Genomic DNA, 111,297 nt, shown 5'->3' with positions numbered 1-111,297 from the left:
CGTCGGCGCCGAGCGCGTTGGCGAGATCGCCGGGCGAGACCTGCTTGTTGGGACCGTTGCTGACCCAGGAGTCCGCCTGATCGCCGAGGCCGTTCTGTTGCAACTGCTTCATGAGGTCGCCGAGCCCGCCGCTCAGGATTGTGCCGGCCGCCCCGCCCGCGAGCAGTCCGCCCAATCCGCCCTTGAGCATGTCGCTGAGCCCGCCGCCCATGCCGCCGGGAAGGCCGGCGTTCACATTGCTGGGTGCGGGCGCCGGTTGTGGCGCGGAGCCGGTCTGATTGCCGCTGAAATGCTTGATGCCTTTCCAGGCCAAGAGCGCCAGGATCGCCATGGTCAAGGGCGACATTCCGCCGCTCTCAGATTGTGCGCTGGGGCGGCTCGGGCCGCGCGGGCCGTTCATCATGCCGTTGAGTACGTCGAGTAAACCCATGGTTGTCTCCTCCGCGTAGCCCCGCGTGAAACATAACGGTGGCCTATGACGGTTACAAGGCGCAGAGCGCGCGCCTGCGATAGGCACAGTCCGCGCGCTCTGCTATTCGAAGCGGGGTGCAACGCGGTGGGTGACAAATGGTTTCGCGCCAAACGATCGGGATCGCAGGCGCCGGCAGCATTGGCTGCTTCGTCGGCGGCATGCTGGCAGCCGGCGGCCGCCGCGTGGCGCTCTTGGCGCGTCCGCGCGTGATCGCCGAGATCGAAGCCAACGGATTACGACCCACGAGTTTTGAAGGTTTTGACCATACCATCACGCACGATCGGTTCGCATTGTCGGAAAATTCTTCCGTTCTTGCGGATGCCGGCGTCGTGCTGGTCACCGTCAAGAGCGCGGATACCGCTGCGATGGCCGACGCCATCGCTCGCCACGCGCCACCCGATGTCGTCGTCGTCAGCCTGCAAAACGGCATCGGCAATGCCGCCGTCCTGCGCCACCGCCTGCCGGGGCGGCGCGTGCTCGGCGGCATGGTGCCGTTCAATGTGATCGCGCTGGGCGAGGGGCGATTTCATCGCGCGACCTCGGGCGACATCGTCATCGAGCAGGACGAGGCGAATATCGCCGAGAAGCTATCGGTGCCGGGACTGACGATGCGGCCGACCGGTAACATCGACGGCGTGGAATGGGGCAAGCTGCTGCTCAATCTCAACAACGCGCTCAACGCGCTGGCCGATCTGCCGCTGCGTAAACAACTCAGCTCGCGGCCATGGCGGAAATTATTCGCTGATCAGCTTGCCGAAGCGCTCGCGGCAATCAAGGCGGAGGGCATCAAGCCGGTCTCGCCGACGCCGATTCCGCCCGCCTGGATGCCGGCCTTGTTGCGCCTGCCGGATCCGATCTTCGACGCGTTGCTAGGGCGGACGATGAAGATCGATCCCGAGGCGCGCTCGTCGATGTGGGAGGATCTGCAGCGCGGCCGCCGCACCGAAATCGATTATCTGCAGGGCGTCATCACCGAAATCGCCGAGCGCCGCGGGTTGAAGGCGCCGCTGTCGCGTCGGATTGTCGAATTGATCCGGCAGGCCGAAAGCAGTGGCAAGGGCTCGCCCGGCCTGGCGCCGGAGCAGATTCGCCCCGTGAATTGATTTGCCTTGAAAGGGCGCCGGTCTGGCGCGAGTTTCGTTCAGGTGAGCCGATGGGAGAAGTGACATGAAACGAGCGGGCCTCGCGCTGGTGGCGGTTGCCGTCCTAACCTTCTGGGCGTCATTGCTGCCCGCTTATGCCGTGCCGCCGACGGCGACGCCGTCGCCGGGCTATGAAGCGCGGCTGCAGGAGCAGCGGGCGGCATCGCGGGCTGTTGTCGCGCCGGTCTTCAAGTCGCGCCGCGTCAAGCGGATGCGTGCGCACTGATGCTGATGTCGTCAGTCGTCATGCCGCCACCCGGTCCGGCCTTCGGCCGGCCGGATGACAGGCTCCGGCGGGCATCCAGTAGTTACCGGCGGATTTGGGGAGCAGTGCTGTATCCACGTTAGTTCTGTGGATACTAGATTCCCCGCCTGCACGGAGAATGACGGGGGCATCGTCAGCCCTTCTTCTGCTTGCTCGGCGGCGGCTGCTGTGGATTGAGCAGCCTCTTCAGTTCGTTGATGCTCTCCGAGAGCCGCGGCCATTCACATGAGAATTGGTTCTTGGCGCATTGGGCAGCCTTGATGCGCGCGGCCTGCTTGACCGGGCTGGCCACCGGGATCGGCACTTTTTCGGTTTCGACCGGCGAAGCGACCTGTTCCGTGCGCAGCGAGACCTGTTGTATTCCCTGTGCTGGCGGCTCCGGCTGGTGCTGCTTGGCCGCCAGCGCCGCGGCGATGTGGTTGCGCCGCTCGCGCTCGAGATAGGCAGTATATTGCTCGTCGATCTTCTTCTGCTCTTCCGGCGTCGGGTTTGGACCCGCGATGTCGAACGTCCGGTCCTGCATGAAGTCGTAATAGGTGTAGCCGCCGCCGGGCTTGCGGCGGCCGGCGAACTTCGCGTTGCATTCAGCGAGCTTCGCCGTCTTTTCTTCCTTGGTCGTCGCTTTTTCGGCAACGTCGGCGCAGGATTCGAAATCCACCGGCGCACTGCGCCACCATTGCGCGTCCGCTTGTATCGGCGCGAGCACGATCAGCCCGCCGATCGCGGCAAGAACAACGAATGACAATGCACGTGAGGCGATCACGGACGATTTGCTCCGGTCGAATTCTTGGGAACTTTGATTGAGTCGATTGTCATCATTTTGGCAGCGCTGTCACGCCGAAAACGCACGATGTTCCCGCTGGCGTTGTGACCTTATCCCGCGGATGTGACCGATGGAACATAGTGCTTAGGCCATTAGAAATCTTGAGGAAATTCAACGGCAAAGCAAAGCAACACGCGCAATGCTGGAGTGATTCTAAGTACACCGTCTGAAGGCGAGCGGATAAGCACGCCGCATTGTGGCAAGAATCAGTCAGATCCTCTCGCGCGGGCCAGCGTGCGCGACGCCGTTTCATGGAACGTGGCGCGATAAAGCCTTGCAAATTCGCCCATGTGATGGAAGCCGTTGGCTCGGGCGCACGATGTCACGGTGATGGCGTCGGATCCCTTCACGAGTTGCGCGCGCGCCGACCAAAGCTGCTTGAGGCGCAAATAGCGATGCAGGCTCATGCCGCGGACGCTCGCCACCGCCGTGCCCAGCGTTCTGACCGATACGCCGCAATGTTCGGCGAGGTCAGCGCTGTAGATCGCCGAGGCGGCATGAAAGGCGACATACTCGTCGATCATGCGGACGAGGCGGCAATAGCCCCTGCTTGCAATCTTGCTCGCCACTTCCGGCGTTCGGCCGCTGCGGAACATCTCGTCGATGGCGAGCAGCAGGTCTTCCTGGAGGGTCAGCGCCGAACGAGGCTGCTGCAACAGTTCCGGCCTGGCGGAAGCTGTCTGCAAAATTCCTGTCGTGACGGATCTGACCGTTGCGAGGGCGTCGGGGTTCGGCATGAACGGGCACAGCCGGTCCGGCGTATCGAACCATTCCCGATCCCGCAGGCCGGCGCCAAGGGTGATGATCGCGTGCAGCGATCCACGGGGTTCGACGAACTGTAAATCTACATTGCCGCGCATCCCGATGAAAGCCGGATGGTTCACGGACAGGCCGTTGACGGTTACATCGTAGTCATCCTCGATCTGGAAGATGACGACGCCATGCGCGGCGCGGTAGCTGACATCGACGATGCGGGGAAACGAGGTGAGTACGGTGATCTGGCAGCCCGGCAACTGAACTGCCGCGCGCGCGGTATGGAAATTGGCAAGATTCAGCGGGACGCTGCGCGCATCGGCGACGAATTCGACCGGCCGGAAGGCATCGATATCGGAAAACCGGACGATCGAAAGGGCCGGCGAGGGGGCAAGTTTCTGGAACAGCATGTTAAGAGAACTGGCGGCGTGAATCTTCGCAGCCAGCGTCGGCGGGTCTGGTTAACGTCACATTAAGAAGTGTGGCCGAGGCGAAGATTTCGACAGCCGGCCTGGCGTGCTGGGCCCGGATCAGACGGCCCCGGACCCATCCAAATCCATTATACCTGCTCAAGCGGAATGCTAATTGTTTTGCCGCAGGCCAAGCCATCATGTGGCGGCTAATCTGGAGCCGTCGTGCCGCGCGGCCCGAAGGTGCAGGAGGAAACAGTTCTTATGACTATCACCACGGCCATGACGAGCGTGCCAAAGCCCGCGCCTGACCTGATCGAAGCATTCAGGAACGCGCCGACCTCGATCATCAGCGATAACCTTGCCCGGCTGCCGGGCGCCGTGGGTCTGCGGCCGTTTCATCGCGCCGGCCGGCTGGTCGGAGCTGCTTTCACGGTGCGCACGCGGCCCGGCGACAACCTTGCGATCCACCGGGCGCTGGAACTGGTCGGGCCCGGCGACGTGATCGTGGTCGATGGCGGCGGTGACGAGACGAGGGCGTTGGTCGGTGAAATCATGAAGAACGTCGCCGAGTACCGGGGCGCCGCGGGCTATGTGATCGACGGCGCGATCCGCGATGTCGCAGCCTTCGCTGCCTCCGACTTTCCCTGCTTTGCCCGCGCGGCGATCCACCGCGGCCCGTACAAGAGCGGCCCCGGCGAGATCAACGTGCCGGTTTCCATCGGCGGCTCGGTGATTTCTCCTGGTGACATCGTGGTGGGTGACGAGGACGGCGTGGTGTCGTTCCCCGCCGCGACCGCGGCAAGTTTGCTGGAGGCGGTCCGCGCCCAGATCGCGCGCGAGGAAGATACGCTGATCGCAATTCGCGAAGGCCGCTACCAGGGCAGCTACGGCAAGTCCTGATGGACAAAGTTCGATGCGCAACGCCCAAGGCTGCGCTCCCGTGTCCCGGACGCAGTGCAGCGCATAGCGCTGCACTGCAGAGCTGGGACCCAGTGGCGCGATCTGTGGACCCCGGATCAGCAGCGCACCACGCCGCAAATGCGGCGCGCTGCGCAGCATCCGGGGAACGCAGGCCTGTACGCGTTGCACTAATTAAACTGCCGCTGGGCAACCAACTAAATCGCGCGCTGAAGGAGGAACGATGAGTCAGAAGGACGAATTTCACAATCTGGACAACCCCGCCGACGGCCTGCTTCGCGAACTCGCCGCCGGCGTTACCACACGCATCTTTTCCGGCGAGCACGCCATGCTGTCGGTGGTGACGCTGGCGCCGCATTCGCAGGGAACGCTGCATCATCACCCCGAGGAACAATGGGGCGTTCTGCTTGAGGGATCGGCGATCCGCGTTCAGGGCGGTGAGGAAATTCCGGTCAAAAAGGGCGATTTCTGGCGGACGCCCGGTAACGTGCCGCACACCATGCGGGCTGGACCGGAAGGTGCGCGTGTGCTTGACATCTTCAGTCCGCCGCGCCCCGAATACAAAAAGGCCGGGTCTGGCTTCGGCACTTGAGACAAGTCTGCGAACAAAAACAAAAAAATCGCGGGCAATAACGGGAGGAGAAGTCGAGTGAAGATTACAAGACGCAACTTGCTTGCGGCGACAGCCGCCTTCGCGGTGACGCCGGCGGTGGCGCAGCCAGCCAAGAACATGACGCTGGTGGTGCCGTTCCCGCCGGGGGGATCGACCGACGCGCTGGCGCGGCTATTGCAGTCTCATCTGCAGACCAAGCTCGGCCGGACCGTGCTGGTGGAGAACAAGTCCGGCGCGGCCGGCTCGCTCGGCGCCGTGCAGGTCGCCAAGAGCGCGCCTGACGGCGCGACGTTTCTGGTGACGTTCGACTCGCACGCGGTGATCCCATCGATCCTCGAAAAGCCGGGGCTGGATGTCGAGAAGGATCTGGTGCCGGTGTTCCTGGTCGGCACCGCGCCTTACGTCCTCGCCGCGAACGCCGAGCGGCCATACAAGACGTTCGCGGACGTGGTCGCGGCGTGCAAGGCAAATCCCGGCGCGGTGAAATACGCCTCGGTCGGTATCGGCACGCTCGGCCATCTCGCGATGACGGTGCTCGGCAAAAAGGCCGGCGTGGAGATCACGCATGTGCCCTACCGCGGCGGCGGTCCGGCCATGAACGACGTGCTCGGCGGCCATGTCGATATGATCATCGGGTCGGCGGCGCTGATCACGGCGCAACTCGGCACCAATAGGCTGCGGCCGATCCTGCAGATGGGCCGCGAGCGGATGCCCGTGCTGAAGGATACGCAGACCGCGATCGAGGCGGGCTTTCCCGATTTCGAGACGCTGGCCTGGTGGGGCGTTTTCGCGCCGAAGGGAACGCCGGAAGATGCCGTCGCCGGCATGGCGAAATCGGTGAAGGAGATTCTGAGCGAGCCGGCGGTAGCGGCGCAGTTGCGCGAGACGCAGCAGATGACGCTCCTGCTCGCCGACGGCAAGGATTTCGCCACCTTCTTCGCCAAGCAGGTGAGCATCTGGGGACAGGTGGTCCGCGAGAACAATATCAAGGCGTAGCTGCAAGCGCCGGCACCGTATCCGCTCATGAAAAAGGCCCCACCAAGGTGGGGCCTTCATCATCAAGCGTCGGGCGCCTTAGTTGTATTCTGAATATTTGAACTGCGGCATCGCCTTGAGCTGCTCCTTGGTGCCGCTCATCACGGCGTGATCGGGCATCCAGTCGTTCGCATCGCCGCTGCGTGTCGTCGTGGCGCCCGTAGCCGCGCCGGTCGTCGTCTCGCGCTGCGTGCCTGTAGTGTCGCGCGTGGTCGCTCCGGGCGCCGTCGCGCTGGTGCGGACCGGCTCCTCGACGAATTTGAGCTTGTCCATGGAAACGGCGATGTCGTGCTCGCCCATGCCCAGGAAGCCGCCGACGCCGATGACTACAGCATTGACCTTGCCATCCTTATCCAGGATCAGCTCGTTGATCTCGCCGAGCTTTTCATTGCCGTCATTATAGACGTCGAGGCCCACGAGCTTTGACGCGCGCCAGTTCCCCTTGAGCATCATCTTTTCCTGCGAGCCGGCCGTGGCGGCGGGGCCGGGGGGCTGAGCCGTCTGCGCGGTCTGCGCATAGGCGGGAGCACTGAAGACGGCGGCGCTCAAAAGAGCCGCGGCTAAGAGTTTCTGCATTTGGTCCTCCTCGGAAAGTGGACGTGTTTCCCTAGAACAGAACGCATGCGCGAACGTTCCACGGCATTCGGGGGAAGTTTCGGAATGACTTGAGGATGCGGCGCAGGCCACGGACGGCTTGTGCTGCAGGAACGCTAACCCGTTCCCGGCGTGAGCGCTCTCGTGTCCCCTGATCTCTGTCCGAACTCGCTAAACTCCAGCGTGGAGGTAGGTTTCTTTGACTGTGTCGCTCCCCGGCCACGTGCGACAGGTCGAATCAGCCGTATGTTGAAGGGGTATGGCCGCAAACAAGGTAACGGCGGTACACGGGGCAGAAAAGCCGCAACTGGAGCCGTCGGTGGACGGCTCCTTTTTGGTTTTCGATCGGCGCGGGATCCCTTGGCGGGCCCAAAGGGTCGGCCCGGAGGGGCTGGCGATACCACGTCTGCTTTGCTATGAACCCTCCCAAGCACCTGCCTTGCCATGCGGGTCCGCGGTCCCGTAGCTCAGCCGGATAGAGCGACGGTTTCCTAAACCGTAGGTCGGAAGTTCGAGTCTTCCCGGGATCGCCAGCACGCCAGGTCCACAACGCAGCCGTCCGCGGGTCGAACCGGCGCATGACGGACACTGTCACCATCACTCTAAATCCGGCGGTCGATTTTTCGACGTCGGTCGACAAAGATCGTGCCGGTAGCAAAACTGCGCGGCAAATCGCAGCGTCGCGATCTCGGCGGCGGCGGAATCAACGTCGACGCGTGACGAAGTCCTGCGGGCGCGCCGATCCCGATCACGACGCAGGGCGCGGTTGGAGCCAGCGACAGCTTTCTGGCGGCCTTGGTCTGGCGGCTCGCTTCAGGTGATTCCGCGCAGATTCTTTTCGCCTCGCGGTCGCTGCCGGCGCCGCGGCCCTGCTCCATCCCGGCACGGAATTATGCCGGCCGGACGACGTCGCGCGCCTTGCCGATCAAGTGACGATCGAAACGGCGTGACCGGGCTGATCACGCTGGCCGATAGCGGAACCAGCCCTTCATCTTGAGGCCGTCGCGCATACTGAGGCCGAGCAGCGTGATGTTCGCCGCCCCCGCAGCGAGTTCGAGCGCCTGTACCGCATAGAAGCCGCTATCGAATTCGCCGGCCCTTGCCTTCGACGCGAGGTACAGCGCGGAGGGTATCAGAATCAAAATGCCGTTGGCCGCTATCAGCGGCATGCGCCTGATCTTTGCACCGATCGCTCCGCCGCGGCGCTTGCCTGCCAAGGCGAAGCCCGAGCCTCCCGCCGCCATCAGCGCCGGGATCAGCAACAGAAAACCCCACGGTATCGCCATCTTGACGGCGGCAACGATCGCCGGGGACGCGAACATTTCGCTGAGCGCGGTCGAGAGCCAGAAACTTGCAATCGTAACGATCGCGACCGCGCCGGCCACTGGATGAACGATCTTGACCATGGCTTTCATACTTCCTTTGGCTCGCTCAGGCTACGCAACGCAGATGCCTGGCGCCGCGACCTTCTGGAACAGGTGCGGGGAAGCGACGGCCGAGGACGGATAGGCGGAGAGCTTTGCCCTGAACTCCGGATGCGTGAACGCGGCCCGGAAGTCGGCGGTGGATTCCCAGACCGCGCAGTTCAGATAGGTTGGACTTTCACCGATCGCGCGGTGAAGCTGGGGCGAGATAAATCCGGGCTGCCGCTTCATGAATGCGGCGTCGTCCTGCCAGACTTTCAGGAAGGCCTGCTCGTCGGTCTCGTCGAGCGTGAAGACGTTGACCAGCACGACCGAGGTGGCTTCGATTGCGATCTGGCGATCGATCGGAAAAGCGGGATCAAGCGGCGCATGAGGGACATGGCGGCTCCTGTTCGATATGGATATATGTTACCAACTTGGTATGATAGAGACATATGTTGTTGACATTATAATGTCAATACGGGATTTATGGTGACGAATGCGCGCGACCAAACGAACCCCGGCCGGCGATGCCTTGACCGAGTTCATCCTTGACCTGTTCAGGCTCAACGGCCTGCTACTGACGGCGGGGGACCGGCTGGTGGCGCGGCTCGGGCTGACAAGTGCCCGCTGGCAGATCCTCGGCGCGATCGTTGCCGCCGAACGGCCGCAGCCGGTAGCATGGCTCGCGCGCGACCTCGGCGCCGCTCGCCAGAACGTGCAACGGATCGTCAACGACCTGCAGCGGGATGGGCTCGTCGCGTTCGAGACCAACCCGCATCACCGGCGGGCGCAACTCGTCGTCCTGACGGATAAGGGGAGGCAGACTTACGATGCGGCCATGCGCCTGCAGAAACCTTGGGTCGACGGTCTGTCGGAGGGCCTTTCAGTCAACCAGATAGAAGCTGCCCACCGCGTCATCGCGGCGCTGCGACAGAAACTGGATGGCGACGATGAACTGCAAGCGTGAATAGCGCTCGCTCCAGTGACCTTCTACACGCCCTTTTCGAGCAACGCCTTGAAATCCGCCCGCGCCCGCTGCGCTTCGCGCCGGGCGGTTTCCGAGGCCTCGCCGAGGCCGAAATAGCCGTGGATCAGGCCGAGGCCGTCGTAATAGCTGGTCGGCACGCCGGCAGCCTTGAGCGCGTCGGCGTAGGCCTTGCCTTCGTCGCGCAAGGGATCGAACCATGCGGTGCAGACGATCGCCGGCGCCACGCCTGCAAGGTTCTTGGCGCGGAGCGGCGAGACGCGCCAGTCGGTGCCGTGTGCTTTGTCTTTGAGGTAATGGCCGCAAAACCATTCCATGGTGGCGCGGGTGAGGAAATAGCCATCTGCGTTCTCGCTGCGCGAGGGGAAGCGGGCGTTTTCAGCCGCATCCGCGAAACTTCCGGCAACGTCGGTGACGGGATAGACCAGTAATTGCGCGGCCAATCTGATGCCGGCGTCGCGGCAGGCGATCGCGGTGGTGGCCGCCAGATTGCCGCCGGCGCTGTCGCCGGCGACGCCGACGCGCGCGGCATCGCCGCCGAATTCGGCGATGCGGGCGATGACGTCCTGTGTGGCCGTGAAGGCATCCTCGAACGCGCCGGGAAAACGCACCTCGGGCGGGCGGCGGTAATCGACCGAGATGACGACGGCGCCGGTGTCGATCGCGAGCCAGCGCGCCTGCCGGTCATGGGTTTCGAGATCGCCTGCAACCCAGCCGCCGCCGTGAAAGAACACGACCGTCGGCAATTTTTCGTTCGAGTTCCGGTAGACCCGCGCGGCAAGAAACCCGGCCGCGCCTTTCACCTTGACGTCCTCCGTGCTCATCACCGGAGGCGGCGGAACGGCCGCGCGCGAGGCCGCCAATGCGCGGAGCGCATCGCGGGCGCTCTGCGGCGTCATCGTCGCGGGATCGCGCAGCGGCAGCAGCGGAATGATCTGGGCGACGACGGGATCAAGCGGCGGAATCATGCGACGGCCTCGTGCGGAACGGGACGGCAGCATAGGTAACGGGCGCGGCCGCCGCAATCGCGCCGTTTTCCAGGGCAGACCGGGCCCGCTTCCTTCAATTGATAATGATCCCTTCAAGCCGATATGCGGGCGGCATCGATAGAATCGCGGTCCGTTACTTCTGGTTATCCCTAACCGAGCGCGCGCGGGGAACGGCCGGACGCGCCAATCATTACTCCTTCCTGAGGGAGTGGTGCGATGGATCAAATTGCCGGAATGGATCGGGCACTCGACGAAATGCTGGTGCAGCTCGGCGGGATGGTGCTGAAACTGTCCAGCCCGGAAGTGACGCGGACCGCCGACGAGCGGCGCGCACTGGCGTGCTCGGTCAACCAATATTCGCTGTGCGCAGCGCGCTCGGGTGATCCGCGCGTGCACCAGCTCAAGGCCGAGCTTGAGGAAACGATCAAGCCGCATTTGCGGCTGGTGGCCAGCCGTTAACGCCAGCCGTTCGCTTCCGAGACTGCGAGGCCGGCGTGCAAATGGTGACGGCCGGGCGAACCCCGGCCGCGACGTCGCTCCAATGACTCAGCTTGAATGCCTGAGCTCGAATGCCTCAGAGCGTCTTGAGGTATTCGATTAGCGCCTTTCGATCGTCGGCCGACAACTCCGGTCCGATGACGCCCTTGATTTCCTTGTCCTTGCTGAAGTCCTTCCTGAATTCGTGGCCTCTGTTCGAGTTGCCGCGAATGGACGTATCGAATTCGAATCCGTTGGTGATCGGGTCGGTCTTGTAACCGAGCTTCACGGGGTCGTATTCGCGGCTGCCGAGATAGAATTTCGTCGGCCGCTTTTCCGGGTCGCCGAGCAGATCGTCGATGGTCGGCACCGAGCCGTTGTGCAGATAGGGCGGCGTCGCCCACACGCCGTTCAGCGGACGGACCTTGTAGGCCAGTTCGCCCCGGAGCTCGTTCGGCATGTAGCCGTCCATCCGTTTCCGCTCCGCGACGCTCACAGGCGGCTTCTGCTGGTCGAAGATGGTGTTGACGGTCTTTTCAACGAGTTCGCCGAGTGCGAACGCAAAACTGCTGCTCTTGATTCCGAGATGGTCGGGAACCGCGACCGTACGGGCCATCATGTCCGCTGCCTGCGCGGGATCGGTTCCGATGTGCGAGATCGGAACGTTCTCGACCTTGAGGATCGCCTCGCCGGCCTCGTTCCTGGTCCACCAGTCCTTGTTGTTGAAATCGTAGAACGCCTCGCTCGTCACCGGCGGCCGGTGGCACTCCTGGCAATGCGTCTTGTAGAGTTCGGCGCCCTTGTCGGCGAGCTTCTGGTCGACCGGCGGCAGGATGTCGCCCGGCCATTTCGGGGATTTCAGTCCTGAGAATCCGTCCTTCGCGTTCGGCGGATTCTTGCCCTTGATCATCTGCTCCATTTCATCGAGCGATTTCAGGTCGACGCTTGATTTGTACAGGCCCTTTGACGGTTCGGTCAGGTTGAGCTCCGCCGATACGCCAAGCGCCTCGCCGGCGTTGCGCACCATCGGCTGCATGATGGAGCCGTTGTACTGCACCCAGTCGAACCACGGCGTGTTCCATATCCTGGGAAAATGCACCGGCGCGGAGGAGCCGGCATAATTCTCCGGCTTCTTCAGGCCGATCGAAAACACCTGGTTGCCGATCCGGTTCAGCGCATCGAGCCGCCCGTATCCTTCCACAATGCTCTGCGAGGCGACGCGCTCTTCCAGATTTTTGACCTGCTTGTATTGGGCAAGGACCTGGTCGAGCTGGTTCTTCAGCGTCTCGCGGTCATCGACGGTGGAGTCCGGACCAAGGATGCGCTCGGCGAAGCGGCTGAATCGGCCAGGCCAGATCCGCGTCAGCAGAAGCGAGATGCCCATACCCTGCTTCATCGCGAAGAGATTGGTGAGCGCCGGTCCGCCGTCGATGACGACAGCAGTGTCCTTGTAGGTGAAGCTGCCGGTGTGGCAGGCCGCGCAGGTCAGGCCGACGCCGGTCATGTCATGCTTGCTGCGCGGATTCCTCCACGGCGCACCGGTAGGGTCCAGCATCGGACCGCCTTGCGCGAAGCCGATCGGAAGTGCCTTCTTGCCGGGGATGATGGTATCGGCAATGAAGCCGTAGCGATCGAGATAGGCGGGGTCGCTGAACAGGCCGACCTCGGTGAACAGCAGCCACGGAATCGTCGGCTGCTCCAGCGCCATGAACCATTCGTAGGGAAAGCCGAAGGTCCGCGTTCCCTGATCGGCGTGATAGAACCAGCTCAGTTTCTCCTTGGCGATGCCCTGGTCGAGCCAGACGGTTTTCTTCGGCGTGGGATGTTCCACGATCTTGACGTGAAAATCCTGCCAGAGTTTGGCGATGTCATCCTTGAAGGTAGCGTAGCCGATACCGACGATCGCCAGCGCGATCACAATTTTCCCAATCCCCTTGCCACGCATGGCCTGCCCCTCGTCAAAACCGCACTGTTAGCGCGCAATATCCGTCTGTTATCAAAAAACGCCGCAAGGCGAATCACCCTCGGCGTGCGATTGGATATGATGCCACGTTATAGTGGCGCCACAGGACTGTCCATAAATCCAAATGCTTTGTGGCCGCGGGATGCGGTCCTCGGCCGGCCATCTCGCCGGGCGTTTTCCAGTATAAAGTCTCCATCATGCAGAAGAGTGTTGGACAGATCACATGACGGCAGAAGCGGCAGAACGCCTTCGAGTTGAGATCGGCTCCGATCAAACGGTTTCCGGCCTGGTGGTTCAGCCGCCGCAGGCGCGCGCGGGTTATGTGTTTGCGCACGGGGCGGGCGCGGGCATGACACACAAATCGATGGAGACGGTTGCCACAGGCCTTGCCGAGCGCGGCATTGCGACGCTGCGCTATCAGTTTCCCTATATGGAGAAAGGCGGTAAGCGGCCCGATCCGCCCGCGGTCGCACACGCAACGGTGCGGGCGGCCGTGGCGGAAGCCGGACGGCGCTTTCCCTCGCTGCCGCTGATCGCGGGCGGCCGATCGTTCGGCGGGCGGATGAGCTCGCAGGCGCAGGCCGCGTCGCCGCTGCCTGGCATTCGCGGGCTCGCCTTTCTCGGCTTTCCGTTGCACCCGGCCGGGAAGCCCTCCAGCGACCGCGCCAAGCACCTTTCGGATGTCGAAATCCCGATGCTGTTCCTGCAGGGCACGCGCGACGCGCTGGCGGAATTGAGCCTGCTCGAGCCCGTCGTCAAGAGCCTGGGATCGCGCGCGACGCTGCATTTACTTGATGGTGCCGATCATTCCTTTCACGTGTTGAAGAGTTCGGGACGGAACGACGGCGCGGTGATGGACGAGGCGCTGGACGCGTTCGCGGCATGGGTCGACGACGTCGCTGGCTGACGTGGATTGCGCTGCGCGCGCTATCCCGGCTACGATGCATCCATGACAAATATCCTGATCGTCAATCCGAACACGACCACCTCGATGACCGAAACGATCGGTGCCGCCGCGCGGGCCGTCGCAGCACCCGGCACCGAAATATCCGCCGTCACCTCGGCGATGGGGCCGGTCTCGATCGAAGGCTATTACGACGAGGCGTTCGCCGTGCCCGGCCTGATCCAGGCGCTGATGAACGCGCCGGATGCCGACGCTGGCATCATCGCCTGTTTCGACGACACCGGGCTCGACGCCGCCCGGACCGCGGCGCGCTTTCCAGTGGTCGGTATTTGCGAGGCGGCGCTGGTAACGGCCGGCCAAATCGCAAAACGCATCGCGATCGTCACCACGCTGCCGCGCTCGGTCGTGCCGCTCGAAGAACTGGTGCGCCGCTATGGCTTTGCGGAGAGGGTGCAGGTCACCGCTTGCGACGTCGCGGTGCTCGATCTTGAAAAGCCGGGCTCAGGCGCGGAAGCGAAGCTTGAGGCCGAGATTTCCCGCGCGCTCGACAGGGGCGCGGAGGCGATCGTGCTCGGTTGCGCAGGCATGGCCGATCTCGCGCAAAAACTGTCGCGGACATTCGGCGTGCCGGTCATCGACGGTGTGGCGGCAGCGGTGAAGCAGGCCGAAGCGCTGGCCGGCCTGAAGCTGACGACGTCCCGTCGCGGCTCCTACGCCTCGCCGGGCGTGAAGAATTACACGGGACTATTGGAACAGTTCGCGCCGCCTGACCCGTCATTGCGAGCGAAGCGAAGCAATCCATAGAGCGGCGTCGGGATAGATGAATTGCTTCGTCGCTTCCGCTCCTCGCAATGACGTTGGTTACGCTGACGTTGGCGCGCCGTAGATCTTGTCGCGCAGCCGGCGCATACCGGCGAGCCAGCGGTCGCGGTTGGAGGCCTTGCGCTGCATGTATTCGGCGACCTGCGGGTGCGACAGGATAAGAAAGCGTTCTTCCGCCATCGCCTCGATCACCATGCGCGCCACTTCCGGCGGCTGCAACACGCCGTCGACCCTTGCGGCGCTCGGGCCCGGCGTCGTCATGCCGGTTTGCACCGATTGCGGGCAGAGCACGGAGACGCGGATGCCGCGGTCGCCATATTGAATGGCGAGGTGCTCGGCGAGCGCCACCGCGGCGTTCTTGGTCACGCCGTACGGCATCGAGTTCAGCGACGCCAGCAGGCCCGCCGCGGACGCGGTGTTGAGGAGATAGCCGGAGCCGCGCGCGAGCATCCCGGGCACCAGCGCGCGCGCCGCGAACACATGGCTCATGACATGGACGCGCCAGCTCACCTCCCAGTCGGCATCGGAGGCGGTCTCCTGACCCTTGCGCGACAACCCGGCGTTGGAAAAGAACACGTCGACCGGGCCGTACTTGTCTTCGGCCGCGGCGATCAGCGCCTTGATGTCTTCCTCTAGCTCGGCATCGGCCGTGATCGGCAGCCCGTCGATATCGCCGGCGACCTTGGCAAGCTTCTCGCGCGACGTTTTGAGGTCAGCGACGACGACGCCACGCGCGCCGGCTTCCGCATAGGCGCGCGCCACCGCCTCGCCGATGCCGCTCGCGGCTCCCGTGACGACGCAGACCTTGTCTTTGACATGCATGATGCAGCTTCCCTTGCTAGTCCTCAGGTCTTGTAGAGCCCCTTGTCGCGCGCCTGCCGGATCGCCAGCGCGGCCATCATGTCGAGCATCGGCGTCGAAAGTCCGGCGGCGCGGGCGAAGGTGGCGGGCGCCCGCACCAGCACGTCGATCTCCATGGCGCGGCCGAGCTCATAATCCTGCAGGATCGACGGCTTGTGGTCCGGCGCGGGGCCGGATCGCGTCACGCGCTTGACTTGCGGAAAGCAACTTTGCGCCACGCTGTTGGCCTCGTCGAGCAGGCGCGGCACGATGCCGGCGAGATCAGGATCGTCACGAACGGCGCGCGCGGTTTGCGCGGTCAGCAGACACAGCACCGACATCGACATGTTGGTCAGGAGTTTGGACCAGATCGTTTCCCTGATCTGCGTGACCTCGGGCGACTCGAGCGAAGCGTCGTTCAGCGCTGCACGGAGCTTCGCGACCCGCTCGCTTTGACGGTCGTCGCATTCGCCGATCAGGAGCCGGTTGCGCTCGGGCGACAGATTGGCGACCACGCCCGGCGCGACGACTTCATTCGATGAAAACACCACGCCGCCGACGATGCGCTCTCTCGGAAACGCCGCACGCAGGCGTCCGCCGGGATCGAGGAAGGCCAGATCCGGCACCGGCGGATGGCTTGGCGACAGCCCGATATCGTACCACCAGGGAATGCCGTTCTGCGCGAACACCACGGCGGTGTCGCCGCCGAGCAGCGGCTGCAGCCCGGCGGCGAGGCTGGAGAGTCCTGTCGCTTTCAACGTGCAAATCACGACGTCCTGCCGGCCCAGTGCGGCGGGATCGCTGGATGCGCTGACCTTCGCCTTGAACTCGCCATCTCCAACCCGCAGCGTCAGCCCGTTGGCTTTCACGGCATCCAGATGGGCGCCGCGCATGACGCAGGAAACGTCATGTCCTGCCAGTGCGAGCCGCACCGCAAAATGGCTGCCGACCGCGCCCGCACCGAAAACGCAAATTCGCATGGACCGGAATTCCTGCTGAAGCGAACCTTTGAAGGGGCAGTTTCCACAAGCGGGCGACGCTGTGCAACCGGCGATGCGATTTGCATCACTGCCATGGCCAAAAGTGATGGATCAACTTCCGCCGTCTCGGCATAGTGTTCCCACAACGAACAAAGATAAAAAGGGCCGCCGAATGAGTGCCGATCCGGTTTTATGGAATCTCGATGCGCGCGGTGTCGCCACCGTCACGCTCAATCGCCCCGAGGTGAACAACGCCTATGATGGCGGGCTGATCGGCGGCGTGCTCGCGGCGATGGACGACCTCGGCACGAAGCAAAACCTTCGCGTCGTCGTGCTGAAGGGCAATGGCAAGCATTTCCAGGCCGGCGCCGACCTGAAATGGATCAACGGCGTCCGACCAAAATCGGCGGAAGAGAACGAGGCGGTATCGCGCGCGACATTCGAGGCCGTGCAGCGGTTGAACACGCTCCCGATTCCGACGGTGGCGCTGGTGCAGGGCGGCTGTTTCGGCGGCGGCACCGGTGTGATCTCGGCGTGCGACGTGGTGATCGCGGCCGACAATGCGCTGTTCTCGATTACCGAAGTGCGCTGGGGCCTGACGGCGGCGATCATCATTCCGCAACTCTGCGATGCCATCGGCGTTCGCCAGGTCCGCCGTTACGCGCTGACCGGCGAACGATTTGGCGCGGACGAGGCCTGTCGCATCGGCCTGGTGCATGAGGTGGTGCCGCTGGCCGAATTGGAGATGGCAGGCACCAAGGTCGTCGAGCAGTTGCTCGCCAACGGTCCCGAAGCGATGGCGGAGACGAAGGCGCTCGCAATGGAAAGCTCATTCGGCGGCATGAGCATCGACGACGAGGCTTACGCGCGGCTGGTGAAAATGCACTCGGCGCGACGCCAGACGAAAGAGGCGTCGGAGGGGCTGGCGTCGTTTGCGGAGAAGCGGGCGGCGAATTGGGGAGCAGGATAAGTGTCTTCCAAACGCATCGCCATTGCCGGGCTGGGCGAGATCGGCCGAACCGTGGCGCGCAAGCTGGCGCAGGGTTTGCCGGGTCTTTCGCTCGCGGCGATCGCGACGAGGAATCGAGCGAAGGCGCAAGCGTGGCTCGATCGTGAAGGCATTTCCTGTCCGCTGGTTTCGCTCGATGAGCTGCCCGACCATGCCGATCTCGTTGTCGAATGCGCGCCGGCTGACATCCTCGATCAGATCTGCCGGCCGATGCTCACCGCCGGCAAGCAAGTTATGGTGCTGAGCGCCAGCGCGCTGCTGCCAAGACCCGATCTCATCGATCTGGCGCGGGCGCATGGCGGCCAGATTATCGTGCCGACCGGCGCGCTGATCGGCTTCGATGCGGTTTCGGCGGCTGCCGAAGGTACTATCAACTCGGTGCAGATGGTGACGCGGAAGCCGCCCGGAGGCCTCGCCGGCGCGCCCTATCTCGTTGAGAACGGGATTTCCATGGAGGGCCTGACATCGGCGCTATGTGTCTTCAAGGGTTCGGCGCGCGATGCGGCTGCCGCGTTTCCCGCCAATGTGAACGTGGTGGCGGCCTTGTCGCTGGCGGGCATTGGGCCCGATTGCACGACGATCGAAATCTGGGCCGATCCGGCGGTGACGCGGAACTGCCATCAGATCAGGGTCGAATCCGACTCGGCCTCGTTCACGATGTCGATCGAAAACATGCCCTCGGAAAATCCGAAGACCGGCCGCATCACCGCGCTCTCGGTGATCGCAGCGTTGCGCAAGTTGACCTCGCCACTGCAGGTCGGGACGTAACTCCCTTCCGAGCTCTACAGCGCCGGCGAGAGCGCGCGTCGCAAATGCTGCAGCAGCGCCTGCACGGCTGCGGCATTCACCCGCCGCTCCGGAATGGCGGCCTTGACCCATAGTTCGGGAGGCACAAAATCCGGCAGCACTGGCTGCAGCGCGCCGCTGCGCAGCGCGTTGGCCACGAGATAGTGCGAGATCAAGGCAATGCCGTTGCCTGCGATTGCGCTTTTCACCAGCACGTGGCCTTCGTTTGAACTCAAGAGCGGGCGCACCTGGATACTGGTTCGGCCACGCGGTCCGTCGAATGTCCATTCAGATCCGGTGGGGAGAAAGCTCAGGCAATGATGATCGGCCAGTTCGCGCGGGTGCTCGGGGATGCCATGGGCTGCGAGATAGTCGGGCGAGGCGCATAGCAGCCGCTTGAGCGAGCAGAGCGGCTCGTCAACGACGCCGCCGAACGAATGCGGGAATGCGCCGATCGCGATATCAAATCCTTCCGTCACCGGATCGACCGGCCGATCGATCAGCACGATTTCAAGCTTCAGCCGCGGATTTTGCGTCTGGAAGGCGCTGAACGCATCGGCGAGCCGGGCGATGGTCAGCGAAGTCGGAGCCTTGATGCGAAGGTGATCGACGAGGTCGCGGTCCTTCTCGCCCATGCGCGCCAGAAGGTCGCTGGCGTCGGCCACCACGCCACGCGCGCGATGCAGGTAGCGCTGACCCGCCTCCGTCAATCGCAACTGGCGGGTCGAGCGGCGGAACAGCGCGATGCCGATCTGATCCTCGAGTTGCGTGACCCGCTTGGACACGACCGAGGTCGAAACGTTGAGCTTGCGGGCCGCGGCCGAAAAGCCGCCAGCTTCGGCGGAGGCCAAAAAGGCCTGGAGATTGGTGAGCGTATCCATCCACTTTTCACGATTCGAGAAAGCTGATCGCGCAATTTGCCGGATTGTAGTCCGTTGCGCATCAATTCATAGTGCCGGCAACAAGATCAACGGGACGGAAAGCGACCAGTGTCGGCCAAAACGATCGAAGAACCCGCGCGCCGGGTGCCAATCTATGGCGAATATGAAGTTGCCGTCCTCGGTGGCGGGCCCGCCGGCATTGCGGCCGCCGTGGCCGCTGCGCGCGCAGGCCGCCGCACGCTCCTGATCGAACGTTACGGCTTTCTCGGCGGCATGGGTACGGCGGCGGGCGTGACGAATTTCTGCGGACTGCATGCCAATGTTCATGGCGAGATGCACCGGGTGGTGCAGGGGATTGCGTCCGATCTGCTGGCGCGGATCGACCGGCTCGACGGTCTCAACGCGCCGCATCTGATCCTCGGAAAAATCTTGGCGCAGGCCTATGATACGGCAGCCTACAAGATCGCGGCCGACGATCTATTGTCCGCGCACCAGGTCGACATCCTCTTTCACGCACTCGGCGCCGGCGTGGTGATGGATGATGACAAGCGCATCCATGCGCTGATGGTGGAGACCAAGGCCGGCCGCCAAGCGGTGCGCGCCGACATCTTCATTGATTGTTCGGGCGATGGCGATCTCGCGGCCTGGGCGGGCGCACCCTTTGAGGTCGGCGACAATGCCGGAAGCATGCTCTACCCATCAATGATGCTGCGCCTCAACGGCATCGATCCCGAAAAAGCGGGCGAGGCCTGGCGGACGATTCCGGCGCTGATGGAAAAGGCGGAAGCCGCGGGCACGCATCGTTTTCCGCGCAAGTCCGCGATCGTGCGGCCGCAGCGTTCGCCCATCGAATGGCGGGTCAACTTCACCCAGCTCGCGCGCGAGGACGGCAGCGCAGTCAGCGGCATCGACCCCGACCAGATGACACGCGGCGAGATCGAAGGCCGCCGTCAGGCCGTGCAGGCGTTCGAATTCCTGCGCACGGTGCCCGGCTTCGAAAAATCCTACATCGTCGACCTGCCGCCGCAACTCGGCATCCGCGAGACGCGCCGCGTGGTCGGCGGCTACATGCTGTCGGGCGAGGATGTGCTCGGCTGCGCTTCGTTCGACGATTCCATCGGCGTCAATGGCTGGCCGATGGAACAGCATGTCGCCGGCGACGTCGTTTTCAAATTCCCGCCGATCCCGGAGTCGCGCGGCTTCAACGAATTGCCGTATCGCATGCTGGTGCCCGGGGGCGTCGACAATCTCCTGATGGCCGGACGCTGCGCCTCGATGACGCATGAGGGCCAGTCGGCGGCGCGGGTCTCCGGCGCCTGTTTTGCGATGGGGGAGGCGGCAGGGTCGGCTGCCGCGCTGGCGCTCTCAGGCAATACGATTCCGCGCGAGATTGCGGTTGAAAAGTTGCAGCAGATGCTAAAACAACAGGGCGCGTTCATCGGGCGGGACCAACCCGTGCCCGAAGGCCTATAAGAGAGTTACGGAGGAACCGGATGAAGAAGTTTGCGCGGCTCGCGCTGGCGGGCCTGTTGGCGATCGCGTCGGGCGGGATCGCACGGGCCGATGATGCGCTGAAGGCGAAAATCGGCGTGCTGCGGCTGTCGTCCTCGGCGCCGGTGTTCATCGCGCAGGACAAGGGCTATTTCCGCGAGGCCGGGCTCGACATCGAGCTGAAATTCTTCGACGCGGCGCAGCCGATCGCGGTGGCGACCACGTCGGGCGACGTCGATTTCGGCATCACAGCGTTTACTGCCGGGCTCTATAATCTCGCCGGCAAGGGCACGCTGAAGGTGATCGGCGGCATGAGCCGCGAGAAGGCGGGTTACCCACTGATAGGATATTTTGCCAGCAACAACGCCTATGCAGCGGGGCTGAAGACGCCGAAGGATCTCGCCGGCAAGCGCATCGCGGTGACGCAGGTCGGCTCCAGCTTTCACTATTCGCTGGGACTGCTCGCCGACAAATACGGCTTCAAGCTTGCGGACGTGAAAGTGATGCCGCTGCAATCGCTGTCCAATGCCGCCGCGGCGCTGAAGGGCGAAACCGTCGATGCCGCGCTGCTGCCGATCTCGACGGCACGCGCGCTGGTGGATTCCGGTGGTGCCAAGTTTCTCGGCTGGGTTGGCGATGAGACGCCGTGGCAGTTGGGCGCGGTCTTTGCTTCACCGAAGACGCTTGCCAACAAGGCGCTGGTGACGAAGCTGCTGGGCGCACTGGTGCGCGCCGACCGCGAATATCACGATGTGATCCTGGCTTCCGTGAAGGATGGCAAGGCCGAGATCAACGACAAGACAAAGCCGCTGCTCGAGATCATCGCCAAATACACGAACTTGCCGGTCGAGCAGGTAGTCGGCAATTGCGCCTATATCGACCCGGACGGCAAGCTCGACGTGAAGAACGTCGATAACCAGATCGCGTGGCTGCAGGAGCAGGGCTTTGTCGACAAGGGATTTGCCGCGGATGCGATCATCGCGAAGGAATATGTGAAAGCGGATTGAGGCGTTCTTACCTCTCCCGCTTGCGGGGGAGGTCGACGCGCTCGTAAGAGCGCGGCGGGTGGGGGTCTATCCACTAGGCGAATACTCTCTATGCGGAGCCACCCCCACCCCGACCCTCCCCCGCAAGCGGGAGAGGGGGCGCAGCGATGCAAGGCTCGAAAGACGGATCACATGGACCTGATCGCCGACCATATCAGCCATCGCTTCGGCGGCCTCGACGTGCTCGATCGCGTATCCTTCACCGTTGCCTCCGGCGAGGTGGTGGCGATCGTGGGGCCGTCCGGCTGCGGCAAGAGCACGCTGCTGTCGATCCTGGGCGGGCTGTTGCGGCCGAGTGAAGGGAGGGCCGAGCTGTGTGGCGCGCCGCCGGCCGACAGCCTCAATCCGCTGACTTTCGTGTTCCAGGATTTTGCGCTGCTGCCGTGGTGCACGGTGGACGCGAACGTCGAATTCCCGTTGATCCACACCGCGCTTGACGTCGCCGCGCGTCGCGCCGTCGTCGATGACGCGTTGCGCCGCACCGGCCTGTCGGATTTTCGTAGCGCCTATCCAAAGCAATTGTCCGGCGGCATGCGCCAGCGCGTCGGCATTGCGCGGGCGCTCGCGGTGCGGCCCGCGATCCTGTTGATGGACGAGCCGCTGTCGGCGCTGGACTCTCAGACCCGCGAATTGCTGATGGAGGATTTTGTCCGCTTGCTCGCCGACGGCGCGATGGGTGCGGTCTACGTCACGCATAACCTTGAAGAAGCGGTGCGGCTCGCCGACCGCGTGGTCGTGTTGTCGCGACGTCCTGGCCGCGTCCGCCAAGTCGTGAGCATCCCGATCACGCGCGCGGAGCGCGGCGGGATCGACGCCCGCGGCAAGCTGTTCAGCCTGCAGAACCAGTTGTGGTCGCTGATCCGCGAGGAGGCGATCGACGCCGAGCGCGAGGTGCAGCATGCTTGAGCGCGCGCCATCGCAAAATACCCAACAGGATGGGAGCGTTCCGCGCCCGGTTGCCTTCCGCGGTGCAGGTTTTGCGCCGGGGGGTGGCCGTCTGTCCGGCTGGATCGCGCTGGCGCTGGTGCTTGCGCTGTGGCAACTCGCCGGCAGCGCCGGCTGGGTCAATCCGCTGTTCCTGCCGGCACCGTCAGCGATTGCGGTAGCGATCTACAAGCTCGCCATCAGTGGCGCGCTCTGGCAGCATGTCTCGGCCTCGGTCGTTCGCATCGGCTCAGGCTGGCTTATCGGCACGGTGGCCGGCGTGATCGTTGGCTTCGGCATCGGCCTCTCGACACTGGCGCGCGGCGTCGGCATCACGTTTATCTCGGCGCTGTTTCCAATCCCGAAAATCGCGCTGCTGCCGCTTCTGATCCTCTGGCTCGGGATCGGCGAAGAGCCGAAGATCGCGACTATTGCGTTAGGCGTGTTCTTCTCCACGGCGATTTCGGTCTATAGCGGTGTCGACGCCGTGCCGCGCAACCTGATCCGGATGGCGCAGAGTTTTAACGTGCCGTTCCACGCCATCGTGCGCCGCGTGATCTGGCCCGGCGCGCTGCCATCGATTCTTGCGGGTTTCCGCATTACGGCGTCGGTGGCGCTGCTGCTGGTGGTGAGCGCGGAAATGATCGGCGCGCAGTTCGGCATTGGCGCCTTCGTGCTGCAGGCCGGCAACTTGATGCAGACCGATCAGCTCCTCGCCGGCGTCGTGATCCTGTCGCTGTTCGGGCTGGCAGTGGGGAAGGCGATCAATGTGATGGAAGCGCGGTTGTTACATTGGCGGTGATGCGGAGCGAGTTGCCTCACCGTCATTGCGAGGAGCCAACGGGTCGCGCGAATGCGCGCCCGATGACAGGCTCCGCGACGAAGCAATCCATCTCTCCGCTTGCGGCGCGATGGATTGCTTCGCTTCGCTCGCAATGACGGCGGAGAGATCGTCAGTTCGCCTCACGCATTGCCGCGGTCTTCGCGGAACAGGTCGAGCTTCTGCTGCACCGGGCGGTCGGAGAAGGAGAACAGCACTGAATCAACATCCGCCTCGTGCGTGACCCAGTGCCAGCTCGGCACCACGAACAGGTCGCGCGCGCCCCACTCAAAGGTCTGGTCGCCGATCCTGGTGCGGCCCTTGCCTTCTATCGCAGCGAACACGGTGGCATCGGTCGAGCGGTAGCGCGCGGTCTTGAAACCTTTCGGCAATAGCTGAATGAAGGTGCCGATCGTCGGCATCGCGAAATCGCCGGTCGCGGGATTGGAGAATTTCAACTTCAGCCCGTGGCAGGCGTCCCATTCGTTGCGCGCCTTGGCCTGCTCCAGCGCTTCGCGGGTGTAGCTATAGGGATAATTGAAGATCGGCGAGGTCTTGGATTTGCGCTTCTCGTCGACCGGCAGCAGATTGCGGCCATAGCGCGCAAAACTGTCGCCGGCGGGCTTAGAGATCTTCTGCTGGTCCTCGTTCGAGCCCTCGGCAAACGAAGCATCGAAGAACTGCACCATCGGGATATCGAGACCGTCGAGCCAGAACATCGGCTCATTCGTCTCGTTGGAATGGTCGTGCCAGGTCATCGACGGCGTGATGATGAAATCGCCGGGCTCCATCGCCGTGCGCTCGCCGTCGACGGTGGTATGGGCGCCCTTGCCTTCGAGCACGAAGCGCAAGGCCGATTGGCTGTGCCTATGGGCCGGGGCGACATCGCCCGGGACCACCATCTGCACGCCGGCAAACAGCGAGGTCGTGACCTTCGACTGGCCGCGGAGCCCCGGATTCTCCAGCACCAGCACCCGCCGCTCGGCTTCCTTGGCGGTGATCAGCTTGCCGGCTTCGGTCATGTAGTCGCGGATGGAATCGAACTTCCACAGATGCGGCCGGCAGGCGCTGCGCGGCTCCGGCGTGACGAGATCGCCCAGCACGTTCCACAGCGCCGAGAGATTGTCGCCGTCGATCTTCTTGTAGAACGCCTCGCGTTCCGGCGTCTTCTGCACGGCTTCCATGGCAAGCCTCCCGTCATTCTTATCGTTCGATGATTGACAGTATACTTACAATATCGATAGCGTCAATGTGGTAAACCCGGACAGGCCGGAAGAATCAGGGAGGTTCCGATGAAGCTGCATGGCTATTTCCGCAGCAGCGCGGCGTACCGCGTCAGGATCGCGCTCAACCTCAAGGGACTCACGGCAGAGCACCTGCCGCATCACCTTCGCAAGGGCGAACAATGCGCGCCCGACTATCTCGCCCTCAACCCGCAGGGGCTGGTGCCGACGCTGGAGGGCGATGGCAGGACGGTGCTGACCCAGTCGCTGGCGATCATCGAGTGGCTCGACGAGACCCATCCCAACCCGCCACTATTGCCAAAGGATCCGCTGCGCCGCGCAAAAGTGCGCGCCTTTGCGCTTGCCATCGCCTGCGATATCCATCCGGTGCAGAACTTGAAGGTGCTGGCCCGCCTGCGCCAGCTCGGCCTGCCAGAAGAGAAGGTGTCGGAGTGGGCGGCCTGGGCCAATCGCGAAGGCCTCGCCGCCTGCGAGGCCCTGATCAAGGGCGAGAAGGGGCCGTTCTGTTTCGGCGACACGCCAACGGTTGCCGACCTCTGTCTGGTGCCGCAGCTTGCCAATGCGCGCCGCTTCGGCGTCGACGTTTCCGCCTTTTCCCGCCTGCTCGAAGCGGAAGCCGCGGCAAAGCAAATGAAGGCGTTCACTGATGCCGCACCGGACAGGCAGCCCGATGCCGAGTAAGCCGTCGCCCATCACCATGGACGCGGTCTACACCGCGCCGGGTTATCTGTTCCGGCGGATGCAGCAGATCGCGGTCTCGATCTTCGTCGAGGAATGCAGCGCGTTCGACCTGACGCCGGTGCAATATGCGGCGCTGGTGGCGATCCATACCCATCCAGGCATTGACGCCACGCGGCTGTCGGCGGTGATCGCCTTCGACCGCTCGACCCTGGGCAACGTGATCGAGCGGCTGGAGAGCAAGGCGCTGATCGAGCGCAAGCCCTCGCGCGAGGACAAGCGCGTCAAGCTGCTCTATCTCTCGAAATCGGGCGCAGCCGTGCTGCGCGACATCATGCCGTCGGTCGAGCGCGCGCAGGTCAGGATGCTGCAGCCGCTGAAGCCGGCGGATCGCAAGACCCTGCTGGCGCTCCTGACGCAATTGGTCGATCTCAACAACGAGGCCTCGCGGGTGCCGCTGCGCGCTGAGGATGCGCTGGAGCATCTGGGGAAGGCGGAGTGAGGGGCGTGTGGAGATGGAGCAGTCGTCATTGCGCGCGAAGCGAAGCAATCCATAGCACCACAAGCGGAGGGATGGATTGCTTCGCTGCGCTCGAAATGACGGTGTGACTACATCCTCATCAACGCCTGACGGTCGATCTTGCCGGTGCCGGTCTTCGGCAGTTCCGCGATGAAGGTGATCTCACGCGGATATTTGTAGGGCAGCAGCTTTGCCTTGACGAAATCCTGCAGCGTCTTCGTGGCGTTCTCTGCATCGAACTCGCCCTTGTTCATCACCACCACCGCCTTCAGCGTCATGCGCCGATCAGGCAATTCGGCGGCGAACACCGCGCATTCCCTGATGTCGGGGTGTTCGGCAAGACACAGCTCGACCTCGAGCGGGTAGACCCATTGTCCCGATATCTTGACCAGGTCGTCGGCGCGGCCGCGGAAGAAATAGAAGCCGTCGGCATCGCGTATGAAACGGTCGCCGGTATAGATCCAGCCGCCCTCGCGAATCGTCTCCGCCGACTTGTCCGGCCGGTTCCAGTACAGCGGCGTGTTGGAATCGCCGCGGACCCACAAAATGCCCTCTTCGTTATCGCCGACTTCGCGACCGTCCTTGTCCCTGAGCAGGATTTCGTAGCCGGGCACGCGCAGGCCGGCGGCGCCGAGTTTTTTCTTCTCGGGAAGGTTGGAGAGGTAGATGTGCAGGACTTCCGTCGAGCCGAGTCCCTCGATGATCTCGAGCCCCGTCAGCTTTTTCCAGCCGTTGAACACTTCTGCCGACAAGACTTCGGCGGCCGACAGCGCCATCCGCAGCGACGAGAAATCGGTGGCGGCCGCACCCTCGGCCTTGGTCAGCGCGGTGTAAAGCGTCGGCAATCCGTAGAACACGGTGGGCCGGTATTTTTCGATCGCCGCGAAGATCGTGGCCGGCTTCGGTTGTCCCGGCAGCAGCAGCGTCGCCGCGCCGACCGAGAATGGGAAGGTGATGGCGTTGCCGAAGCCGTAGGCGAAGAAGATTTTTGGTACCGAGAAGCAAATGTCATCGGCTGTCAGCTTGAGCACGCTGCGGGCAAACGCCTGCTCGCTATAGGCCATATCGTGCTGCAGATGCACGATGCCCTTGGGGCGGCCGGTCGAGCCCGAGGAGTACATCCAGAACGCCATCTCGTCGCGGTGCGTGTCGGCTTCCGGAAGATCGGAGGCGAAGCCTTGCAGCCACTTCGCCGCGTCGACAGTGTTCGGCACGGCGTGTTCGCCCGCTGCGCCATTGACGACAACAAGGGTTTGCAGCGGCGTATCCTTGCAGGCCTCCGCGTTGAACCGCGAGGTAAACTCGGCCTCCGCGACCGCCACCGCTGCGCCGGCGTCCGAGAGATAGAACTGCAAGAGGTCCGGCGGCGTCAGCGTGTTGATCAACAGCGGCACGAAGCCGGAACGCACTGCGCCGAAAAATGCCGCTGGATAGGCTGGCGTGTCATCGAGGAACATCAGGATGCGGTCGCCGCGCTTTAAGCCTAGCGACTGAAATCCGTGACCCCATTGCGCGGCCTCGGCGCAGAGCTCGGCATAAGTGCGCGTGCCGCCGGGACCGGTCATCGCCAGCCGGTCGCCGCGGCCGGTCGCGAGATTGTCGAACAGGATGCGGCTCGCGTTATAGCGTTCCGGGATCGTAAAGCCGATCTCGCGCGCGCCGGGATTGTCGCGGGGGACCAAATCGGAAATTTTTGACGTCATGCTCGGCTCCCGATCTTCTTTTCAGCCTCGTAGCGCGCCATGAATTCCGGTGACATCGCGCGCAGCCGCGCGTCGGCGATGCGCCCGGAGCGGGTGATGTAGCTGTAGGCAAAATCCATCAGGTCGAGCTTCATATGTCGGGGGAAGTGTTCGTACCAATCGGCGCTGGTGCGCGCCGCCGTCACCAGCTTCTGCACGATCGGCTTGCGTTCGGCTTGGTAGCGGGCGAGGCCCGCAGGAATATCGTTTTCCGCCTCCAGCGCCTTGGTCAGCGCGATCGCGTCTTCGATGGCGAGCCGGGTGCCCGAGCCGATCGAAAAATGCGCGGTGTGCAGGGCGTCGCCGATCAGCACCATGTTGCCGTGCGACCAGTTCTCGTTCCAGATCCAGGGAAAATTGCGCCACACCGATTTGTTCGACACCAGCGGGTGGCCGTCGAGGGTGTCAGCAAAAATCTCTTCGCAGATCGCCTGCGATTCTTCGATGGTCTTGTGCTCAAAGCCATAGGCCTGCCAGGTCGCCGCGTCGCATTCGACCAGGAACGTGCTCATGTCGGGCGAATAGCGGTAGTGATGCGCGTTGAACGACCCGCGGTCGGTTTTGACAAACGTCTGCGACAGCGTGGCAAAACGCTTGCTGGTGCCGTACCAGGCGAACTTGTTGGTCGAGTGCGAAACCGAGGCGCCGAATTCCTTTTCAAAACCGCGGCGCACCAGCGAGTTCAGTCCGTCGGCGGCGACGATCAGGTCGTATCCGCCGAGTTCGTCTAGCGACTGGATCGCGGTCTCGTATCGCGCCGTCACGCCTGCCCCGCGCACGCGCTGCTGCAGGATGGTGAGCAGTTCGAGCCGACCGATCGAGGAGAAGCCGATGCCGTCGATCTCGACGCTCTCACCACGCAAATTGAGCGTGATGTTCTTCCAGCTCTCCATCCGCGGCGTGATAACGTCGACCGTCTCGGGGTCGTCGGCGCGCAAAAATTCCAGCGCCTGTTCGGAGAACACTACGCCAAACCCCCAGGTCGCGCCTTCGGGGTTCTGTTCGAACAGATCGATATGCGCGTCCGGGTGACGGCGCTTCCAGAGATAGGCGAAATAGAGGCCACCGGGGCCCCCGCCGATAACGGCGATACGCACGTCTTCCTCCCAATCGACAGTATACTTACTAATTTGCGGTGGAGACTAATCCGCGCCGGAAGTTTGCGCTAGAGGAAAATATCGCCGGAACCGGTCTTCGGCCCGGTCCTGATGGCATCAGGACCGGGTTGCAGGCTCTACCTGAGGGTTAGCGCACGAACCGGTACCTGTCGCGCCATCAGGTGTTTCAGGTTTGAAACCGGCTTTCGACCGAAGAGGCGATAGGCTCTGCTGCAATGGAAGATCGCCGCGGCATTTAGCGCGCCGCGAACTGCGACAGCACGTCCTTGCAGGCTGGCGAAAGCTGGGCGGCGTTGGTCGCGAGACACTGCACGATGCGGCCACCGCCAGCGGGCACGCCGCCGCAAATCGAGCGGACGTCGGCACCGCAGGTCGACCGCAGCACGAACAGCTCTTCGCGAGGCCGCATCGGTCGCAGCACGATCGCTGTCGGCGCTGCTGCAGCGACCGGTGCTGCGCCGGCCGTAGCCGCGGGAGCTGCCGCGGCCGCGGCGGGAGCCGTGCCTGCCGCGGGAGCCGACGCAGCACCGCCAGTGACGGCGGCGACGGCCTTCTCGCAGCCAGGGGAGAGCTTTGCCTTGTTCTTTTCCAGGCATTGCACTGCCGGCGCGCCACCGGTCGGCACGCCCGCGCAGACTTTCGGATAGTCGGAGCGGCACGCGCTGCGGATCGCGGAAACTTGCGCGCTGGTCGGTTGGCTTGCTGGAGCGGTAGCCGCGGCTGTTGGCTCGGCAGATCTGGGAGCCGCGGCTGCGGACGACTTTGCGGGCGCTGCCGCGGGCGCCGTCTCAGTTTTTGGCGCCGCCGGCGCTTCCACCGCGCGCACCGCGGCCTGGCAGCTCGACGAGAGGCTCGACATGTTCTTCTGCAGGCATTGCAGCGCTGCCTCGCCACCTGGCGGCACGCTGGAGCAATGCGCGATGTAATCGGAGCGGCACTGGGATTTGATCGCGTCGCGTTGCGCCTGGATCGGCGCCTGCGCAAGGGCGGGTGCTGCAGTTGCGACGATTGCGGCCGCCAGCAGCGGCCCAAGCTTTCTCGCACGCGTCAACGTGTTGATCATTTGAATAAAACCTTTGTCGTCGCCGGGAGCCGCCGCTTCAACCGAAGTGAAATCTTGAATACGTCTGCAGAAAAAATCAGGTCACATCCTTTTCGCTTTCCGGTTCCGCTGCAAGCGGATTGTTGCTATTTTCATGGGATGGCGGAATGCCGTTTTCTGAATAAAGCCTTTCTAGAACAAAACCTATTGGGGCTCCAAAAATGAAGGCTTCGCGTTCGCCTGCACGCTTGAGATCACACGGCACGGTCGCACAAAGAGGCGCCGCTGCCTGCCGTGCAGCTTTCGCAATCGCGGCGATGGCTATCTTAAGTGCCTGCGAACAAAATACTTTTGTCCCGCCGCCGCCGCCGAAGGTCGAAGTCGCGGCGCCAGTGCAGCGGCCCTTCACGCGCTATCTGGAAGCGACAGGAAATACGGCCGCGATCAAGAATGTCGATCTGGTTGCGCGCGTGCAGGGCTTTCTGCAATCGATCAACTACACGGACGGCGCTTACGTCAAAGAAGGCACATCCCTGTTCACGATCGAGCCCGAAACTTACAAGCTGAAGCTCGAACAGGCGCAGGCGGCTGAAACCGGCGCGCAGGCATCGCTGCGGCAGGCCGAGGCGGACTTCAAGCGTCAGCAGGAATTGGTCCAGCGACAAGCCGTTTCGCAGGCCACGCTGGATACTTCCACCTCTAACCGCGACAACGCGCAGGCGAACCTGCTGCAGGCCCAGGTCAATACCAAGATCGCGGCGGTCAACTACGGGTACACCAATGTGGTCGCGCCGTTCGACGGCGTCGTCAGCGCGCATCTCGTCTCCGTCGGCGAACTCGTCGGCGCCTCGTCGCCGACGCAACTCGCCACCATCGTGGCGCTCGACCCGATCTATGTGAATTTCAACGTCAACGAACAGGACGTGCTGCGGATCCGCGCGGAAGCGCGCCGTCGCGGCATGACGCCTGATGATATCAGGCAGTTGCCGATCGAGGTGGGCCTACAAACCGAAACCGGCTTTCCGCACAAGGGCAAGCTCGACTATGCCGCCACGACGCTGAACCAGTCGACCGGTACGCTTCCGGTGCGCGGCGTGCTGCCCAACGCGGACCGCGCGCTGCTGCCGGGATTCTTCGTCCGAATTCGCGTGCCTTTGGACCAGGTGCAGAACGCGCTGCTCGTGCCTGACGTCGCGCTCGGCAGCGATCAGGCCGGTCGCTATGTGCTGGTCGTGAACGGCGAAAATGTCGTCGAGCAGCGCAAGGTGCGCGTCGGACCGCTGGAAGGGGAGCTGCGCTTCATCGACGAAGGCCTCAAGCCCGACGACCGCGTGATTACCGCCGGGCTGTTGCGTGCGATCCCCGGCCAGAAGGTTGATCCGCAATTGAAGAAAGTCGAAGCGCAGCCGGCGTCGGCCAAGTAGGAGCCGGCCATGATTTCAAAATTCTTCATCGAGCGACCCGTTCTTTCCAACGTGATCGCGATCCTGATGGTCCTGATCGGCGGCGTCTGCCTGTTCCGGCTCGCGGTTGCGCAATACCCGGATGTCGTGCCGCCCACGGTGCAGGTCACCACCCGATATCCCGGCGCCAGCGCCAAAACCGTGATCGATACGGTGGCGCTGCCAATCGAGCAGCAGGTTAACGGTGTCGAGGACATGCTCTACATGCAGTCCTACAGCGGCGCCGATGGCTCCTATTCGCTCACGGTAACCTTCAAGATCGGCACCGACCTCAACTTCGCGCAGGTGCTGGTGCAGAACCGGGTCTCGAGCGCGCTGTCGCAACTGCCGCAATCGGTGCAGAGCCAGGGCGTCACCGTGCAGAAGAGGTCGACGGCGATCCTCCTGTTTGTGACGCTGACATCGCCGAAAGCGACCTATGACAGCCTGTTCCTGAGCAATTACGCCACCATCAATATCCGTGATGAGCTGTCGCGCCTGCCCGGCGTCGGCAACGTCACCGTGTTCGGCGCCGGCCAGTATTCGATGCGGGTCTGGCTCGATCCGAACAAGCTGTATGCGCGCGGGCTGATGCCTCAGGATGTCATTTCGGCGATCCAGCAGCAGAGCCAGCAGGTCACCGCGGGCCAGGTCGGGGCGCCGCCGGCGCCTGCAGGACAGGCCTTCCAGTACACGCTGAACGTCAGCGGGCGGCTCGACGACACCAGCGAGTTCGAGAATGTGATCGTCAAGACCGGCACCAGCGGCGACGTCACCCGTGTGCGTGACGTCGGCTGGGTCGAACTCGGCGCCCAGATCTACAGCCAGGCGTTCTCGCTCAACAACAAGCCGGCCACCGGCATCGGCGTATTCCAGTCGCCCGGCGCCAACGCGCTCGAGGTCCAGCGTGCCGTTGAGAAGAAGATGCAGGAGCTGGCGAAGGCGTTTCCGCAGGACGTGACCTACGACACGCCGTTCGACACCACCAAATTCGTCTCGGAATCGATCAATGAGGTCTACAAGACGCTGATCGAGGCCGGTCTTCTCGTCCTCGTCGTGATCCTGATCTTCCTGCAGGACTGGCGCGCGATGCTGGTGCCCGCGACCACGGTGCCGGTGACGATCATCGGCGCCTTTGCTGCGATGGCGGCGCTCGGCTTCACCGTCAATATCTCGACCCTGTTTGCGATCGTGCTCGCGATCGGCATCGTGGTGGATGACGCCATCGTCGTGGTCGAAGGCGCCGCGCACAATATCGAAAAGGGGATGTCCGGCCATGACGCCGCGATCAGCGCGATGAATGCGCTGTTTGCGCCGATCATCGGCATCACGCTGGTGCTGATCTCGGTGTTCCTGCCCTCGGCGTTTCTGCCGGGATTGACCGGGCAGATGTATGCGCAGTTCGCGCTGGTCATTGCCGCAACCGCTCTGCTCAGCGCCATTAACGCGGCGACGCTGAAGCCGACGCAATGCGCGTTGTGGCTGCGCCGGCCAGTGCCGCCGGAGCAGCGCAACTTTTTCTACCGCGGCTTCAACGCGGTCTATAACCGTGTTGAGGCTGCCTATAGCCGGCTAATCGGCCGCCTGGTCGCACACAGCTATGTTTCTGTCATCTGCGCGCTAATCCTAATTGCCATCGGTGGCTACGGCCTGTCGCGGGTGCCGACCGGCTTCATTCCGATCGAGGACCAGGGCTATCTCTTGGTCGCCGTGCAATTGCCTGACGGTGCGGCGCTTGAGCGTACCCAGCGTGTGCTTACCCAGGTCAGCGAGATAACCGGCAAAGCCCCGGGCGTCGATCAGGTGATCACCATTGCCGGCATCTCCGCCCTCGACAATTCTTCCAGTCTCGCCAATGCGGGCGTGGCCTATCTGATCCTGAAAGAGTGGAGTGCGCGCGGCGAGGGCGAGGATCTGCGGTCGCTGTTCGTCGGCTTGAACGAGAAGCTGTCCGTGATCGAGGAGGCGCAGATCCTGGTGGTCCCGCCGCCGCCGATCCAGGGCATCGGCAACGCCGCCGGCTTTGCGATGCAGGTGCAGTTGCGTGACGGCAGTTCCGATTTCAGCAAGCTGCAGGCCATCACTGGCGCGATCATTGCCAATGCGTCGTCACAGAGCGCGCTGCAGCGGGTGAGTTCGCCGTTCCGCTCGATGGTGCCGCAGTTCGATATCGAGGTGGATCGCATCAAGACCCAGACGCTGCATGTCACGACCGACCAGATCTTCTCGACGCTGTCGTCCTACATGGGCTCGACCTTCGTCAACCAGTTCAACAAGTTCGGCCGCACCTTCCAGGTCTATGCGCAGGCGGACGCGCAGTTCCGCCTGACGCCGCGTGACATCGCAAACATGATGGTGCGCAACAGCAATGGTGACATGATCCCGCTCGGTACGGTGGCGAAGATCACGCCCGCGGTCGGCCCCTCGCTGATCAGCCTGTACAATCTCTATCCTTCCGCAACCATCATCGGCCTGCCGGCCACCGGCTACAGCTCCGGCCAGTCGATGAATCTGATGGAGGAGATCGCCGCGAAGACCCTGCCGCCCGGCACCGGTTTCGAGTGGACGGCGATGTCGTACCAGGAGAAGGTCGTCGGCGGCCAGATCTACTGGGCCTTCGGCCTTGCCCTGCTGCTCGTGTATCTCGTGTTGGCCGGACAATATGAAAGCTGGTACGCGCCGATCTCGGTGATTCTCGCAGTGCCGTTGTCCTTACTTGGCCCAATGATCGTGCTGACCGGGCTGAGGATCGAGAACAATCTCTATACTCAGATCGGCATCATCCTGTTGATTGCGCTGTCGGCCAAGAATGCGATCCTGATCGTCGAGGTGGCGCTGGAACTGCACGTGCGCGATCGCAAGCCGTTGCTGGAATCCGCCGTCGAGGCGGCGCGAGCCCGGTTCCGGCCGATCCTGATGACGTCATTCGCTTTCATCTTCGGCATGATCCCGCTGGTGCTTGCGACCGGCGCCGGCGCCAACGCCCGGAAGTCGATTGGCATCACGGCATTCTCCGGCATGCTGGCCTCGACCTGTCTGGCCGTGCTGTTCGTGCCGACGTTCTTTGTCGTGATTCAGCGGTTCGAGAACTGGCTGAAGGAGCGGAAGCGGAAGAAGGCGGGAGTGCCACCGACGGCGCAAGCACCTGCTGCGCATTAGCTAAGCAATTATCCGTCGTTCCGGCCAAGCGAAGCGCGAGCCGGGACCATAACCACCACTGTTAGTTTTGCGAAGAGTTGGAGCCTCAGCTTTCCATAACCACCAAGGCTGGTGGTTATGGGTCCCCGCTTTTCGCGGGGACGACGAGTGGATGGGTCTCGGACCTACACCTTCACCATGCGCTTGCCGCGGTTCTCGCCCGCAAGCAAACCTATCAGCGCCTTCGGCGTGTTCTCGATTCCGTCGATCACGTCCTCCTGCACCTTCAACTTGCCCGAGGCGACCCAGGACTGGAGATCCTTCAACGCCGCAGCGCTCTGGTCCATGAAATCCATCACAATAAAGCCCTGCATGACGAGGCGCTTCACCACGATCAGGCCGGGCACGCCGCGCGGGCCGTGGGCGGACGGCACGCCGTCATATTGCGAAATCGCGCCGCAGCAGGCGATGCGGCCGCGGTTGTTCATCAGCGAAAGGCAGGCTTCGAGAATGTCGCCGCCGACATTATCGAAATAGACATCGATGCCCTTCGGCGCGGCTGATCGCAGCGCCTTGAAGGTGGCGCCGTCCTTGTAGTCGACCGCGGCGTCGAAGCCGAGTTCGGACGTGAGCCACTGGCACTTGTCCTTGCCGCCGGCGATGCCGATGACATTGCAGCCCTTGATCTTGGCGATCTGGCCGACGATCGATCCGACCGAGCCGGCGGCAGCGGACACGACGACGGTTTCACCTTCCTTCGGCTTGCCGACATGCAGAAGGCCAAAATAGGCGGTGAGACCGGCGATGCCGTAGACGCTGAGCAGATGCGTCATCGGCTCCATCTTCGGCATCTTGTTCAGATGCTTTGCGGGCACGGCGGCATAATCCTGCCAGCCGGTGTCGCCGAACACGAGATCGCCCGGCGCGAGGCTTGGAGCCTTCGAGGCGACGACCTCCGCGATGCTGCCGCCGGCCATCACCGTGTTGGCCTCGACGGCGGCGCGATAGGTGGCGCCGTGCATCCACGCCCGGTTGGCGGCATCCAGCGAGATATAGCGCGTCCGCACCAGCGCCTCGCCATCTTTCGGTTCGGGCACTGCGCCGTTGACCATCTTGAAATGCTCGGGTCCAAGCTTGCCGGTCGGTTTTTCGACCAGCAGGATCTGACGATTGACGGTGTTGCTCATAGCGTTTTCTCCCCTCGGTGTCGTATTCTGGTGCTTTTCGATGCAGTGCCGCGGACAAGGCGTTCGACTGCGGGATTGTGCGCCACGTTCAGAAAAACTTCAAATCCTCCGCGTGGCCACCCTTTGCGACGGCCGCATACTCGACCGCCAGGAACAATCCGCCCGCCACATACACTTTTCGATTTTGTGCCCGAGCCATCTCCTGTGAAGCGCGCACCGCATCCGCGATCGTCGCGCCGACATGAATACTCGCTTTGGGATTGCCGAGCCGCGCGGCGGCGGCGATGGCTTGCGCGTCGGCCCCCTTGTGGTGCGCCGCTGTGCAGATGATCGTATCGAACGACGGCGCCAGCGCGCCGACGATCTCCTCGGCCTTCTTGTCGCGTGAGGCGCCGGTGACGAGGATCCAGTCTTCCGCCCCGTGGATTACCGTGAGGCTCGCGAGAGATTGCCGGATGCCGTCCGGCGTGTGGCCGACGTCGATCACCGTGAGCGGGTCTTGCTGGATGACTTCCAGGCGGCCGGGCCAGCGAACGTTGCGCAGGCCAGCGCGTATCGCGGCTTCAATCCGCTCGGGAGCCTTGCGCGGCTGCTCGCGTTGCAGCCAGAGCAGGAACAGTGTCGTTGCGATGGCGGCGTTGTTGAACTGGAACGTGCCGGGCAGGCTCACTTCGAGGCGGCGAAAATCATGATATCCGAACTGGAAATCGAAATGCTGCCCTGACGCGGATTGCGCCTCGTTGTCGACGGCGATCTCGTCACGGACGAACAGCGGGGTGCAGCCGCGCCAGCGGTTGTACTCGACGAGATGCCGCCGCAGGTCGCGGCAGTTGTCACCATAGATAATCGTGCCGCCAGCGGCGCAGGCGTCGCTCTTGTCGGACGCGATCAGTTCGAGCGAGTTTCCGAGCAATTCGACATGCTCGTAGTCGACCGACGTGACGCAGGCGTCGCGCGCGCCGATCAAGCGGACGGGATCATAGCGCCCGCCGATGCCGGCCTCGAACACCGCGAAATCGCATTCGCACTTCTGGAAGTGCAAGCAGGCGAGCGCGAACAGCGCCTCGAAAGCACCGAATTGTTCACCGCGGCGGCTTGAGACGTCGGCGACCACGGCCTCGACCTGACGCTTCAGACGGTCGAGCGCGTCGTCGTCGATTTCGACGTCGTCGACCTGTATCCGTTCGTTGAAACGAAACAGATGCGGGGAGGTGAAGAGACCCGTGCGCAAACCGTAAGCGCGGCCGATTTGAGCACACATCGCCGCCGTGCTGCCCTTGCCATTCGAACCGGTCACCACCACCGAGATGCGGCGCAGCCGTGCGCGATCGACGGCCAGCATGTCCAAGAGGTCCGCCATGCGCGCGAGGCAGACACCGTCGCCATATTTCGGCAGGTCGAACACTACAGCAGTCCCATGGCGGTGAAGGTGTGATGCCAGACCTTCAGGATCAGGTCGCCGCGGTTGGAATCTTCCAGCAGCCGGATGGCCGGGTTGGAGTTGACCTCGATGACTTGCATGGAATCGGGCTGGCCGCCGATATCTACGAACATGTCGATGGCCGCTACACGAAGTCCGATCGCGCGCACAGCCTGCTGCGCCAGGGCGATGGCCTGTTCGGAGGGCGCCTCTGCCAGCACCATCGTGCCGCCCGCGCTCAGATTCATGCGACCGGGGATGTTGTGGCGTTCGCCGTTCGCCGGCACCGCGTCGAGCGATGGATCGCTGGTCGGCAGCGAGGCGGGCGATAGGCCGCGGGCGCGCAGGGCGTCGTTATGGGCGGTCAGCAGTTCACGCAGGGTGTGGACGCCGTCGCCCGTGACAGACGGAGGGTATTTTCGCGCGCAGTAGAGCGCATCGTCGTCCAGCAGGAAAATGCGATACTCCGTTCCCTCGACAATCGGCTGGATCAGCACGGAGTCGTAATACTTCGCCACGTCATCGAGATAGCGGACGAACGCCGCTTCGCTATGAACCGCTTGCGCGAAATCGCCGCGCGACCCCGTGAGAGGCTTGAGGAAGGCCGATCCACCCAATGCCTTGAAACAGGCAATCGCATCGCCGCGCTCATGACCCGCTGGGCGATGCGCGCGATGGCGCTCGTGCAGGAAGAAATATTCACCAGCGAGAGCCGGCACGCCGGCGTCTCGCAGAATTCTGCTGGCAAAGAACTTGTCCGACGCCAGCGTCGAGGCCATCGCATTGTTCTGCGGATACCAGGAGCATCGGCCGGCGCCGAAATGAAGAAGCCTATCGCGCGAGGCGATGCTGAAGATCAGTCCCGACCCGCCGTCGAGGTCGCGAAATGTCAGTCCGAATTCGGCAGCCGCAAACTCTGCATAGACCGCCTGGTCCGGATAGAAGCCCGGTTTTCCCTTTCGAAACTCTGCTGGGCTTCGCATGCGATCTCTTTTGAAACGTTCTTAATTCAAGGTAGTCATTTATTGCCAGATCGGCGCCGAATTCAGCAAGTTAATTGCGCGAGAAAGCATTAACGAAGCCGATCGAACCTTTTTGCATAATGGACCGACAGCCATTCCAAGTTCTCAATTGTGCTGCAGGTCATATTGACTATGTGTGTCCTGTGCGCAAATGAAGCGCCAAATCGCAGATGATTTCGCTGATTTTTGGCACTTCGAGGCCCGAAGACCGAAACGTTCTATATCGAGACGTCAGGAAAAACGAAAACACATGAGCGCGTTCTATAGAGAGAAAGTCCTTTCTGTCCGCCACTGGACCGATACGCTTTTCAGCTTCCGGGCCACCCGCGATTCCGGTTTCCGCTTCCAGAACGGTCAGTTTGCGATGATCGGCCTCGAAATCGAGGGCCGGCCGCTGCTGCGCGCCTACAGCATGGCGAGCGCCAATCATGAGGAAGAACTCGAATTCTTCTCCATCAAGGTCGCGGACGGGCCGCTGACCTCGAAGCTGCAGAAGATCCGCGAAGGTGACGAGATCCTGGTTGGCCGCAAGGCGACCGGCACGCTGATCACCGATAATCTGATTCCGGGCAAGCGCCTCCTGCTGCTGTCGACCGGAACGGGCCTCGCGCCCTTCGCCAGCCTGATCAAGGATCCCGACGTCTATGAGCGGTTCGAGACCATCGTGCTCGTCCACGGCTGCCGTCAGGTTTCCGAACTTGCTTATGGCGAAGAGCTGGTCGCCAAGCTGCGCGACGACGAGCTGTTCGGGCCGCTGCTGTCGGAGAAGCTCCTGTACTATCCGACTGTGACTCGCGAGCCGTTCCGCAATCGCGGCCGCATCACCGACCTGATCTCATCCGAGCAGTTGTTCAACGATATCCACCAGCCGCCGCTCAATATCGAGATCGATCGCATCATGATGTGCGGCAGCCCGGCGATGCTGGAAGAGCTGAAGCAGATGTTCGAATCCGGCGGCTTCGTCGAAGGCAGCCACAACACGCCCGGCCATTTCGTGATCGAAAAAGCGTTCGTCGAGCGGTGATCTTTCTTGTCCCGGACGCGATGCAGCGCCTCCTCGGCGGTTCAGCGCAGAGCCGGGACCTGCCATCTTGGATGGACCCCGGATCAGCAGCGCACCACGCCGCAAGTGCGGCGCGTTGCGCAGCATCCGGGGAATGTCACCTCCAATGTTGTTGGCTCCTCGCCCACTCCCACTGCTATAACCATCCCCGAACGTCGCGCGGCTCGTTGCCGACGCAACGACTGAGGGAGCGCGCGTGGCTGTACGCGACGAGATTGGTCCCGAAAAAACCGCCTTCGTATTTGCAGGCGGTGGCAGCTTCGGCGCGATCCAGGTCGGCATGCTACATTCGCTTGCCGCGCACGGCGTGACCGCCGACATGGTGGTCGGCTGCAGCGTTGGCGCGCTGAACGGCGCATTCTACGCCGGCGATCCCACGCTAGATGGCGTGCAGCGGCTCGCCGCCATCTGGCGCGGGCTGCAGCGGCACGATGTCTTTCCGATGAGTTGGCGGACGGTGCTGAGCTTTATATGGCGCCGCGATTTTCTGATCCCGCACGACGGCATCCGCCAGCTGATCGACGATCATATCCCCTATCGCAATCTCGAAGAGGCGAAGCTGCCGGTGCATATCGTCGCGACCGATATCATCACGGGCGACAGCGTGGTGCTGTCGGAAGGCTCCACGGCGGAAGCAATCGTCGCCTCCACCGCGATCCCGGGCGCGTTCTCGCCGATCAGATACAAGGACCACTATCTCGCCGATGGCGCGATCTCCAGCAACACGCCGATCCGGGTTGCGGTGAAGAAGGGCGCAAGGCGCCTGATCATTCTGCCGACCGGGCATGCCTGTGCGAACCAGGCGCCGCCGGTCGGCGCAGTCGCCAACGCGCTGCATGCGCTGACGCTCCTGATCGCGCGGCAACTGGTCAGCGAACTCGAAGTGCTGGCGCCTGATATCGAGTATTTCGTGGTGCCGCCGCTATGCCCGCTGGTGGGCTCGCCCTATGATTTCTCGCGAACCGCCGATCATATCGATCGCGCCATTCTCTCCACCGACGCCTGGCTGAACCAGCACGGCCTGCAGCAAGGCAGGATTCCCCACGAGATGCGGCTGCACAGCCACTGAGGAGGCGCCAGCGCGCGGTTACGCTGCGCTGCAAAAGCGGTCGACCGAGGCCGCAAATTTTTCGCCGCCCGTTGTCACATCCGCGATTGCCGGCCCGTATACCGTATGGGCTTGCCGCATAGGCTGGACTAAGCTGCCGGCCGGCAAGAATAATTTGGGCTGAGGGGGTTCCATGGAAACGCTGCTGCTTCCGTTCTCGCCACGCTACATCGTGCTGACGATCTGTGCCGTCGTAACCGCCCTGCTGATCGGCATCGGGATTTTCGACCAGAACCTCAAGGTGTGGGAGTTGCTGCTGCTGCCGATCGTGATCTTCGGCGCACTCACAGTGCTCGGCATTCGCGATCTCCTGCAAAAGAACCACGCGGTTTTGCGCAACTATCCGATCTCGGCGCATATCCGCTTCCTGCTCGAGGAAATTCGGCCGGAGATACGGCAGTACTTCTTCGAGAGCGAGAAGGACGGCAAGCCGTTTTCCCGCGACACCCGCGCCCTGGTGTATCAGCGTGCCAAGATGGAGCTCGACAAGCGGCCGTTCGGCACCCAGGAGGACGTCTATCGCGACGGTTATGAATGGATGCACCATTCAATGTTGCCGAAGGCTCGTGCGGTCGAGCAGTTTCGCGTCACCATTGGTGGTCCGGATTGCACCAAGCCGTACTCGGCCTCGGTCTTCAACATCTCGGCGATGAGTTTTGGGGCGCTCAGCCCCAACGCGGTGCGGGCGCTGAATGCGGGTGCGAAGAAGGGCAGCTTTGCGCATGACACCGGCGAGGGCGGCGTCAGTCCTTACCACCGCGAATACGGCGGTGACATCATCTGGGAAATCGGCTCGGGCTATTTCGGCTGTCGCAACCGCGACGGCACATTCAACCCGGAAGAATTTGCCCGCGTCGCCAGCGACGATCAGATCAAGATGGTCGAACTCAAGATCAGCCAGGGTGCCAAACCCGGACATGGCGGGGTGCTTCCGGCCGCCAAGGTCTCTGAAGAGATCTCCAAAATTCGCGGTATCCCCATGGGCGAGGATTGCATTTCGCCGGCCACGCACCGCGCGTTCTCAACGCCGCTGGAAATGGTGGCCTTCATCGGCGAGATGCGGCGACTATCCGGCGGCAAGCCCGCCGGGTTCAAGCTGTGCGTTGGTCATCCCTGGGAATTCCTGGCGATCTGCAAGGCGATGCTGCAGACCGGGATATATCCTGATTTCATCGTGGTCGACGGCAATGAAGGCGGCACCGGTGCTGCGCCGCTGGAATTCATGGACCATCTGGGCATGCCGATGCGGGAAGGCGTCAATTTCGTTCATAATGCACTGATCGGCATCAACGCGCGCGACCGCATCAAGATCGGCGCCGCCGGCAAGATCGCGACCGCATTCGACATGGCGCGCGCCATGGCGATCGGCGCCGACTGGTGCAATTCTGCGCGCGGGTTCATGTTCGCGCTGGGTTGCATCCAGTCCTTGAGCTGCCACACCGATCGTTGTCCGACCGGCGTGTCCACGCAGGATCCTACCCGCGCCCGCGCGCTGGTGGTGCCGCACAAGATCGAGCGAGTCTACAATTATCATCACGCCACCCTGCACGCCCTGTCCGAGCTTATCGCCGCGGCCGGGCTCGACCATCCGCGGCAATTGCGGCCGATCCACTTCTCGCAGCGAGCCTCTACGAACGACACATTGTCATTCGCGCAACTCTACCCGTCGCTGCGTCCGGGCGAGTTGATTGAAGGCACTAATGATCCTCGCTTCCGCGACGCCTGGGCGATGGCGCGCGCGGAATCGTTCCAGCCGGTGGGATGAGCGGCGCGAACTCGGCCTGCGTAGCCCGGATGGAGCGAAGCGAAATCCGGGAACATCTCGCCTGCGGACAGGCTTACCCGGATTGCGCTGAGCCTGTCATCGGGCGCGCATTCGCGCGACCCGTTGGCTCCTCCGGGCTACGCCCCCGCTTTCGCAACGCTTTCGCAGGGACGACGGAGAATAGTTAAAACTCGCCGTGGAAGCGGCCCGAGAATATGTGGACCGGGCCGCGGTCGGCATTGTAGGCGGGATTGGTGATCAACTGGTAATCGGCGGTGAGCGTGAAGTTCTTGTCGATGGCGTAGGCGTAGTAGGTCTCGAGGATTCGTTCGTTGCTGTAGTTGAGACGGCCATCGCCGATCAGCAGGCCGAGACCGCCGGCCGCCAGAAAATCGCGGTGTGCCCCGGAGAGCCCATTGATCGCGCCGCCCAGACCGAATGTATCGCTCGGCCGTCCCCAATAGCTGCCCTTGACCGACAAGCCTGCCGAGACGCTACGGTCGATGTCGGTAAAGGACAGGATTTCGTTTCGTCCATCGTTCCAGCTCGCGCGCGCGAACAGGCCGACATCCTTCATGATCTGTTGTTCGGCGTTGACGTAGAAGCCGTATTTCAGGTTTTCGCGCCGGATGCTGGGCATGATGTCGTTGATATCGAGCGCCGGGTCTGCGGCGCTGATCGCCAGCGCGTTGCGATAGCTGCCGGTATTGCCGCGATTGGCGAAGATGCCGAGCCGCAATTTGCCGGGCTGGTCGAACACCGTGTGACGTTCTTCGAATTCGACAACAGCTCCGCCGGTCTTGAAGGTGAGGACATCGCTGTTGGGAGCGGACGGCACCTGAAACAGGCCCGCGCGGAAGGCCCAATCCTTGCGGTTGAGTTCGACGACGGCGCCGCGGGTAAATCCGGGAAGGTCGGCCGGAAAGTCGTAGGCCGCCGACGCCCACATCGACCAGTTCATGAAATCGACGCGCGGATCTTTTGCGTAGGAATTGCCGTCAAAGAAATCTCCGACGGCAAATCGCCCGACCGTCACCGTGACCCGGTCGATGTCGCGCTTGCCCGGCAACTGATTGGCCGCATCGGCCACTTCTTCCTGTTCGCCGCCCAGCCCGAACGTCTGCCGGAAGAAATAGCGCTGTGCACGGAATCTCGGATACTCGGCACCGCCTTTTTGCGCTTCGCCGTTTGAAAAACCTCCCAAGCCTAATGTGCCGCCGATTCCGAAGCCCTGCGCAAGCTCCGGACCAAAATAGAGCTCTCCGCCGTCCCACAACCGCCACCCGAGAAAGGCTCCGACCGTCCAGGTCTCTCTAACGCGTCCATCGCCTGGCAGGCTGTTCGTGCCTTGATACGGCGAGCGGAAGCTCGGATAGCCCTGCGATATGAAGGTCGTCTGGGCGTGGACGTTCCAGTCCTTGGACGCGGGAGGGGTAGGTGGCTTGATGGCGTAATCGCCTGACGTCGCCGAAGGCGGCCCGTCCCAGATCTTGTAGTTCAATCCGAGTTTGACGGTGTGGATCTTCGAGTCGATTGCGACGTCCGGCAGCGGTACATCCGCAAGCCCAAGCGTTCGGGCATCCAGATCGATGTAGCCGTATTCGAGTTTTGCGCTCCATTTGGCGTCGGCGGCATATTCGACGCCGGCGCCTGCGGTCCAGCCGAGAGGTGTATGCCCGCGCTCGGATAACACGCTGCCGTCGACATCATTGATGTCGACACGGGTCCGGGCCCAGGCGACGCCACCGGTCACATAGGGCAGCAGCGCTCCGAATGCGTATCCGACGCGCCCCCTTGCCGTGGCAATGTAATCGAAGGTGGTGTTGAAAGGGGCCGGCACGAGCCTTGGACGATCAAGCGTGCTCAGAAACGAAACTTCGGCCTCGGCACCCAATACCAGGTTGTTCGGGAGCTGAAAATTGTAGCCGGCCTGATAGCCGCCGATCAGGCCCGTGATGCTGTGGGGAAAAAACACGCCTTGCAGGGGCAGGGGATTGGTATCAGGGCCAAAGCTGCCGCCGCCGTAACCGACATGGCCGCCGAGATAGAAGCCGGTCCAGCTATGAACGGCTCTAACAGCCGGTGCCTTCAGGGACATGTCGGCAGCGTTGGCAGCGCCATTCCATGCGAAGAGGGTCAATCCCAGGACCGCAAACACATGGTCTCGGGATAGCCTGCGGTGGGTCATCGTACAGTGCTCTCTGCGCGAACATACCGGCAGTTTCTCTTATCCCTGCAAATTTGCCGGCGGGCTGCCACCAGAGAATCGCACGGAATCATTGTATGTGGATCAACGCCTGGTTCCAGGCCGACGGCCGGATCAAGCAAGGCGCAGTCCACTTGCGAGCTTTCTTAGGAACAATTCGCAATTGCAAGAAGGATTGAACCGTTTCGTCTAAATGACATCGTCGCGTGACGTGCGCGCAACATTCCGGGTCCGCTCAGGGCGATGGCTCGCAAAAAAGGTGACCCGCCCGGGGGGACAACCGGGCGGGTCGGGTGCGGCACGGGAGTGGATGAGGCGCCCGTGCCGGACGCTGATCCACGACAGAAGCGTTTTCGAGCGAAGTGGCCTTCCGGTTCGCGTGAAGAAAACGCGTTAAACAAGAGAGGCGCTTTCAGGGTCTGAAGTGGTTCGTTGAAGAAATCGCTTCTCAAACAGCAACCAAGTCAGCCGCAGAAATCAGTAAGCGCAGGTCCGGACGCGGCCGATGTAATTGCCGAAAGCATCGAACTGGCGAACCCAGCCGCAGCGGCGATAGCCATCGTAGTAGTAGTGGGGGCCCGAAGCTGCGATCGCGGTGCCGACGATGGCCGCGCCAACGAGGCCGGCTCCGACACCCCAGTGCAGCGGCTTGGCTTGCGCCTGGGTGGTGGAAGCGATCGTGCCGGTAACGGCAAGGGTAGCGAGAGCGAGAGCGGCGAACTTGGTCTTGATCGACATGGAAGTCTCCATCCTTGTGTTAAGCGGCCATTGTGGTCCGCATGCCAGTTGGACGGGGCGCGTTGAAAAGCGGTTCGAGGCGGCGGCCGGAAATATGGTTTCGTCGTTTATTTCCTCGATATTTCAGATGGTTACGAGAATAAATCGAGATTCTATGCTTTACGAAGAAACAATTCCGGATCGAATTTGTCGACGTTATCGAGTAATTCGCAGAACGCCTGCGCGCCGTGATCGAGCAGTTGTTCGCCTTTCTCCGCAGTGGCTTTGGTGGCGTCGCCCACTGCGCCGCTTTCGTTAAGGTCCTGCGCCTGCCACGCGAACGGGACCGGCCGATGCGCCGAGAGCCAACGAAATCTTTTCTCCATCGCGATGCTGGCAGGGCGAAAATCGGCGATCGCCTCTCTCCGCACAGTGTGCGGATAGCGCGCCAGCATGATGGAGGTCTCGACCGCGCCGCCATGAATGCCGTGACGGAGCTCTTCCGCGGAAAACAATCCATCCGGCGCGCCGAAGCGCGACCAACTGGTGGTCACCACGAGCAGCCCGTGATAAGCGCGTAGATCCTGCGCGACCAGCGACATCGCCGCGCTGTTGCCGCCATGGCTCGTTACGATCACGAGCTTGCGGATTCCGCATCGCGCGACGCGCTCGCCGATCGCCATCCAGTCCTTCAGCGCGACATCGGTCGGCAGTGTCAGCGTGCCCGGAAAATCGATGTGCTCGGTGGAAATGCCGACCGGCTGCAGCGGCAGAAATGTGACGGGCAGCGCGACGGGCAACAGCTCGCGCACCCGCGCCAGATAGGCCTCGCCGATCAGGACGTCGGTTTCCAGCGGCAGATGCGGGCCGTGCTGTTCGGTGGCTGCCAATGGCAGCACCGCGATCCAGCGCACGGCGTCGGCCGCGGCAATGTCGGGCCAGTGGATGTCGGTCCAGTCGCGGGGCGGAACGATTGAGGCCATCGAGCGAAGCGTTTCTTTGGATGAATTTGCAGGGTAGTTTGTTAGATAGTCCGGGGATGGTCCGATCCCCGGATAAACCTCTTGGGGACATTGTCCTTAGCCTCTCATCATGGGCAGAACGATCGACGGAGTCCAACCATGAACCGCGCCTTTTTGCTGCAAACGTTAACCGCAGGTCTTCTGGCGCTGGCCGCAGGGCTGATGCCTGTGCGCGCCCAAACCCTCGACAAGGTGTCGTTCGGAACCAACTGGGTCGCGGAGGCCGAGCATGGCGGCTTCTTCCAGGCGGTCGCCGACGGCACCTACAACAAATATGGCCTCGACGTCACCATCGTTCCCGGCGGGCCCAACACCAACAACCGCATCCTCTTGACCGCCGGCAAGCTCGACTTCTTCATGAGCGCGAACACGCTGCAATCGTTCGATGCCGTCGCCAATAACGTGCCGCTGATTGCGGTCGCCGCGATCTTTCAGAAGGATCCGCAGGTCTTCCTCACCCATCCGGAAACCAGGATTGCAAAACTCGAAGATCTGAAGCCGCTGACGCTGCTGGTCTCCAAGGAAGGCGTCGCGAGCTACTTCCAGTGGCTGAAGTCGGAATATGGCTTCAGCGAGAGCAAAGTAAAACCCTACACCTTCAATCCGCAGCCTTTCATCGTGAACAAGCAGAGCGCGATGCAGGGTTACGTTACCTCCGAGCCCTACGCCGTCGAGAAGGCGGCCGGCTTCAAACCCGGGGTGATCCTGCTCGCCGATCACGGCTTCAACGCCTATTCGACGCTGATCGAGACCCGCCGCGAGATCGTCGACAAGAAGCCGGACCTGGTGCAGCGCTTTGTCGATGCCTCCGTGATCGGCTGGTACAACTATCTCTACGGCGACAATTCCGCCGGCAACGCGATGATCAAGAAGATGAATCCGGAAATGACCGACGATCTGCTGACTTATTCCGTCACCAAGATGAAGGAATATGGCATCGTCGATTCCGGCGATACGTTGCGCGATGGCATCGGCGCCATGACTGACGCGCGCATGGCGAGCTTCTTCGACAAGATGGTGCGGGCCGGCGTGGTTCGCAGCGATATCGACTACCGCCAGGCCTACACGCTTCGCTTCGTCAACAAGGGCGTCGGTGTCGATCTGCGGCCGAAGAACTGACGAGATGGCCGAGCCCGCTTTGTCGGAGACGGATAGCGATGCGGCGGGTCTTGCGGTGCGCCTGCGCGCGGTAACCAAGACTTATGACAACGGCGTAACCGCGCTCGGGCCGCTTGACCTCGATGTCGCAAAAGGCGACTTCGTCTCGCTGCTCGGGCCTTCCGGCTGCGGAAAATCCACCGCGCTGCGGCTGATCGCAGGGCTCGGCGCGCCGAGTGCAGGCACGGTGAACGTTTCCCATCGCGCCAACAAGGCGGATGGGCGGCATCCCATCGGCTTTGTGTTTCAGGAGCCCACGCTGATGCCGTGGGCGAGCGTGCGCGATAACGTTCGCCTGCCGCTGAAGCTTGCGCACGCACCGGGGGCCGAAGCCGCCCGGCGCATCGAGGAGGCGCTGGCGCAGGTCGGCCTTGCTGAATTTGCGGATGCATACCCCCGCGAATTGTCGGGCGGCATGAAGATGCGGGTCTCGCTAGCGCGCGCGCTGGTCACCGATCCGGACATTCTGCTGCTGGACGAGCCGTTCGCGGCGCTCGATGAGATCACGCGCTTTCGGCTCAATAACGACCTGCTGGCGCTGTGGCGGAAGCTGCACAAGACCGTCATCTTCGTCACCCACTCGGTGTTCGAGTCGGTCTATCTGTCGCAGCGGGTGATCGTGATGACGGCGCGCCCCGGGCGCATCAGCGCCGAGTTTCGCATCGCGACGCCGGAGCCGCGTGGGGAGGAGTTTCGCACCTCGGTCGACTATGCCGGCTATTGCCGCGAGGTCTCGAATGCGCTGGCGCCTTCCTATTCCGGGCAGCGTAGCGCATGAGTTCCCTGCAGAACATCGGCCGCATGCTGCTTCCTGTTGTCGTGCTCGCGGCGGGCCTGGCATTTTGGGAGTTCGTGGTCCGCGTCAACGATATCCAGCCCTATGTGCTGCCGAGCCCGACAACGGTATTTCAGACGCTCGTCAGCGACTGGCCGGTGCTGTCGGAATCGCTCGGCGTCACCTTGCTCACCACGCTGGAGGGTTTCATCGCCGCAGCCGTCGGCGGCGTCGCGCTGGCGCTAGTGTTCAACCAATCGAAATGGCTGGAATATTCGCTGTTTCCCTATGCGGTGATGCTGCAGGTCACGCCGGTGATCGCAATTGCGCCGTTATTGCTGATCTATCTGCCGCAGCAGACCGCGGTCATTGTCTGCGCCTGGATCGTCGGTTTCTTTCCGGTTCTGTCCAACACCACGCTCGGGCTGAATTCGGTCGACCGCAATCTGGCCGGGCTTTTTCAGCTCTATGGCGCGTCACGGCTTCAGACGTTGCGGTACCTGAAATTGCCGGCCGCGCTGCCGTTCATCCTCGGTGGCCTGCGGATCGCGGGCGGCCTGTCGTTGATCGGCGCCGTGGTCGCCGAAATCGCCGCGGGCACGGCGGGCGCCGGCTCCGGCCTTGCGTTCCGGATCGCCGAGTCCGGTTATCGCCTCAACATTCCCCGAATGTTTGCGGCGTTGTTGTTGCTGTCGGTGGCCGGGATTGTCATCTATGGGCTGCTGGCGCTAATTTCGCATCTGGTACTACGGCGCTGGCATGAAAGCGCGCTTGGAAAGGAAAATTGATGGCTGCCGCGAATGTTTCGTCCGAGAAGATCGATCTCCTGATCTACGGACCTGTCAGGCCGATCCTGGAAAACGGCTTTCCGGATCAGTTCGTCCTGCATATGGCGGAGAGCCGTGCCGACCTCGAGCGGTTGACGCCCGATACGGCAGCAAAGATCCGCGGCATGGCGGTCACCTATCACATGGTGCCGGCGGACGCGAAGGCGCTGGCGCAATTTCCGAAGCTCGAAATCGTCGCGAGCTTCGGTGTCGGCTACGACCATGTCGATTCGGCGTATGCGCGCGAGCACAACATCGTTGTCACCAACACGCCTGATGTGCTGACGGAGGAAGTCGCCGACGTCGCGATGGGGCTTCTGATCGCGACCTTGCGCGAATTCGTCAAGGCCGATCGCTATCTGCGCTCCGGCCTATGGCAGACGCAGAACTATCCCTTGAGCGCCGGCTCGCTGCGCGACCGCAAGGTCGGCATCGTCGGGATGGGCCGCATCGGACAGGCGATCGGCCGCCGGCTCGAGGCCTCGCGCGTGCCGGTTTGCTATCATTCGCGCAATCCGTCGTCGGCCGTGTCCTATCAGCATTATCCCGACCTGATGGAGATGGCGAAGGCGGTCGATACGCTGATCGTCATCGTGCCCGGCGGCGCCTCGACCGCCAAGATGATCAATGCCGACGTGTTGCAGGCGCTTGGTCCGCGCGGCGTTCTGATCAACGTCGCGCGCGGCTCCGTTGTCGACGAGCCGGCGCTGGTTGCGGCGCTGAAATCCGGCACCATCCTCGCCGCCGGACTCGATGTGTTCGCTAACGAGCCGAACGTGCCGGAGGAGTTGAAGGCCATGCAAAATGTCGTGCTGTTGCCACATATTGGCTCAGCTTCGGTGGTAACGCGGAACGCCATGGATCAGCTCGTCGTCGACAATCTGAAAAACTGGTTTGCCGGCAAGGCGCCCTTGACGCCTGTTCCGGAAACCCCGGTGAAGGGACGCTGATGTTGCTTGGGCGTTCAGGCATTACGGCAGCAGCGCTGACGGCGCTGCTCGCGCTTGCGCCGCAGGTCTCGGCGCAGGATGCCTCGACCCTGAAGAAGGAAATGATCGGGCAGTGGGAACTTGCGACCACCGAGCGCAGCAAGACTTGCGTTATCACGATGAAGGGCGATGCGACGCCGCAAGGGCTCAAGCTCGAGCTTGAGCCCGGCTGTGCCAAGGCGTTGCCGTTCACCAAGGAGATCACGGCCTGGAACATCAAGGGGCTGGATATCGTGCGGCTGCAGGATGCGGCGGGCCAGCCGGTGATCGATTTCACCGAAGTCGAGAGCGGCATTTTCGAGGGCCTGCGGACCGGCGAGGGCGTCTACATTCTGCAGAACCTCGCCGCCGCGCGCTCGCTCGCCAAGTCGATGGACCAGATGATTGGCGACTGGTCGATGGTTCGCGGCAATGGGCAGACGGTCTGCGGCCTGACGCTGACCAACACCGAAGCGACCGGCGACAATTTCCAGGTATTCCTGAAGCCGAGATGCGATCCGGCAGTTGTGGCGTTCGCGCCAAACCAGTGGCGGCTGGAGCGCGGACAGATGATCCTGATGTCGGCCAAAGGCGAAAGCTGGCAGTTCGAGGCCGACGACAATGCGCAGTGGCGGCGGGTGCCTGATACCCCCGATCCCCTGATCATGATCCGGGGACAGTAGATCGGCGGCAGGCTGCCGGGCTGCGCCGGCTCCCGAAATATTCCCAGAACGCCTGTCGATCCGGCGCCGTCCCGTTCGTCGTCTCCCATAGCGAGACAGTTTTGCGGGCGATTACCGCCGCAGCTCGCCTCCACGGGAGTCTTTCGATGCGCTTCATGTATATCGTTACCTCGCCCCAGCCCGATACAGGCCCGACGCCGGCGCTGATGGAGGCGATGGGCAAGCTCGCCGAGCGGGAGATCAAGGCCGGCCGCATGCTCGATACTGGCGGCCTGATGCCGATTGCCATGGCCGGAGCACAGGTCAGGATAACGGGCGGCAAGCTCGGCGTGATCGATGGACCGTTCGTCGAGACCAAGGAGCTGATCGGCGGTTACGCGATCTTCGAACTCCGGGACGTGGAAGAGGCCGTGGCCGCCGCGAGGGAGTTTATGCAACTGCACCTCGAGCACATGCCGGGCTGGGAAGGCACCTGCGAAGTTCGCGTGCTTGCGACGCCTGGCGTTGATGGCGCCTGCGAGGCCGGCATTCGCGCTCACGCATGATGCGCACGTTCGGTAGACGCAGTCGGCGGCGATGACGGCCGCCGACGTCAATCGCACCATCCTCGCGGTTTGGCGTATCGAACAGCCGCGCCTGATCACGGGCCTGTCGCGAATGCTGCGCGACGTGCCGCTGGCGGAGGATCTGACGCAGGAAGCCCTAGTCGCGGCGCTGGAGCATTGGCCCGCCAGCGGCGTGCCGGACAAGCCCGGGGCATGGCTGATGGCGCTGGCCAAGCGCCGTGCGCTGGATCATCTGCGCCGCCGCAGCATGCTCGCGCGCAAGCATGAGATGCTAACGCGCGAGCTAGAGCAGGAGCAACAGGCGATGCCGGACCCGGACGCCGCACTCGACGACGATATCGGTGACGAGCTGCTGCGGCTGATCTTCACCGCCTGCCATCCGAGATTGTCGCGCGAGGCGCGCGCGGCGCTTGCGCTCCGAATGATCTGCGGTCTGACCACGGAAGAGATCGCGCGCGCCTTCCTGCAGCCGGAGGCGACCATTGCCCAGCGCATCGTGCGCGCCAAGCGGACGCTGTCGGAATCCGGGCTTACTTACGAAACGCCGCGCGGCGAGCAGCTTTCGGAACGGCTCGCCTCGGTGCTGGAGGTCGTCTATCTCATCTTCAACGAAGGCTATACGGCCGCTCGCGGCGATGAATGGTTACGGCCGCAGCTCTGCAACGATGCGCTGCGCATGGGGCGGGTGCTGACGCTGGTCGCGCCGCAGGAAGCCGAAGCCCATGGCCTGCTCGCGCTGATGGAGTTGAATGCTTCGCGCATCGCGGCGCGCACCGATGCGGCCGGTGATCCGATTCTCCTGATGGACCAGAACCGCGCGCTGTGGGACCGGCTGCAGATCCGCCGTGGGTTGCTGGCGCTGGCGCGCGCGCACGAACTTGGCGGCGGGCGCGGTTTCTACACGCTGCAGGCTGCGATCGTCGCCTGTCACGCCGGAGCCGCCACACCTGATGAAACGGAGTGGCCGCGCATCGCCGAGCTCTACGCCAAATTGGGCGCGCTGGTGCGCTCGCCGATCATCGAGCTCAACCGCGCCGTGGCGGTCGGTATGGCCGAAGGGCCGGCGGCCGCGCTTGCGATCGTGGACGGATTGGCCGGCGAGCCCGCGCTGAAAACCTACCACCTCTTCCCAAGCGTCCGCGGCGACCTGCTCCGCAAGCTCGGCCGCGCTGCAGAAGCCCGCGCCGCCTTCGAGCTCGCGTCAGCGCTTGCGACCAACAAGCGCGAACGCGAGTTGTTGCGGCGGCGGGCCGCCGAGACGAGCAGCGGCGGGCCGCAGCCGTCCTGAGTTCAAATGAACCGGAACTGCGACCGCTCGCGCTTGGCGAGTTTCGGAATCGCCTGCCCGAGAATGATGTTCTTGAAGTGGTCGGTCTGCTGATGCTCGGCAAAGGCCGCTTCGCCTGCGAATACCTCGTAGAAGAAGAACTCCCGCGGCTTTGCGATGTTCTGGTGAATCTGGAACTGTCTGACGCCCGGCTCACGCTGCGCGTGCGGCAGAAAAACTTTCAGAAGCTCCGCGACGCTAGCTTCTTCGCCCGAATTGACTTCCCAGAACGCAGTGACGACCAGGTTCTGGTTTGCGTTGTTTGCGGCAGCCATGGTGTTCTCCTGTGGAATAGTCAGCACGTGCACGCTTGTGCGGCGATGCGGATCACGATGGCTGATCTTTCGACAGGAATGCTTCGATGCAGGCCGAATGATGATGTCAATGTCGAAGCCGGAACCAGCTTGCCGATGCGCGCGTTTCCCCGGTGATCACCTGCCTGGAGCATCCGTATGGCCAAAAAGACTGTGCTTGTCATCGGTATCGAGCCTTCCTTCGTCGACTTCAGCGCCTTCCCGGGGCTCACGGCCGAACTGGTGACGAGCCATATTGCAGCTCAGATCGAGCAGCTTCGTGCGATGGGCTATGAAGCCGATAGCTGCCTGATCGATCTCGGCGATACCGCCGAAGCCGTCGCCGCGGCGGCGCTGGGCGCAAAGCATTATGATTGCGTGGTGATCGGTGCCGGGTTGCGCGAGTCGCGAGAGCGGCTGCATTTGTTCGAGCGGATCATCAATCTGGTTCATCTCGCCGCGCCGCAAACGCGCATCTGCTTCAACACCACGCCGGCCGACACCGCCGAGGCGGTGCAGCGATGGGTCGCGCCGTGAGCGCGCGTGTGTTCAAGTCGTGCGCAAGGCGCCGAGCAGGCTGCCGATGATCTTTTGCCCGCGGGCGCGGAGCCTCTTCGGATTCTCGGTCCCGGGCAGCAACAGCGCCACCTCGCAGATCATCGCATCGACCATCCGGCTCAAGAGCTCGATGTCCTCGAAATCGAGCTCGCCCTGGCGTTTTAGCGCGGCAAGCGTCGCGGTGAGCAGGGGCATCGGATGGGCTTCCTCGATCTCACGGTAGCGCGCATTGCCGAGCACGGCGGGCGCTTCCTGGATTACGATGCGCGCATAGGCCGGTTCGAGGCAGACGTCGAGATAGGCTTCGATGCCCTCGGTCAGGCGGTCCCATACCTTGCGCTGCGTCTTTGCCCGCGCCTCGATCTTCGCAGCGGCCTCGATCTGCAGGGCGACGACAACGGCGTCGAACAGCGCCTTCTTGTCCTCGAAGTGGTGATAAAAGGCGCCCCGCGTCACCCGTGCGGCGCGCGAGATCGCCTCGACCCCTGCCGCCTGGTAGCCCTCGCTCGCAAAAATGTCCCGGCCGGCCGCCAGCAGCGCCTGCCTCGTGGCCTCCGTGTATTCCTCGCGGCGGGTTCGTTCGCGTCCGGCTTCCTGCATGCCCCGACATACCACTTGACGCTTACGATCCTATCAACATATAACATACATACAGTATGTGAAAAACATTTGGTATGGATTCGGGCTGTGCCGCCCGGTTTGAGGAGAGGTCATGAACAGCGATCGAATGTTCGAACTGGCGCAGGCATTGGCGGTCGCAAAGAGCCGCCAGGACGTACCGGCAGCGTTAAAGGTCCTCCACAACGACATGGTGCTGGAAACCCCGGCTTTCGGCACCAGCGCCTCCGGCCTTGCCGAGAACGAGAAGGTGCTGACCCGGTTCTTCGCTTCATTCCCCGACTACAATGTCGTCCTGCAGGGCCACGCGGCCAATGACGAGACGCTCGTCTGCTGGGGCCGCGTGCAGATGACCATGACCGGCGACCGTTTCGGCGTGGTGCCAAACGGCAGGCGCGCCGATCTTCCCGTGTTCATCCAGTTTGCGTTCAAGGACGACCGGATCGTCCGCGAACGATTCTTCTTTGACCTCGCCGAACTCTGCGCCCAGTCAGGCGTCTCGACCGACGCGGTACGCCGCAAGATCTTTGGCGATGCCGGCGTCCGGCAGCTCGCCGCCGAATAACACTCTTCTAGCGAACCAGGACTCCAGACGATGACACTAGATCCGCGCGTGAAACCCGTAGCCGCGATCAGGACGGCACCCTTGTTCGATATCGTCGTCGATCTCAATCCGAGGCTGAACATCGGCGATGGCCCGCTTGGCCGCCGTATCCTGTTCGGCGCGGCCGGCGGAAGCTTCGAAGGTCCCGGGCTGCGCGGCGAGGTGGTCCCCGGCGGCGGCGACTGGGCGTTATTTCGTGCCGACGGCGCCATGTCGCTCGACGTCCGCCTGACGCTGCGCACCCATGACGGCGCGCTGGTGCACATGACCTATGGCGGCCGCTGGATCACGCCGGCAGAGTTGCGCGCCGAGATGGCCAATCCCGCCACGCGCCATCAGGTCGACCCTTCGCGCTATTACTTCCGCACCAACCCGCTGTTCGAAACCGGGGCGGCGCAATATGCCTGGATGAACGACATCGTCTGCGTCGGATCGGGATATCTGGTCGAGGGCGGAATTGCCTACAACGTCTCGCAGGTCATCTGATGGATACACTCTCGTGGAGAGCGTGACCTCGGTGCCGACGCTGCCGCGTCGTCTGGCAGCCGAGGCGCTTGGAATGGGCCTTCAGCTTGGCTGTTGCCGTCCGTGCTCGCGCCACCAAATGATCCGACGCCGCCTAGATCAGCCGCATCCCCTTCAGACTCGCATGGCCATTCTCGCCGACGACGATGTGGTCGTGGACGAAAATCCGAGCGGGGCGGCGATGTCGACAATCGCTTTCACATGTGGATATCGGCCCGCGAGGGCGTCGGATCGCCCGAGGTGGTGTGCACGAGCATCCGAGCGCAAAATTCGGGCTGAGATCGATGGCCTTGTCGAGTTCAGCAATCGATTGGTCCTGGCTGCCGCGCAGCCAGAGCGCCCGGCCCGGCTTTCTTAACCTCGATGTTTCACGCTGGTATCCCGGCCTTGCCTAGGCCGTCCAGGTAAAGCTCCAACTGGTCGGGGTTCTTGACATAGAAGAGGCGCTTGCGCGCAAAGCTGCAGGTGAAATCCGGCTTGCGCTGCAGCAGTTCGCCTATCGCCACGCGCAAGTCTTCCGAATATTCTAGGTGTCCCAGGGCCGCGACACGGTGGGCGAACGCCCAATAATGCGCATTCGGCACCCGCGTGGCTCTCTGAGCCCACTCGCAGGCCAGTTCGAATTTCCGTGCAAATATGTGTGCAAGCGCTCCATAAGAGTAGAACGCCCAACGCAACGGATCATAGGGGCTCAGTTCGATCGCTCTCTGGAAGTAGGGGATCGCCTCGCTGATGCGCCCCTCGTAGGCTAGCGAATCGCCCAGACCGCAATAGCCTACCGCAAGACACGGGTTCAACTCGATCGCCGTTTCCAGTTCGGCTAGCGCATCCCCATACGCCTTCCCAGCGAGCAGCGCACGCCCATACATGAACCGGATCAATCCATCCTGATCGTCGAGCTCGACACCTTTCCTTCCAATCGCGATGGCCTCGGTGACCCGCGCTTCGTTCGGTTCGGCTTCGAAATATATCATGCTGAGGACGATCGCGTAGGACAGATAGCCGTATGCGTCGGCCAGATTGGGATCGAGTTCGATGGCGCGGCGAAACAGCCGCTGCGCTTCGAGGTTGTCGGCCGCAGTCGATTTGTAAAAGTGCTTCGTCCCAAACCGGAAAAAATCCCACGCGTGCAGCGCCGGCACAGCTTTTCGCTCGACGCGCCGGCGCTCGGCGGCGCCAATCTCGGGCTCGATCCGCGCCGCGATAGTGGTGGTGATTTCGTCCTGTACCTGGAAGAGGTCCTGCAGATCGCGGTCGTATCGCTCTGCCCAGAGTTGCCGGCCGCGTTCTGTCTCCGCCAGCTGCGCGTTGATGCGCACGCGCTGCCCGATCCTGCGCACGCTGCCCTCAACCAAGTACTCGGTGCCGAGCGTCAAGCCGGCGCCGCGCACGTCGCCCTTGAAGGCGAAGCTTGAATTGCGGGCTATCACCACCAGGGACCGGTACTTGGACAAAGCGGTGATGATGTCGTCGGTGATTCCGTCAGAGAAATATTCCTGCTCGGGATCGCCACTCAAATTGTTGAACGGCAGTACCACGACGGACGCCCGTCCATCCCAATTTAGGGCAGCGCCTGAGTTGAGCTGGCCGGGAGCTTTGTCAGCGAGAGAATCGACGTCCGCTCCGGGAATGGATTCAGCGGACACTGTTGGAGTTTGTTCTGGCGGGCGGCCATTTCCATCTGCCTCGCGGCCGATGCGAACGTCGCCCACAAACCGGAAGCCCTTTCGAGCGTATGTCTTGATCAAAGCCTGTTGCTGGCCGCTGTCTCCGACGGCCTTCCGGGCCGCCGCGATACGGCTGTTCAGGGTGGATTCCGAGACGATCCGGCCTTTCCATACCGCTGCGATCAGATCGTTCTTGGTCACCAGCCGCTCGCGGTTCTGTAACAGGTAGAGCAGCACATCGAAAACCTGCGGTTCGAGCGCAATCTGCTCGGAGCCTCGCCTGAGCTCTCGCCTTGCGCCGTTAAGGACATAGTCGCCAAAGGCAAGCTGCACGTGGTCCTCCTTATGGACAGCAAGCGCCGTTCTCGGGCGAGAATCGGGCCCGCCTCGCGAGCAAATCAAGCGTCTCTCAAAGCTTTTGGGCCGACGCTACGGCATCCTGAATCAGACCGGTCGCGAATAATCGTGCTCGGACACCGAAGAGGATACTGGCCCTGGACGCCCACTTACGTCAATCCAAACGACGATCCGCGCAGGAATGCCCAATCAACACTTCCGCGAAGCTACTCATCTGCAGTTCAGCGGTGGAGCGGCACGTCTATGTCCTCTCGGCAAACAGTTAGCGCAGGAGAAACCACATGCCTGAATCTTCCCGTGAGCTTGTCGTGCTTTTCACGCATGGCGCCGATCATGAGCTGTCCTCGGTCGGCTTTACCATCGCCAACGGCGGCATGACGGCGGGATTAAGAGTCTCAGCGTTCCTAACCAGCGCCGCAGTCGATCTGGTTCGCAGGCGCGCTATCGACAGCACGGTGGTGCCCCCGCTCGAGCCGCTGGCAGCCTTGGTGAAGGATTTTCTAGCCCGCGGCGGCCGCTTATGGGCCTGCACGCCTTGCGTCAAGGCGCGCGGCTACGAGCAGGGCGATCTCATTGACGGAGTGGAGATCGCCGGGTCTAGCAAAATCCACGAGTTGATCAAGGCCGGCGCCGCGACGCTCAGCTTCTGACGTTCGAGATCCGCTTCGCAGCTGTCGAAAGGGTCGGCAGTTGCCGTTGCGGATATCTGCCAAGCTTACAACAGGAGATCCGATCATGACCACGATCACTGCGTTCGATCCGAAGGAACTCGAGGCCAAGGTGAAGGCGATGTATCGCAGCGTCGCCGAGGACCCGCATGGCGAATTCCACTTCGAGATGGGGCGCGTGATGGCCGAACGTCTCGGCTACGCACCGGCCGACCTCGACCGCGTGCCGGCTGAGGCGATCGAGTCGTTTGCTGGCGTTGGCTACTATTTTCACCTTGCCGATCTCAAGCCGGGCGAAATCGTCGTCGACCTCGGCAGCGGTTCGGGCATGGACACATTCATTGCCGCGCTGAAGGTGGGTTCCCGCGGAAAAGTCACGGGCATCGATATGACGGACGAGCAGCGCGGAAAGGCGGAGCGGCTGCGTGATCGCGACGGCTTCCTGAACGTGACCTATTTGAAGGGTTACATCGAGGAAGCTCCGCTGCCGGACGGCCTCGCCGACGTTGTGATCAGCAATGGCGTCTTCAATCTGGCTGTCGACAAGTCCAGGGTATTCCGCGAGGCCGGGCGGCTGCTGAAATCCGGCGGCCGGCTCGCGATTTCGGACATCGTGACGGAGGTGCAGCTCCCCGAAAGCATCGTGTGCAATTCCACGCTTTGGGCCGCCTGCATCGGCGGTGCTGCCCAGCAGAACAATTATCGCCAGATGATCGAGGCGGCCGGACTGCGGGTGGATAAGCTGGAAGACAATCCGCAATACCAATTCATCTCCGACAACGCCAAGGGCGCAAGCAAGAAGTTCGGTGTGAAGAGCATATCGCTGCTGGCTGTAAAGCCCTGATGGGGCGGACAGAGATCACGTCTGCGCGTGGCCGCTACGGTCGAAATCAAGATCACGGTGCACACGTGGCGCCAGACCCCGCTGTCGGGATCGTACGGAAAGCGCCAGTCCGTCGAAACACTAGCTGATGGATAGGGCGTGGGCGAACTGCATCGCAAACGCCTCGGACGTCGTCCCTTGCGTCCATTACGCGGCTGGAAACGATCCGCGCTGACGGATGGTCATCCAGATCCCGGCCACAGCGGCCAGCGTCACGGCAGCGAGAGGGGCCCAGGCCTGCGGTTCTCCCATTGTCCGCAGGGTTATGCCGCTCAGGAGGCACCAGAGAACGGGGACTGGGAGCAGCACTGGCAAAAGCCTGCCGCGGGCGAGGAGCAAAACGCCGAGCGTCGCGATCGCCGTCGGATCCGGCGTGATGCCAAAGACCTCGGACGAGGCCCAGCCGCGCCCCTGCAGCGGCGCAAGCAGCGGCTGTACGGCAAGTGCGAAGCCAAGGATGAGATATCCGATCCAATGGACAGGCCGGGGCCGGTCGAAGACGAGGGCGTCGCGCAGGAATGCAAGGAGGAGCAATACGCCTTCAACGAAGAAAGCCGGCGCAACATAGACGGCAGCCCAGTTGATGGCCGCGTAGCGATTCCACAGGAACGACCATCCGACGAAGGTCCAAAAGATGGCCAGAATGAGCGCGATCCAGCGTGCCCGGATTCCCGGCCGCCACGCGATCAGCAGGACGATGAGGAGGCCGGCGGCAAGCGTCACGACGTGTAAAGGCCAGAGCGCCGCATTGTGCGTTTCGAACATGCGCCAGTAGACGCGCGGCGAAAACAGCAGGAAATCCTCCGCGCGGTAGGTCCACCACTCCGACATCAAAGGGCCTGCACGTGAGCCGAGATGCGCTGCCGCATGGCCAGGTCCGGCATCGGTCCGGCGGCGGCCGAGAGATTTTCCCGCACGTGGTCGACGCGCGTGGTCGCCGGAATTGCGACGGTGACGGCCGGGTGAGACAGGATGAACTTCAGCATGAGCTGCGCCCAGCTCGATACCCCGAGCTCGGCCGCCCACTCTGGCAGCGGCTTATTTTTGAGACGGTTGGTCAGCGCGCCCTGCCGGAACGGCCGATTCACGATCACCGCAATCCCGCGCTCTGCCGTCAGCGGCAGCAGCCGCGTCTCCGCCTCGCGATCAACGACATTGTAGGAGAACTGCACGAAATCGATAGGCTCGCTTCGCATGATCTGTTCGACAAGATCATGACGGCGGCCTTCGGACGTGGTGATTCCGACGTAACGCAGCGTACCGGCGGCTTTCATCTGGAAAAGCATCTGCAGATGCGCCTTCCAGGCGAGCAGATTGTGAACCTGAACGAGGTCGAACTTCGGCACGCCCCAGAAGCGACGCGATTGCTCGATCTGGGCTGGACCTGCCGTAGCCGAGGAGGTCCAGACCTTCTCGGCCGAGAATAGCGCGGAAGGTCGCCCGAGCTTGTGAAGGCCGTAGCCGATCACCGGCTGCGACGAGCCATACATGGGGGAGGAGTCGATCATGCGGCCGCCCGCCTCGAAGAAGGCGGCCATGACGCCAGCGCATTCGTCCCTGAGCACCGGATCGTTGCCGACGTTGAAGGTGATCCAGGTCCCCAGTCCGACGATCGGCATCTCCTCGCGGGTTGAGGGGATGGCACGGCGGGTGGGCGAGCCCTGCTGGGCGCGCAGAGAGACTGGCAGGAGTGTCGCGGCGGCCGTCGCCGCCAAGGAGGCCTGCACGAACGTTCGGCGTGTTGTCCGCATTCGATGCTCCATGTCAGCGGCGGGCAGACTCTTGCGCAAGAAATGCGCGGGAGTAACGGGGCGCCGCCGCCAGCTTCGCAATACGAAATTGCCGATTAAGGCACTGAACCAAATATGCAGTCGCGCGCCTGCGCGCAACACTTATTGAGACGCAGTGCCGATGGCTCAGAACGATCCCGCCACCGAGCCGAGCGCGATGACGGCAGCGAGGGCGACGAGTGCGCCGACGATACCGACCATGACGACGTCGCGATAGCTCTCCCGGTGCGTCGATCCGCAGACGGCGAGCAGCGTGACGACCGCGCCGTTATGCGGCAGGCTGTCGAGCGTACCCGAACTGATCACCGCCACGCGATGCAGCAGCGCGGGATCGAGTCCGATCTCCGCCGCGCGCGCCATATACGTCCCCCCGAGTGCGTCGAGCGCAATGGTCAGCCCGCCCGATGCCGAGCCCGTGAGCGCGGCGAGCACGTTGGTCGCCACCGCAAGCGAGACCAGCGGTCCGCCGCCGATGCCGAGCACGGTGTCGCGCACGACATCGAAGGCGGGCATCGCCGCCACCACGGCGCCGAAGCCGACCAGGCTCGCAACGCTCACAGCCGGCAGTACGGCGGCGTTGGCGCCGGCGTCCATGGTTGCGCGCAGGGCCGGCAATCGCCGATGGCTGACGGCGAGGACCGTCACGATCGCACAGGCGAGGGCTGTGATGACAGCCCAAACGCCGCCGACGGCTGCGAGCGACGTTCCGCCCCAGCGAGCTTCGGCAAGAAAGCGGGTGTCCAGCGCCGGCAAGATGAGCAGCGACATCGCGAGATTGACGAGAATCACCACAATGAGCGGCAGTGCGGCGAGTGCAACCGACGGCGGGGCGTCGGTTACCGCACCGTGCAAGATCTCCGCCGGATCGAACTCCCGCGCGGTGGTGGCGCGTTCGCGCAGCTTTTCGTCAGTGGCAAGACGGGCAGAAGGCATCGGCACGCCGTCGCCGAAGCTCTCGCCGATTTTTCTTGAGTTGGCCTCCTCGCGGTTGAGCCACCACAGGCCGAAGCCGAGCATGATCAACGATGCCAGAAGGCCAAGGCCGGGCGCGGCGAACGGCGTGGTGCCGAAGAACGGCATCGGGATCGCGTTCTGGATCGATGGCGTGCCGGGCAGCGCCGACATGGTGAAGGTGGAGGTGCCGAGCACGATCGCCGCCGGCATCAGCCTCCGCGGGATGCCGGCGCTGCGAAACAGCTCGTGCGCCATCGGTGCGAGCACGAAGAAGGCGACAAACAGACTGACACCGCCATATGTGACGAGCGCTCCGGCGAGCACCACCGCGAGCACAGCCCGCCGCGTGCCCAGCCGCTGCGTCATGAAGGCCGCGATCGCGGCGACTGAGCCGCTGTCTTCCATCAGTTTGCCGAACAGGGCGCCGAGCAGAAACAGCGGAAAGAACTGGGCCAGAAAGCCTGCCGCACTGACCATGAAGGTCTGGGTCCAGTGGGCCAGCAGCGGCTCGCGGGAGAACAAGGCGGCGACCAGCGCGGCGAGCGGCGCGAGCAGCAGCACGCTCCAGCCCCTATACGCGAACAAGATCAGCAGGCCGAGTCCGATCAGTATACCGAGAAGGCCCAACAGAGTCATCGCCCTCAGCACTCCGCAAGCAGTGCATCGATATCGGCGGTGGAGCACTGGCCGAGGTCGTCAGCATGCGCCTTAAGGAATGCGTCGGCGCTCTTGCGTCCCTCTTCCTTAAGCAGCGAAACGAACTCCCATTCAGCGTTGAGTTTCGATGATGCGCCGAATTCCGTGAGTGCGTCGGTCATGATCCGGTGCGTGCGCATTCCGGCCCAGCGCGCGCCCTCGCCGTGTCCGGGGTCCGCCACCTGCCGTAGCAGTGCGATCATGCGCAATTCCTTCATTAGCGCCGAGTTGAAGGAGATTTCGTTGAGGCGGTTGAGAATTTCGTTCGCCGTACGCGGCGGTTTTGGTCGTTCGCGCGGATTGATCTGCACTAGGATGGTGTCGTGAGCGTCGCTTTCGCGCACCAGCGGCGTGAGGGTCGGATTACCGGCGTAGCCGCCATCCCAATAGGGTTCGCCGTCGATCTCGATCGCCTGGAACATGGTCGGTAGACAAGCCGAGGCAAGCAGGACGTCGGCCGTGATCTCCGCGTTGCGGAAGATACGGCCGCGGCCGGTGCGCACACTGGTCGCGGTGACGAACAGCCTGATTGATGCCCGGGCCAGTCGGTCGAAATCGATGCTTTCGGCGAGGATGGCACGCAGCGGGTTGAGGCCGAGCGGATTTAGATCATAAGGCGAAAGCACACGGGCCATCAGGTCCATGGCGACATAGGCGGGTGACGTGTCGAGCGTCCAGCGGCCCATCAGCCGGTCGAGCGGCGAGCGCTGCAGCGGGCTGAACGCGGCAGCGCGCGACACACCTCGCCAAAAGGCCGCGAGCGCCGCCCGCGCGCCATCGGCACCGCCTTGCGTCCACCCGTCGGCCACCAGGGCTGCATTCATTGCGCCCGCCGACGTGCCGGAGATTGCTTCGATCCGCAGCCACGGCTCCTCGATCAGCCGGTCGAGCACGCCCCAGGTGAACGCGCCGTGGGAGCCTCCGCCCTGCAAAGCGAGGTCCACCAGGACAGGTTCGCGCGCTGTTTCGTCCATCATCACCCTCGTTGATCGGAGATGAAACGACACTCAACCCGGGACGCTGCTATAGCCCCCTCGACCCTTCGTAGGATCGACGCAGCAATGCGAACAGGCTGCCACCCGTTGCCGCGCCCAAGAGGTAGGCGACGGCGGCCAGCAGCGCGAGCGGCACGCGGGCATTGATGCCGAGGAAAGACATGGTGACGACCTCGAAGTTCTGCAGCGCGAAGATAACTGTCGCAGCGACGAACAGAATGATGACGGCGAGGTAGATCCAGCGCATGGCGCCTCCTTTTCGTCGATCAAGAGACTGCGCTACGCGCAGCCCGCTAACCACACCTCAGCGAGCGCGGCGCAGGCCGAAGCCGAGTCCGATCCAACCAGCGCCGGCCATGATGAGGTCGATAGCGAGGAACAGGCCGAGGATATAGAGACTCGAAACCGGCCAGCGCGCCAGGATCAGTACGCCGAGCAGTAGCGTGATTACGCCTGATAGCGCCACCCAGATCCAGGGCGTTTCCCGTTTCATGCTGAAGGCCAGCACGATTCGCATGATGCCCGAGACCAACAGCGATGCGCCGAGAACGAGGGTCAGTAGCACAGCGGCTAGCAGCGGATTCTGAAACGTGACGAAGCCGGCGATGATGTAGAGTACGCCGAGCAGGGCCCAGAGCAGGAATTTGCCCCAGCTCTTGATCTGGAAAGCGCCAAACACCTCGGCGACGCCGGCGATGATCATCATCACGCCGACCACGAGGACGCTCACGACAGTGGCCATCGCGACGCTGCCAAGCGCGATAAGCCCGGCGAGCAGATAGACGACGCCGAGTGCGACGATCCAGCCCCACTTGGCGCGCAGCGGCGCCGTATCCGAACCGGCCTGAGGGCTTTTTACGGTGTCTGAAGTGCTGGTCATGACGGTCCTCCGATGCGAAAACCTATCCGACGTTAGTTTGTCGGCCCTCAACGCGACGGCGCGCGGCGCGGGACATTCGACACGTGAAGACTAGCACAACTAGCCATTGTGATCACCTGATTTCGATATCTTCGGTCGTAGTTTGTGCGAGGTCTTGCCACGCCGCGGTGCTGGTCGTCCCGTTTGATAGGCGACTATTGAGCGGTAGCGGTAGGCTAGATCAGCCGCATTCCCTTCAGGCTCGAATGCCCGTTCTTGCCGACGATGATGTGGTCGTGCACGGAAATGCCGAGCGGAGTCGCGATCTGGATGATCGCTTTGGTCATGTGGATGTCGGCCTGCGACGGCGTCGGATCGCCGGAGGGGTGGTTGTGCACGAGGATCAGCGCGGTCGCCGATAGTTCGAGTGCCCGCTTGATCACCTCGCGCGGATAGACCGGGGTGTGGTCGACGGTGCCGGTCTGCTGCACCTCGTCGGCGATCAGTTGATTACGCTTGTCGAGGAACAGCAGGCGGAACTGCTCCTTGTCGGCAAACGCCATGCCGCTCCGGCAATAATCGATCACATCGTTCCAGGAGGAGAGCGCAATCTTGCGCCTGATCTCACCTTTCGCGACCCGGCTCGCCGCCGCGGCGAGCAGCTTGATCTGGTTGATCGAGGCTTCCCCAATGCCATCGACCTCGCGCAGGCGTGCCACCGGCGCGTGAATGACCTCGGCAAACGAGCCGAATTCTTTCAACAACGCTTTCGCCAGCGGCTTGGTGTCGCGCCGGGGCAGGGCCGGAAACAGCGCCATCTCCAGTAGCTCGTAGTCGCTCAGCGCCTCCGGCCCGGCGCCGTAAAACCGCTCGCGCAGCCGCTCGCGATGGCCGTGGTAGTGCGGCTTGTCGCTGTCCGGGCTTTCCGTTGGATCAATCTTGGCGGGCATCGGCACCAAATGTGCCGTGGATGCGAAATTTTGCAACCACGAAAATCGCAGTGATTGATCCTCTAGGCGCCTACGCCAGCCGGTAGAGGCCGGCGAAACGCTGCCGCCGGGAGGCGCTATCGTCGCGCGCGATGCGCCCGATAATTGAGTCACACCCTGCGTTTAAGATGAAATTCTCCGGTCAGCCGCCACGTCTTCCGCTCGTCCGCCGATTCGCGGCTGATCCAGTGGAGCGAGTTGGCTTCGATCTCGGTGAAGCACCACTGGCAAATCGTGCCCGAGGCGTCGCGATACTCCTGCACGATGTCGGCGCCAACCTGACGGCCGGTCATCCGGTTGTAGGATTGCCTCACCGGGTCGACGAATATGATCTGCCAGTTGTCCTGTTGCGGGTCGTAGATCCGCAAGGTGGTGCCGTACATCCTGTCGCCCTCGCCGGTCGCGCGTCCGGTGCGCGAGGGCACGATCCAGACGTCCTGGATTGCCCGGCCTTGCAGCGCCCAGCCGAAATGCACCTCGCAGCTGGAGCCGAACGGCTCGCCTTTTGCGGGGTGCACCGTCACGGTGCCGTCCCAGGCGCCGACGAAGCGGCCGTAGAGCATCATCTTGTCGGCGCGGTCCGCCGCCGGACCGTTGCTGCACAGTGCATCGATGAATGAAAACGATTCGCTGGCCATAGATGTTCTCCCGCTGATGTTCGTGATCTTCGGAAGACTTGCCAAATGAGGGGCTTAGCGCTTGGAAAAAATTGCGGTTGACGGCGCTTGCCGGGGTGGCCGATTTCGGATGGAGAAAAGGCGCCGCGCGAAGCACGGCGCCTTCGATTCATTTCAGATTATCGCGCCGTCAGGCCTTCACGGCCGCGAACGCATAGCCGTTGCCGTCCTTCGTCAGCGTGCCGACGTTCGGGAATCCGAAATGATAGCCCGCGATCATTCCCTTTTCGGCGATCACGCGATCGAAGAACGCGCGCCGCGTGGCTTCCGCCTTGGGTCCATCTGAGTCGAACATCGAGAACCATCCGGGATTGCGGACGAACAACTGGTGAATGCCCGTCACGTCGCTCTGGATGAACAATTGCTGCCCGCCTGATGCCACCAGGAAGGACATGTGACCGACGGTGTGGCCGGGCGTGGCGATGGCCTTCACGCCGGGCGCGACGTCGGCGCCGTCGCTGTACTGCTTGATATTCTTCCAAGTCGGGAAGGTCGCCTGAATCCGCTTGACGTGTGGGCGGAAGGCTTCCGGCATCTTCTCCACCAGCGCCGGATCGGTCCAGAACTTGTACTCCACCTCGGGCATCAGGATTTCCGCGTTCGGAAATACCTGCGCATTGGTCTCCTTCACCCAGAGGCCGGAGATGTGGTCGGGATGGAAATGCGAGATCACCACCGTGGAGACGCTGGCCGGATCGAGACCGGCCGCCTTCATGTTGTCGGCGAGCTTGCCGACCGTTGCTGGGCCGTTGGCGCCGAAGCCGGTGTCGAACAGCACGACCTTGCCGCCGGTCCGGATCGCGGTGACGGTGAATGGATTGTCGAATTTGTCCGGACCGATCCCGCCGGCCGTCAGCGCCTTCTTGACGTCGTCGAGCGAGGCATTCTTCACGAAGCCTTCATTGAGAACGCGCTCGACACTGCCCTCATGCAGGCTGAAGGCCTCGATCTCGCCGACCTTGAATTTGAGGCTGTCAGCGGCGCGCTGTGCATGCGCCGCGCCGATGAATGAAACCGGTCCCTTGAGGCCGAAAACGAGCGCTGCCGCCGTGCTCCCGAGGACCAGATCGCGACGTGAAATTTCGAACATTGCCCTTGCTCCCTTGGTTGCTCTTTTGCCCGCCAGAGACTTCCGTTCCGAAGGGCTCGCGGTAGATGCTACCCCGCACAACCCGGGATATTCCGGTGCTATTGCAGCTCAATGACAAGGCGTGTTGCCGCAATGCGGCGTGGCTCTCGGCAAGGCAGGGCTCTCAGCACATGCGAGGCATTTGCAAGCAAGACTCGCGGCCGGGACGGATGGCCGATTGAAGCGAGCCGCTGACCCGGTTAGGCCGGAGCCAGCGGCTTCTCGCCGTTGCGCTCTGACAGCGTAAAAATCTCGACGCCGGTCGCGGTCACGCCGACCGAATGCTCGAACTGCGCCGACAGCGAGCGGTCGCGGGTCACCGCGGTCCAGCCGTCGGACAGGATTTTTACATGCGGCTTGCCGAGATTGATCATCGGCTCGATGGTGAAGAACATGCCGGGCTTGAGCATCACGCCTTCGCCGGGCCGGCCGATATGGATGATGTTGGGCTCGTCGTGGAACATGCGCCCGAGGCCATGGCCGCAGAAATCGCGCACCACGCTCATGCCCTGCGGCTCGACAAAACTCTGGATGGCATGGCCGATGTCGCCGGTGGTGGCGCCGGGCTTCACCGCCGCGATGCCGCGCATCATCGCCTCATAGGTGACTTCGATCAGCCGCTCGGCCTTGCGCGCGATCGGGGCTATCACATACATCCGGCTGGAATCGCCGTACCAGCCGTCGACGATGAAGGTGACGTCGATATTGACGATGTCGCCTTCCTTCAGTGCGCGGTCGCCCGGCATGCCATGGCAGACCACGTGATTGATCGAGGTACAGGTTGAGTAGCGGTAACCGCGATACATCAGCGTCGCCGGATAGGCGCCATGGCTGAAGGCGAAGTCGCGCACGAATTCGTCGATCCGCGACGTCGGAACGCCCGCCTTGACGACGTCGGTGAGCTCGTCCAGGCATTTGGCCACCAGCGCGCCGGCCTTGCGCATGCCGGCGAAGCCGCTGGCGCCATGCAGCTTGATCTGGCCGGTTTTTCGCAAGGAGGTGTCGGTGGCTTCGATATAGCTCATGGGCGGGTCATGCTTCTGGAACGGAAAAAGGGCTGATTTTGAATGCCTAATTTAATGATCCGACCGGTCAGCGCAAGCCGAGGTTGGACCACGGCGCGGCTTTAAAAGGCTTGCATCTAGCCGGAAACTTCCACCACGGGCTCGACCGGCAGCGCGCCGCCGCGGACGCGGATTTCGCGGACCGGGTAGGGAACACGGATCCCCTCCCGCTTGAACGCGTCCCATAGCGCCAGCATCACGTCGCTCTTGACGTTGTCGAGGCCGTCAGGATCGGGCAGCCAGAAGGTCAGCGAGAACTTCATGCCGGCCTCGGCGAATTCGGTCAGGATGCAGTTCGGGGGCTTGTTCTTGATGGCGCGCGGCACGGCGTCGGCAATGTCGATGGCCAGTTTGCACACCGCCCGCGGATCGGCATCGTAGTTGGTGCTGAACAGCACCTTCACCAGCGTGTTCTTGTCGGTGTAGGTCCAGTTCACGACCTTCTGCGTCACCAGATCCTCGTTCGGGATCAGGAACTCGCGGCCGTCGCCGGCGGCAACCGAGATGTAGCGTGTCTTCATCGTACTGATGCGCCCGGTGTTGTCGCCGATGGTGACGAGGTCGCCCGGCTTCACCGACTTGTCGACCAAGAGGATGATGCCGCTGATGAAGTTGGCGACGATCTTCTGCAGGCCGAGGCCGATACCGACGCCGGCCGCGCCGGTGAACACCGCGAGCGCCGCGAGGTTGATGCCGACCGCGCTCAGGGCAATCGCGATGGCAAATACCATCAGCGTGAAGCGGACGATCTTGACCAGCAGCACCTGGATCGACGGCGTCAGATCGCCGGACCGGGTGATGCGGCCTTCCACGAAATTGCTGGCGATGTTGGTCAGCCACAGTGCCACGATCAGGAGCGCGCCGAGCTTGATCAGGAGCAGCGGCGTCAGCCTGAGATCGCCGAGCACGATCGAGACCGAATCGAGCGCCTCGACCACCGGCTCGAGTTGGCCCAGGATGCTCAGGGCCACCACCAGCCAGGCCGATATCGACACCAGCCGCACCACGAAGGTGTTGCGGATCACCGAGGTGATGAGATTGATGACCAGCCACGCGAAGGCGAGCTTGGCGGCAACTGCCAGCAGATAGCTGCGGCTCGGCCAGGTCGACGCAATCATGATCCCGCGCGCCAGCGTCATCAGGAGTGCGAACACCGCCGTCGATGTGCTGCCGACCAGCACGCGGACGAACAGCCGGAACGGCGCCGGCCAGCCCATCGCAACCGACGACACGTCTATCCTGGAGCGCACGGCCGCGGCGCTGGCCCAGGCGATGCCTGCGGCGGTCAGGATCAGTCCCAGTTGCAGATAGAACCAGGGCGAGGTGACCTCCGCGCCGACCGAACGCGCGGCGTTGTGGAGGATCTCGATGATCTCTTTCAGGTCCATCGGAAAATTCTCGTTCGAGGCTCTGGCCTCATCAGACAAAGGTGATTCGCGAATAGCAGGCAGATTCTCACAGGCGACGTGCGGATGCCATCGACACGCAGCTAAGGGGCAAGGTTAGGCCGGTAAATCGGGCACATTGCCGCGATCGCAGAAAATGGGTTGGCGATCAAGTGTGGCAACGATAAGGATGCAATTGCAAGTATTTGCGACGATATCGGAGGTTCATGGCTTCTCTCGACTCGGTCAGCATCGCCATCTTTCTGGGCGCCATTCTGGTGATGGCGGGCATCCTGTCGAGCCTGCTTGCGTTGCGCTTCGGGGCGCCGCTGCTGCTGGTGTTCCTCCTGATCGGCATGCTGGCGGGCGATGCCGGACCGGGCCAGCTCAGCTTCGATGATGTCCGCACCACCTATCTGGTCGGCTCGGTGGCGCTGGCGCTGATCCTGTTCGACGGCGGTTTGCGAACCAAATTTCAGAGCATTCGCACGGTGCTTGCCCCATCGATGGTGCTGGCGACCATCGGCGTATTGCTCACCGCGCTGATATCAGCGCCGGTCGCCAAATACGTGCTCGACTTGAACTGGTCCGAGTCGCTGCTGGTCGGCGCGGTGGTGGCGTCGACTGATGCCGCTGCGGTGTTTCTGCTCGTCCACACCCAGGGCCTGCGCCTGCGTCCCCGTGTGGGGGCGACGCTGGAAGTGGAATCCGGCACCAACGATCCGTTCGCGATCTTCCTCACCCTGATGCTGGTCAAATTCATTTCCATCGGTCAAAGCTCGCTCGGCCATGTCGCATTCGAACTCGCCCGTGAAGGCCTGCTCGGCGCCATCTTCGGCGTGGTCGGCGGTCGTCTGGTGGTGCTGGCGCTCAATCGCATGGCGCTGCCGCAGGGCTTGCACGCGCCCTTCGTCACGACCGCTGCATTGGTGGTTTTCGGTGTAGCGCAGATTGCACACGCGTCGGGCTTTCTCGCGGTCTATCTCGCGGGAATCATCGTCGGCAACCGGCCGACGCGCGCCCATAATTCGGTGGTGACGTTTCTCGACGCCGCGACCTGGCTGGCACAGATCGTGATGTTCGTCCTGCTCGGGCTGCTGGCGTCGCCGCAGCGCCTGCTGGATAGCGTCGGTCCGGCGGTGATCGTGGCGCTGGTACTGATGCTGGTGGCGCGGCCGATCGCGGTGTTGCTGTGCCTGGTACCGTTCCGGTTCAACTGGCGGGAAAAGGTCTTCATCGCCTGGACCGGCCTGCGTGGCGCGGTCGCGATCTTCCTCGCCTCGATCCCGATGCTGGTCGGATTGCCAAAAGCCTATCTCTATTTCGACGTCGCCTTTGTCGTGGTCATCATCTCGCTCTTGCTGCAGGGCTGGACACTGGCGCCGGCGGCGCGGTGGCTGCACGTGGCGCTGCCGCGCGTCGAGCGCGGTCCGCGGCGCGTCGAGCTCGATCTGCCCGGCCAGCTCGAGCAGCAACTGGTCGGCTATCCGGTACGGGCGAAGAGCCTGTATTTCCGGCGTGGCCTTACGCCATCCTGGTCGAAGCCGACGCTCGTCATCCGCGACGAGCGGATTCTCTCGCCAGACGAGGCCGATCCGATCGAAGCCGGCGATTACGTCTATCTGCTGGCGCCGCCGGAAAAGGCCGAGGCGCTGGATCGTTTCTTTGTCGATATGCCGCCGAGCACGGCGCCCGACCCGCATCTGCTGGGGGATTTCATGGTGTCGGGCGAGCACACGCTGGGTGAACTGGCGGAGGTCTACGGCGTCACGATCAGCGAGGCTCAGGCCAAGCTGACGTTATCGGATTATTTCGATATCCATCTCGACCACGCGCCGAAAGCAGGCGCGGAGCTGGCGCTCGATCCCATCGTCCTTGTCGCGCGCAATATCAGTGGCGGCCGCGTCAACGTGGTTGGCCTGCGGCTGCCGGAAGACGAGGAGAAGGTCGCGCCCCTGACAAGCTGGCAGGGCTTCAAGCGCAAGCTTGCGGAGATCTGGTCGTCGGTGGCAGGCGTTTGATCGCCACAAGACTTGTTTTGGCTGTGGTCCGTCACAGAGCGCGACGTTTGGATTCGAAGCGGGGCGTTACGCCAGAGTTACTCCTCCAGTGTAAACCCGACCCGCAAGGTGACCTGGTAATGGCGAACCGATCCATTTTCGATATGGCCTCTGGTCTGCACGACCTCGAACCATTTCAATTCGCGAATGGTCTTTGATGCGCGGGTGATGGCGTTCTGAATGGCATCCTCGATGCTTTTTTCGGACGATCCGGCGAGATCCAGGATCTTGTAAACGTGATCCGTCGTTCCAGCGGTACTGGGCATTGCAAACCTCCGTTGCGGCGATTGGTGCCTGCTTCCTCCTGTTCTGTTGCGATCAGGAGCGTGTCCATTCTGAACGAGTTCTCAAGCTCTTCAGTTCCATGATTTTCTGCCTGCTGCCGAGACTTTGCGGCCCCGGTGGCTTGCCATCACGAGCGCTGGCACGAGGGAGCGGTGAAAGGCTCCGCGTGCGATCCACGGCAGCGCAACGGGCTTCGGTTGCGAGATCTCAGGCGCCTTCGACGACGATGAAGTCAGCATCCGCATATTGTTGGCGGATCGTTTTCGCTTTCTGGTACTCGGCGCTCCGGTAGCAGGCCATCGCAGTATCGCTATCGGCGAATTCGACGATGACGTTACGATCGCGCGCGTAGCCCTCCATCAACTCGAATGGGCCACCGCGCACGATGAACTTCGCTCCGAATTTCTCGAAAGCCGGCTGCGCGGCGGCGAGATAGTCCGGGTAGCGTTCGGGTTGCCGAACGCTGACCCGCACGATCCAGTAGGCTTTGGGCATGATCAAACTCCACGTTCGCTTTCAGGCGACGGCCGGCATGGCGGATGTCGCAGCCGCGCTACGCATCACGTCCGCAACGGCTCCATAGGCTTTCGTCCAGGCAGCTTTCGCCGCTGGCGTCCAGGCTTCCTTCAAACCCTGCTCGAGGGTCCAAAGTAGTGCTGCGCCGACCGTCTCATAGTGCGCATCGATCACGCCATAGCGGGCGTGGTTCCGGCCGAGGTTTTCAAGCACGGGGATAAGCGGCTCGAGGTTTTCGAGTCCGTTGACGACCGCGCTGAGGGCCGCCAGCAGCTTGCGGCGCTGCTCCTTCATATCCGTGCGACCAAACATCGGCTGCAAGGAAGGATCGAGTGTGAACAGCCGTTCGTAAAACAGCGTGGCCGCCACGTCGGCGATCGGGACGATCTTTGCCCAGGTGATTTTAACAGCTGCCTTGTCTTCCGGTGACATGCTCGTGCTCCAAGAAAATGTGAACTCAATTGAATGCAATCAGCAGCTTGGCCGTACTGTCGCGGCGGCATCTGTATGGCGGCGCGTTACGAAGGCGGTGATTGCCGTGATCGCTCGTGCAAATGCGGCGTGAATGGCTGCCGTCCGTGCAATCCGCGCTTCCCGAATGATTCGATCCTTCAGTGCGAGGAAATCGGCTGGTGACAGCCGGCTGATATCGGGTGGGCTCGTCTCGATCCGCTTTATCGTGTGCATCATGGACTCGATCCTTCGTCGTTGCGTCGTCTGAAACGATGAGGTGCGATGGCTTTACGATGAGGCGGTGATCACATAAAATGAATAATAATGATCATCATGATCTTCTGGAGAGATATATGGACCTGTCCGATCTGAAGATCTTCAGCGCCGTGGTGCGCGAAGGCGGCGTGACTCGCGCGGCGCAACGGCTGTATCGGGTTCAATCCAACGTGACGACGCGCATTCGCCAGCTTGAAGAGGAACTCGGTATTCCGCTTTTCATACGCGAGGGAAAACGCCTGCATCTGTCGCCGGCGGGACAGGTATTGCTGGACTACGCGGACCGGTTGCTCGCGCTCGCCGACGAGGCGCGTAACGCGGTTCAGGATCCGAGGCCGCGCGGAGTCTTCCGTCTCGGCGCCATGGAGAGCACCGCCGCGGTCCGCTTGCCCGGGCCGGTGAACGAGTATCATCGCCTTTATCCGGACGTGGTGCTCGAACTCCGCACCGGAAATCCCACGGCGCTTTCGAAGGCGCTCCTGGCCAATGAGCTCGATGCTGCGCTGGTGACCTTGCCGATTGCCGAGGCGCTGTTCGAAAAAGTTGCCGTGTTCGAGGAAGAGCCGGTGATCGTCTCCGCCGCCGACACACCGGCGATCGGCAAAGGTAAGAACGCGTACTTTCCGCGGACTATCCTTGCGTTCGAGCATGGCTGTCCGCATCGCAAGCGGCTGGAAGATTGGTACGCGCTTCGAAATCAGATGCCGGAGCGCACCATCGAACTGGGCTCCTATCATGCGATGCTTGGATGTGTCGTTGCCGGTATGGGTGTTGCCCTGCTGCCGAGAAGCGTGCTGACGACATTTCCAGAAAGCCGGCGGCTGAAGGTCCATCGCTTGCCGCCGGGCGAGAACCGCGCCGACACCTACCTGATCTGGCGTAAGGGCGCCGATTCGCCAAAGGTGCACGCGCTGCGTGATCTACTGACGAAGCAACGCGCCAGGTCTGCAAGGAAGGCGTTTGCGATGAAGAAAAAGGCCCCAGCCGTCGGCTGAGGCCTTCCCGTCATCTGCTATGCGCCCTCAATAGATGTAGGGAGCGCAGACGTACACGGTACGCGGACCGTACTTGGTGAAGATGGTCTTGTAGCAGCTCCCGCCAACATAGAACGATGTTCCAAAGTGGCGATGGCCCCAGTGACCATGCCCATGATGGCCATGCCCATGGTGACCGTGGCCGTGATGGCCGTGACCGTGGCCGTGGCCGTGACCGTGATGGCCACCATGCTTGCCGCCGGCGGACGCCGGTGCGACCGCAGCCGCGGTCATGGCAATAGCGGCGACGGCAGCGAGGGTAATCTTGCGAAACATTTACATTCTCCAATCCAGGCGTGATTGCCTGATATGCCTGTGAGACGCGCCGCGTACGGAGAACGTTCGAGGGATTTTTATGAACGCGCGTTCACGTGTGACCTACAGCACGCAGCAAGCGATCAATGCCATCCAGCCTGCATTCGTGCGCTCAGGAAGCGATTCAGCGCAGGTCTGATGCAATATCCGCAGTTGAGGAATGAACGGAGTATCATTAGCCTGCGGCACAAGGCCCGCTTCACGGCCGCACGGTGGAAACGCAGGAGAGACACAACAATGTCCGGCCCCTCTGACGACCAGCTCGGTTTTGCGCCCGATTATGATTCTGCCGTTCCCTATATGCAGCGGACCCGCGACTACTACGCGGCGATCGGCTACACCACGCCCTACCGCTGGGCGCATTATGTCGACGCGCCGTTCCAGCCGCTGAAAAAGCCGCTGGCAAAATCGCGCGTCACCATCGTCACCACGGCGGCCCAGTATGATCCCACCAAGGGCGATCAGGGACCGGGCGCGGCGTACAATGGCAGCGCCAAGTTCTACCAGGTCTATGACGGCGACACCTCGAAAGAACACGATTTGCGCATCTCGCATATCGGCTACGACCGCAAGCACACCACGGCCACCGACAGCGGCACCTGGTTTCCGCTGCCACAGCTTTTGAAGGCCAGGGCCGCGGGGCGGATCGGCGAAGTCGCGCCGCGCTTCTTCGGGGCGCCGACCAATCGCAGCCATCGCGTCACCATCGACGTCGACGCGCCCGACATCCTTGCCCGCTGCCTCGCCGACAAGGTCGATGCCGCCGTGATCGTGCCGAACTGCCCGGTCTGCCATCAGACGTCGGCGCTGGTCGCGCGCCATCTCGAAGCCAACGGCATCGCCACCGTCGTGATGGGCTGCGCCAAGGACATCGTCGAATATGCGGCCGCGCCGCGCTTCCTGTTCTCGGATTTCCCGCTCGGCAATTCCGCCGGCAAGCCGCATGACGTAGAGTCGCAGGCGCTGACGCTTGAACTGGCGCTGCGGCTACTCGAGTCCGCCCCCGGCGCGCGCACCACGATGCAGTCGCCGCTGCGCTGGAGCGAGGATTCTTCCTGGAAGCTCGACTACAACAACATCTCGCAGATGAGCCCGGAGGAGCTGGCGCGGCGCCGCGCCGAGTTCGACAAGCAGAAGGAAATCGCGCGCGGCAACCGGGCGGCGTGACGTCCCTTCTCCCTTCTCCCGTTGTGGGAGAAGGTGGCGCGGACGAGGTCCGCGCCGGATGAGGGGTTCTCTCCGCGGAGACAACCCCGTCCGCGACACTCCGCGTGTCGCGTCCACCCTGTTCCACAAGGGGAGAGGGAAGAATCAGGAGGAAATAGACGTGACCCGACCGTTCGAAGGCGTGAAGATTCTCGACTTCACGCAAGTGCTGGCTGGCCCCTATGCGAGTTATCAGCTCGCGCTGCTCGGGGCCGACGTCATCAAGGTGGAGCGGCGCGAGGGCGAGGACATGCGCCGCACGCCGCTGAGCCGCGAATGGGCCGAGCGGGGGCTGGCTCCCGGCTGGCAAGCGATCAACGGCAACAAGCGCAGCCTCACTCTAGATCTATCGAGGCCGGAGGCGATCACCATCGTCAAACAGCTCGCAACCCAAGCCGATGTGGTGATGGAGAATTTTCGCCCCGGCGTGATGGACAAGCTCGGCATCGGCTACGCTGCGCTCTCGGCCATTAATCCGCGGCTGATCTATTGCGCCATCTCCGGCTTCGGCCAGACCGGTCCCGAGCGGCTGGGCGCCGGCTATGATGGCAAGATCCAGGCGCTGTCGGGCATCATGTCGATCACCGGCCATCCTGAGACCGGGCCGACGCGCGCGGGCTTCGCGGTCTGCGACGTCCTGTCGGGCGCGACCGCAGCCTTCGGCGTGTCGAGCGCGCTGTTCCAGCGCACCCATACCGGCAAGGGCCAGTTGGTCGACGTCTCCATGCTGGAGGCGACGCTGGCGTTCCTGTCCGGGCAAGTCGCGGACTATTCAGTCGCTGGCCACCGCCAGCAGCTTTCCGGCAATCAGGCCGTGAGCCGAAGGCCGACCGCCAATTTGTTCAGGGCCGGCGACGGCTATCTGCTGCTCGCAGTCAACAGCGAGAAGCAATACCACGCGCTGATGACGGCGCTCGGCCGCGCCGATGCGCTGGAGGATCCGCGTTTCGTCGACTGGTTTGCCCGGCAGGAAAACGAGCCGGCGCTGCGGGCCATCATCGAGGAGGCGCTATCGAAGAAGGACCCGCGCGAGTGGGAAAAGCTCCTGGAAGCCGCAGGCGCGCCCTGTGCCAGCATCTGGAAGATTGAGGAGGTGATCGACCACCCGCAGATCGCCGCGCGCGGTGCCATTCAGGAGATCGATACGCCCTATGGCCGCCTGCGCTTTGCCGGCAGCGGCTTTCAGCTCGCCCATGGCGGCGGACGGCTCGACCGCATGGCGCCCGCGCTCGGCGCCCACACCGACGAGGTGCTGGCCTCGCTCGGCTACAACGTAGCCGCGATCGCGGAACTGCGCACGTGCGAGGTCGTCTAGCGGTAGCCGGGGCAGGGGCGTTGGCTTCTGTCCCGTTTTGAGCATGCCTGCGCATGGCGACCCTGCACCAAGCCGCTTTGAGCGGCCGGGCTTACCGTCTAAAAGACGCCTTTCCCGATCCAAGAAGGATAGATCATGCCCGCCTATCGTTCCCGAACCACGACCCACGGCCGCAACATGGCGGGCGCCCGCGGGCTCTGGCGCGCCACCGGGATGAAGAACGAGGACTTTGGCAAGCCGATCATTGCGGTGGTCAACTCCTTCACCCAGTTCGTGCCCGGCCATGTGCACCTGAAGGATCTCGGCCAGCTCGTCGCACGCGAGATCGAGAAGGCGGGCGGCGTTGCCAAGGAGTTCAACACCATCGCGGTCGACGACGGCATCGCCATGGGCCATGACGGCATGCTCTACAGCCTGCCCTCGCGCGAAATCATCGCCGACAGCGTCGAGTACATGGTCAACGCGCATTGCGCCGACGCCATGGTCTGTATCTCCAACTGCGACAAGATCACGCCCGGCATGCTGATGGCGGCGCTGCGTATCAACATCCCGACCGTGTTCGTCTCCGGCGGCCCGATGGAATCCGGCAAGGTCAACCTCAAGGGTAAGGTCCGCGCCGTCGACCTGATCGACGCCATGGTCGCTGCCGCCGACACCAGCGTCAGCGACGCGGATGTGGAAGTGATCGAGCGTTCGGCGTGCCCGACCTGCGGCTCGTGCTCGGGCATGTTCACCGCCAATTCCATGAACTGCCTGACCGAGGCGCTGGGCTTGGCGCTGCCTGGCAACGGTTCGGTGCTCGCGACGCATGCGGATCGCAAGGGGCTGTTCGTCGAAGCCGGCCATCTGATCGTCGATCTGGCGCGGCGCTACTACGAGCAGGAGGACGAAACCGCGCTGCCGCGCAACATCGCGAACTTCAAGGCGTTCGAGAACGCGATGACGCTCGACATCGCCATGGGCGGATCGACCAACACGGTGCTGCATCTGCTGGCGGCGGCTTACGAAGGCAAGGTGCCGTTCGCGATGCAGGACATCGATCGGCTGTCGCGCCGCGTGCCGGTGCTGTGCAAGGTGGCGCCATCGGTAGCGGACGTGCATCTGGAAGACGTCCACCGTGCCGGCGGTGTGATGGCCATCCTCGGCGAACTCGATCGCGCCGGACTGTTGAACCGCGGCCTGCCGATGGTTCACAGCAAGACGCTGGAAGACGCGCTGAGCCGCTGGGACATCGTGCGCACCAAGAGCGAAAGCGTCAGAAAGTTCTTCACGGCGGCGCCGGGCAACGTGCCGACGCAGGTCGCGTTCAGCCAGGAGCGCCGGTTCGAGGAACTCGATACCGACCGCGCCACCGGCTGCATCCGCGACGCCGCGCACGCCTTCTCCAAGGACGGCGGACTCGCAGTGCTGTCAGGCAATCTGGCGCTGGACGGTTGCATCGTCAAAACCGCCGGCGTCGACGAGAGCATCTTGAAGTTCGAAGGACCGGCGCGGATTTTCGAAAGCCAGGACGCGGCAGTCGAAGGCATATTGGGCGGCAAGATCAAGGCCGGCGACGTCGTCGTGGTCCGCTATGAGGGTCCGCGCGGCGGCCCCGGCATGCAGGAGATGCTGTATCCGACCAGCTACCTGAAGTCGAAGGGGCTAGGAAAGGTCTGCGCGCTGATCACCGATGGCCGGTTCTCCGGCGGCTCGTCGGGCCTGTCGATCGGACACATTTCGCCGGAGGCCGCCGAAGGCGGTCTGATCGGCCTCGTGGAAGACGGCGACCTGATCAAGATCGATATCCCCGCGCGCTCGATCAGCCTCGTGGTCGATGACGCCACGCTGGCGAAGCGCCGCGAAGCCATGCTGGCCCGCGGGGCGGACGCCTGGAAGCCCGCCAAGAAGCGCAGCCGCAATGTGACGATGGCGCTGAAGGCCTATGCCGCGCTCACGACGAGCGCCGCCCGCGGTGCGGTGCGCATCGTTCCGGAGTGAGGTTTGAGCGCGGCGGCTTGTCTTACCTCTCCCGCTTGCGGGGGAGGTCGGATCGCATCGTAGATGCGATCCGGGTGGGGGCTCTCTCCACACGAACGGTGTGACTTGTGGCGGCACCCCACCCCGGCCCTCCCCCGCAAGCGGGAGAGAGAGAGAGAGGGCAGTCTCGTCGCGGCTACACTTGCCTGATGGCCCCTACGTCAGCACCTTGACGCCGCCGAGCACCGTGACGCGGCCGCGCTTGAGCATCACGATCTGTGTCGCCCATCGACGCAGCGAGCGGACAGACCATAGAGCAGGCGGCTGATCGAAATGTAGCAATGCAGATTTGCTCAAACCGAACAAACTTGCCTCTCGCGCTCCCATTTCTATATGCTAGGATTGTATGCATCCGCACGGTGAGCCGTAAGCCGTCGTGCTGTCGTTACGATGGCAACGAGCGCACTCAATCCCGTCGATTGAACAGGTACGCGCTTGCGCAGGGAGCCATCATGCCTCACTTCCTCTCACGCCTTCTGCTGATCCTATTTGGAACGATTGCCGCAAGCGGCGTTCACGCGCAAGAGACTCCAACTATCGCTGCTGCGTCGGATCTAAAGTTTGCATTGGAGGAGGTCGCTGCCAAATTCAAAGCCGAGACTCACCAGGAGGTGCGACTGAACTTCGGGTCATCGGGCAATTTTGCGCGCCAGTTGCAACAGGGCGCGCCATTCGAAATGTTCATGTCGGCTGACGAAGGTTTTGTTTTTCAGCTCGCAGACGCAGGCAAGACAATGGATCGTGGCACCCTCTACGCGGAGGGCCGCATTGTTCTCTTCGTTCCGAAGGGCTCTCCCGTTAGAGCAGACGGTCAGCTCGATGATGTTCGCGCGGCAACCGTCGATGGTCGCATACAGAAATTTGCAATTGCTAATCCCGAGCACGCCCCCTACGGGCGCGCCGCCGAACAGGCGTTGAGGAATCGAGGTCTGTGGGACGTGATCAAGCCAAAGCTCGTGTTGGGAGAGAACGTTTCACAAGCGGCACAGTTCGCGACATCGGGGGCGGCGCAAGGCGGCATCTTTGCCTATTCGCTCGCGCTTGCGCCGGCCGTCAGCTCGCTCGGCTCATTTGTTCTGATTCCTGCCGAATGGCATCAGCCGTTGCGACAGCGAATGGTCTTGATGAAAAATGCGACCCCCGTCGCCAGAGAATTTTATCGCTACGTCCAGATGCCAGCAGCCCGCGTAACATTCCGCAAGTTTGGGTTCGTTCTGCCTGGCGAAGCGTCCTAAACATGGATTGGTCGGCCCTTGCTGTATCGCTCAAGCTGGGAGCTTTGACGGTGCTCGTCCTTCTGCCGTTGGGAATCATCTGCGGCCGGGCGCTCGCCTTCAATCGGTTCCAGGGCAAGGGCTTTGTTGAGGCGTTGTTGGCGCTGCCGCTGGTCTTGCCGCCGACCGTTCTTGGCTACTACCTGCTGGTAGCCTTTGGAGGCAATTCTCCCTTGGGACAGCTCTGGCAAGGCATCAGCGGTCATCCGCTCGCCTTCAGCTTCGAAGGGCTGTTACTTGCTTCGTTGATCGCAAACATTCCCTTCGTCGTGCAGCCTATGCAACGAGGATTCGAGGCTATTGCGGTCGAGATACGAGAAGCCGCCGCCTGTTCGGGGCTTTCGCCATGGCGAGTATTTCTCACGATCGATCTTCCGTTGGCTTGGCCGGGAATCGTTACCGGTATGGTGCTCGCATTCGCCCATACGCTGGGTGAGTTCGGAGTTGTGCTCATGGTGGGGGGCAATATCACGGGGGAGACCAGGACCGTTGCTGTTGCCATTTACGATCGAGTTCAGGCATTCGACAACAACGCAGCGGGTATCATGTCAGTGTTGCTGCTTGCGCTCTCGTTACTTGCACTTTCGCTCACTTACTTTCTTTCTGCTCGGATCGGACGTCGCTATGCCTGACAGCGGATTGCAAGTTCGGTTGCGCCAGGAGGGGCCGATTCCTCTTGATGTCGAGTTCTCATGTGCGCCAAATCAGCTACTCGCCTTGGTGGGACCGTCGGGGGCCGGCAAGACCACTATTCTTCGTTCAATCGCAGGTCTCTACCGGCCTCGCGAAGGGCGTGTTAGCTGCCGAGACAATGTTTGGCTTGATGCTGCGAACGGCGTGCATGTCCCTCCGCACAAGCGTCCGGTGGGTTTGGTTTTTCAGGGCTATGCCCTGTTTCCACATATGACAGTGCTTCGAAATGTGACGACGGCGCTGGGACGGAGCCCGAAGGCAGCGCGAGACGCAAAGGCGCAAGAGCTGCTGTCTCTTGTGCACCTTCAAGGATTCGATAGTCGATATCCCGCTTCATTGTCCGGGGGAGAACAGCAGCGTGTTGCCGTTGCCCGCGCGCTCGCACGTAGCCCCGCAGTGCTGCTTATGGACGAGCCCTTCTCCGCTGTTGATCGTCGCACCCGGCGCAAGCTCCGCGACGAACTTGCGGAGCTACGGAAGGTCATGCAAATCCCGATCGTTATGGTCACACATGATCTCGATGAAGCGGCATCCCTCGCGGATCGAATGTGCGTCATCGATAAGGGAGAAACCCTGCAAGTTGGGACACCTGCAGAGCTGATGAAAGCTCCCGCGAACCAGCGAGTAGTCGAGGCGCTAGACCTGCCAGATCAGCTAATAGAGCGGATCAGTACTCGCTCGACGGGATCGCAGTCGAGGTAACGGGCTCAGACGTGGATTTACCAATTCAAGCCGCCGGCCCTATCAATGATGATGGTGTCGCTTGTGCCCGCCGCTTCCGTAACCGCGCAACTCTGCATACTTGGTCATTTGCGACGGGGTCAAAATGCTGCCGGTCGACAAATGATATTTCAGGTGGGTCTCGCGCAGCATCCCTTGCGTGGCGGCAACGGCCGCGGTGGACGCCTTCAGGCTTTCGGGCGTAACGGTACGGGTGGCAAACAGCTTGTCCAGCTCGGCTTCCTGTTCGATCAGCTTGGCGCCCAGCGGCATCGCTTCGGCCTTCATGGAATCGAACAGGCGCTGCATGCTGGCGCGTTGCTCGGCGGAGAGTTCGAGCTTGTCGGCAAGCTCGAGAACGTGCAATGGCCCCGGATAGCCGTTCAGCTCGGCCGCGAGCGCCAGGCCCATTCCGCGGCCGGCGCCGAGGTCGGCAATCTGCTGCTCGGAAAGCGCCTTGATCGGGCGCGCCTGCATCCCGGCATACGGCGTCTGTGCGTGTACGCTCGTGACGAATGCGATCGATGCAATCAGGGGCCAAATCTTCATCGTCGTTCTCCGGTGGGTCGGCTTGATACTTCGTGTTTGGCATCCAGTGCGTTCAGCACCGACTTGCAGGCGGGCGGCAGCGCAGCCATCGTCATCGGCGGCTTCGGTTTCGGCGGCACTTTCGGCGGCTTCGGATGCAGCACCGCGTCGCTGAACCAGTAGGCAAGATCGCCCGCGCTGCAGCCGTCGCCCTCGTTCGGATCGGGCTGGCTTTCGCATTCGCTCGCGCCGGGCGGGCATTTGATGCGGATGTGGAAGTGATAGTCGTGGCCGTACATCGGCCGCACCTTGTGGAGCCAGCCGCGGTCGCCCTTGGCTTCGCGGCACAACGCTTTCTTGATCGCGGCATTGACGAAGATGCGCTGTACGCTGGGCTCCTGCGCGGCGGCGCGGATCACCGCAAGATGCGTCGACGTCCAGGCGTGCGGATCGATATCGAGCCGGTCGCTGCGCACCATCATCACCGCGGACATCTCCTCGCGCTCGTTGCGCGATAGCTGCCGGTTTGGCATCGGCGTCAGCCAGATGTCGGCGTCGAGCCCCACCTGATGGCTTGCATGCCCGGTAAGCATCGGCCCGCCGCGCGGCTGCGACATGTCGCCGACCAGGATGCCGGGCCAGCCCGCATCCCGGCGCGCTCTGGCGGCCAGCCGTTTGATCAGGGCGACCAGATCCGGATGGCCCCAGTAACGATTGCGCGACAGCCGCATCACCTGCCAATTGTCGCCGTCGATCGGCAGCCCTTCCGCGCCCGCGATGCAGCCATGGGCGTAAAACCCGTGCACGCGCGTCGGCATCGCCGCGGGCAGCACCTTGCGGCCGAACAGCTCCTTGGCGGCGATGTTGGGATCATCGGGATTGGCCAGCGGCGGCAGCGGTTTTGGATGGACCGTGCCCTTGTCCTGCGCCCATGCACTCGCGGCATTGGCGGCGGCTATCAAGGCTATGAGGGGGATCAGAAACAGGCGGGGGTTCATCGGACCAGAGAGTTCAGGGATCGCTCGATTGGCAAACTTAGCATGAAACCGGTAAGAGAGGACAGGCGCCGCAAGCGCAATTGCGTGACCCCACTCCAGCGCAACTATCCGCGCAACACCCGCATCGAGATCAATTAACGCCGGCCTTCACTGCAACTCGATGTTGGCGGACTTGATCACCGCGGCCCACCGGTCGATTTCCTCGCGCATGTAAGCGGATGACTTGTCGACCGGACCGCCGAAAATGCCTGCGGACAGTTTCTTGAGCTGATCCTGCACCTGGGGCTGGCGTAAGGCCTCGTTCACATCGGCATTGATCTTCTCGACGATGTTTTTCGGAGTTTTGGGCGGCGCCACGATGCCGTACCAGGCGACCGCTTCGAAACCTGGCAACGTTTCGGCGATCGTCGGCACGTCTGGCAGCGCCGGGAGCCGTTCGGACGAGGCCACCGCCAGCAATTTCAACTTGCCCGCCTGAACGAGCGCGAGCGAGACGCCGAGATTGTCGAACATGACGTCGACGTCGCCGGCGACAAGCCCCTGCAGCGCAGGCGCCGAGCCGCGATAGGGAATGTGCCGCAGCTTCACCTTCGCCATCGATTGGAACAATTCCGACGTCAGATGCGAGGTCGTGCCGTTTGCCCTGCGTGGCGCAGATCGTCTTGTCGGAATTGCCTTTCAGATATTCGATAAGCTCGGGCACGTTCGATGCCTTGACGTTGTTCGGATTGACGATCAGCGCGTTCGGTACCTGGGCCATCACGACGATCGGCTCGAATTTCGTCGGATCGAAGCCGAGCCTGGGGTACAAATTCTGGTTGATGACGAGCGGCGGCGGCGGCGACGAGAGCAGGGTGTGGCCGTCGGGCGCCGAATGAAAGACCTGTTCGGCACCGATGTTTCCTGCGGCGCCGGTGCGGTTTTCGATCACCACCGGCTGGCTCCACTTGCGTGATAGCCAGTCCGCGACAATCCGTGGAATGGCATCGGCCGTTCCGCCGGCGGGGAAGGGCACCACGATTTTTACGGGGTGGTCCGGATAATCCGCGGCCGATGCATGCGCACAAAAATGCGCGGACAAGATCAGAACCAGCGGCAGGAGCGCCAGTTTACGGCGGGCGGCAAGCAGAGCTGGCATGGAGCCTTGCATTGAAACTCCTCCCGCTGTCGTTCTTCGTCCGGTCCAAAACTGTCCGCGCCGGCACTTGGTGTTTGCAGCAAGTGAGGATAGCTTGAACGAGCAAGCTTCCGAAGCTTTTTTCGCGTGGGATGATGACGCAGCCGCAGCTCACTGTTGTGATCATTGGAGCTGGCATCGGCGGATTGTTCGCCGCGAACGCGCTGATCGCTCACGGCTTCAATGTTTCCGTCTATGAGCAGGCGCCCGCGCTTGGCGAGGTCGGGGCAGGGGTATTTCTGACACCCAACAGCGTGCGGCAATTGCAGCGGGTGGGGCTCGGATATCAGGTGGAAAGACGGGGAGCCAGGGTCGGTACCGCTTCTCACTATTTTCGCCACGACGGCGCGCCGATCGCCCCGGTTCAGGTGACGGACTCCTCGGGCTGGAACGCGACGTTCGGCATGCATCGCGCGGACCTCGTCGAGATTCTGGCGAACGGATTGCCGCCCGCGGTGGTTCGCACGGGCCATCGCGCCACGGGCTTCGAGCAGGCCGATCAGGTTGTGCGTGTGACATTCGCCCATGGCGCCGACGCCGAAGGCGACATCGTCGTTGCCGCGGATGGCATCCATTCGGAGCTCCGGCGCTTTGCGGCGCCGCCGTCCCGGCCGGTTTTTCACGGCTCCGTCGCCTATCGCGGCGTGCTGCCGCACCAGCGCATTCCGCACTGGCCGACGGATTGCTGGCAGATGTGGCTGGGCAAGGGAAAGCATTTTCTCAGCTTTCCGGTCCGATCGGGCGAACTCATCAACTATGTCGGCTTCGTGCCGGCCGATGCCGAAATGAAGGAATCCTGGTCTGCGCCCGGAGATCCCGACGTGCTTCGCCGCGAGTTCGAGGGTTGGGACCCGCGCATTGGCGCGTTGTTGAGCCAGGTCGACAGGACGTTCCGATGGGCGCTCTATGATCGCGAGCCGCTGCCGGCCTGGACGCGCGGGCGCTTGACGCTGCTCGGCGATGCTGCGCATCCGATGCTGCCGCATCTCGGCCAGGGCGCCAACCAGTCGATCGAGGACGGCATGGCGCTGGCAACCATTCTGGCGCGGGCGTCGTGCGCCAACGTACCGGCGGCGCTGCTGGCTTACGAGCGGCTGAGGCGCGAGCGGGTAGCAGCGGTTCAGCGCGGTGCGCGCGAGAATGGGATGCGCTACGATTCGTCCTACGCCGATCTCGGCGTGCGCGATGCCGAGATATCAGCCCATGCGGCGTTCCGCAGGCGGCTTTACGATCACGACGTTGTACCCGAAGCGCAAGCGGCGGCATCTTCGCTGTGCTGAACGGGCGTTCCCGACGCGCAGGCGATCGTGCGTTCGATCATCAGCCTCGGCAAGGGCCTCGGCGTCACGATCACGGCGGAAGGCGTCGAGAGCGAGGCCGAGGTAAACTGCCTGCAACGAGGGATGCCACGAGGGGCAGGGATTCCTGTTCAGCCGCGCGCGGCCCAATGCGGAGATCGTGAGTCTATTGAAAACGCAAGGTAACTGGAGCGCGCCGGCAGGTGCGGCGCTGGTGGCGTAGGCGCAGCCGTAGCCCGGAAGGAGCTAACGGGTCGCGCGAATGCGCGCCCGATGACAGGCTCCGCGCAATCCGGGACAGGCTGGTTCGCTGCACGATAGGCCCCCGGATTTCGCTTCGCTCCATCCGGGCTACGCGCGCCTGTTCGCCGCCTTCCGCTTCCTCGCATGATACGTCAGCGCTAGCGCCACGCAGTGGCGCAGCGCGGCCTCGGGCAGCTTTTCATCGGCGTCGAGCAGGATGCTGCGGTTGCCGCCGTAGCGCAGTTCCGGATAGAGCTCGCGAAAGGTCTCGACCAGATTGGTCTGGCAGTGGAAATAGACCGCGTAGCGGCCGGCTTCCGCCTTCACCTGGTCGATCCGGATCGTGCTGCCGCTCTTGCTCTCGGTCGTGAGATAGCTCGGCTGCCCCCATTTCAGCGTCTCTTCCAGGGCGCCGACGCCCTCGGTGGTCTTTGCGGTATCGAAGATCAGGCGGCGCAGCGCAAGTAGTTTTGCCCTGACCGGGCTAGGATAGGCCGCGAATACGGCTTCCACCGCAGCGTCCCGGGTGTCAGCGCTCGGCCGTTTGGCGATGCGCCTTGCAGCTTGCTTCCGTGCCGCCTTCTGCATTGCGATGTCAGCGTATCCTGCCAGGTTCCATTGAGAACCTAAAGCAGGATGCAAGCCGTCGGAAGCGAAAACGAAGCGCCTATCTCTTGCGCGTGCCTGATCGCGACGTCTTTGCTGTGCTGGATCGTGACGTCTTGCGCGCACTGGACCTTGACGCTGCTTTTCGCTTGCGCGTAGCGGCTGCTTTCTTGGCCGAGCGTGATCGCGCCGCTGCGGGCCGGCTGGCCGCGGCCTTGCCGCCGCGCGGACCGCCGATGCGGCCGCCTCGCTTCGCCGCGACATTGGTGTCCTTCACGCCGCGACCGGAGCCGCTCTTGTTGCCGCCACCGGTTTCCTTGTTGACGGTGGCCCAGGCACGTCGCTCGGCCTCCTTCTTGCCGACGCCGCGCTTCTCATAATCTTCCTCGATATGCTCGGCCTTGCGTTTCTGCTTGGTCGTGTAGCTGGACTTGTCACCGCGGGGCATGTGGTATCTCCCTCGTTGTTGCGGTTACCGGCAAGCAACGCGCGCCTTACGTGGGGGTTCCTAGCCGAGTCCGCGGCGTGCCGGTCGGGCCGGCCGCTTTCATCGCATCGTCGGCGGCCCGTCGAGATTGCCCGCGAGGATCGCCCGGCCGGCATCCTCGTAGTGGGCGTCACGGCCCTGAATCTGCTGCGCGATGGCGTGCATGTCGCGAAAGCGGCGCTCGAACTTGTTGGCGTTGAACACGGCTGTGGCGCCCGTCATGTGATAGGCGGTGTCGACCACGGCGGCCGATTGATGGATCGTCCATGTCGAGGCGAGGCGCAGCGCCACGCGATGGGCCTCGGTGACGGCCGCGCCCTGCGACAGATCATGCCATACATCCGCTGCAGTGGCATAGAGATAGGCGCGGGTGGCGCGCAGTTGCGCCTCTGTGCGCCCGATCAGCCCCTGCACGGCGTTGTTGTCGCGCATCGCCTTTGACGCTTGCGGTGTCTTGCCCCGGGCAAGCTCGATCGCCGCAGCGAGCGTGGCGCGCGCGACGCCGAGCGAGGTCGCCGCAAAGCCCATGCCGAAAACCATGTTGGTAGAGAGCTTGTACAGCGGGCCGTTCTCGCGCAGCGCGGCCGGATCGTCGCGCAGCGCTGCGAACTTTTCCGGGATGAACAAATTGTCAACCGAGTAGGAATCGGTGCCGGTGCCGCGCAGGCCGATCACGTCCCAGACGTCGTGCATCGTGGCGCTGGTCACCGGAAACAGGATGGTACGAATCTCCGGCGAGCCGTCCGGCCTGCGCCGCGGCGTGCCGTCGGCTTCGACGACCCGGACATGGGCGCCGAGCCAGCTTGCCTGCCGCGAACCGGACGCAAAATCCCAGCGCGCGCTGGCCTTGTAGCCGCCGGGAACCGCCTGCACTTCGTGATTGATCGCGCCCCAGGCCAGAATGCCGGGCGCAACGTTGAAGATTTCGTTGGCAGCATCGGGATCGAGATAGGCCGCGGTCATGGCGCAGACGCTGCACTGGCCGAGGCACCATGCGGTCGAGGCGTCGGCCTTGGCGACTTCCTCCTGCATCTGCATGAAGGTTTCGAGCGGGACCTCGGCGCCGCCAAAACTCTTCGGCAGCAGGGCCCGATAGAGCCCATTCTCGATCAGCGCCTGTGTCACCGCCGGCGTCAGCCGTCGCGTCCGCTCGATCTCGTCGGCTTCCTCCGTAATCAACGGCGCCAGAGCGCGGGCGCGCTCCACAAGATCGACGCCCGGATGCCTATTCATTCGCTTCCCCGCCTTCTTTTATTCGTGGCTTGATCGCGATCGTGACCTATCCGCCGCCGCCGATCAAGGCGGCGCCCCCGGAACGGCCTGGTTGGTGCGAATTATGGACGGCCACAACCACAGGTGCATCAGGTCGCGCAATGGATTATGGTCAAGGCGCGGTAGGGGAGCTGCAAATGACCGATATCAGCTTTTTCGAACCTGAAGATCTCAACAATATCCCAACTTTCCGGGCCGCCTATTCGGATCGCACGGCATTGCTGATGGCCAAGCTGGCCTATCGCGCCTACAACGACTTTGACCTCGACGATGCGAGGTTCGCTGCGTTCAGTACGGAATTATGCAAGCAGGGTTTTGTCGGCTGCAGTGCGCTGATCGATCGCGACGCCGGCACGGCGGGTTATGTCGTCGAAGGCAATGATATCATCGTCGTCGTATTCCGCGGCACTGAGGACGAACTCGACTGGAGAACCAATGTGAACGCCCGTTTCGTAGCCCTGCAGGGCGGTACGCGTGTTCACACGGGGTTCTTCCAGGCTTACTGGCCGATCCGCGACTCCATGTTCGAGGTCGTCAAGCGCGTCATCAAAGCGAAGCCGCGTCCAGTCTACATCACCGGGCACTCGCTTGGCGGTGCGTTAGCGCTGATGGCCACGGCCGAATTGGCCAATGGCGACGATGCGACAGTTCGCGATTGCGTCGCGGCTTGCTACACTTTTGGCTGTCCGCGAGCGGGTGACGCCTCCTTCGACATTTACGTCAAGGCTCCGCTTTACCGAATCACCAACGGTGTCGACCTGGTGCCGGCGATCCCTCCGGCGATGCTTGGCTACCGTCATGTTGGTGATACCCGGTATTTCGGAAAAATTGGCGTTGCCCCGGTACGCCGTTCGCCAAACGGGGCGCAGAAGATCTGGCGCACGATTGGGGGAATGGTTGCGTGGGTCAAGACCGGACGATTTCAGAACATCGCCGACCACAGCATGACGGTCTATGTCGGAAAGCTGGATGCCTGGGCGAAGAACAATCTCAAGCAAACGCAGGACAGACGCGAAGTTACGGCCGACCCCGGCATCTCATCAAGGGCATAGGCAAACGTTCGCCCTGACGTGAATCACGCTGCCGCGCGACCGACATCAAGCGACGGCCGCGGCGGTCGCTTGGCGGACGGGAAACTCAAGGCGACGGCGACGGCGGCCATGCCGATCGTGAAGGAGCCGATATAGAGCCAATTGTAGCCGTGGAAGGCGTCGAACACCCATCCGCCGGCGAGCGGCCCCAGCGCCATGCCGAGGCTGGCAAACGCGGAGACGGCGCCGAACATGCTGCCCATGATGCGCACGCCGAAATATTCGCGCACCAGCACGGCGTATAACGGCATCACGCCGCCATAAGCGAGGCCGAAGACAACCGACAGCGCGTAGAACTCGCCGAGCTGGCCGACCGCGAGATAGGTCGCGATCGACAGGGCCTGCACCAACAGGCCCCCGACCAACACGTGCTTGGCGCCGAAGCGATCGGCCAGCAAGCCGAGCAGCAAACGGCCGCCGAGGCCGGAGAAGCCGGCGAGGCTATAGACGGTGACCGCGGTCAGTGGCGCGATGCCGCAGATCACGGCGTAGCTCACCAGGTGGAAGATCGGTCCTGAATGCGCGGCGCAGCAGGCGAAGTGCGCGCCTGCGAGAATGATAAATTGCGGCGTTCGCAGCGCCTGTGCGACCGTCCACTGACCGTCAGGCGCGCCGGTCCCATTGGCGGCAGCAGGCGTCGATGGCTCCGGCGGCCGTCTCACCAGCAATGAGGCCGGGATCAACAGCGCCAAGGCGACGATCCCGATCACCAGCATCGCCGTGCGCCAGTCGTAGGACGTGATCAGCCAGCTTGCAAACGGCGCAACCGTCAGCGGCGAAACGCCCATGCCGGCCGACACCAACGCCACCGCGAGGCTGCGGCGATGCTCGATCCAGGCGCTCGCCACTGCGACCATCGGCGCATAGAAGCTGCCAGCCGCGATCCCGATCAAGACGCCGAAGGCTAACTGAAATTGCCACAGGCTGGTGGCCTGGCTCGCGCCGATCAGCCCGGCGCCAAGCAGCAACGTGCCCAACAGCACCACGATGCGGGTGCCAAACCGGTCGGACAGCGTGCCCCAGAAAAATGCAGCCAGCCCCATGGCGAGAAAGTTGATCGTTGCCGCCGCCGACACGCCGCTGCGCGACCAGCCCATCGCCTCCGAAATCGGCTGCAGGAACACGGCCAGCGACAGCATCGAGCCGAATGCGACGCAGGTCATCAGCGCGCCTACGGCGACAACAACCCAGCCGTAGGACAAACCGGAGGCCCTGCCCATGCGATTCCCCGCTCTTTTGTATTTATGATCTGAGCGGGGACGATGGTGGCTTATTCACGGCCGCTGAGCAAGCGCATGGAGCATCGTCATTCCAAAGTACACGTTCTGGATGCGTGTTTCAGATGGAGAATCTCGCCCGAAATCTCGAGATTCCGGGTTCGTCCTTCGGACGCCCGAAAATGACAGCCGGAACTCAACTATCCACCTTCAGCGCCGCAATGAACGCTTCCTGCGGGATGTCGACCTTGCCGAACTGCCGCATCTTCTTCTTGCCTTCCTTCTGCTTCTCCAGAAGTTTGCGTTTGCGCGTGACGTCGCCGCCGTAGCATTTGGCGGTAACGTCCTTGCGCAGCGCGCGGACGGTTTCGCGGGCGATCACCTTGCCGCCGATCGCGGCCTGGATCGGGATCTGAAACATGTGCGGCGGGATCAGTTCCTTCATCTTTTCGACCATGGCGCGGCCGCGGCCTTCTGCGCGGGTCCGGTGCACCAGCATCGACAGCGCATCGACCGGCTCGCCGTTGACGAGGATCTGCATCTTGACGAGGTCGGCCACCTTGTAGTCGGTCAGATGATAGTCGAACGAGGCGTACCCCTTCGAGACGGATTTCAGCCGGTCGTAGAAGTCGAACACGACTTCGTTGAGCGGCAAATCGTATTTCACCATCGCGCGGGAGCCGACGTAAGTGAGCTCCTTCTGCGAGCCGCGGCGGTCCTGGCACAGTTTTAGCACGCTGCCGAGATATTCGTCGGGCGTGAGGATCGTGGCCTCGATCCACGGCTCCTCGATGTCGGCGATCTTGACGACATCGGGCATATCGACCGGATTGTGGATCTCGATTTCCTGGCCGTCGGTCAGGTGCATCTTGTAGATCACGCTCGGCGCCGTCGCGATCAGGTTGAGATCGAATTCGCGCGACAGCCGCTCTTGGATGATTTCGAGATGCAGCAGCCCGAGGAAGCCGCAGCGGAAACCGAAGCCGAGCGCGGCCGAAGTCTCCATCTCATAGGAGAAGCTCGCATCATTGAGCCGCAGCTTGCCCATCGCCGCGCGCAGCGTTTCGAAATCGTTGGCGTCGACCGGGAATAGGCCGCAGAACACCACGGGGATCGCCGGCTTGAAGCCCGGCAGCATTTCGGTGACCGGCTTCTTGTCGTCGGTAATAGTATCGCCGACGCGCGTGTCGGCGACTTCCTTGATCGCTGCGGTAATGAAGCCGATCTCGCCGGGACCGAGCTCGTCGACCTGCTCCATCTTCGGCGTGAAGAACCCGACGCGCTCGACGTCATAGGCCGCGTTGGTGCCCATCATCCGGATGCGCTGGCCCTTCTTCATCGTGCCGTCGACCACGCGAATGAGCACGACGACGCCGAGATAGACGTCGTACCAGCTATCAACCAATAGCGCCTTCAGCGTCGCTCCGCGGTCGCCGTTCGGCGGCGGCAGGCGAATCACGATAGCCTCCAGCACGTCGGGAACGCCGAGGCCCGTCTTGGCCGAGATCATCACGGCGTCCGAGGCATCGATCCCGATCACGTCCTCGATCTGCTGCTTGACCTTGTCAGGCTCGGCCGCCGGCAGGTCGACCTTGTTGAGAACCGGCACGATCTCGTGATTGTTGTCGAGCGCCTGATAGACGTTGGCAAGCGTCTGCGCTTCCACGCCCTGGCTGGCATCGACCACCAAGAGCGACCCTTCGCAGGCTGCCAGCGACCGCGAGACTTCGTAGGCGAAGTCGACATGGCCGGGCGTGTCCATCAGGTTGAAGATGTAATTCTTGCCGTCCTTGGCGCGGTAGTTCAGCCGCACCGTCTGCGCCTTGATGGTGATGCCCCGCTCGCGCTCGATATCCATGGAATCGAGCACCTGTTCCTTACCCGCCATTTCGCGGTCCGACAGCCCGCCCGTCAACTGGATCAGGCGGTCAGCCAGCGTCGATTTGCCATGGTCGATATGGGCGACAATGGAGAAGTTGCGGATGTTGGAAATGGGCGCAGTTGTCATGGGGCGCGGGATAGCATTCGCGTCCCCGTGCGGCAACCATCTTGCTGTATTTCAAGGGGCTTTCTTCACGCCAAGCTGATTCCACTCGAAGCCAAAACACGCTAGGCAATAGCCATGTCGACTGCATCCATTACGGTCGCGCGCAGCAGGCGCATTCCCACGATCCGGCGGCTGGCGGCGTGGCTGGCCTCACGCGCCAGTGATCCCAAGGCCGGCCTGTGGCTGGTGACCGGCTTTGCCGTGGTCCACGCCGTGCTGTGGACGCTGATCCTGGTCAATCTGAAGGCCGGGCAGGACGTCCATATGGACGTCGCGGAAGCCTTCGCCTGGGGGCAGAAGTTCCTGCTTGGCTATGGCAAGCATCCGCCACTGTCGGGATGGGTCGCCGGCGCCTGGTTCAAGCTCTTTCCAGTCGCCGACTGGGCGACCTATGCGCTGGCGATGGCGACGCTCGGCTGCTCGCTCGTGATCTGCTGGCAGTTGGCGTTGCGCGTGGTCGATCGCCGCCGCGCGTTCTTCGTCGTGGTGATGCTCGCGCTCTATCCGATCTTCAACTTCAAGGGCTTCAAGTACAATCCGGACCTGCTGCAACTCGTCACGCTGCCGCTGGTGATGCTGGCCTATCTCGACGCGTTCGAGAAACGCAGCATCAAATCGGGCGTGTGGCTCGGGCTCGCCGGTGCGCTGGCGCTGATGACCAAATACTGGGCGCTGACCATGATCGGCGCCGTCGGCCTTGCCGCATTGATCCATCCGCAGCGTTTGCAGTTCCTGCGTTCGCCGGCGCCATGGGTCGCGATTGCTACGCTCGCGGTCGCGATGCTCCCGCACTTCATGTGGCTGAAGCAGGTGGACTTCGTCCCGCTCACCTATGCCGGCGATACCTATTCCCTCAGCGATCGCGCGATGATCGGCGATCTCGCGCTGGGCTATGTCGGGCACAATCTCGCGCTGTTGGCTGCGCCGGTGATACTCGGCGCGATCGCGCTGATGTGGCGGCCGTTCCGCTTAATGCCGTTTCCGGCCTTCGGACGTGGCGCCAATACCGGCGTGAACGTTTCGCAGGCGATCAATGTCTGGATTGTCCAGGCGGTGGTGGCGATCGGGCCGCCGCTGGGTGCGCTGATATTCCACGTCTACATCAAGACCGACTGGGGCATCCCGCTGTTCTTCCTGGTGCCGCTCGCGCTGGTCGCGATCCCTGCGGTGCGGATTCGGAGAATTGCGCCGTTGAACCTGACGGCGACCTGGCTCGTCATTTCGCTCGTCGTGCTGGCGATATCGCCAAGGATCGTCGCCTACGAACTGGATGAAAAGCGCACCGCAGGCGCGACCTACCGGGCGCGTTCCGAACTCGCCCGCGAACTGACGGAAGCCTGGCACACGCGGTTTTATTCGCGCTGGCCGGTGGTCGCCGCCTATACCGATACCGGCCAGCCCGTCACCTTCTACAGCCCCGATCATCCGGCGCCGCTGACGCCGGACGAGCCGTGGTCGTCCGGCCTGACCTCGCTCGAGGAGGCGAAGCGATCGGGCTTCATCGGCATCTGTGAGGTCGGCGACTGGAAGCTGGAAAAATGCGAGGCGTGGATGCAAGCCCATGCCGCCAATGCCGAGCGCATGGTGATGACCACGCGGCGATTCTTTCTCGGCAAGGCTGGCCCCGCGACGGCCTGGAACATCTTCATCGTGCCGCCGGCCAGATAGACATCACTCGAAAGGGTAACGCATGAATCTCGACCTGACGGATAAGACGGCGCTCGTGACCGGCTCGACCCGCGGGATTGGGCTCGCGACCGCCATCGGACTTGCGCAAATGGGCGCGGAAGTGATCGTCAACGGCCGCGAGCAGGCAGCGGTCGGCGAGGCCGTCGCAAAAGTCCAACAAGCTGCGCCGTCGGCCAAAGTGCACGTCGCGGCGTTCGATCTCGGCAACGCAGCGGGCTGTGCCGAGCTGGTGGCGCAATTCCCTGAAGTCGATATCCTCGTCAACAACCTCGGCATCTACGAACCAAAGGGCTTCTTCGAGATCGAGGATGCCGATTGGTCAAGGATGTTTGAAGTCAACGTCATGAGCGGGGTGCGGCTGACGCGGCACTATTTGAAGCGGATGCTTGATAACAAGGACTGGGGCCGTGTCGTGTTCGTCTCCAGCGAATCCGGCGTCTTCGTTCCGAAGGAGATGGTGCATTATGGCTTCTCGAAATCGGCGCAGCTCGTCATCGCGCGCGGCGCCGCGGAAACCACCAAGGGCACCAACGTAACCGTCAATTCGGTGATGCCCGGCCCGACCTGGGTCGAGATGGCGCCGGTCCGCCTGGCCGCGCGCGCGCAGACGATGGGCACCACCGTCGACGACCTCGTTGCACGCACCTTCAGCGAACGCCGTCCGGCCTCGCTGCTGCAGCGCTACGCAGCGCCGGAGGAGATTGCCAACCTGATCTGCTACGTCTGCTCAAAAGCCTCCAGCGCTACCAACGGCGCTGCGCTGCGCGCCGACGGCGGGATTGTTACGAATCCGTTTTGAGATGTCTGACCTCATCCTGAAGGAGGCGCGAACGCGCCGTCTCGAAGGATGAATGTCACCAGCGGGGGGCCTATGGTTCGAGACGCCGCTGCGCGGCTCCTCACCATAAGGGGCTAAAAGTGAAGCGTCCCGCGAAGGGAAACGCTCACACGCCTTCCTCGTTGAACTTGTCTGCAACCAGCGCTGCGATCGCGTCGACCGCTTGTTGCGCCTCGGGACCGATCGCGGAGACCGTAACCGAGGTTCCAGGTCCCGCCGCCAGCATCATCAACCCCATGATCGAGGTGCCGCCGACGGTCTCGCTGCCGCGCGTCACCCAGACTTCGGCGTTGAAACGTTCAACCATCTGGACGAATTTGGCCGATGCCCGCGCGTGCAGGCCGCGCTTGTTGATGATCTGAAGTTCCCGCGAAACGGCGCCCGCGGGCACGCTCGGCCCGAGTTCCTTTTCGGGCGCGGCCTCGTCGCTCATTTGCCGGCGAGCACGCGGCTGGCGATGGTGACGTATTTGCGGCCGGCTTCCTGCGCCATCGCGATGGCGTCGGGAAGCGAGCGCTCTTCGCGCACCTTGGCAAGCTTGACCAGCATGGGAAGATTGATGCCTGCGAGCACTTCCACCTTTGGGCGGCTCATGCAGGAAATTGCGAGGTTGGAAGGCGTGCCGCCGAACATGTCGGTCAGGATGGCGACACCATCGCCGCTATCGACGCGATTCACCGCTTCGATGATATCGCTTCGACACAGATCGGAGTCGTCTTCGGCTCCAATCGTGATGGCTTCAATTTGTTTTTGCGGACCCATGACATGTTCGAGCGCCGCCTTGAACTCGTCGGCAAGGCGCCCATGGGTCACAAGCACTAGACCAATCATCGGAAACTCCTCGCGGGTGCTTTTTGGTGCACCGCACGAACGCGCCACTTTGACCATCCAGAGGCCCCGCGCAAGAGGGCATCTTGGCTATTGTTCCGGAATTTGCCGGTAAGAAGTGAGGCCTGCGCCGGTTTATTCGGTGGCGATAGTGGGGCTTATATGGTTACCAATCCCCTTCGAACAATCATCCAAAGGTTGGACGGAACCTGAACCGGCGGTTGTCGTCAGAGCGGCTGCAATCAGCGGGAGGGGATCATAGCCAGCTTCGACGGGAATTCGCGGTAATAAGACACCGTTCAGGCGGATGGAGAGCGCTTCTGGCGGCGGCAGCCGCTCGGCATCGCTGGCCGCGAGGTCGGCGACGAGGCCCACCACCGCCTCCCCAACAAAGTCGCAATGGCGAATGCCGAGGCCCCGGATCTCGATCAGCCCGGCCAATTCTCGCGCCGGGCGGACTAACAATTGTCCGGCGACTGTGTCGAGATGGACACGGTCATCGCCGACCAAAACGGCCTGCGGAAGCTGTCCGGCGCGTCCGGCGAGAATCAGATCGAAGGCTAGCCGCGACTTGCCGGCGCCTGAGGGCCCCCGGATCAGCACGGCGCGATCGCCCACCAGCACGGCGGAGGCGTGCACGCTCGCGCCCGCCGTCATGGCGCGGGCAGCCTGACCACGAACCGCGCGCCCGCCACACTCGGCTTGCCGTCGGGGCCGGCCGGGCCATGGCGGTTTTCCGCCCAGATCCGCCCATTATGCGCTTCGATAATCTGCTTGGAGATCGATAGGCCGAGACCTGAGTTCTGGCCAAAGCCCTGATGGGGACGGTCGGTGTAGAAGCGCTCGAAGATGCGTTCCAGCGCATCCTCGCCGATGCCCGGCCCATCGTCATCGACGATGATTTCGATCTCCGAGCGCGCGCGGCGGCAGGTGACGCGCACCTTCCCGCCGGGGGTGGAGAAGGATTGCGCATTGGACAACAGGTTGGAGATCACCTGTCCCAGCCGAGAATCGTGGCCCGGCACCGAGAACGTATCGGTGGCGCCGCGGCCCTCGAAGCGCGCCTCGACGGCGACGTCGTGGCCGAGCCGGGTTTCGTTGGCGACCGAGGTCAGCGTCGTCAGCAGGCGCCGCAGATCGACCGGCGCCATGTCCTGGCGCTGCAATTCGGCATCGAGGCGGCTGGCGTCTGAAATATCCGAGATCAGCCGGTCGAGCCGCTTGACGTCGTGCTCGATCACCTCGAGCAGGCGCGCGCGGCTGGTGTCGTTGCGTGCCAAAGGCAGCGTTTCCACCGCCGACCGCAGCGAGGTCAGCGGGTTCTTCAATTCATGGGCGACGTCGGCGGCGAACATCTCGATCGCCTCGATGCGGCTGTAGAGTGCGTTCGTCATGTCGCGCAGCGCGCCGGAGAGATGGCCGATCTCGTCGCGGCGGCGGGTGAAGTCCGGAATCTCGACGCGGGTCTGGATGCGGCGGCGAACGCGCTCGGCCCCATCGGCCAGACGCCGCACCGGACCCGCGATCGTGCTCGCGAGCAACAGCGACAGCACGATCATGACCGCGGAAGCGACACCGCCGACCTTCAGGATCGCCAGCCGCTCGGCGGTAACCATCTGGTCGATGTCGTCGCCTTGCGTCGAGAGCATCAGCGCACCGTGTACGGCACGGAAGCGTTGCACGGGGACCGCGACCGAAACGATCACCTCGCCGCGGTCGTTGACGCGCACCATGCTGCTTTTGACGCCGTCGAGCGCCTGCACGATTTCCTGATAGCCCTTGCCGTTCTCCGGGCCCAGTTCGCGATAGAGCGGCAAGTCGCCGCGATTGAGCCAAGTGCGGGTCGCGATCAGCGCGCGTTCGACGAAGCCCGGCTTCTCGGTAGAAGGTGGCGGCAGTTCGAATCGCAATACGTCGCCGCGGCCATAAAGACTGCGGCTGTCGAGGATCATGCCGCCGTCGCCGCCATAGATGCGGGCGCGGGTCTTGGTCGGCGAGATCAGCCGTCGCAGCACCGGCGCAACCCGCTCCGGATTGATCGGAAAATCGAGGCCTGAGGATTCGTCCGGCGCGCCGTAACTTTCGCCGGGCTTTAAATCGAGCAGCCGGTCCGGATCGATGGTGATGGTGTTGGTTTCAACCGTAGCGGAGGCGGCAATCGCGCCGGCGATGATTTCAGCCTGCACCAGAAGGCTCTGCGCCCGCGCATCGATCAGGCCGGCACGAAACTGCGAGAGATAGAGAATACTCGCCACCAGCGCGACGAGGCCCGCCAGATTGAGCGAGACGATCCGGCGCGTGAGGCTGGAGAAGGAGAGCGCGAAGAAGAATTGCCCGGCCCGGCGCAGCCAGCCGAGCGGTCGCCGCCAGCCCTTCTCGCCCACATTATCGTCGGCAACGCGTTCCCGATCGAGGAACTGCAAAGCATCCTCGTGGTTCAGGCTGGGATCGGGCTGCGTTCGATCTAGCAATGGCTGAACTGCCGGTTGTGATGCGCCGATTTCTAGCTCTACGCTTTTACGCCGAACGGGCGGATGTGTCAGTCAACACTTCCGCCCGGAAAACGCAGATCAGGCTTCCTTGAAGCGATAGCCGACGCCGTACAGCGTCTCGATCATCTCGAAATCGTCATCGACCACCTTGAACTTCTTGCGCAGCCGCTTGATGTGGCTGTCAATGGTGCGGTCGTCGACATAGACCTGGTCGTCATAGGCCGCGTCCATCAGCGCGTTGCGGCTCTTCACCACACCGGGCCGCGTGGCCAGCGCCTGCAAGATCAAGAACTCCGTCACCGTCAGTGTCACCGGCTCGTTCTTCCAGGTGCAGGTGTGACGCTCCGGGTCCATCCGCAACAGGCCGCGGTCTAGCGCGCGTGCATCCGGCTCCTTCGGAACAGCGGTCGGATCCTTGGGCTGGCCGCGGCGAAGCACGGCCTTGACCCGCTCGACCAAGAGGCGTTGCGAGAACGGCTTACGGATGAAATCGTCGGCGCCCATTTTGAGGCCGAACAATTCGTCGATCTCTTCATCTTTCGAAGTTAAGAAGATCACCGGCAGATCGGACTTTTGCCGCAACCGGCGTAGCGTCTCCATGCCGTCCATGCGCGGCATCTTGATATCGAGGATCGCAAGGTCCGGCGGCGAGGTGCGGAACCCGTCCAGCGCCGAGGCACCATCCGTATAGGTCATGATGCGATAGCCTTCGGCTTCGAGCGCGATCGATACGGAAGTGAGAATGTTGCGGTCATCATCGACCAAGGCGATTGTGGGCATGAGCCTCTGCTTTCGAATAAGAGTGGCTTAAACGGCGGGCAGTTCAGCCAGACGCCGCATAAATGGACTTCGTACACGGTCAACGAGCAATGCAAGCTGGGCTGAAGTGTGACCGAGTTCCGCAAAACGCTCCCAAGGAGACGCGAGGCCCCCCATATAGCACCCTGACCATCTGAGAAAAGGCCCTTTTTTGCAATAAGATGGCCGGAAAGGAACCATGCAGCCGATCGCAGATTATGATGCTTCCAAACTCGCCCGTTCGCTATTGCGGCGCTGTCGGCAGGGCGCGCTGGCCACGCTTATGCCCAAAACCGGCGATCCCTATTGCTCGCTAGTGAACGTCGCCAGCCACTCAGATGCGTCGCCGATTCTACTGCTTTCGCGGCTGGCGCTGCACACGAAGAATATTCTCGGCGACAGCAGGGTATCGTTGATGCTGGATGAGCGCGCCGTCGGCGATCCTTTGGAGGGCGCGCGGATCATGCTGGCGGGCCGGGCCGAGGAGGCCCAAGGGGAAGCTGCGAAAATCCTGCGCCGGCGCTATCTCAACGCTCATCCATCAGCGGAAGCGTTTGTGGATTTCAAGGACTTTTCGTTCTTCCGGATCGTCCCGTCAGGCTTGCATCTGGTCGCCGGTTTCGGCCGCATCATCGACCTCAGGCCCGAGCAGTTCATGACCGAGATCGGCGATGCCGCCGATTTGCTGGAAGCCGAGCCGGGCGCCGTCGAGCATATGAACGAGGATCACCGCGAGGCAATGAACCTCTACGCGACCAAACTGCTGGGCGCCGAGTCCGCGGACTGGCGCTGCGCCGGTTGCGACCCGGACGGCATGGACATGCAAGCTGATAGCGCGACGCTGCGGCTGGATTTCCCGGACCGGGTCACCAATGGCACGGAGCTGCGCAAGATGCTGGTGCGGCTGGCCGGCGAGGCGCGGGCGAAGGGTTAACGCTTATTGTCATTGAGCGCGGATTGAACGGGTGCGGACGTTTCCGCGACCTAAGGCATGTCCGAGCAAATGTGACCCGCGAAAGCCCGCATGAAATCTCGCAATCGATTGATATTTTGCGTGTGTCTGGCGCTGTTGTCGGGCACATGCCTCTCTGCGCCATCGCTGGCGCAAAAAGGCGATGTCGCCGCGCTCAGCTCCACAATCAGGGAGCTTGGCCGCGCCGGAAAATACGCGGAAGCCGTCGCGCTGGCACAGGGACAGGTCGAAAGCCTCGAGAAAAAATTCGGTCCGGCGCATCGCGATGTCGGCGCGGCGCTAAACAATCTGGCGGAGGCCTACGGCAACCAGGGCAGGGATAGCGAGGCCGAGCCGCTGTTCAAGCGGGCCATTGCGATCCTGGAGAAGGCGGTGGGGAGCGACTCGCCGGAGGTTGCTGCTATGTTGAACAATCTGGCCGCGCTGTATCAGCGGCAGCAGCGCTATGCTGACGCCGAGCCGTTGTTCAAGCGCGCGCTGGCGGTGCGCGAAAGATCGCTGCCATCAGGCCATGCGGACCTCGGTCAATCCCTGAACAATCTGGCGACGCACTACGAAAAGCTCGGCCGTCATGGCGATTCTGAGCCGTTGTTCAGAAAGGCGTTGGCGATTTACGAGAAAGCGGCAGGCCCCGAGCATCCCGCGGTGGCGACGCTCTTGAACAATCTCGGCCAGGTCACGAAGGTCCAGCGCCGCTATGCCGAAGCCGAGCCGCTGATCCGGCGGTCGCTCGCGATCCGCGAAAAAGTGCTGGGCCGCGAGCATCCGGATGTGGCGCGCTCCCTGAACAATCTCGCCGACCTCTATGAGCGGCAGGGCCGTTATGCCGAGGCGCAGCCGCTGTTCGAGCGGGCGCTGGCCATCCGCGAGCGTGCCGTCGGCCCGGACCATCCCGATACCGCGACGTCGACCAACAATCTGGCGTCGTTCTATCAGGCGGCGGGCCGTCCCGGCGACGCGCTGCCGCTGGTGCAGCGGCTGATCGGAAACGGACGCGCGCAACCCCGCGCGGCCCTTCCGGTCCTGGCAGACGCGGAGCGACAGCAATTGATGCCGCGCGACAGGGCGGTGAACGATATGCTCAACGTGATCCAGCGCGGCAATCAGTCATCGGCTGCCTCGGCCGTGAACAAGCTTGCGGTGCGGCTCGCCGCAGGAAGCGATCGCCTCGCAGAGCTGGTGCGCCGGGATCAGGATCTCGCCGCTGAGGCGGACGCGCTGGACAAGTCGATCGTCGCAGCCGTCTCGAAGGAGCGGTCAAAGCGCGACGCTGCCTCCGAGCAGCGCGCCCGCGCCCGCCTTGCCGCTATTTCGATCGAACGGGCATCGTTGCAAAAGATATTGTCCGCGGAATTTCCCGACTACGCCGCATTGTCAAATCCATCGCCGATGACGGTGAAGGAGATTCAATCGCTGTTGTCGGAAAACGAGGCGATGGTGCTGTTCGCGGTCACCGAAGTGGAAAGCTACGTCATCGCGATCACCCGCGAGAGCTTTGACTGGAAGCCGATCCCGCGCGGGGCGGAAGCGTTGTCGCAGAAGATCGCTGGGTTCCGCCGCGGGCTCGATCTCGGCAAGGCAAGCGATGCTTCGGGAAAATCCGGTCTGTTCGATCTGGCGCGCGCCAATGAGCTGTATGAGACGCTGCTTGCGCCGGTCGATGCGTTGATCAAGGACAAGCTGTCGCTTCTGGTGGTGGCGTCGGGTGCGTTGACGGCGCTGCCGTTCCATCTGCTGGTGACCGAAAGGCCGAAGGCCGCCATCCCGGAGACATTCGAGGGCTATCGTGACGCAGCCTGGTTGTTGAAGCGCCAGGCGGTCTCAATATTGCCGTCTGCCGCGAGCCTGAAAGCGCTGCGCGTGTTTGCGCGCAAAGAGCAAAGCACCAAGCCGATGACCGGCTTTGGCGATCCCGTTTTCAACCCCGGTGCGAAACCCGCTGATGGCAATCGCCCCACCAGGACAGCCGCGCGCAGTCTTGCGACCGGCGCCTACACCGATTTCTGGCAGGGTGCCGGCATCGATCGCGCGCGTCTGGCGGATGCCTTGCCGCAATTGCCCGACACCGCCGACGAATTGAACGCAATTGCCAAGAACCTCGCCGTCGCGGCTGCCGACATTCATCTCGGCGAAGATGCCAGCGAAACCACGCTCAAGCGCACACAGCTCGCCGATTACGGCATCGTCTATTTCGCCACCCATGGTCTCGTCGCCGGCGACGTCAAAGGGCTTGCCGAACCGTCGCTGGTGTTGAGCATTCCGAAACAGCCGTCGGAGTTCGATGACGGCCTGCTCACCGCGAGCGAAGTCGCGCAGTTGAGGCTCAACGCCGATTGGGTGGTGCTATCAGCCTGCAATACGATCGCCGGCGACAAGCCCGGCGCCGAAGCGCTCTCGGGCCTTGCGCGATCGTTCTTCTATGCAGGTGCGCGGGCGCTGTTGGTCTCGCATTGGGCGGTCAATTCGGAAGCTGCCACCCGGCTTTCGATTTCGACCTTCGACCGCATGAAGGCCGATCCCAAATTAGGCCGCGCTCAAGCGTTGCGTCAGGCAATGCTAGCTTATCTCAACGATACGTCCTCACCGCGCAATGCCTATCCCGCGTTCTGGGCGCCGTTTGCGCTGATCGGAGAGAGTGCTGCGCACTGAACGATACCAATTGTGCGGCGCAGCATTCTCTGCGGGGCGAGCCAGCGCCTGATGGTCGCGCAACCATGATAGGCAAACGGCTAAAAGCAGTGCAGCAAGCGATTGATGCAAATCACCTTCCGCGCTGGAATAAACCAAATCGCGTGGATCGGCTTGGCAAGCACGGCGTTCATCAATATAGGTCGCCGCACCGAGGCCGGAAGGCTATATTCAGGGTTCACCGCGACAGCACGCGTCTAGCGACATGCGCGCGCTTCGAGTAACGCGGGTTCGAGGAGGATTTTCTTCGTGCAAGAGACGGGTCTACGCAACGGTGCCTTCGGTGCCGACAAGTTCGGCTTAAAAAATCTCAAGACGGTGCACTGGAATCTCGGCGCGCCGCAGCTTTATCAATATTCACTCGCGGCCGGCGAAGCGGTGTTGTCGGCCGACGGCGCGCTGTGCGCGGACACCGGTGAATTCACCGGCCGCAGTCCCAAGGACAAGTTCACGGTCCGCGATGCGACCACCGATAAGAACATGTGGTGGGCCGGCAACCAGTCGATCACCTCGGATCAGTTCGCCGCGCTCTATGCCGACTTCCTCAAGCATGCGGAAGGCATGACGCTGTTCGCGCAGGATCTTTACGGCGGCGCCGATCCGAGCTTCCAGATCAAGACCCGCGTCTTCACCGAACTCGCCTGGCACTCGCTGTTCATCCGCACGCTCTTGATCCGGCCTGAAGCTTCGGCGCTCCGCGATTTCGTGCCCGAACTCACCATCATCGACCTGCCGAGTTTCCGCGCCGATCCTAAACGTCACGGCGTGCGCTCGGAGAACGTCGTCGCGATCGATTTCGCCCGCAAGATCGTCCTGATCGGCGGGTCTTATTATGCCGGCGAGATGAAGAAGTCGGTCTTCACCACGCTGAATTATTACCTGCCCGCCAAGGGCGTGCTGCCGATGCACTGCTCGGCCAATGTCGGCCCCAAGGGCGACACCGCGATTTTCTTTGGCCTGTCCGGTACCGGAAAAACCACGCTGTCGGCCGATCCCAACCGCACGCTGATCGGCGACGACGAGCACGGCTGGGGCAATGACGGCGTCTTCAATTTCGAAGGCGGCTGCTACGCCAAGTGCATCAAGCTGTCGAAGGAAGCCGAGCCGCAGATCTTCGCCGCCAGCAGCCGCTTCGGCGCCGTGCTCGAGAATGTGGTGCTCGACGAAGATACCCGCGTGCCTGACTTCGATGACGGTTCGAAGACCGAAAACACCCGTTCGGCCTACCCGCTCGACTTCATCCCGAACGCTTCGCGCACCGGCCGCGCCGGCCAGCCGAAGAATGTCGTGATGCTGGCCGCGGACGCTTTCGGCGTATTGCCGCCGATTGCAAAGCTCTCGCCGGCGCAGGCGATGTATCATTTCCTGTCCGGCTATACCGCCAAGGTCGCGGGCACCGAACGGGGTCTCGGCAATGAGCCGCAGCCGGAATTCTCCACCTGCTTCGGCTCGCCGTTCCTGCCGCTCGATCCCTCCGTCTACGGCAACATGCTGCGCGAGCTGATCGCCAGGCACAATGTCGATTGCTGGCTGGTCAACACCGGCTGGACCGGCGGCAAATACGGCATCGGCAGCCGCATGCCGATCAAGGTGACGCGCGCGCTGCTGACCGCGGCGCTTGATGGTTCGTTGCGCAATGTCGAATTCCGCACCGACAAGTATTTCGGCTTCGCGGTGCCCACCGCGCTGCCTGGTGTTCCCAGCGAGATCCTCAATCCGGTCAACACCTGGAAGGACAAGGCCGAGTTCGACAAGACCGCGCGTAGCCTGGTCGGCATGTTCCAGAAGAACTTTGCCAAGTTCGAAGCCCAGGTCGACGCCGAAGTCCGCGCCGCCGCGCCGGATCTGAAACTCGCGGCGGAGTAAGGCTCACACGCAATCAACTGCTCTAAAGGGCGGCTTCATGGGCCGCCCTTTTTGCTTTTCCGACGAATTTGGCTGTTGTCCGGAAAGACCGCGTTGCTGGGCGTGCGGCGATCGGCGATCTGCAGGCCGAACAGGCTGCTGATCAATTCGACCGCAACGCGCGCGGTGCGGCCGCGTTCGTCGAGGAACGGGTTCAGCTCGACGACGTCAACTGATCGCACCAGACCGGAATCGTGCAGCAACTCCATGATGAGATGCGCTTCGCGATAGGTCGCGCCGCCCGGTACCGTGGTGCCGACCCCGGGGGCGACCGCAGGATCGAGAAAATCGACATCGAAGCTTAAATGCAGCACCCCGTTGCTTGCCCTGACGCGCTCGATCACGCGCCGGATCAGGACGCCGACTCCGAACTCGTCGATCGCGCGCATGTCGGCGATCGCGACGCGGCGGTCAAACACCAGCTTCTTCTCCAGCGGATCGATCGAGCGGATGCCGAACAGATCAAGCCGCTCGGGACCGATCGAGGCGCGGGGCACGTTGCCGAGCAGGCCCTCGAGGCCGTCCTCGCCGCAGAGAAAGGCCGCCGACATGCCGTGCATGTTGCCGGTCTCGGTTGTCTGCGGCGTATTGTAGTCGGCATGCGCATCGAGCCACAGCACGAACAACGGCCGGCCCTGTTCCTGCCAGTAGCGTGCGACGCCGTTCACCGATCCCATCGAGAGCGAGTGATCGCCGCCCATGAAGATCGGAACGGCGCCGGATTGCGCGAGCAAATACGAACGCTCGCTGAGCGCGCGGATCCAGGTTTTGATCACGTCGTAATACTTGGCGTTCGCCGGCGGCGGACCCTCGGAGGGGGCAATGGCCGGCGTCGGCATGTCGCCATGATCTTCGACGGCAAACCCGAGTTGATCGAGTATGCGGCCGATGCCTGCGGTGCGCAGCGCCGCCGGTCCCATCAGCGTGCCGGCCTGCGAGGCGCCGATCTCGAGGGGGACACCGAGCAGAGCGATGCGGGGAACATTGGCGTCGGACATGCAGGCCACCTTTCGATGAATCGCAGGGTGCAAAGCGCGAGCCGCCGGTGCCTCCCCACCTTCTGTCAGACCTCATCCTGAGGAGCCGCGTAGCGGCGTCTCGAAGGATGAATGGCACAAGCGGGGGCCTCGTGGTTCGAGACGGCGCTGACGCGCCTCCTCACCATGAGGGCCTAAAGAGACCCGGTGCTCACGCCTTGAAATAGGCGATTTGCGTCGTGGTTGCGAGGAGGCGCCCCGACGGCGACCACAATTCGCCGTGCTGGTCGCCGTAACTCCTGTGGAAAATTCTGGCGTCGGCCACCGCCAGCACATGGGTGATGTCCTCGGCCGCCAGTTCTTCCGATGCGGTATGAAAATACGTCGTGAGCGACACCGTGCCGAATGGAACCAGTTCGCGGCGAGCCAGGAAAATCCGTCCGAAGAACGCGTCCGACATCGACATCAGCGACAGCATGTCGACCTTCCGCGGCGTGCGGTCGCCGATCCATTGTTTGGAGAATGCATCGAGCGGTGTCGCGGCAGGCGAGCCGTAGAAACTCGGCTCGCCCTCGACAAATCGGAAATCGTACTGGTGCGTCCAGGTCATCGGCGTGTTCGGGAACGAACGTGCCTGCTCAAACGGCTTAGCGCCCGGAAATTTTGCCTGCTGATGCGACCAGGACGGACGGCGCTCGGCGAACACCGCGGCCGCCAGCGTCGCGACGTCGCCGCCGCCCTGCGTCATCTCCACGCACCAATGCTGGCTCGAGCGGTTGCCCTTCGCCAGGCGCACGTCGAGATCGAAGCCGCCCTCCGCGATCGGTGCGCAGAAATTCACCGTGAGCGACAACGGATCGCCGGCACGCTGCGGATGCTCCATCAGCGCGCGCAGGATGGTGGCGGCCGTGCAGCCGCCGAACGGGCCGACAAAGGCCCAATAGTCCGGGCTGGTCCTGCCTTGCCAGCAGCTATCGCCGGCGGTGACCCGCGTGGCATCGTCGAATAGGTGTGGGGCTTTGGTAAGCATTGATACTCTTCGATCTTCAGAGGCGCGACGCAGTTGCCGCACACGCCGTCATTGCGAGCGGCGCGAAGCAATCCATCGCGCCGCAAGCGGAGGAATGGATTGCTTCGTCGCTTCCGCTCCTCGCAATGACGTGGATGCAGTATCGCGATTATTCAGCCGAATTCAATGACGCCAGAGGTAATGCCTTTTCCGTTCGCCGAAATTACCGCGTCGCTTCGCGCTGCGCCCCCGCTTCCGACACCACCGCAGCCGCCCGCACCGGGACGTTCCAGATCTCCTCGGCATATTCGCGGATGGTGCGGTCGGAGGAGAACCACGGCATCCGCGCGACATTGAGGATCGAGGCGCGGGTCCAGGCCGGCACCACGTTCCAGCGCGCGTCGATGCCGCGCTGCGCCTCGTAATACGAATCGAAATCGGCCGAGACCATGTAGTGGTCGAGATAGCGCAGCGCGTGGCCGATCGAGGCAAAGCGGGCGCGATCGTCGGGCGAGAAGGCGCCGCTCTCGATTGCGGTAATGGCTCGCGCCAGCCGCGGCGAGCGGCTGATCACATCGGTCGCATCCAGGCCCTGCTTGCGCCGAACCATGACATCGCCGGCCTCCATGCCGAAGATCGCGATGTTCTCCGCGCCGACATGGTCACGGATTTCGATATTGGCGCCGTCGAGCGTGCCGATCGTCAGCGCGCCGTTCAGCGCCAGCTTCATGTTACCGGTACCGGAGGCCTCCATGCCGGCGGTCGAAATCTGTTCGGATAGATCGGCGGCCGGAATGATCACTTCGGCGAGGCTGACATTGTAGTCGGCGAGAAAGACGACCTTCAGCCTTCCTGCGACATCAGGGTCGTTGTTGACGACTTCGGCAACATCGTTGATGAGCTTGATGATCAGCTTGGCGTAGCGATAGCTGGCCGCCGCCTTACCGGCGAAGATTTTTACGCGCGGCACCCAGTCGCGCTGCGGCTCGTCTTTGATCGCCTGGTACAGCGCAATGGTCTCGACGACATTGAGCAATTGCCGCTTGTACTCGTGGATGCGCTTGATCTGGATGTCGAACAGTGCCGACGGATCGATCTTGACGCCACGGCGCTCGTTGATGAGCCGTGCCAGCGCCAGCTTGTTGTGATGCTTGACCTCGCGAAAGCGCTGCTGGAACGCATTGTCGCTGGCGCGGGCCTCAAGGCGCTGGAACAGCGAGAAATCGTCGAGCACGGCTTCGCCGCAGACCTCGCGCATAAGGCCAGTGAGCTTTGGGTTGGCCAGCATCAGCCAGCGGCGGAAGGTGATGCCGTTGGTCTTGTTGGTGATGCGGCCGGGATAGAGATGATTGAGATCGTGGAACACGGTCTCCTTCATCAGGTCGGAGTGCATCGCGGACACGCCGTTGATGCGGTGCGAACCGACGAAGGCGAGCTGCCCCATGCGCACGCGACGTCCGGATTTCTCGTCGATCAACGACACCGACGCGCGATATTCGATGTCGCCCGGACAACGCTGATCAGCCAGCGCCAGATGCGCGGCATTGATGCGGTAGATGATTTCGAGGTGCCGCGGCAGCAGCCGCTCGAACAGTTCGACCGGCCAGGTCTCCAGCGCTTCCGGCAGCAGCGTGTGATTGGTGTAGGACAGCGTCGCCACCGTGATCTTCCACGCCTCGTCCCAGCGGAAATTGTGCAGATCGACCAGGATGCGCATCAGCTCGGTGACGGCAAGGCTCGGATGGGTGTCGTTGAGCTGCACCGCGACCTTGGACGCCAAGCTGCGCAACTGCCCGTCGGAGGCGAGGTGCCGCTTGACCAGGTCCTGCAGCGAGGCCGAGACGAAGAAATATTCCTGCCGTAGCCGCAGTTCGCGGCCCGCCGGGCTCTCGTCGTTCGGGTAGAGGAATTTGCAGATCGATTCCGCGCGCGCTTCCTCGGCGACGGCGCCGAGGTAGTCGCCGGTGTTGAAGACGTCGAGCCGCAGCGGGTCGGGCGAGCGCGCCGACCACAGCCGCAGCGCGTTCACATGCTGGCCGCGCCAGCCCACGATCGGCGTGTCATAGGCGACGGCCTGCACGGTTTCCGCCGGGCGCCACGTCGCGCGGTCGCGCCCGCCGTCGTCGACATGATCGACAAAACCGCCGAAATGAATGTGATAGACCACCTCCGCCCGCAGGAATTCCCAGGGGTTGCCGAAGCTCAGCCATTCGTCCGGATATTCCTGCTGCCAACCCTGCGAAATGATCTGGCGGAACAGGCCGAAATCGTAGCGGATGCCGTATCCGATAGCTGGAATCGCGAGCGTGGCCATGCTTTCCATGAAGCACGCCGCAAGCCGCCCGAGGCCGCCATTGCCGAGCGCTGCGTCCGGCTCGCATTTGCGCAAATCATCCAGGCCGACGCCGAGATCGCCGAGCGCCGCCTCGAATACCGGCAAGAGGCCCATATTGTTCAGCGCGTCGGTGAACAGACGGCCGATCAGGAATTCGAGCGAGAGATAATAGACCCGCTTGCTGCCCGCATCATAGCTTTCCTTCTCGGCCGTCAGCCAGCGGTGCACGATACGGTCGCGCAACGCCAGCGCCGCCGCCTTGTACCAGTCGCGCCTCGTGGCCATGCCGGCGTCCTTGCCGATCGCAAGGCGGAGCTTGGCAAGGATCGCGCCCTTGATTTCGGCAAGCGCGAGTTCATCGACCGGCTGGCCAAGTGCCGGATAGTTCCCTGGGATTTGTTCCTGCAATACGTCGATCCCTGCGTTGAGAGTCACAACGAACATACGCGCCTTGTCCGGCAATCGAAACGCCGGAGAACGCGGGAGTGTGTTGTGCACTGCGCTGGTATGATTTTATGCAAAGACCGGGCCGATTTCGCGGCACCGGCGGCCCGCCTTTGGTGTTATGATTGAAGTACGAAAGTCAAGAGATCGCCAGGATTTTGGTAACGGGTGCTCGTGCGCGGGAAGGACACGCGTGCCGTCAGAACGGGAGGCCTGCCATGAGATTGACGATCGAGATCGCCGCCACTGCGTTGTTGGTCGTCTGCTTGAGTGCGACCAGCGCAGCCTTTGCCGCGGGCAAGTCCGGCAAGAGCGCCGACGGTCTGGGTTGTTCCTTCAGCGTCGCGAAGGGCGCTTCACCCGCGGCGCGCTGTGCCGCTATCAAGCGCCAGTGCGGCGGAAAATTCTACGCCAATTACTGCGGCGACAAGCTGTTGTCGGCGATGTGAAGGATTGGCTCCAGACGGTTCAAGCCATGGTGCCGTCCCACGCTTCGCTTTTCTCGGCAAGCCCGCGGTAGCGGAGATAGAGCTTTTGCAGCAGCTCGAAATGCAAGGCGGACGAAATCTCATCGAGAGGCGTGACAAGCAAGGCCCGATCGTCACTGTCGAGAGTGGATACGATCGCATTCGCCCTATCTATCGCGTCGGCTGCTTCCAGCAACAGCGTTCGGATCTGACTAGCTTGCGCCCCATTCATGATTCGCAATCCTCACGGCAAGCAGCCACAGAAGCAATCTTTGATAGGAGAAATTTCGAAGCAGGGCCAGAACAAATTAAGAACACTTTAGCAAGTGTTTGATATATCATTGTGATTCGGCATAACGCCGGCACAACATCTATGGCCATCCGAGTTTGCGAGGACTACATGTCCACCATCGCTTTCGATCAGTTCGCTCTCACCCGCATCGCCGATTTCGCGCGCTCGTTGTCGCGCCTGCATCAGGCCTCGCGCCGCCAGCTCGTCGACGACGACGCGATCGACCGCGAGTTCAATGCGGTCTGCATGTCGGTGTGGGGCTACAGTACGGATGATTTCAGCGATGAGCTGTTTTCGGTCGAGGACCATGCCTTTCTCGATTCGCTTGATGAGGCGCAGGCGCGGCTTTTTGCGGCCGAGCAAGGCTACGACCTCGTCGACGATCAGGGCATGCTGACGGACTGGTGGGGATATTGCTGGATGATTCTCGCCGAAAAGCGCGGCCTGCTGACGTCGGAAAATCGCGCCGCGGCGCGCGCGGCGATCGAGGAGAAATATCTGTCGGCGCCGAACGTGATCGGCGTCATCGTCGGGCGGTAGTGCTGGCGTCAGCTATGTGAATGCTGCGAGGCCGGGCCCACGCTACTTTGCATGGGGTTGTTTTCGCCATTTTTGGTTTGGGCCCTGCGGCGTATTGCGGGTGCCCTATCGCGCTTCCGCCCGCTTCGCCGCTTTCGGCGCGGCCGTCTTCGGCACCGAGGCGGTCGGCAGCTCGACATCGCGGCTCGCCTCGGGGAGCGGTGCGCCGCCCGCGACCGTTTCCGCGCTGACCGGTGCGACCTTCATTTCGCCGAGCCGGGCGCGGACATCTGCCGTGAGGCCGGGATAGGAGGCAACCGGCGTGAATTCTGCGATGTGGTCAGCACCCAGGCGCACGCCGGTATAGGCCACCAGGCCGTCGGTGGTGGCGACGACGTCGCCGGAGCGGAGCGAGGTATCGAGCGTGAGATCGACCGGGGCAAGCCCGGACGGGCTTCTGCCGTTGCAGGTGCAATCGGCACTTAGCGCCTTGCGATAGGCGTAGGCGTTCTCGCTGTCGGCATAGCGCTCGCCGTTACTGGCGGTCGCGCTGTCGATATTGCTGCCGTAAAACACCGTGGTGACGCTGGCCGGGCAGAACGCGTGGCAGGTCTGGACCGACGAGGAGTTGCCGCGCATGGTCAACGGAAAATATTTTCCGTCGCAGCTTCGCACGCAAAATGCAGGCCCGGAGCCGGCCACGCGCGGGGCCGGGGCGGGCGCTGGTGGCTGCTGATTGATGCCGAACGGATCGGCGAAGAAATTGGCTTGCGGTGGCGCTTGCCGCGTCTGCTGCTTCGGCGCGCCGCCGAACAGGAAATCGAACAGGCCTTCGGCGGAAACGCTGCCGGGCGCGAGCAGGAGAGAGCCCGAAAGGATCGCTGCGGCAACAAACGTCGCGCGGCGCCGCACGCGCGAAAAAGCCAGCTCTGTACGCAACGCCAACTCCACCCAACGCAACAAACGCGCTGAAGCGCGACGGCTTCAGTTCGGGTAACCTTAACGGCGGATGGTAAATGAGTGGTGAGCGGGGCGGGGCGGGCAAAAGAAATGCGGGCTCCTCTTCTCCCTCTCCCGCTTGCGGGGGAGGTCGACGCGCGCAGCGCGGCGGGT

The 111,297-nt window shown here is 63.0% G+C and carries 112 protein-coding genes, 1 tRNA gene and 1 pseudogene (1 of these 114 only partly in view); 54 read left to right on the top strand and 60 right to left on the bottom strand.

Translation table 11 applies throughout. From position 1 onward, the window contains the following. A protein-coding gene (locus IVA95_RS03820) for a YidB family protein (protein WP_247509287.1) crosses the window boundary here: on the bottom strand, window positions 1-430 show its 5' portion. Its footprint begins 137 nt before the window's first position; only the first 430 of its 567 coding nucleotides appear in the window; its start codon is at window positions 428-430; the stop codon falls past the left edge of the window. A gap of 137 nt (window positions 431-567) precedes the next feature. On the opposite strand from IVA95_RS03820, the gene IVA95_RS03815 reads away from it, so the two are divergent. Further along, the gene (locus IVA95_RS03815) at window positions 568-1,575 is read left to right on the top strand and encodes a 2-dehydropantoate 2-reductase (RefSeq protein ID WP_247509286.1); all 1,008 of its coding nucleotides are present in this window, start codon (window positions 568-570) and stop codon (window positions 1,573-1,575) included. Between the two features lie 64 nt (window positions 1,576-1,639). Next, a complete protein-coding gene (locus IVA95_RS03810) occupies window positions 1,640-1,840 on the top strand; it encodes a hypothetical protein (RefSeq protein WP_247509285.1) in 201 nt (66 codons plus the stop codon). A 172-nt stretch (window positions 1,841-2,012) separates the two neighbouring features. Here the strand turns inward: IVA95_RS03810 and IVA95_RS03805 are convergent, their stop codons facing one another. Both IVA95_RS03805 and IVA95_RS03800 read right to left on the bottom strand, forming a co-directional pair. Continuing rightward, entirely contained in the window at window positions 2,013-2,642 is a 630-nt protein-coding gene (locus IVA95_RS03805) for a hypothetical protein (RefSeq protein WP_247509284.1), read from the bottom strand. Window positions 2,643-2,908: 266 nt separating this feature from the next. Further along, window positions 2,909-3,865, bottom strand: coding sequence for a helix-turn-helix domain-containing protein (locus tag IVA95_RS03800; protein WP_247509283.1), 957 nt, complete (start codon window positions 3,863-3,865; stop codon window positions 2,909-2,911). Between the two features lie 264 nt (window positions 3,866-4,129). On the opposite strand from IVA95_RS03800, the gene IVA95_RS03795 reads away from it, so the two are divergent. The 3 genes from IVA95_RS03795 (at window position 4,130) to IVA95_RS03785 (ending at window position 6,395) form a co-directional block, all read left to right on the top strand. Beyond that, on the top strand, window positions 4,130-4,768 hold the full coding sequence (locus IVA95_RS03795; RefSeq protein ID WP_247509282.1) for an RraA family protein: 639 nt from the start codon (window positions 4,130-4,132) through the stop codon (window positions 4,766-4,768). A 241-nt stretch (window positions 4,769-5,009) separates the two neighbouring features. Further along, on the top strand, window positions 5,010-5,378 hold the full coding sequence (locus tag IVA95_RS03790; protein ID WP_247509281.1) for a cupin domain-containing protein: 369 nt from the start codon (window positions 5,010-5,012) through the stop codon (window positions 5,376-5,378). A 57-nt stretch (window positions 5,379-5,435) separates the two neighbouring features. Continuing rightward, window positions 5,436-6,395 carry a tripartite tricarboxylate transporter substrate binding protein gene (locus IVA95_RS03785; RefSeq protein WP_247509280.1) on the top strand — a complete coding sequence of 320 codons (960 nt, stop codon included), beginning with the start codon at window positions 5,436-5,438 and terminating at the stop codon, window positions 6,393-6,395. A gap of 78 nt (window positions 6,396-6,473) precedes the next feature. Here IVA95_RS03785 and IVA95_RS03780 read toward each other — a convergent pair whose 3' ends face one another. After that, window positions 6,474-7,010, bottom strand: coding sequence for a PRC-barrel domain-containing protein (locus tag IVA95_RS03780; RefSeq protein WP_247509279.1), 537 nt, complete (start codon window positions 7,008-7,010; stop codon window positions 6,474-6,476). 474 nt (window positions 7,011-7,484) lie between these two features. On the opposite strand from IVA95_RS03780, the gene IVA95_RS03775 reads away from it, so the two are divergent. After that, window positions 7,485-7,561, top strand: a tRNA-Arg gene (locus IVA95_RS03775). A gap of 426 nt (window positions 7,562-7,987) precedes the next feature. Here IVA95_RS03775 and IVA95_RS03770 read toward each other — a convergent pair. Beyond that, the gene (locus IVA95_RS03770) at window positions 7,988-8,434 is read right to left on the bottom strand and encodes a hypothetical protein (protein ID WP_247509278.1); all 447 of its coding nucleotides are present in this window, start codon (window positions 8,432-8,434) and stop codon (window positions 7,988-7,990) included. Window positions 8,435-8,464: 30 nt separating this feature from the next. Further along, window positions 8,465-8,851 carry an antibiotic biosynthesis monooxygenase family protein gene (locus IVA95_RS03765; protein WP_247509300.1) on the bottom strand — a complete coding sequence of 129 codons (387 nt, stop codon included), beginning with the start codon at window positions 8,849-8,851 and terminating at the stop codon, window positions 8,465-8,467. Between the two features lie 79 nt (window positions 8,852-8,930). Between IVA95_RS03765 and IVA95_RS03760 the strand changes: the two genes are divergently transcribed. After that, window positions 8,931-9,401, top strand: coding sequence for a MarR family winged helix-turn-helix transcriptional regulator (locus IVA95_RS03760; protein WP_213251260.1), 471 nt, complete (start codon window positions 8,931-8,933; stop codon window positions 9,399-9,401). A 23-nt stretch (window positions 9,402-9,424) separates the two neighbouring features. Here IVA95_RS03760 and IVA95_RS03755 read toward each other — a convergent pair whose 3' ends face one another. Further along, window positions 9,425-10,387, bottom strand: a complete 963-nt coding sequence (locus IVA95_RS03755; RefSeq protein WP_247509277.1) for an alpha/beta hydrolase — start codon at window positions 10,385-10,387, stop codon at window positions 9,425-9,427. A gap of 237 nt (window positions 10,388-10,624) precedes the next feature. Here IVA95_RS03755 and IVA95_RS03750 point away from each other — a divergent pair, with 237 nt between their 5' ends. After that, the gene (locus tag IVA95_RS03750) at window positions 10,625-10,867 is read left to right on the top strand and encodes a hypothetical protein (protein WP_213251258.1); all 243 of its coding nucleotides are present in this window, start codon (window positions 10,625-10,627) and stop codon (window positions 10,865-10,867) included. A gap of 115 nt (window positions 10,868-10,982) precedes the next feature. Here the strand turns inward: IVA95_RS03750 and IVA95_RS03745 are convergent, their stop codons facing one another. Further along, complete coding sequence (locus tag IVA95_RS03745) at window positions 10,983-12,830, bottom strand: di-heme-cytochrome C peroxidase (RefSeq protein ID WP_247509276.1); 1,848 nt, start codon at window positions 12,828-12,830, stop codon at window positions 10,983-10,985. Between the two features lie 241 nt (window positions 12,831-13,071). Here IVA95_RS03745 and IVA95_RS03740 point away from each other — a divergent pair, with 241 nt between their 5' ends. Both IVA95_RS03740 and IVA95_RS03735 read left to right on the top strand, forming a co-directional pair. Then, window positions 13,072-13,755, top strand: a complete 684-nt coding sequence (locus IVA95_RS03740) for an alpha/beta family hydrolase (protein ID WP_247509275.1) — start codon at window positions 13,072-13,074, stop codon at window positions 13,753-13,755. A 42-nt stretch (window positions 13,756-13,797) separates the two neighbouring features. Beyond that, window positions 13,798-14,556 (top strand): aspartate/glutamate racemase family protein, encoded by a 759-nt coding sequence (locus tag IVA95_RS03735; RefSeq protein ID WP_247509274.1) that lies wholly within the window; start codon window positions 13,798-13,800, stop codon window positions 14,554-14,556. Window positions 14,557-14,613: 57 nt separating this feature from the next. Here IVA95_RS03735 and IVA95_RS03730 read toward each other — a convergent pair whose 3' ends face one another. Together IVA95_RS03730 and IVA95_RS03725 are read right to left on the bottom strand one after the other, a co-directional pair. Further along, entirely contained in the window at window positions 14,614-15,396 is a 783-nt protein-coding gene (locus tag IVA95_RS03730; RefSeq protein ID WP_247509273.1) for an SDR family oxidoreductase, read from the bottom strand. A 23-nt stretch (window positions 15,397-15,419) separates the two neighbouring features. Then, window positions 15,420-16,394, bottom strand: a complete 975-nt coding sequence (locus tag IVA95_RS03725; protein WP_247509272.1) for a ketopantoate reductase family protein — start codon at window positions 16,392-16,394, stop codon at window positions 15,420-15,422. Between the two features lie 172 nt (window positions 16,395-16,566). On the opposite strand from IVA95_RS03725, the gene IVA95_RS03720 reads away from it, so the two are divergent. Next, a complete protein-coding gene (locus IVA95_RS03720; RefSeq protein ID WP_247509271.1) occupies window positions 16,567-17,364 on the top strand; it encodes an enoyl-CoA hydratase-related protein in 798 nt (265 codons plus the stop codon). Continuing rightward, the gene (locus IVA95_RS03715) at window positions 17,365-18,171 is read left to right on the top strand and encodes an aspartate dehydrogenase (RefSeq protein WP_247509270.1); all 807 of its coding nucleotides are present in this window, start codon (window positions 17,365-17,367) and stop codon (window positions 18,169-18,171) included. Window positions 18,172-18,185: 14 nt separating this feature from the next. Here the strand turns inward: IVA95_RS03715 and IVA95_RS03710 are convergent, their stop codons facing one another. Next, the gene (locus tag IVA95_RS03710; protein WP_247509269.1) at window positions 18,186-19,070 is read right to left on the bottom strand and encodes a LysR family transcriptional regulator; all 885 of its coding nucleotides are present in this window, start codon (window positions 19,068-19,070) and stop codon (window positions 18,186-18,188) included. Window positions 19,071-19,178: 108 nt separating this feature from the next. Here IVA95_RS03710 and IVA95_RS03705 point away from each other — a divergent pair, with 108 nt between their 5' ends. From IVA95_RS03705 to IVA95_RS03690, 4 genes are all read left to right on the top strand, one after another. Beyond that, window positions 19,179-20,543, top strand: a complete 1,365-nt coding sequence (locus IVA95_RS03705; protein ID WP_247509268.1) for an FAD-dependent oxidoreductase — start codon at window positions 19,179-19,181, stop codon at window positions 20,541-20,543. A 20-nt stretch (window positions 20,544-20,563) separates the two neighbouring features. Next, window positions 20,564-21,568, top strand: coding sequence for an ABC transporter substrate-binding protein (locus IVA95_RS03700; RefSeq protein ID WP_247509267.1), 1,005 nt, complete (start codon window positions 20,564-20,566; stop codon window positions 21,566-21,568). A gap of 171 nt (window positions 21,569-21,739) precedes the next feature. Then, window positions 21,740-22,513: an ABC transporter ATP-binding protein gene (locus tag IVA95_RS03695; RefSeq protein ID WP_247509266.1), complete on the top strand. Its 774-nt coding sequence runs from the start codon at window positions 21,740-21,742 to the stop codon at window positions 22,511-22,513. Then, window positions 22,506-23,333 (top strand): ABC transporter permease, encoded by an 828-nt coding sequence (locus IVA95_RS03690; protein WP_247509265.1) that lies wholly within the window; start codon window positions 22,506-22,508, stop codon window positions 23,331-23,333. Before IVA95_RS03695 ends, IVA95_RS03690 begins: the two co-directional genes overlap by 8 nt. A 161-nt stretch (window positions 23,334-23,494) precedes the next feature. Here the strand turns inward: IVA95_RS03690 and gtdA are convergent, their stop codons facing one another. Further along, entirely contained in the window at window positions 23,495-24,535 is a 1,041-nt protein-coding gene (gene gtdA, locus IVA95_RS03685) for a gentisate 1,2-dioxygenase (protein ID WP_247509264.1), read from the bottom strand. Window positions 24,536-24,643: 108 nt separating this feature from the next. On the opposite strand from gtdA, the gene maiA reads away from it, so the two are divergent. After that, complete coding sequence (maiA, locus tag IVA95_RS03680; RefSeq protein WP_247509263.1) at window positions 24,644-25,276, top strand: maleylacetoacetate isomerase; 633 nt, start codon at window positions 24,644-24,646, stop codon at window positions 25,274-25,276. Beyond that, entirely contained in the window at window positions 25,266-25,775 is a 510-nt protein-coding gene (locus IVA95_RS03675) for a MarR family transcriptional regulator (RefSeq protein ID WP_247509262.1), read from the top strand. Before maiA ends, IVA95_RS03675 begins: the two co-directional genes overlap by 11 nt. Window positions 25,776-25,882: 107 nt before the next feature. Here the strand turns inward: IVA95_RS03675 and IVA95_RS03670 are convergent, their stop codons facing one another. From IVA95_RS03670 to IVA95_RS03655, 4 genes are all read right to left on the bottom strand, one after another. After that, window positions 25,883-27,496, bottom strand: a complete 1,614-nt coding sequence (locus IVA95_RS03670; protein WP_247509261.1) for a benzoate-CoA ligase family protein — start codon at window positions 27,494-27,496, stop codon at window positions 25,883-25,885. Then, complete coding sequence (locus IVA95_RS03665) at window positions 27,493-28,632, bottom strand: FAD-dependent monooxygenase (RefSeq protein ID WP_247509260.1); 1,140 nt, start codon at window positions 28,630-28,632, stop codon at window positions 27,493-27,495. The genes IVA95_RS03670 and IVA95_RS03665 overlap by 4 nt, the downstream gene beginning before the upstream one ends. Before the next feature lie 256 nt (window positions 28,633-28,888). Then, the gene (locus IVA95_RS03660) at window positions 28,889-29,716 is read right to left on the bottom strand and encodes a cysteine rich repeat-containing protein (protein ID WP_247509259.1); all 828 of its coding nucleotides are present in this window, start codon (window positions 29,714-29,716) and stop codon (window positions 28,889-28,891) included. Between the two features lie 76 nt (window positions 29,717-29,792). After that, window positions 29,793-30,104 (bottom strand): hypothetical protein, encoded by a 312-nt coding sequence (locus IVA95_RS03655; protein ID WP_247509302.1) that lies wholly within the window; start codon window positions 30,102-30,104, stop codon window positions 29,793-29,795. On the opposite strand from IVA95_RS03655, the gene IVA95_RS03650 reads away from it, so the two are divergent. After that, window positions 30,013-31,119 carry an efflux RND transporter periplasmic adaptor subunit gene (locus tag IVA95_RS03650; protein WP_247509258.1) on the top strand — a complete coding sequence of 369 codons (1,107 nt, stop codon included), beginning with the start codon at window positions 30,013-30,015 and terminating at the stop codon, window positions 31,117-31,119. The two genes, IVA95_RS03655 and IVA95_RS03650, sit on opposite strands and share 92 nt — an antisense overlap. A gap of 9 nt (window positions 31,120-31,128) precedes the next feature. Beyond that, window positions 31,129-34,296, top strand: coding sequence for an efflux RND transporter permease subunit (locus tag IVA95_RS03645; protein ID WP_247509257.1), 3,168 nt, complete (start codon window positions 31,129-31,131; stop codon window positions 34,294-34,296). Between the two features lie 164 nt (window positions 34,297-34,460). On the opposite strand, the gene IVA95_RS03640 is transcribed toward IVA95_RS03645, so the two are convergent. The 3 genes from IVA95_RS03640 to IVA95_RS03630 all read right to left on the bottom strand — a co-directional run bounded on the left by IVA95_RS03640 (window position 34,461) and on the right by IVA95_RS03630 (window position 37,865). Further along, window positions 34,461-35,462 (bottom strand): NADP-dependent oxidoreductase, encoded by a 1,002-nt coding sequence (locus IVA95_RS03640; protein ID WP_247509256.1) that lies wholly within the window; start codon window positions 35,460-35,462, stop codon window positions 34,461-34,463. 88 nt (window positions 35,463-35,550) lie between these two features. Beyond that, the gene (locus IVA95_RS03635; protein ID WP_247509255.1) at window positions 35,551-36,867 is read right to left on the bottom strand and encodes a cyanophycin synthetase; all 1,317 of its coding nucleotides are present in this window, start codon (window positions 36,865-36,867) and stop codon (window positions 35,551-35,553) included. Then, window positions 36,867-37,865: a hypothetical protein gene (locus tag IVA95_RS03630; RefSeq protein WP_247509254.1), complete on the bottom strand. Its 999-nt coding sequence runs from the start codon at window positions 37,863-37,865 to the stop codon at window positions 36,867-36,869. Before IVA95_RS03630 ends, IVA95_RS03635 begins: the two co-directional genes overlap by 1 nt. A gap of 289 nt (window positions 37,866-38,154) precedes the next feature. Here IVA95_RS03630 and IVA95_RS03625 point away from each other — a divergent pair, with 289 nt between their 5' ends. The 3 genes from IVA95_RS03625 (at window position 38,155) to IVA95_RS03615 (ending at window position 41,840) form a co-directional block, all read left to right on the top strand. After that, complete coding sequence (locus IVA95_RS03625) at window positions 38,155-38,928, top strand: ferredoxin--NADP reductase (RefSeq protein WP_247509253.1); 774 nt, start codon at window positions 38,155-38,157, stop codon at window positions 38,926-38,928. A 235-nt stretch (window positions 38,929-39,163) separates the two neighbouring features. Continuing rightward, window positions 39,164-40,036: a patatin-like phospholipase family protein gene (locus IVA95_RS03620; protein ID WP_247509252.1), complete on the top strand. Its 873-nt coding sequence runs from the start codon at window positions 39,164-39,166 to the stop codon at window positions 40,034-40,036. A gap of 172 nt (window positions 40,037-40,208) precedes the next feature. After that, window positions 40,209-41,840 carry an FMN-binding glutamate synthase family protein gene (locus IVA95_RS03615; protein WP_247509251.1) on the top strand — a complete coding sequence of 544 codons (1,632 nt, stop codon included), beginning with the start codon at window positions 40,209-40,211 and terminating at the stop codon, window positions 41,838-41,840. 184 nt (window positions 41,841-42,024) lie between these two features. Here IVA95_RS03615 and IVA95_RS03610 read toward each other — a convergent pair whose 3' ends face one another. From IVA95_RS03610 to IVA95_RS03600, 3 genes are all read right to left on the bottom strand, one after another. After that, window positions 42,025-43,938 carry a carbohydrate porin gene (locus IVA95_RS03610; protein WP_247509250.1) on the bottom strand — a complete coding sequence of 638 codons (1,914 nt, stop codon included), beginning with the start codon at window positions 43,936-43,938 and terminating at the stop codon, window positions 42,025-42,027. A 585-nt stretch (window positions 43,939-44,523) separates the two neighbouring features. Beyond that, window positions 44,524-44,784, bottom strand: coding sequence for a hypothetical protein (locus tag IVA95_RS03605; RefSeq protein ID WP_247509249.1), 261 nt, complete (start codon window positions 44,782-44,784; stop codon window positions 44,524-44,526). Between the two features lie 152 nt (window positions 44,785-44,936). Further along, window positions 44,937-45,737 carry a creatininase family protein gene (locus tag IVA95_RS03600; RefSeq protein WP_247509299.1) on the bottom strand — a complete coding sequence of 267 codons (801 nt, stop codon included), beginning with the start codon at window positions 45,735-45,737 and terminating at the stop codon, window positions 44,937-44,939. A gap of 147 nt (window positions 45,738-45,884) precedes the next feature. Between IVA95_RS03600 and IVA95_RS03595 the strand changes: the two genes are divergently transcribed. The 7 genes from IVA95_RS03595 to IVA95_RS03565 all read left to right on the top strand — a co-directional run bounded on the left by IVA95_RS03595 (window position 45,885) and on the right by IVA95_RS03565 (window position 52,050). Beyond that, window positions 45,885-46,904: an ABC transporter substrate-binding protein gene (locus IVA95_RS03595; RefSeq protein WP_247509248.1), complete on the top strand. Its 1,020-nt coding sequence runs from the start codon at window positions 45,885-45,887 to the stop codon at window positions 46,902-46,904. Between the two features lie 4 nt (window positions 46,905-46,908). After that, entirely contained in the window at window positions 46,909-47,721 is an 813-nt protein-coding gene (locus IVA95_RS03590) for an ABC transporter ATP-binding protein (protein ID WP_247509247.1), read from the top strand. Next, window positions 47,718-48,506, top strand: a complete 789-nt coding sequence (locus IVA95_RS03585; RefSeq protein ID WP_247509246.1) for an ABC transporter permease — start codon at window positions 47,718-47,720, stop codon at window positions 48,504-48,506. Before IVA95_RS03590 ends, IVA95_RS03585 begins: the two co-directional genes overlap by 4 nt. Continuing rightward, entirely contained in the window at window positions 48,506-49,495 is a 990-nt protein-coding gene (locus tag IVA95_RS03580) for a 2-hydroxyacid dehydrogenase (RefSeq protein WP_247509245.1), read from the top strand. The genes IVA95_RS03585 and IVA95_RS03580 overlap by 1 nt, the downstream gene beginning before the upstream one ends. Then, window positions 49,495-50,196, top strand: a complete 702-nt coding sequence (locus IVA95_RS03575) for an AprI/Inh family metalloprotease inhibitor (RefSeq protein ID WP_247509244.1) — start codon at window positions 49,495-49,497, stop codon at window positions 50,194-50,196. The genes IVA95_RS03580 and IVA95_RS03575 overlap by 1 nt, the downstream gene beginning before the upstream one ends. Window positions 50,197-50,342: 146 nt before the next feature. Next, complete coding sequence (locus IVA95_RS03570; protein WP_247509243.1) at window positions 50,343-50,741, top strand: YciI family protein; 399 nt, start codon at window positions 50,343-50,345, stop codon at window positions 50,739-50,741. A gap of 31 nt (window positions 50,742-50,772) precedes the next feature. Further along, a complete protein-coding gene (locus IVA95_RS03565) occupies window positions 50,773-52,050 on the top strand; it encodes an RNA polymerase sigma factor (protein WP_247509242.1) in 1,278 nt (425 codons plus the stop codon). Between the two features lie 2 nt (window positions 52,051-52,052). On the opposite strand, the gene IVA95_RS03560 is transcribed toward IVA95_RS03565, so the two are convergent. Next, window positions 52,053-52,364 (bottom strand): antibiotic biosynthesis monooxygenase family protein, encoded by a 312-nt coding sequence (locus IVA95_RS03560; protein ID WP_247509241.1) that lies wholly within the window; start codon window positions 52,362-52,364, stop codon window positions 52,053-52,055. Window positions 52,365-52,541: 177 nt separating this feature from the next. Between IVA95_RS03560 and IVA95_RS03555 the strand changes: the two genes are divergently transcribed. After that, window positions 52,542-52,919 (top strand): hypothetical protein, encoded by a 378-nt coding sequence (locus IVA95_RS03555; protein WP_247509240.1) that lies wholly within the window; start codon window positions 52,542-52,544, stop codon window positions 52,917-52,919. A gap of 12 nt (window positions 52,920-52,931) precedes the next feature. Here IVA95_RS03555 and IVA95_RS03550 read toward each other — a convergent pair whose 3' ends face one another. Next, complete coding sequence (locus IVA95_RS03550) at window positions 52,932-53,540, bottom strand: TetR/AcrR family transcriptional regulator (protein WP_247509239.1); 609 nt, start codon at window positions 53,538-53,540, stop codon at window positions 52,932-52,934. Window positions 53,541-53,652: 112 nt separating this feature from the next. On the opposite strand from IVA95_RS03550, the gene IVA95_RS03545 reads away from it, so the two are divergent. Together IVA95_RS03545 and IVA95_RS03540 are read left to right on the top strand one after the other, a co-directional pair. Then, window positions 53,653-54,123 (top strand): ester cyclase, encoded by a 471-nt coding sequence (locus IVA95_RS03545; protein ID WP_247509238.1) that lies wholly within the window; start codon window positions 53,653-53,655, stop codon window positions 54,121-54,123. 30 nt (window positions 54,124-54,153) lie between these two features. Next, a complete protein-coding gene (locus IVA95_RS03540; RefSeq protein WP_247509237.1) occupies window positions 54,154-54,648 on the top strand; it encodes a DUF3237 domain-containing protein in 495 nt (164 codons plus the stop codon). Between the two features lie 407 nt (window positions 54,649-55,055). Here the strand turns inward: IVA95_RS03540 and IVA95_RS03535 are convergent, their stop codons facing one another. After that, window positions 55,056-56,687: a winged helix-turn-helix domain-containing protein gene (locus IVA95_RS03535; RefSeq protein ID WP_247509236.1), complete on the bottom strand. Its 1,632-nt coding sequence runs from the start codon at window positions 56,685-56,687 to the stop codon at window positions 55,056-55,058. 305 nt (window positions 56,688-56,992) lie between these two features. Between IVA95_RS03535 and IVA95_RS03530 the strand changes: the two genes are divergently transcribed. Both IVA95_RS03530 and IVA95_RS03525 read left to right on the top strand, forming a co-directional pair. Continuing rightward, window positions 56,993-57,361: a DsrE family protein gene (locus IVA95_RS03530; RefSeq protein WP_247509235.1), complete on the top strand. Its 369-nt coding sequence runs from the start codon at window positions 56,993-56,995 to the stop codon at window positions 57,359-57,361. Window positions 57,362-57,446: 85 nt separating this feature from the next. Next, window positions 57,447-58,223 carry a methyltransferase domain-containing protein gene (locus tag IVA95_RS03525; RefSeq protein WP_247509234.1) on the top strand — a complete coding sequence of 259 codons (777 nt, stop codon included), beginning with the start codon at window positions 57,447-57,449 and terminating at the stop codon, window positions 58,221-58,223. Window positions 58,224-58,409: 186 nt separating this feature from the next. Here IVA95_RS03525 and IVA95_RS03520 read toward each other — a convergent pair whose 3' ends face one another. The 11 genes from IVA95_RS03520 to IVA95_RS03470 all read right to left on the bottom strand — a co-directional run bounded on the left by IVA95_RS03520 (window position 58,410) and on the right by IVA95_RS03470 (window position 68,803). After that, complete coding sequence (locus IVA95_RS03520) at window positions 58,410-59,027, bottom strand: DUF6064 family protein (RefSeq protein WP_247509233.1); 618 nt, start codon at window positions 59,025-59,027, stop codon at window positions 58,410-58,412. Window positions 59,028-59,092: 65 nt separating this feature from the next. Next, window positions 59,093-60,013, bottom strand: coding sequence for an aldo/keto reductase (locus tag IVA95_RS03515; protein WP_247509232.1), 921 nt, complete (start codon window positions 60,011-60,013; stop codon window positions 59,093-59,095). A 165-nt stretch (window positions 60,014-60,178) separates the two neighbouring features. Then, window positions 60,179-61,633, bottom strand: a complete 1,455-nt coding sequence (locus tag IVA95_RS03510) for a GntP family permease (protein ID WP_247509298.1) — start codon at window positions 61,631-61,633, stop codon at window positions 60,179-60,181. Between the two features lie 14 nt (window positions 61,634-61,647). Further along, the gene (locus IVA95_RS03505; protein WP_247509231.1) at window positions 61,648-62,676 is read right to left on the bottom strand and encodes a patatin-like phospholipase family protein; all 1,029 of its coding nucleotides are present in this window, start codon (window positions 62,674-62,676) and stop codon (window positions 61,648-61,650) included. A gap of 49 nt (window positions 62,677-62,725) precedes the next feature. Next, window positions 62,726-62,944, bottom strand: a complete 219-nt coding sequence (locus IVA95_RS03500; RefSeq protein ID WP_213251205.1) for a hypothetical protein — start codon at window positions 62,942-62,944, stop codon at window positions 62,726-62,728. Between the two features lie 57 nt (window positions 62,945-63,001). Further along, on the bottom strand, window positions 63,002-63,577 hold the full coding sequence (locus tag IVA95_RS03495; protein WP_247509230.1) for an HdeD family acid-resistance protein: 576 nt from the start codon (window positions 63,575-63,577) through the stop codon (window positions 63,002-63,004). A 215-nt stretch (window positions 63,578-63,792) separates the two neighbouring features. Further along, window positions 63,793-64,506 carry a DNA repair protein RadC gene (radC, locus tag IVA95_RS03490; RefSeq protein WP_247509229.1) on the bottom strand — a complete coding sequence of 238 codons (714 nt, stop codon included), beginning with the start codon at window positions 64,504-64,506 and terminating at the stop codon, window positions 63,793-63,795. A 149-nt stretch (window positions 64,507-64,655) separates the two neighbouring features. After that, the gene (locus IVA95_RS03485; RefSeq protein WP_247509228.1) at window positions 64,656-65,183 is read right to left on the bottom strand and encodes a hypothetical protein; all 528 of its coding nucleotides are present in this window, start codon (window positions 65,181-65,183) and stop codon (window positions 64,656-64,658) included. A gap of 169 nt (window positions 65,184-65,352) precedes the next feature. Further along, on the bottom strand, window positions 65,353-66,312 hold the full coding sequence (locus IVA95_RS03480) for an MBL fold metallo-hydrolase (protein ID WP_247509227.1): 960 nt from the start codon (window positions 66,310-66,312) through the stop codon (window positions 65,353-65,355). Window positions 66,313-66,551: 239 nt separating this feature from the next. Next, complete coding sequence (gene map, locus IVA95_RS03475) at window positions 66,552-67,376, bottom strand: type I methionyl aminopeptidase (protein ID WP_213251195.1); 825 nt, start codon at window positions 67,374-67,376, stop codon at window positions 66,552-66,554. A 116-nt stretch (window positions 67,377-67,492) separates the two neighbouring features. Further along, window positions 67,493-68,803, bottom strand: a complete 1,311-nt coding sequence (locus IVA95_RS03470) for a mechanosensitive ion channel domain-containing protein (RefSeq protein WP_213251193.1) — start codon at window positions 68,801-68,803, stop codon at window positions 67,493-67,495. Window positions 68,804-69,027: 224 nt separating this feature from the next. On the opposite strand from IVA95_RS03470, the gene IVA95_RS03465 reads away from it, so the two are divergent. Then, on the top strand, window positions 69,028-70,821 hold the full coding sequence (locus tag IVA95_RS03465; RefSeq protein ID WP_247509226.1) for a potassium/proton antiporter: 1,794 nt from the start codon (window positions 69,028-69,030) through the stop codon (window positions 70,819-70,821). A 77-nt stretch (window positions 70,822-70,898) separates the two neighbouring features. Here the strand turns inward: IVA95_RS03465 and IVA95_RS03460 are convergent, their stop codons facing one another. The 4 genes from IVA95_RS03460 to IVA95_RS03445 form a co-directional block, all read right to left on the bottom strand. Beyond that, the gene (locus IVA95_RS03460; RefSeq protein WP_028350994.1) at window positions 70,899-71,126 is read right to left on the bottom strand and encodes a dodecin; all 228 of its coding nucleotides are present in this window, start codon (window positions 71,124-71,126) and stop codon (window positions 70,899-70,901) included. 226 nt (window positions 71,127-71,352) lie between these two features. Then, window positions 71,353-71,640 (bottom strand): DUF1330 domain-containing protein, encoded by a 288-nt coding sequence (locus tag IVA95_RS03455; RefSeq protein WP_247509225.1) that lies wholly within the window; start codon window positions 71,638-71,640, stop codon window positions 71,353-71,355. A 21-nt stretch (window positions 71,641-71,661) separates the two neighbouring features. Then, entirely contained in the window at window positions 71,662-72,093 is a 432-nt protein-coding gene (locus IVA95_RS03450; RefSeq protein ID WP_247509224.1) for a globin family protein, read from the bottom strand. Window positions 72,094-72,132: 39 nt separating this feature from the next. Beyond that, window positions 72,133-72,351: a hypothetical protein gene (locus IVA95_RS03445; protein WP_247509223.1), complete on the bottom strand. Its 219-nt coding sequence runs from the start codon at window positions 72,349-72,351 to the stop codon at window positions 72,133-72,135. 116 nt (window positions 72,352-72,467) lie between these two features. Here IVA95_RS03445 and IVA95_RS03440 point away from each other — a divergent pair, with 116 nt between their 5' ends. Beyond that, entirely contained in the window at window positions 72,468-73,385 is a 918-nt protein-coding gene (locus IVA95_RS03440; protein ID WP_247509222.1) for a LysR substrate-binding domain-containing protein, read from the top strand. A gap of 27 nt (window positions 73,386-73,412) precedes the next feature. Here the strand turns inward: IVA95_RS03440 and IVA95_RS03435 are convergent, their stop codons facing one another. Continuing rightward, complete coding sequence (locus IVA95_RS03435) at window positions 73,413-73,700, bottom strand: hypothetical protein (protein WP_247509221.1); 288 nt, start codon at window positions 73,698-73,700, stop codon at window positions 73,413-73,415. A 276-nt stretch (window positions 73,701-73,976) separates the two neighbouring features. Here IVA95_RS03435 and IVA95_RS03430 point away from each other — a divergent pair, with 276 nt between their 5' ends. The 3 genes from IVA95_RS03430 (at window position 73,977) to ilvD (ending at window position 78,240) form a co-directional block, all read left to right on the top strand. Beyond that, the gene (locus IVA95_RS03430) at window positions 73,977-74,906 is read left to right on the top strand and encodes a glycine/sarcosine/betaine reductase selenoprotein B family protein (protein WP_247509220.1); all 930 of its coding nucleotides are present in this window, start codon (window positions 73,977-73,979) and stop codon (window positions 74,904-74,906) included. Window positions 74,907-75,066: 160 nt separating this feature from the next. Beyond that, on the top strand, window positions 75,067-76,260 hold the full coding sequence (locus tag IVA95_RS03425) for a CoA transferase (protein WP_247509219.1): 1,194 nt from the start codon (window positions 75,067-75,069) through the stop codon (window positions 76,258-76,260). A gap of 135 nt (window positions 76,261-76,395) precedes the next feature. Next, window positions 76,396-78,240, top strand: coding sequence for a dihydroxy-acid dehydratase (ilvD, locus tag IVA95_RS03420; RefSeq protein ID WP_247509218.1), 1,845 nt, complete (start codon window positions 76,396-76,398; stop codon window positions 78,238-78,240). 195 nt (window positions 78,241-78,435) lie between these two features. Here the strand turns inward: ilvD and IVA95_RS03415 are convergent, their stop codons facing one another. Beyond that, complete coding sequence (locus IVA95_RS03415) at window positions 78,436-78,585, bottom strand: hypothetical protein (protein WP_247509217.1); 150 nt, start codon at window positions 78,583-78,585, stop codon at window positions 78,436-78,438. 146 nt (window positions 78,586-78,731) lie between these two features. On the opposite strand from IVA95_RS03415, the gene modA reads away from it, so the two are divergent. The 3 genes from modA to IVA95_RS03400 are packed head-to-tail and all read left to right on the top strand — an operon-like array spanning window position 78,732 to window position 80,948. Continuing rightward, complete coding sequence (gene modA, locus IVA95_RS03410; protein ID WP_247509216.1) at window positions 78,732-79,514, top strand: molybdate ABC transporter substrate-binding protein; 783 nt, start codon at window positions 78,732-78,734, stop codon at window positions 79,512-79,514. A gap of 2 nt (window positions 79,515-79,516) precedes the next feature. Beyond that, complete coding sequence (modB, locus tag IVA95_RS03405) at window positions 79,517-80,185, top strand: molybdate ABC transporter permease subunit (RefSeq protein ID WP_247509215.1); 669 nt, start codon at window positions 79,517-79,519, stop codon at window positions 80,183-80,185. After that, window positions 80,178-80,948, top strand: a complete 771-nt coding sequence (locus IVA95_RS03400; RefSeq protein ID WP_247509214.1) for an ABC transporter ATP-binding protein — start codon at window positions 80,178-80,180, stop codon at window positions 80,946-80,948. The genes modB and IVA95_RS03400 overlap by 8 nt, the downstream gene beginning before the upstream one ends. 42 nt (window positions 80,949-80,990) lie before the next feature. Here IVA95_RS03400 and IVA95_RS03395 read toward each other — a convergent pair whose 3' ends face one another. From IVA95_RS03395 to IVA95_RS38660, 3 genes are all read right to left on the bottom strand, one after another. After that, window positions 80,991-81,515 carry a Spy/CpxP family protein refolding chaperone gene (locus IVA95_RS03395; protein ID WP_247509213.1) on the bottom strand — a complete coding sequence of 175 codons (525 nt, stop codon included), beginning with the start codon at window positions 81,513-81,515 and terminating at the stop codon, window positions 80,991-80,993. After that, complete coding sequence (gene mepA, locus IVA95_RS03390; protein WP_247509212.1) at window positions 81,512-82,492, bottom strand: penicillin-insensitive murein endopeptidase; 981 nt, start codon at window positions 82,490-82,492, stop codon at window positions 81,512-81,514. Before mepA ends, IVA95_RS03395 begins: the two co-directional genes overlap by 4 nt. Window positions 82,493-82,639: 147 nt before the next feature. Beyond that, window positions 82,640-83,164 carry a tripartite tricarboxylate transporter substrate-binding protein gene (locus IVA95_RS38660; RefSeq protein ID WP_346657976.1) on the bottom strand — a complete coding sequence of 175 codons (525 nt, stop codon included), beginning with the start codon at window positions 83,162-83,164 and terminating at the stop codon, window positions 82,640-82,642. Between IVA95_RS38660 and IVA95_RS38655 the strand changes: the two genes are divergently transcribed. The 3 genes and pseudogenes from IVA95_RS38655 to IVA95_RS03375 form a co-directional block, all read left to right on the top strand. Further along, on the top strand, window positions 83,140-83,370 hold the full coding sequence (locus IVA95_RS38655) for a hypothetical protein (protein WP_253075369.1): 231 nt from the start codon (window positions 83,140-83,142) through the stop codon (window positions 83,368-83,370). The genes IVA95_RS38660 and IVA95_RS38655 overlap by 25 nt on opposite strands. A 394-nt stretch (window positions 83,371-83,764) precedes the next feature. Beyond that, window positions 83,765-84,949 (top strand): FAD-dependent monooxygenase, encoded by a 1,185-nt coding sequence (locus IVA95_RS03380; RefSeq protein WP_247509211.1) that lies wholly within the window; start codon window positions 83,765-83,767, stop codon window positions 84,947-84,949. A 12-nt stretch (window positions 84,950-84,961) separates the two neighbouring features. Beyond that, a pseudogene (locus IVA95_RS03375) lies at window positions 84,962-85,190 on the top strand (EAL domain-containing protein); the annotation flags it as partial. A gap of 128 nt (window positions 85,191-85,318) precedes the next feature. Here the strand turns inward: IVA95_RS03375 and IVA95_RS03370 are convergent. The 3 genes from IVA95_RS03370 to IVA95_RS03360 all read right to left on the bottom strand — a co-directional run bounded on the left by IVA95_RS03370 (window position 85,319) and on the right by IVA95_RS03360 (window position 87,536). Then, window positions 85,319-85,798, bottom strand: coding sequence for a DUF1801 domain-containing protein (locus IVA95_RS03370; protein WP_247509210.1), 480 nt, complete (start codon window positions 85,796-85,798; stop codon window positions 85,319-85,321). Between the two features lie 79 nt (window positions 85,799-85,877). Next, window positions 85,878-86,264: a hypothetical protein gene (locus IVA95_RS03365; protein WP_247509209.1), complete on the bottom strand. Its 387-nt coding sequence runs from the start codon at window positions 86,262-86,264 to the stop codon at window positions 85,878-85,880. 99 nt (window positions 86,265-86,363) lie between these two features. After that, window positions 86,364-87,536 carry an acyl-CoA dehydrogenase family protein gene (locus IVA95_RS03360; protein ID WP_247509208.1) on the bottom strand — a complete coding sequence of 391 codons (1,173 nt, stop codon included), beginning with the start codon at window positions 87,534-87,536 and terminating at the stop codon, window positions 86,364-86,366. A 41-nt stretch (window positions 87,537-87,577) separates the two neighbouring features. Here IVA95_RS03360 and IVA95_RS03355 point away from each other — a divergent pair, with 41 nt between their 5' ends. Continuing rightward, a complete protein-coding gene (locus IVA95_RS03355; RefSeq protein ID WP_247509207.1) occupies window positions 87,578-88,627 on the top strand; it encodes a lipase family protein in 1,050 nt (349 codons plus the stop codon). A gap of 23 nt (window positions 88,628-88,650) precedes the next feature. On the opposite strand, the gene IVA95_RS03350 is transcribed toward IVA95_RS03355, so the two are convergent. After that, a complete protein-coding gene (locus IVA95_RS03350) occupies window positions 88,651-89,886 on the bottom strand; it encodes an MFS transporter (protein WP_247509206.1) in 1,236 nt (411 codons plus the stop codon). Between the two features lie 193 nt (window positions 89,887-90,079). Beyond that, entirely contained in the window at window positions 90,080-91,891 is a 1,812-nt protein-coding gene (gene lepA / locus IVA95_RS03345) for a translation elongation factor 4 (RefSeq protein WP_247509205.1), read from the bottom strand. Between the two features lie 114 nt (window positions 91,892-92,005). Between lepA and IVA95_RS03340 the strand changes: the two genes are divergently transcribed. Next, window positions 92,006-93,598, top strand: coding sequence for a glycosyltransferase family 39 protein (locus IVA95_RS03340; protein ID WP_247509204.1), 1,593 nt, complete (start codon window positions 92,006-92,008; stop codon window positions 93,596-93,598). Window positions 93,599-93,620: 22 nt separating this feature from the next. Then, window positions 93,621-94,418 (top strand): SDR family oxidoreductase, encoded by a 798-nt coding sequence (locus tag IVA95_RS03335; RefSeq protein ID WP_247509203.1) that lies wholly within the window; start codon window positions 93,621-93,623, stop codon window positions 94,416-94,418. Between the two features lie 145 nt (window positions 94,419-94,563). Here the strand turns inward: IVA95_RS03335 and IVA95_RS03330 are convergent, their stop codons facing one another. From IVA95_RS03330 to IVA95_RS03310, 5 genes are all read right to left on the bottom strand, one after another. Further along, on the bottom strand, window positions 94,564-94,890 hold the full coding sequence (locus IVA95_RS03330) for an HPr family phosphocarrier protein (protein WP_213251137.1): 327 nt from the start codon (window positions 94,888-94,890) through the stop codon (window positions 94,564-94,566). Next, on the bottom strand, window positions 94,887-95,288 hold the full coding sequence (locus IVA95_RS03325; protein WP_024339151.1) for a PTS sugar transporter subunit IIA: 402 nt from the start codon (window positions 95,286-95,288) through the stop codon (window positions 94,887-94,889). Before IVA95_RS03325 ends, IVA95_RS03330 begins: the two co-directional genes overlap by 4 nt. Before the next feature lie 132 nt (window positions 95,289-95,420). After that, window positions 95,421-95,942, bottom strand: a complete 522-nt coding sequence (locus tag IVA95_RS03320) for an HPr kinase/phosphatase C-terminal domain-containing protein (protein WP_247509202.1) — start codon at window positions 95,940-95,942, stop codon at window positions 95,421-95,423. Next, window positions 95,939-97,756 (bottom strand): sensor histidine kinase, encoded by a 1,818-nt coding sequence (locus IVA95_RS03315; RefSeq protein ID WP_276577689.1) that lies wholly within the window; start codon window positions 97,754-97,756, stop codon window positions 95,939-95,941. Before IVA95_RS03315 ends, IVA95_RS03320 begins: the two co-directional genes overlap by 4 nt. Before the next feature lie 99 nt (window positions 97,757-97,855). Beyond that, window positions 97,856-98,557 carry a response regulator transcription factor gene (locus IVA95_RS03310; RefSeq protein WP_027541437.1) on the bottom strand — a complete coding sequence of 234 codons (702 nt, stop codon included), beginning with the start codon at window positions 98,555-98,557 and terminating at the stop codon, window positions 97,856-97,858. A gap of 217 nt (window positions 98,558-98,774) precedes the next feature. Here IVA95_RS03310 and IVA95_RS03305 point away from each other — a divergent pair, with 217 nt between their 5' ends. The 3 genes from IVA95_RS03305 (at window position 98,775) to IVA95_RS03295 (ending at window position 104,102) form a co-directional block, all read left to right on the top strand. After that, window positions 98,775-99,509, top strand: coding sequence for a DUF2470 domain-containing protein (locus IVA95_RS03305; protein WP_247509201.1), 735 nt, complete (start codon window positions 98,775-98,777; stop codon window positions 99,507-99,509). 90 nt (window positions 99,510-99,599) lie between these two features. After that, window positions 99,600-102,197, top strand: coding sequence for a CHAT domain-containing tetratricopeptide repeat protein (locus IVA95_RS03300; RefSeq protein WP_247509200.1), 2,598 nt, complete (start codon window positions 99,600-99,602; stop codon window positions 102,195-102,197). Window positions 102,198-102,485: 288 nt separating this feature from the next. Beyond that, complete coding sequence (locus IVA95_RS03295; RefSeq protein ID WP_213251125.1) at window positions 102,486-104,102, top strand: phosphoenolpyruvate carboxykinase; 1,617 nt, start codon at window positions 102,486-102,488, stop codon at window positions 104,100-104,102. A gap of 35 nt (window positions 104,103-104,137) precedes the next feature. Here the strand turns inward: IVA95_RS03295 and rocF are convergent, their stop codons facing one another. The 3 genes from rocF to IVA95_RS03280 form a co-directional block, all read right to left on the bottom strand. Continuing rightward, window positions 104,138-105,139 (bottom strand): arginase, encoded by a 1,002-nt coding sequence (gene rocF, locus IVA95_RS03290; protein ID WP_247509199.1) that lies wholly within the window; start codon window positions 105,137-105,139, stop codon window positions 104,138-104,140. A gap of 190 nt (window positions 105,140-105,329) precedes the next feature. After that, window positions 105,330-106,148 (bottom strand): thioesterase family protein, encoded by an 819-nt coding sequence (locus IVA95_RS03285; protein WP_247509198.1) that lies wholly within the window; start codon window positions 106,146-106,148, stop codon window positions 105,330-105,332. A 202-nt stretch (window positions 106,149-106,350) separates the two neighbouring features. Further along, a complete protein-coding gene (locus IVA95_RS03280; protein ID WP_247509197.1) occupies window positions 106,351-108,906 on the bottom strand; it encodes a glycogen/starch/alpha-glucan phosphorylase in 2,556 nt (851 codons plus the stop codon). A gap of 218 nt (window positions 108,907-109,124) precedes the next feature. Between IVA95_RS03280 and IVA95_RS03275 the strand changes: the two genes are divergently transcribed. After that, on the top strand, window positions 109,125-109,355 hold the full coding sequence (locus tag IVA95_RS03275) for a hypothetical protein (protein WP_247509196.1): 231 nt from the start codon (window positions 109,125-109,127) through the stop codon (window positions 109,353-109,355). Between the two features lie 19 nt (window positions 109,356-109,374). On the opposite strand, the gene IVA95_RS03270 is transcribed toward IVA95_RS03275, so the two are convergent. Next, window positions 109,375-109,605 carry a hypothetical protein gene (locus tag IVA95_RS03270; protein WP_247509195.1) on the bottom strand — a complete coding sequence of 77 codons (231 nt, stop codon included), beginning with the start codon at window positions 109,603-109,605 and terminating at the stop codon, window positions 109,375-109,377. A 168-nt stretch (window positions 109,606-109,773) separates the two neighbouring features. Between IVA95_RS03270 and IVA95_RS03265 the strand changes: the two genes are divergently transcribed. Next, the gene (locus tag IVA95_RS03265; protein ID WP_247509194.1) at window positions 109,774-110,205 is read left to right on the top strand and encodes a hypothetical protein; all 432 of its coding nucleotides are present in this window, start codon (window positions 109,774-109,776) and stop codon (window positions 110,203-110,205) included. 105 nt (window positions 110,206-110,310) lie between these two features. Here IVA95_RS03265 and IVA95_RS03260 read toward each other — a convergent pair whose 3' ends face one another. Next, on the bottom strand, window positions 110,311-111,123 hold the full coding sequence (locus tag IVA95_RS03260; protein ID WP_247509193.1) for a DUF2865 domain-containing protein: 813 nt from the start codon (window positions 111,121-111,123) through the stop codon (window positions 110,311-110,313). Window positions 111,124-111,297: the final 174 nt, after the last annotated feature.

It is taken from the genome of Bradyrhizobium sp. 157 (genome assembly GCF_023073815.1).
Taxonomy (GTDB): domain Bacteria; phylum Pseudomonadota; class Alphaproteobacteria; order Rhizobiales; family Xanthobacteraceae; genus Bradyrhizobium.
Note: the sequence above shows the minus strand (reverse complement) of the source record. Positions and strands in the feature narration are given on the sequence as shown.

Bases quoted from the DNA above. Each gene is read 5' to 3' on its own strand.
- IVA95_RS03815 (WP_247509286.1), top strand. From the start codon at position 568: ATGGTTTCGCGCCAAACGATCGGGATCGCAGGCGCCGGCAGCATTGGC.
- IVA95_RS03810 (WP_247509285.1), top strand. From the start codon at position 1,640: ATGAAACGAGCGGGCCTCGCGCTGGTGGCGGTTGCCGTCCTAACCTTC.
- IVA95_RS03800 (WP_247509283.1), bottom strand. From the start codon at position 3,865: ATGCTGTTCCAGAAACTTGCCCCCTCGCCGGCCCTTTCGATCGTCCGG.
- IVA95_RS03795 (WP_247509282.1), top strand. From the start codon at position 4,130: ATGACTATCACCACGGCCATGACGAGCGTGCCAAAGCCCGCGCCTGAC.
- IVA95_RS03790 (WP_247509281.1), top strand. From the start codon at position 5,010: ATGAGTCAGAAGGACGAATTTCACAATCTGGACAACCCCGCCGACGGC.
- IVA95_RS03780 (WP_247509279.1), bottom strand. From the start codon at position 7,010: ATGCAGAAACTCTTAGCCGCGGCTCTTTTGAGCGCCGCCGTCTTCAGT.
- IVA95_RS03770 (WP_247509278.1), bottom strand. From the start codon at position 8,434: ATGGTCAAGATCGTTCATCCAGTGGCCGGCGCGGTCGCGATCGTTACG.
- IVA95_RS03760 (WP_213251260.1), top strand. From the start codon at position 8,931: ATGCGCGCGACCAAACGAACCCCGGCCGGCGATGCCTTGACCGAGTTC.
- IVA95_RS03755 (WP_247509277.1), bottom strand. From the start codon at position 10,387: ATGATTCCGCCGCTTGATCCCGTCGTCGCCCAGATCATTCCGCTGCTG.
- IVA95_RS03750 (WP_213251258.1), top strand. From the start codon at position 10,625: ATGGATCAAATTGCCGGAATGGATCGGGCACTCGACGAAATGCTGGTG.
- IVA95_RS03745 (WP_247509276.1), bottom strand. From the start codon at position 12,830: ATGCGTGGCAAGGGGATTGGGAAAATTGTGATCGCGCTGGCGATCGTC.
- IVA95_RS03740 (WP_247509275.1), top strand. From the start codon at position 13,072: ATGACGGCAGAAGCGGCAGAACGCCTTCGAGTTGAGATCGGCTCCGAT.
- IVA95_RS03735 (WP_247509274.1), top strand. From the start codon at position 13,798: ATGACAAATATCCTGATCGTCAATCCGAACACGACCACCTCGATGACC.
- IVA95_RS03730 (WP_247509273.1), bottom strand. From the start codon at position 15,396: ATGCATGTCAAAGACAAGGTCTGCGTCGTCACGGGAGCCGCGAGCGGC.
- IVA95_RS03725 (WP_247509272.1), bottom strand. From the start codon at position 16,394: ATGCGAATTTGCGTTTTCGGTGCGGGCGCGGTCGGCAGCCATTTTGCG.
- IVA95_RS03720 (WP_247509271.1), top strand. From the start codon at position 16,567: ATGAGTGCCGATCCGGTTTTATGGAATCTCGATGCGCGCGGTGTCGCC.
- IVA95_RS03710 (WP_247509269.1), bottom strand. From the start codon at position 19,070: ATGGATACGCTCACCAATCTCCAGGCCTTTTTGGCCTCCGCCGAAGCT.
- IVA95_RS03700 (WP_247509267.1), top strand. From the start codon at position 20,564: ATGAAGAAGTTTGCGCGGCTCGCGCTGGCGGGCCTGTTGGCGATCGCG.
- IVA95_RS03695 (WP_247509266.1), top strand. From the start codon at position 21,740: ATGGACCTGATCGCCGACCATATCAGCCATCGCTTCGGCGGCCTCGAC.
- IVA95_RS03690 (WP_247509265.1), top strand. From the start codon at position 22,506: ATGCTTGAGCGCGCGCCATCGCAAAATACCCAACAGGATGGGAGCGTT.
- gtdA (WP_247509264.1), bottom strand. From the start codon at position 24,535: ATGGAAGCCGTGCAGAAGACGCCGGAACGCGAGGCGTTCTACAAGAAG.
- maiA (WP_247509263.1), top strand. From the start codon at position 24,644: ATGAAGCTGCATGGCTATTTCCGCAGCAGCGCGGCGTACCGCGTCAGG.
- IVA95_RS03675 (WP_247509262.1), top strand. From the start codon at position 25,266: ATGCCGAGTAAGCCGTCGCCCATCACCATGGACGCGGTCTACACCGCG.
- IVA95_RS03670 (WP_247509261.1), bottom strand. From the start codon at position 27,496: ATGACGTCAAAAATTTCCGATTTGGTCCCCCGCGACAATCCCGGCGCG.
- IVA95_RS03660 (WP_247509259.1), bottom strand. From the start codon at position 29,716: ATGATCAACACGTTGACGCGTGCGAGAAAGCTTGGGCCGCTGCTGGCG.
- IVA95_RS03650 (WP_247509258.1), top strand. From the start codon at position 30,013: ATGGCTATCTTAAGTGCCTGCGAACAAAATACTTTTGTCCCGCCGCCG.
- IVA95_RS03645 (WP_247509257.1), top strand. From the start codon at position 31,129: ATGATTTCAAAATTCTTCATCGAGCGACCCGTTCTTTCCAACGTGATC.
- IVA95_RS03640 (WP_247509256.1), bottom strand. From the start codon at position 35,462: ATGAGCAACACCGTCAATCGTCAGATCCTGCTGGTCGAAAAACCGACC.
- IVA95_RS03630 (WP_247509254.1), bottom strand. From the start codon at position 37,865: ATGCGAAGCCCAGCAGAGTTTCGAAAGGGAAAACCGGGCTTCTATCCG.
- IVA95_RS03625 (WP_247509253.1), top strand. From the start codon at position 38,155: ATGAGCGCGTTCTATAGAGAGAAAGTCCTTTCTGTCCGCCACTGGACC.
- IVA95_RS03615 (WP_247509251.1), top strand. From the start codon at position 40,209: ATGGAAACGCTGCTGCTTCCGTTCTCGCCACGCTACATCGTGCTGACG.
- IVA95_RS03610 (WP_247509250.1), bottom strand. From the start codon at position 43,938: ATGTCCCTGAAGGCACCGGCTGTTAGAGCCGTTCATAGCTGGACCGGC.
- IVA95_RS03605 (WP_247509249.1), bottom strand. From the start codon at position 44,784: ATGTCGATCAAGACCAAGTTCGCCGCTCTCGCTCTCGCTACCCTTGCC.
- IVA95_RS03595 (WP_247509248.1), top strand. From the start codon at position 45,885: ATGAACCGCGCCTTTTTGCTGCAAACGTTAACCGCAGGTCTTCTGGCG.
- IVA95_RS03590 (WP_247509247.1), top strand. From the start codon at position 46,909: ATGGCCGAGCCCGCTTTGTCGGAGACGGATAGCGATGCGGCGGGTCTT.
- IVA95_RS03585 (WP_247509246.1), top strand. From the start codon at position 47,718: ATGAGTTCCCTGCAGAACATCGGCCGCATGCTGCTTCCTGTTGTCGTG.
- IVA95_RS03580 (WP_247509245.1), top strand. From the start codon at position 48,506: ATGGCTGCCGCGAATGTTTCGTCCGAGAAGATCGATCTCCTGATCTAC.
- IVA95_RS03575 (WP_247509244.1), top strand. From the start codon at position 49,495: ATGTTGCTTGGGCGTTCAGGCATTACGGCAGCAGCGCTGACGGCGCTG.
- IVA95_RS03570 (WP_247509243.1), top strand. From the start codon at position 50,343: ATGCGCTTCATGTATATCGTTACCTCGCCCCAGCCCGATACAGGCCCG.
- IVA95_RS03565 (WP_247509242.1), top strand. From the start codon at position 50,773: ATGACGGCCGCCGACGTCAATCGCACCATCCTCGCGGTTTGGCGTATC.
- IVA95_RS03560 (WP_247509241.1), bottom strand. From the start codon at position 52,364: ATGGCTGCCGCAAACAACGCAAACCAGAACCTGGTCGTCACTGCGTTC.
- IVA95_RS03555 (WP_247509240.1), top strand. From the start codon at position 52,542: ATGGCCAAAAAGACTGTGCTTGTCATCGGTATCGAGCCTTCCTTCGTC.
- IVA95_RS03550 (WP_247509239.1), bottom strand. From the start codon at position 53,540: ATGCAGGAAGCCGGACGCGAACGAACCCGCCGCGAGGAATACACGGAG.
- IVA95_RS03545 (WP_247509238.1), top strand. From the start codon at position 53,653: ATGAACAGCGATCGAATGTTCGAACTGGCGCAGGCATTGGCGGTCGCA.
- IVA95_RS03540 (WP_247509237.1), top strand. From the start codon at position 54,154: ATGACACTAGATCCGCGCGTGAAACCCGTAGCCGCGATCAGGACGGCA.
- IVA95_RS03530 (WP_247509235.1), top strand. From the start codon at position 56,993: ATGCCTGAATCTTCCCGTGAGCTTGTCGTGCTTTTCACGCATGGCGCC.
- IVA95_RS03525 (WP_247509234.1), top strand. From the start codon at position 57,447: ATGACCACGATCACTGCGTTCGATCCGAAGGAACTCGAGGCCAAGGTG.
- IVA95_RS03520 (WP_247509233.1), bottom strand. From the start codon at position 59,027: ATGTTCGAAACGCACAATGCGGCGCTCTGGCCTTTACACGTCGTGACG.
- IVA95_RS03515 (WP_247509232.1), bottom strand. From the start codon at position 60,013: ATGCGGACAACACGCCGAACGTTCGTGCAGGCCTCCTTGGCGGCGACG.
- IVA95_RS03505 (WP_247509231.1), bottom strand. From the start codon at position 62,676: ATGGACGAAACAGCGCGCGAACCTGTCCTGGTGGACCTCGCTTTGCAG.
- IVA95_RS03500 (WP_213251205.1), bottom strand. From the start codon at position 62,944: ATGCGCTGGATCTACCTCGCCGTCATCATTCTGTTCGTCGCTGCGACA.
- IVA95_RS03495 (WP_247509230.1), bottom strand. From the start codon at position 63,577: ATGACCAGCACTTCAGACACCGTAAAAAGCCCTCAGGCCGGTTCGGAT.
- radC (WP_247509229.1), bottom strand. From the start codon at position 64,506: ATGCCCGCCAAGATTGATCCAACGGAAAGCCCGGACAGCGACAAGCCG.
- IVA95_RS03485 (WP_247509228.1), bottom strand. From the start codon at position 65,183: ATGGCCAGCGAATCGTTTTCATTCATCGATGCACTGTGCAGCAACGGT.
- IVA95_RS03480 (WP_247509227.1), bottom strand. From the start codon at position 66,312: ATGTTCGAAATTTCACGTCGCGATCTGGTCCTCGGGAGCACGGCGGCA.
- map (WP_213251195.1), bottom strand. From the start codon at position 67,376: ATGAGCTATATCGAAGCCACCGACACCTCCTTGCGAAAAACCGGCCAG.
- IVA95_RS03470 (WP_213251193.1), bottom strand. From the start codon at position 68,803: ATGGACCTGAAAGAGATCATCGAGATCCTCCACAACGCCGCGCGTTCG.
- IVA95_RS03465 (WP_247509226.1), top strand. From the start codon at position 69,028: ATGGCTTCTCTCGACTCGGTCAGCATCGCCATCTTTCTGGGCGCCATT.
- IVA95_RS03460 (WP_028350994.1), bottom strand. From the start codon at position 71,126: ATGCCCAGTACCGCTGGAACGACGGATCACGTTTACAAGATCCTGGAT.
- IVA95_RS03455 (WP_247509225.1), bottom strand. From the start codon at position 71,640: ATGCCCAAAGCCTACTGGATCGTGCGGGTCAGCGTTCGGCAACCCGAA.
- IVA95_RS03450 (WP_247509224.1), bottom strand. From the start codon at position 72,093: ATGTCACCGGAAGACAAGGCAGCTGTTAAAATCACCTGGGCAAAGATC.
- IVA95_RS03445 (WP_247509223.1), bottom strand. From the start codon at position 72,351: ATGATGCACACGATAAAGCGGATCGAGACGAGCCCACCCGATATCAGC.
- IVA95_RS03440 (WP_247509222.1), top strand. From the start codon at position 72,468: ATGGACCTGTCCGATCTGAAGATCTTCAGCGCCGTGGTGCGCGAAGGC.
- IVA95_RS03435 (WP_247509221.1), bottom strand. From the start codon at position 73,700: ATGTTTCGCAAGATTACCCTCGCTGCCGTCGCCGCTATTGCCATGACC.
- IVA95_RS03430 (WP_247509220.1), top strand. From the start codon at position 73,977: ATGTCCGGCCCCTCTGACGACCAGCTCGGTTTTGCGCCCGATTATGAT.
- ilvD (WP_247509218.1), top strand. From the start codon at position 76,396: ATGCCCGCCTATCGTTCCCGAACCACGACCCACGGCCGCAACATGGCG.
- modA (WP_247509216.1), top strand. From the start codon at position 78,732: ATGCCTCACTTCCTCTCACGCCTTCTGCTGATCCTATTTGGAACGATT.
- modB (WP_247509215.1), top strand. From the start codon at position 79,517: ATGGATTGGTCGGCCCTTGCTGTATCGCTCAAGCTGGGAGCTTTGACG.
- IVA95_RS03400 (WP_247509214.1), top strand. From the start codon at position 80,178: ATGCCTGACAGCGGATTGCAAGTTCGGTTGCGCCAGGAGGGGCCGATT.
- IVA95_RS03395 (WP_247509213.1), bottom strand. From the start codon at position 81,515: ATGAAGATTTGGCCCCTGATTGCATCGATCGCATTCGTCACGAGCGTA.
- mepA (WP_247509212.1), bottom strand. From the start codon at position 82,492: ATGAACCCCCGCCTGTTTCTGATCCCCCTCATAGCCTTGATAGCCGCC.
- IVA95_RS03380 (WP_247509211.1), top strand. From the start codon at position 83,765: ATGACGCAGCCGCAGCTCACTGTTGTGATCATTGGAGCTGGCATCGGC.
- IVA95_RS03370 (WP_247509210.1), bottom strand. From the start codon at position 85,798: ATGCAGAAGGCGGCACGGAAGCAAGCTGCAAGGCGCATCGCCAAACGG.
- IVA95_RS03365 (WP_247509209.1), bottom strand. From the start codon at position 86,264: ATGCCCCGCGGTGACAAGTCCAGCTACACGACCAAGCAGAAACGCAAG.
- IVA95_RS03360 (WP_247509208.1), bottom strand. From the start codon at position 87,536: ATGAATAGGCATCCGGGCGTCGATCTTGTGGAGCGCGCCCGCGCTCTG.
- IVA95_RS03350 (WP_247509206.1), bottom strand. From the start codon at position 89,886: ATGGGCAGGGCCTCCGGTTTGTCCTACGGCTGGGTTGTTGTCGCCGTA.
- lepA (WP_247509205.1), bottom strand. From the start codon at position 91,891: ATGACAACTGCGCCCATTTCCAACATCCGCAACTTCTCCATTGTCGCC.
- IVA95_RS03340 (WP_247509204.1), top strand. From the start codon at position 92,006: ATGTCGACTGCATCCATTACGGTCGCGCGCAGCAGGCGCATTCCCACG.
- IVA95_RS03335 (WP_247509203.1), top strand. From the start codon at position 93,621: ATGAATCTCGACCTGACGGATAAGACGGCGCTCGTGACCGGCTCGACC.
- IVA95_RS03330 (WP_213251137.1), bottom strand. From the start codon at position 94,890: ATGAGCGACGAGGCCGCGCCCGAAAAGGAACTCGGGCCGAGCGTGCCC.
- IVA95_RS03325 (WP_024339151.1), bottom strand. From the start codon at position 95,288: ATGATTGGTCTAGTGCTTGTGACCCATGGGCGCCTTGCCGACGAGTTC.
- IVA95_RS03320 (WP_247509202.1), bottom strand. From the start codon at position 95,942: ATGACGGCGGGCGCGAGCGTGCACGCCTCCGCCGTGCTGGTGGGCGAT.
- IVA95_RS03310 (WP_027541437.1), bottom strand. From the start codon at position 98,557: ATGCCCACAATCGCCTTGGTCGATGATGACCGCAACATTCTCACTTCC.
- IVA95_RS03305 (WP_247509201.1), top strand. From the start codon at position 98,775: ATGCAGCCGATCGCAGATTATGATGCTTCCAAACTCGCCCGTTCGCTA.
- IVA95_RS03300 (WP_247509200.1), top strand. From the start codon at position 99,600: ATGAAATCTCGCAATCGATTGATATTTTGCGTGTGTCTGGCGCTGTTG.
- rocF (WP_247509199.1), bottom strand. From the start codon at position 105,139: ATGTCCGACGCCAATGTTCCCCGCATCGCTCTGCTCGGTGTCCCCCTC.
- IVA95_RS03285 (WP_247509198.1), bottom strand. From the start codon at position 106,148: ATGCTTACCAAAGCCCCACACCTATTCGACGATGCCACGCGGGTCACC.
- IVA95_RS03280 (WP_247509197.1), bottom strand. From the start codon at position 108,906: ATGTTCGTTGTGACTCTCAACGCAGGGATCGACGTATTGCAGGAACAA.
- IVA95_RS03275 (WP_247509196.1), top strand. From the start codon at position 109,125: ATGAGATTGACGATCGAGATCGCCGCCACTGCGTTGTTGGTCGTCTGC.
- IVA95_RS03270 (WP_247509195.1), bottom strand. From the start codon at position 109,605: ATGAATGGGGCGCAAGCTAGTCAGATCCGAACGCTGTTGCTGGAAGCA.
- IVA95_RS03265 (WP_247509194.1), top strand. From the start codon at position 109,774: ATGTCCACCATCGCTTTCGATCAGTTCGCTCTCACCCGCATCGCCGAT.